The sequence below is a fragment of the Streptomyces incarnatus genome, from assembly GCF_001027185.1.
Classification (GTDB): domain Bacteria; phylum Actinomycetota; class Actinomycetes; order Streptomycetales; family Streptomycetaceae; genus Streptomyces; species Streptomyces puniciscabiei.
In genome coordinates this window covers 7,684,435-7,797,414 of record NZ_CP011497.1, presented here as the reverse complement: position 1 = coordinate 7,797,414, position 112,980 = coordinate 7,684,435, and the positions used below count along the sequence as shown (strand labels likewise).

103 protein-coding genes and 2 pseudogenes (2 of these 105 cut by a window edge) are annotated in these 112,980 nt (G+C 72.7%); 43 read left to right on the top strand and 62 right to left on the bottom strand.

The features are described 5' to 3' along the window. Positions 1-67: the 5' end (the start) of a M4 family metallopeptidase gene (locus ABB07_RS35520; RefSeq protein ID WP_208902555.1), read on the bottom strand. Its footprint begins 1,718 nt before the window's first position; only the first 67 of its 1,785 coding nucleotides appear in the window; its start codon is at positions 65-67; the stop codon falls past the left edge of the window. 339 nt (positions 68-406) lie between these two features. On the opposite strand from ABB07_RS35520, the gene ABB07_RS35515 reads away from it, so the two are divergent. The 8 genes and pseudogenes from ABB07_RS35515 (at position 407) to ABB07_RS35480 (ending at position 8,490) form a co-directional block, all read left to right on the top strand. After that, positions 407-1,084, top strand: a complete 678-nt coding sequence (locus ABB07_RS35515) for an AIM24 family protein (protein ID WP_208902554.1) — start codon at positions 407-409, stop codon at positions 1,082-1,084. A 156-nt stretch (positions 1,085-1,240) separates the two neighbouring features. Further along, complete coding sequence (locus ABB07_RS35510; RefSeq protein ID WP_208902553.1) at positions 1,241-2,293, top strand: tetratricopeptide repeat protein; 1,053 nt, start codon at positions 1,241-1,243, stop codon at positions 2,291-2,293. Beyond that, positions 2,290-3,309: a polyprenyl synthetase family protein gene (locus tag ABB07_RS35505; RefSeq protein ID WP_208902552.1), complete on the top strand. Its 1,020-nt coding sequence runs from the start codon at positions 2,290-2,292 to the stop codon at positions 3,307-3,309. Before ABB07_RS35510 ends, ABB07_RS35505 begins: the two co-directional genes overlap by 4 nt. Positions 3,310-3,491: 182 nt before the next feature. Then, a pseudogene (locus tag ABB07_RS35500) lies at positions 3,492-4,455 on the top strand (threonine/serine dehydratase family protein). 248 nt (positions 4,456-4,703) lie between these two features. After that, a complete protein-coding gene (locus ABB07_RS35495; RefSeq protein ID WP_208902551.1) occupies positions 4,704-6,290 on the top strand; it encodes a protein kinase domain-containing protein in 1,587 nt (528 codons plus the stop codon). A gap of 50 nt (positions 6,291-6,340) precedes the next feature. After that, a complete protein-coding gene (locus ABB07_RS35490) occupies positions 6,341-7,312 on the top strand; it encodes an LLM class F420-dependent oxidoreductase (protein WP_208902550.1) in 972 nt (323 codons plus the stop codon). A gap of 131 nt (positions 7,313-7,443) precedes the next feature. Next, a complete protein-coding gene (locus ABB07_RS35485) occupies positions 7,444-7,869 on the top strand; it encodes an SsgA family sporulation/cell division regulator (RefSeq protein ID WP_208902549.1) in 426 nt (141 codons plus the stop codon). 207 nt (positions 7,870-8,076) lie between these two features. Beyond that, positions 8,077-8,490, top strand: a complete 414-nt coding sequence (locus ABB07_RS35480) for a VOC family protein (protein ID WP_208903756.1) — start codon at positions 8,077-8,079, stop codon at positions 8,488-8,490. Here the strand turns inward: ABB07_RS35480 and ABB07_RS35475 are convergent. The 5 genes from ABB07_RS35475 to ABB07_RS35455 all read right to left on the bottom strand — a co-directional run bounded on the left by ABB07_RS35475 (position 8,462) and on the right by ABB07_RS35455 (position 13,131). Further along, complete coding sequence (locus tag ABB07_RS35475; protein WP_244189626.1) at positions 8,462-9,010, bottom strand: DUF6328 family protein; 549 nt, start codon at positions 9,008-9,010, stop codon at positions 8,462-8,464. The two genes, ABB07_RS35480 and ABB07_RS35475, sit on opposite strands and share 29 nt — an antisense overlap. Before the next feature lie 52 nt (positions 9,011-9,062). Further along, positions 9,063-10,046 (bottom strand): aldo/keto reductase, encoded by a 984-nt coding sequence (locus tag ABB07_RS35470; protein ID WP_208902548.1) that lies wholly within the window; start codon positions 10,044-10,046, stop codon positions 9,063-9,065. Positions 10,047-10,120: 74 nt separating this feature from the next. Further along, positions 10,121-10,723: a TetR/AcrR family transcriptional regulator gene (locus ABB07_RS35465; protein ID WP_208902547.1), complete on the bottom strand. Its 603-nt coding sequence runs from the start codon at positions 10,721-10,723 to the stop codon at positions 10,121-10,123. Then, the gene (locus ABB07_RS35460; RefSeq protein WP_208902546.1) at positions 10,720-12,210 is read right to left on the bottom strand and encodes an MFS transporter; all 1,491 of its coding nucleotides are present in this window, start codon (positions 12,208-12,210) and stop codon (positions 10,720-10,722) included. Before ABB07_RS35460 ends, ABB07_RS35465 begins: the two co-directional genes overlap by 4 nt. Positions 12,211-12,309: 99 nt before the next feature. Next, positions 12,310-13,131, bottom strand: coding sequence for a lipase family protein (locus ABB07_RS35455; RefSeq protein WP_208902545.1), 822 nt, complete (start codon positions 13,129-13,131; stop codon positions 12,310-12,312). A gap of 339 nt (positions 13,132-13,470) precedes the next feature. Between ABB07_RS35455 and melC1 the strand changes: the two genes are divergently transcribed. Continuing rightward, positions 13,471-13,884: an apotyrosinase chaperone MelC1 gene (gene melC1 / locus ABB07_RS35450; protein WP_208902544.1), complete on the top strand. Its 414-nt coding sequence runs from the start codon at positions 13,471-13,473 to the stop codon at positions 13,882-13,884. A gap of 35 nt (positions 13,885-13,919) precedes the next feature. Next, positions 13,920-14,741, top strand: coding sequence for a tyrosinase MelC2 (melC2, locus tag ABB07_RS35445; RefSeq protein WP_208902543.1), 822 nt, complete (start codon positions 13,920-13,922; stop codon positions 14,739-14,741). A gap of 15 nt (positions 14,742-14,756) precedes the next feature. Here melC2 and ABB07_RS35440 read toward each other — a convergent pair whose 3' ends face one another. Then, on the bottom strand, positions 14,757-15,455 hold the full coding sequence (locus ABB07_RS35440) for a ribonuclease H family protein (RefSeq protein WP_208902542.1): 699 nt from the start codon (positions 15,453-15,455) through the stop codon (positions 14,757-14,759). A 33-nt stretch (positions 15,456-15,488) separates the two neighbouring features. After that, positions 15,489-16,283: a VOC family protein gene (locus ABB07_RS35435; protein ID WP_208902541.1), complete on the bottom strand. Its 795-nt coding sequence runs from the start codon at positions 16,281-16,283 to the stop codon at positions 15,489-15,491. A gap of 160 nt (positions 16,284-16,443) precedes the next feature. On the opposite strand from ABB07_RS35435, the gene ABB07_RS35430 reads away from it, so the two are divergent. From ABB07_RS35430 to ABB07_RS35410, 5 genes are all read left to right on the top strand, one after another. Next, a complete protein-coding gene (locus ABB07_RS35430; protein WP_208903755.1) occupies positions 16,444-17,451 on the top strand; it encodes a zinc-binding alcohol dehydrogenase family protein in 1,008 nt (335 codons plus the stop codon). 253 nt (positions 17,452-17,704) lie between these two features. Next, positions 17,705-19,147 carry a family 2B encapsulin nanocompartment shell protein gene (locus ABB07_RS35425; RefSeq protein ID WP_208902540.1) on the top strand — a complete coding sequence of 481 codons (1,443 nt, stop codon included), beginning with the start codon at positions 17,705-17,707 and terminating at the stop codon, positions 19,145-19,147. Between the two features lie 16 nt (positions 19,148-19,163). Then, positions 19,164-20,213, top strand: a complete 1,050-nt coding sequence (locus tag ABB07_RS35420) for a family 2 encapsulin nanocompartment cargo protein terpene cyclase (RefSeq protein ID WP_208902539.1) — start codon at positions 19,164-19,166, stop codon at positions 20,211-20,213. Positions 20,214-20,261: 48 nt separating this feature from the next. Then, a complete protein-coding gene (locus ABB07_RS35415; protein WP_244189625.1) occupies positions 20,262-21,140 on the top strand; it encodes a geranyl diphosphate 2-C-methyltransferase in 879 nt (292 codons plus the stop codon). Positions 21,141-21,242: 102 nt separating this feature from the next. Next, entirely contained in the window at positions 21,243-22,118 is an 876-nt protein-coding gene (locus ABB07_RS35410) for an aminoglycoside phosphotransferase family protein (RefSeq protein WP_208903754.1), read from the top strand. Between the two features lie 21 nt (positions 22,119-22,139). Here the strand turns inward: ABB07_RS35410 and ABB07_RS35405 are convergent, their stop codons facing one another. Continuing rightward, entirely contained in the window at positions 22,140-22,622 is a 483-nt protein-coding gene (locus ABB07_RS35405; RefSeq protein WP_208902537.1) for a VOC family protein, read from the bottom strand. 317 nt (positions 22,623-22,939) lie between these two features. Here ABB07_RS35405 and ABB07_RS35400 point away from each other — a divergent pair, with 317 nt between their 5' ends. After that, positions 22,940-23,824, top strand: coding sequence for an RNA polymerase sigma factor SigF (locus tag ABB07_RS35400; RefSeq protein ID WP_208903753.1), 885 nt, complete (start codon positions 22,940-22,942; stop codon positions 23,822-23,824). Positions 23,825-23,866: 42 nt separating this feature from the next. Here ABB07_RS35400 and ABB07_RS35395 read toward each other — a convergent pair whose 3' ends face one another. Both ABB07_RS35395 and ABB07_RS41175 read right to left on the bottom strand, forming a co-directional pair. Next, on the bottom strand, positions 23,867-24,319 hold the full coding sequence (locus tag ABB07_RS35395; RefSeq protein ID WP_208902536.1) for an ATP-binding protein: 453 nt from the start codon (positions 24,317-24,319) through the stop codon (positions 23,867-23,869). Positions 24,320-24,758: 439 nt separating this feature from the next. Next, positions 24,759-25,988 (bottom strand): annotated as a pseudogene (locus ABB07_RS41175) (DUF6777 domain-containing protein); the annotation flags it as partial. 201 nt (positions 25,989-26,189) lie between these two features. On the opposite strand from ABB07_RS41175, the gene ABB07_RS35380 reads away from it, so the two are divergent. Continuing rightward, positions 26,190-27,458 (top strand): streptophobe family protein, encoded by a 1,269-nt coding sequence (locus ABB07_RS35380; RefSeq protein WP_208902533.1) that lies wholly within the window; start codon positions 26,190-26,192, stop codon positions 27,456-27,458. A gap of 6 nt (positions 27,459-27,464) precedes the next feature. On the opposite strand, the gene ABB07_RS35375 is transcribed toward ABB07_RS35380, so the two are convergent. The 4 genes from ABB07_RS35375 to ABB07_RS35360 all read right to left on the bottom strand — a co-directional run bounded on the left by ABB07_RS35375 (position 27,465) and on the right by ABB07_RS35360 (position 31,876). Continuing rightward, entirely contained in the window at positions 27,465-28,466 is a 1,002-nt protein-coding gene (locus ABB07_RS35375) for a serine/threonine-protein kinase (RefSeq protein WP_208902532.1), read from the bottom strand. Then, positions 28,466-29,017, bottom strand: coding sequence for a hypothetical protein (locus ABB07_RS35370; RefSeq protein WP_208902531.1), 552 nt, complete (start codon positions 29,015-29,017; stop codon positions 28,466-28,468). The genes ABB07_RS35375 and ABB07_RS35370 overlap by 1 nt, the downstream gene beginning before the upstream one ends. Before the next feature lie 38 nt (positions 29,018-29,055). Continuing rightward, entirely contained in the window at positions 29,056-31,395 is a 2,340-nt protein-coding gene (locus ABB07_RS35365) for an FHA domain-containing protein (RefSeq protein ID WP_208902530.1), read from the bottom strand. Between the two features lie 70 nt (positions 31,396-31,465). Next, on the bottom strand, positions 31,466-31,876 hold the full coding sequence (locus ABB07_RS35360; protein WP_055704659.1) for a hypothetical protein: 411 nt from the start codon (positions 31,874-31,876) through the stop codon (positions 31,466-31,468). A gap of 326 nt (positions 31,877-32,202) precedes the next feature. On the opposite strand from ABB07_RS35360, the gene ABB07_RS35355 reads away from it, so the two are divergent. Beyond that, positions 32,203-32,586 (top strand): nuclear transport factor 2 family protein, encoded by a 384-nt coding sequence (locus ABB07_RS35355; RefSeq protein ID WP_208902529.1) that lies wholly within the window; start codon positions 32,203-32,205, stop codon positions 32,584-32,586. 98 nt (positions 32,587-32,684) lie between these two features. After that, a complete protein-coding gene (locus ABB07_RS35350) occupies positions 32,685-32,969 on the top strand; it encodes a DUF1905 domain-containing protein (protein WP_208902528.1) in 285 nt (94 codons plus the stop codon). A 175-nt stretch (positions 32,970-33,144) separates the two neighbouring features. Here the strand turns inward: ABB07_RS35350 and mgrA are convergent, their stop codons facing one another. Further along, on the bottom strand, positions 33,145-34,137 hold the full coding sequence (gene mgrA, locus ABB07_RS35345) for an L-glyceraldehyde 3-phosphate reductase (RefSeq protein ID WP_208902527.1): 993 nt from the start codon (positions 34,135-34,137) through the stop codon (positions 33,145-33,147). 144 nt (positions 34,138-34,281) lie between these two features. Between mgrA and ABB07_RS35340 the strand changes: the two genes are divergently transcribed. Together ABB07_RS35340 and ABB07_RS35335 are read left to right on the top strand one after the other, a co-directional pair. Then, a complete protein-coding gene (locus ABB07_RS35340) occupies positions 34,282-35,184 on the top strand; it encodes a LysR family transcriptional regulator (protein WP_208902526.1) in 903 nt (300 codons plus the stop codon). Positions 35,185-35,296: 112 nt separating this feature from the next. Next, the gene (locus ABB07_RS35335; RefSeq protein WP_208902525.1) at positions 35,297-35,812 is read left to right on the top strand and encodes a mycothiol transferase; all 516 of its coding nucleotides are present in this window, start codon (positions 35,297-35,299) and stop codon (positions 35,810-35,812) included. On the opposite strand, the gene ABB07_RS35330 is transcribed toward ABB07_RS35335, so the two are convergent. The 10 genes from ABB07_RS35330 to ABB07_RS35285 form a co-directional block, all read right to left on the bottom strand. Further along, the gene (locus tag ABB07_RS35330) at positions 35,794-36,873 is read right to left on the bottom strand and encodes an adenosine deaminase (RefSeq protein WP_208902524.1); all 1,080 of its coding nucleotides are present in this window, start codon (positions 36,871-36,873) and stop codon (positions 35,794-35,796) included. The two genes, ABB07_RS35335 and ABB07_RS35330, sit on opposite strands and share 19 nt — an antisense overlap. 45 nt (positions 36,874-36,918) lie before the next feature. Beyond that, positions 36,919-37,311, bottom strand: coding sequence for a VOC family protein (locus tag ABB07_RS35325; RefSeq protein ID WP_208902523.1), 393 nt, complete (start codon positions 37,309-37,311; stop codon positions 36,919-36,921). Positions 37,312-37,454: 143 nt separating this feature from the next. Further along, positions 37,455-38,381 (bottom strand): M48 family metalloprotease, encoded by a 927-nt coding sequence (locus ABB07_RS35320; protein WP_208902522.1) that lies wholly within the window; start codon positions 38,379-38,381, stop codon positions 37,455-37,457. Next, positions 38,378-38,758, bottom strand: a complete 381-nt coding sequence (locus tag ABB07_RS35315; RefSeq protein WP_208902521.1) for a BlaI/MecI/CopY family transcriptional regulator — start codon at positions 38,756-38,758, stop codon at positions 38,378-38,380. Before ABB07_RS35315 ends, ABB07_RS35320 begins: the two co-directional genes overlap by 4 nt. Positions 38,759-39,446: 688 nt before the next feature. Continuing rightward, complete coding sequence (locus tag ABB07_RS35310; protein WP_208902520.1) at positions 39,447-40,352, bottom strand: aldo/keto reductase; 906 nt, start codon at positions 40,350-40,352, stop codon at positions 39,447-39,449. 41 nt (positions 40,353-40,393) lie between these two features. After that, positions 40,394-41,716 (bottom strand): aldehyde dehydrogenase family protein, encoded by a 1,323-nt coding sequence (locus ABB07_RS35305; protein ID WP_208902519.1) that lies wholly within the window; start codon positions 41,714-41,716, stop codon positions 40,394-40,396. A gap of 114 nt (positions 41,717-41,830) precedes the next feature. Beyond that, positions 41,831-43,033: an RNA polymerase sigma factor gene (locus ABB07_RS35300; RefSeq protein ID WP_208902518.1), complete on the bottom strand. Its 1,203-nt coding sequence runs from the start codon at positions 43,031-43,033 to the stop codon at positions 41,831-41,833. A 123-nt stretch (positions 43,034-43,156) separates the two neighbouring features. Continuing rightward, complete coding sequence (locus ABB07_RS35295) at positions 43,157-43,585, bottom strand: ATP-binding protein (RefSeq protein WP_208902517.1); 429 nt, start codon at positions 43,583-43,585, stop codon at positions 43,157-43,159. A 124-nt stretch (positions 43,586-43,709) separates the two neighbouring features. Further along, positions 43,710-44,510: a zf-HC2 domain-containing protein gene (locus ABB07_RS35290; RefSeq protein WP_208902516.1), complete on the bottom strand. Its 801-nt coding sequence runs from the start codon at positions 44,508-44,510 to the stop codon at positions 43,710-43,712. Positions 44,511-44,535: 25 nt separating this feature from the next. Next, positions 44,536-45,138: a sigma-70 family RNA polymerase sigma factor gene (locus tag ABB07_RS35285; protein ID WP_244189624.1), complete on the bottom strand. Its 603-nt coding sequence runs from the start codon at positions 45,136-45,138 to the stop codon at positions 44,536-44,538. A gap of 165 nt (positions 45,139-45,303) precedes the next feature. Here ABB07_RS35285 and ABB07_RS41170 point away from each other — a divergent pair, with 165 nt between their 5' ends. Together ABB07_RS41170 and ABB07_RS35275 are read left to right on the top strand one after the other, a co-directional pair. Further along, entirely contained in the window at positions 45,304-45,804 is a 501-nt protein-coding gene (locus tag ABB07_RS41170) for a cupredoxin domain-containing protein (RefSeq protein WP_244189623.1), read from the top strand. After that, a complete protein-coding gene (locus tag ABB07_RS35275; protein ID WP_244189622.1) occupies positions 45,801-46,805 on the top strand; it encodes a metallophosphoesterase family protein in 1,005 nt (334 codons plus the stop codon). Before ABB07_RS41170 ends, ABB07_RS35275 begins: the two co-directional genes overlap by 4 nt. A 2-nt stretch (positions 46,806-46,807) precedes the next feature. On the opposite strand, the gene ABB07_RS35270 is transcribed toward ABB07_RS35275, so the two are convergent. Next, complete coding sequence (locus tag ABB07_RS35270) at positions 46,808-47,158, bottom strand: YciI family protein (RefSeq protein WP_208902514.1); 351 nt, start codon at positions 47,156-47,158, stop codon at positions 46,808-46,810. A gap of 112 nt (positions 47,159-47,270) precedes the next feature. Here ABB07_RS35270 and ABB07_RS35265 point away from each other — a divergent pair, with 112 nt between their 5' ends. Beyond that, positions 47,271-48,308 (top strand): acyl-CoA dehydrogenase family protein, encoded by a 1,038-nt coding sequence (locus tag ABB07_RS35265; RefSeq protein ID WP_208902513.1) that lies wholly within the window; start codon positions 47,271-47,273, stop codon positions 48,306-48,308. A gap of 15 nt (positions 48,309-48,323) precedes the next feature. Here the strand turns inward: ABB07_RS35265 and ABB07_RS35260 are convergent, their stop codons facing one another. From ABB07_RS35260 to ABB07_RS42110, 7 genes are all read right to left on the bottom strand, one after another. Then, positions 48,324-48,860, bottom strand: a complete 537-nt coding sequence (locus ABB07_RS35260) for an HXXEE domain-containing protein (protein WP_208902512.1) — start codon at positions 48,858-48,860, stop codon at positions 48,324-48,326. A 28-nt stretch (positions 48,861-48,888) separates the two neighbouring features. Beyond that, positions 48,889-50,031, bottom strand: a complete 1,143-nt coding sequence (locus ABB07_RS35255) for an LLM class flavin-dependent oxidoreductase (RefSeq protein WP_208902511.1) — start codon at positions 50,029-50,031, stop codon at positions 48,889-48,891. 25 nt (positions 50,032-50,056) lie between these two features. After that, the gene (locus ABB07_RS35250) at positions 50,057-51,241 is read right to left on the bottom strand and encodes an SfnB family sulfur acquisition oxidoreductase (protein WP_208902510.1); all 1,185 of its coding nucleotides are present in this window, start codon (positions 51,239-51,241) and stop codon (positions 50,057-50,059) included. A 5-nt stretch (positions 51,242-51,246) separates the two neighbouring features. After that, positions 51,247-51,801 carry an NADPH-dependent FMN reductase gene (ssuE, locus tag ABB07_RS35245; RefSeq protein WP_208902509.1) on the bottom strand — a complete coding sequence of 185 codons (555 nt, stop codon included), beginning with the start codon at positions 51,799-51,801 and terminating at the stop codon, positions 51,247-51,249. A 65-nt stretch (positions 51,802-51,866) separates the two neighbouring features. Continuing rightward, entirely contained in the window at positions 51,867-53,087 is a 1,221-nt protein-coding gene (locus tag ABB07_RS35240) for an acyl-CoA dehydrogenase family protein (protein ID WP_208902508.1), read from the bottom strand. Between the two features lie 48 nt (positions 53,088-53,135). Further along, complete coding sequence (sfnG, locus tag ABB07_RS35235) at positions 53,136-54,257, bottom strand: dimethylsulfone monooxygenase SfnG (protein WP_208902507.1); 1,122 nt, start codon at positions 54,255-54,257, stop codon at positions 53,136-53,138. Positions 54,258-54,392: 135 nt separating this feature from the next. After that, a complete protein-coding gene (locus ABB07_RS42110) occupies positions 54,393-54,470 on the bottom strand; it encodes a putative leader peptide (protein ID WP_350786652.1) in 78 nt (25 codons plus the stop codon). 143 nt (positions 54,471-54,613) lie between these two features. Here ABB07_RS42110 and ABB07_RS35230 point away from each other — a divergent pair, with 143 nt between their 5' ends. Both ABB07_RS35230 and ABB07_RS35225 read left to right on the top strand, forming a co-directional pair. Continuing rightward, entirely contained in the window at positions 54,614-55,561 is a 948-nt protein-coding gene (locus ABB07_RS35230) for a LysR family transcriptional regulator (protein ID WP_208902506.1), read from the top strand. Positions 55,562-55,640: 79 nt separating this feature from the next. Then, on the top strand, positions 55,641-56,075 hold the full coding sequence (locus ABB07_RS35225; protein WP_208902505.1) for an SPW repeat protein: 435 nt from the start codon (positions 55,641-55,643) through the stop codon (positions 56,073-56,075). Positions 56,076-56,159: 84 nt separating this feature from the next. On the opposite strand, the gene ABB07_RS35220 is transcribed toward ABB07_RS35225, so the two are convergent. Further along, complete coding sequence (locus ABB07_RS35220) at positions 56,160-56,927, bottom strand: ArsR/SmtB family transcription factor (protein WP_208903750.1); 768 nt, start codon at positions 56,925-56,927, stop codon at positions 56,160-56,162. A 206-nt stretch (positions 56,928-57,133) separates the two neighbouring features. Continuing rightward, complete coding sequence (locus ABB07_RS35215; RefSeq protein WP_208902504.1) at positions 57,134-58,585, bottom strand: APC family permease; 1,452 nt, start codon at positions 58,583-58,585, stop codon at positions 57,134-57,136. Between the two features lie 117 nt (positions 58,586-58,702). On the opposite strand from ABB07_RS35215, the gene ABB07_RS35210 reads away from it, so the two are divergent. Both ABB07_RS35210 and ABB07_RS35205 read left to right on the top strand, forming a co-directional pair. Beyond that, positions 58,703-59,887 carry an ROK family transcriptional regulator gene (locus tag ABB07_RS35210; RefSeq protein WP_208902503.1) on the top strand — a complete coding sequence of 395 codons (1,185 nt, stop codon included), beginning with the start codon at positions 58,703-58,705 and terminating at the stop codon, positions 59,885-59,887. Positions 59,888-59,994: 107 nt separating this feature from the next. Then, on the top strand, positions 59,995-62,769 hold the full coding sequence (locus ABB07_RS35205) for a glycoside hydrolase family 2 protein (RefSeq protein WP_208902502.1): 2,775 nt from the start codon (positions 59,995-59,997) through the stop codon (positions 62,767-62,769). Here the strand turns inward: ABB07_RS35205 and ABB07_RS35200 are convergent. After that, positions 62,756-64,210 carry a M6 family metallopeptidase gene (locus ABB07_RS35200; protein WP_208902501.1) on the bottom strand — a complete coding sequence of 485 codons (1,455 nt, stop codon included), beginning with the start codon at positions 64,208-64,210 and terminating at the stop codon, positions 62,756-62,758. The genes ABB07_RS35205 and ABB07_RS35200 overlap by 14 nt on opposite strands. A 211-nt stretch (positions 64,211-64,421) precedes the next feature. On the opposite strand from ABB07_RS35200, the gene ABB07_RS35195 reads away from it, so the two are divergent. After that, positions 64,422-64,685: a GlsB/YeaQ/YmgE family stress response membrane protein gene (locus ABB07_RS35195; RefSeq protein ID WP_208903749.1), complete on the top strand. Its 264-nt coding sequence runs from the start codon at positions 64,422-64,424 to the stop codon at positions 64,683-64,685. 7 nt (positions 64,686-64,692) lie between these two features. Here ABB07_RS35195 and ABB07_RS35190 read toward each other — a convergent pair whose 3' ends face one another. From ABB07_RS35190 to ABB07_RS35170, 5 genes are all read right to left on the bottom strand, one after another. Further along, positions 64,693-65,469 carry a GNAT family N-acetyltransferase gene (locus tag ABB07_RS35190; protein ID WP_208902500.1) on the bottom strand — a complete coding sequence of 259 codons (777 nt, stop codon included), beginning with the start codon at positions 65,467-65,469 and terminating at the stop codon, positions 64,693-64,695. Positions 65,470-65,510: 41 nt separating this feature from the next. Further along, the gene (locus ABB07_RS35185) at positions 65,511-65,867 is read right to left on the bottom strand and encodes a MerR family transcriptional regulator (RefSeq protein ID WP_208902499.1); all 357 of its coding nucleotides are present in this window, start codon (positions 65,865-65,867) and stop codon (positions 65,511-65,513) included. Positions 65,868-65,916: 49 nt separating this feature from the next. Further along, the gene (locus ABB07_RS35180) at positions 65,917-66,771 is read right to left on the bottom strand and encodes a GNAT family N-acetyltransferase (protein WP_208902498.1); all 855 of its coding nucleotides are present in this window, start codon (positions 66,769-66,771) and stop codon (positions 65,917-65,919) included. Further along, positions 66,768-67,289, bottom strand: coding sequence for a hypothetical protein (locus ABB07_RS35175; protein WP_244189621.1), 522 nt, complete (start codon positions 67,287-67,289; stop codon positions 66,768-66,770). The genes ABB07_RS35180 and ABB07_RS35175 overlap by 4 nt, the downstream gene beginning before the upstream one ends. An 85-nt stretch (positions 67,290-67,374) precedes the next feature. Continuing rightward, positions 67,375-68,022 (bottom strand): chaplin family protein, encoded by a 648-nt coding sequence (locus ABB07_RS35170; protein WP_208902497.1) that lies wholly within the window; start codon positions 68,020-68,022, stop codon positions 67,375-67,377. Positions 68,023-68,305: 283 nt separating this feature from the next. Here ABB07_RS35170 and ABB07_RS35165 point away from each other — a divergent pair, with 283 nt between their 5' ends. After that, complete coding sequence (locus ABB07_RS35165; RefSeq protein WP_208902496.1) at positions 68,306-69,901, top strand: alpha/beta hydrolase; 1,596 nt, start codon at positions 68,306-68,308, stop codon at positions 69,899-69,901. 363 nt (positions 69,902-70,264) lie between these two features. Beyond that, positions 70,265-70,564, top strand: coding sequence for a hypothetical protein (locus ABB07_RS41165; RefSeq protein ID WP_244189620.1), 300 nt, complete (start codon positions 70,265-70,267; stop codon positions 70,562-70,564). On the opposite strand, the gene asnB is transcribed toward ABB07_RS41165, so the two are convergent. After that, positions 70,554-72,395, bottom strand: a complete 1,842-nt coding sequence (gene asnB / locus ABB07_RS35155; RefSeq protein ID WP_208902495.1) for an asparagine synthase (glutamine-hydrolyzing) — start codon at positions 72,393-72,395, stop codon at positions 70,554-70,556. The two genes, ABB07_RS41165 and asnB, sit on opposite strands and share 11 nt — an antisense overlap. A gap of 278 nt (positions 72,396-72,673) precedes the next feature. Next, entirely contained in the window at positions 72,674-73,453 is a 780-nt protein-coding gene (locus ABB07_RS35150) for an alpha/beta fold hydrolase (protein WP_208902494.1), read from the bottom strand. A gap of 179 nt (positions 73,454-73,632) precedes the next feature. Here ABB07_RS35150 and ABB07_RS35145 point away from each other — a divergent pair, with 179 nt between their 5' ends. Beyond that, positions 73,633-74,727 carry a baeRF3 domain-containing protein gene (locus ABB07_RS35145; RefSeq protein ID WP_208902493.1) on the top strand — a complete coding sequence of 365 codons (1,095 nt, stop codon included), beginning with the start codon at positions 73,633-73,635 and terminating at the stop codon, positions 74,725-74,727. An 82-nt stretch (positions 74,728-74,809) separates the two neighbouring features. Further along, a complete protein-coding gene (locus ABB07_RS35140; RefSeq protein WP_208902492.1) occupies positions 74,810-75,826 on the top strand; it encodes a Gfo/Idh/MocA family protein in 1,017 nt (338 codons plus the stop codon). On the opposite strand, the gene ABB07_RS42105 is transcribed toward ABB07_RS35140, so the two are convergent. Further along, positions 75,724-76,287 (bottom strand): alkaline phosphatase family protein, encoded by a 564-nt coding sequence (locus ABB07_RS42105; protein WP_208902491.1) that lies wholly within the window; start codon positions 76,285-76,287, stop codon positions 75,724-75,726. The two genes, ABB07_RS35140 and ABB07_RS42105, sit on opposite strands and share 103 nt — an antisense overlap. 130 nt (positions 76,288-76,417) lie before the next feature. Beyond that, complete coding sequence (locus ABB07_RS35130) at positions 76,418-76,834, bottom strand: SsgA family sporulation/cell division regulator (RefSeq protein WP_208902490.1); 417 nt, start codon at positions 76,832-76,834, stop codon at positions 76,418-76,420. 349 nt (positions 76,835-77,183) lie between these two features. On the opposite strand from ABB07_RS35130, the gene ABB07_RS35125 reads away from it, so the two are divergent. Next, positions 77,184-78,614 carry a PP2C family protein-serine/threonine phosphatase gene (locus ABB07_RS35125; protein ID WP_208902489.1) on the top strand — a complete coding sequence of 477 codons (1,431 nt, stop codon included), beginning with the start codon at positions 77,184-77,186 and terminating at the stop codon, positions 78,612-78,614. 93 nt (positions 78,615-78,707) lie between these two features. Here the strand turns inward: ABB07_RS35125 and ABB07_RS35120 are convergent, their stop codons facing one another. Then, positions 78,708-80,201, bottom strand: a complete 1,494-nt coding sequence (locus ABB07_RS35120; RefSeq protein WP_208902488.1) for a DNA-binding protein NsdB — start codon at positions 80,199-80,201, stop codon at positions 78,708-78,710. Positions 80,202-80,533: 332 nt separating this feature from the next. On the opposite strand from ABB07_RS35120, the gene ABB07_RS35115 reads away from it, so the two are divergent. Beyond that, positions 80,534-81,679 (top strand): aminoglycoside phosphotransferase family protein, encoded by a 1,146-nt coding sequence (locus ABB07_RS35115; RefSeq protein ID WP_208902487.1) that lies wholly within the window; start codon positions 80,534-80,536, stop codon positions 81,677-81,679. A 492-nt stretch (positions 81,680-82,171) separates the two neighbouring features. Continuing rightward, complete coding sequence (locus ABB07_RS35110; RefSeq protein ID WP_208902486.1) at positions 82,172-84,142, top strand: N-acetylmuramoyl-L-alanine amidase; 1,971 nt, start codon at positions 82,172-82,174, stop codon at positions 84,140-84,142. Between the two features lie 12 nt (positions 84,143-84,154). Here the strand turns inward: ABB07_RS35110 and ABB07_RS35105 are convergent, their stop codons facing one another. The 8 genes from ABB07_RS35105 to ABB07_RS35070 form a co-directional block, all read right to left on the bottom strand. Continuing rightward, on the bottom strand, positions 84,155-84,652 hold the full coding sequence (locus tag ABB07_RS35105; protein WP_030339601.1) for a glycosyltransferase family protein: 498 nt from the start codon (positions 84,650-84,652) through the stop codon (positions 84,155-84,157). Positions 84,653-84,798: 146 nt separating this feature from the next. Further along, the gene (locus ABB07_RS35100; protein WP_208902485.1) at positions 84,799-86,217 is read right to left on the bottom strand and encodes a 3-hydroxybutyrate oligomer hydrolase family protein; all 1,419 of its coding nucleotides are present in this window, start codon (positions 86,215-86,217) and stop codon (positions 84,799-84,801) included. 281 nt (positions 86,218-86,498) lie between these two features. Beyond that, complete coding sequence (locus ABB07_RS35095) at positions 86,499-87,401, bottom strand: universal stress protein (RefSeq protein WP_208902484.1); 903 nt, start codon at positions 87,399-87,401, stop codon at positions 86,499-86,501. A gap of 183 nt (positions 87,402-87,584) precedes the next feature. Continuing rightward, complete coding sequence (locus ABB07_RS35090) at positions 87,585-87,827, bottom strand: DUF397 domain-containing protein (RefSeq protein WP_055704613.1); 243 nt, start codon at positions 87,825-87,827, stop codon at positions 87,585-87,587. Positions 87,828-87,909: 82 nt separating this feature from the next. Beyond that, a complete protein-coding gene (locus ABB07_RS35085; RefSeq protein WP_208902483.1) occupies positions 87,910-89,076 on the bottom strand; it encodes a thiolase domain-containing protein in 1,167 nt (388 codons plus the stop codon). Next, positions 89,073-90,122, bottom strand: coding sequence for a thiolase domain-containing protein (locus ABB07_RS35080; RefSeq protein ID WP_208902482.1), 1,050 nt, complete (start codon positions 90,120-90,122; stop codon positions 89,073-89,075). Before ABB07_RS35080 ends, ABB07_RS35085 begins: the two co-directional genes overlap by 4 nt. Continuing rightward, positions 90,119-91,060 (bottom strand): Zn-ribbon domain-containing OB-fold protein, encoded by a 942-nt coding sequence (locus tag ABB07_RS35075; protein WP_208902481.1) that lies wholly within the window; start codon positions 91,058-91,060, stop codon positions 90,119-90,121. Before ABB07_RS35075 ends, ABB07_RS35080 begins: the two co-directional genes overlap by 4 nt. A 152-nt stretch (positions 91,061-91,212) precedes the next feature. Continuing rightward, a complete protein-coding gene (locus tag ABB07_RS35070) occupies positions 91,213-92,013 on the bottom strand; it encodes a crotonase/enoyl-CoA hydratase family protein (protein ID WP_208902480.1) in 801 nt (266 codons plus the stop codon). 187 nt (positions 92,014-92,200) lie between these two features. Between ABB07_RS35070 and ABB07_RS35065 the strand changes: the two genes are divergently transcribed. Continuing rightward, entirely contained in the window at positions 92,201-93,817 is a 1,617-nt protein-coding gene (locus tag ABB07_RS35065; protein WP_208902479.1) for an acyl-CoA synthetase, read from the top strand. Positions 93,818-94,048: 231 nt separating this feature from the next. Then, entirely contained in the window at positions 94,049-95,992 is a 1,944-nt protein-coding gene (locus tag ABB07_RS35060) for an alkaline phosphatase family protein (RefSeq protein ID WP_244189619.1), read from the top strand. Positions 95,993-96,323: 331 nt separating this feature from the next. Here ABB07_RS35060 and ABB07_RS35055 read toward each other — a convergent pair whose 3' ends face one another. Continuing rightward, positions 96,324-96,773, bottom strand: a complete 450-nt coding sequence (locus ABB07_RS35055) for a hypothetical protein (RefSeq protein WP_208902478.1) — start codon at positions 96,771-96,773, stop codon at positions 96,324-96,326. A gap of 153 nt (positions 96,774-96,926) precedes the next feature. Here ABB07_RS35055 and paaK point away from each other — a divergent pair, with 153 nt between their 5' ends. Next, positions 96,927-98,249, top strand: coding sequence for a phenylacetate--CoA ligase PaaK (gene paaK / locus ABB07_RS35050; RefSeq protein ID WP_208902477.1), 1,323 nt, complete (start codon positions 96,927-96,929; stop codon positions 98,247-98,249). Positions 98,250-98,404: 155 nt separating this feature from the next. On the opposite strand, the gene ABB07_RS35045 is transcribed toward paaK, so the two are convergent. Further along, on the bottom strand, positions 98,405-99,649 hold the full coding sequence (locus tag ABB07_RS35045; protein WP_244189618.1) for an MFS transporter: 1,245 nt from the start codon (positions 99,647-99,649) through the stop codon (positions 98,405-98,407). A gap of 78 nt (positions 99,650-99,727) precedes the next feature. Here ABB07_RS35045 and ABB07_RS35040 point away from each other — a divergent pair, with 78 nt between their 5' ends. Beyond that, positions 99,728-100,291, top strand: coding sequence for a CGNR zinc finger domain-containing protein (locus ABB07_RS35040; RefSeq protein WP_208902476.1), 564 nt, complete (start codon positions 99,728-99,730; stop codon positions 100,289-100,291). A 21-nt stretch (positions 100,292-100,312) separates the two neighbouring features. On the opposite strand, the gene ABB07_RS35035 is transcribed toward ABB07_RS35040, so the two are convergent. Next, positions 100,313-101,809: an acyl-CoA synthetase gene (locus ABB07_RS35035; RefSeq protein ID WP_208902475.1), complete on the bottom strand. Its 1,497-nt coding sequence runs from the start codon at positions 101,807-101,809 to the stop codon at positions 100,313-100,315. A gap of 230 nt (positions 101,810-102,039) precedes the next feature. Between ABB07_RS35035 and ABB07_RS35030 the strand changes: the two genes are divergently transcribed. From ABB07_RS35030 to ABB07_RS35020, 3 genes are all read left to right on the top strand, one after another. After that, positions 102,040-103,455 (top strand): cytochrome P450, encoded by a 1,416-nt coding sequence (locus tag ABB07_RS35030; protein WP_208902474.1) that lies wholly within the window; start codon positions 102,040-102,042, stop codon positions 103,453-103,455. Between the two features lie 73 nt (positions 103,456-103,528). Beyond that, complete coding sequence (locus tag ABB07_RS35025) at positions 103,529-104,446, top strand: (-)-alpha-amorphene synthase (protein ID WP_279617432.1); 918 nt, start codon at positions 103,529-103,531, stop codon at positions 104,444-104,446. 175 nt (positions 104,447-104,621) lie between these two features. Beyond that, the gene (locus tag ABB07_RS35020; protein ID WP_208902472.1) at positions 104,622-107,531 is read left to right on the top strand and encodes an ATP-binding protein; all 2,910 of its coding nucleotides are present in this window, start codon (positions 104,622-104,624) and stop codon (positions 107,529-107,531) included. A gap of 42 nt (positions 107,532-107,573) precedes the next feature. On the opposite strand, the gene ABB07_RS35015 is transcribed toward ABB07_RS35020, so the two are convergent. The 4 genes from ABB07_RS35015 to ABB07_RS35000 form a co-directional block, all read right to left on the bottom strand. Further along, positions 107,574-109,127: an acyl-CoA synthetase gene (locus tag ABB07_RS35015; protein WP_208902471.1), complete on the bottom strand. Its 1,554-nt coding sequence runs from the start codon at positions 109,125-109,127 to the stop codon at positions 107,574-107,576. Then, on the bottom strand, positions 109,124-110,233 hold the full coding sequence (locus tag ABB07_RS35010; RefSeq protein ID WP_208902470.1) for an NAD(P)H-dependent flavin oxidoreductase: 1,110 nt from the start codon (positions 110,231-110,233) through the stop codon (positions 109,124-109,126). The genes ABB07_RS35015 and ABB07_RS35010 overlap by 4 nt, the downstream gene beginning before the upstream one ends. 77 nt (positions 110,234-110,310) lie before the next feature. After that, complete coding sequence (locus ABB07_RS35005; protein WP_208902469.1) at positions 110,311-111,876, bottom strand: phytoene desaturase family protein; 1,566 nt, start codon at positions 111,874-111,876, stop codon at positions 110,311-110,313. Between the two features lie 167 nt (positions 111,877-112,043). Next, a protein-coding gene (locus ABB07_RS35000; protein WP_208902468.1) for a serine/threonine-protein kinase crosses the window boundary here: on the bottom strand, positions 112,044-112,980 show its final stretch. It continues 1,289 nt past the right edge of the window; only the last 937 of its 2,226 coding nucleotides appear in the window; its start codon lies beyond the right edge, outside the window; its stop codon occupies positions 112,044-112,046.

The following is a 112,980-nucleotide window of genomic DNA, read 5'->3' as shown; positions in this document are numbered from 1 at the left end:
CCAGGCCCGTGGCAGCGGTGGTCACCGCGATGGCGACTGCGACGCTGCGTATGTGCGGTCTGCGCAAGGGTCAGGGTTCCTTCGTACTGAGGCAGCCGGGATCCCCAACTGCCTTGACGCATGACGCGGTTCACGTCACGGGGGCTGGTCGGGCCCCAAGGCGTAACCCTTAGGGATCAGTCATGTCCACGTAAAGGCGGAATGATCGGTTTCGCGACCTTCTATGGCAATCCTTTACGAATGGGCTCCACAGAGTGGCCACTGACTGACCAACTGTGTTCCGGCTGTGGAGACGTCGACTCAACCCCCCGGGTTCCGGGGCCGGAATGTGACTGAAGTCTCATCAGACCTCGTGCACTTTGCGCGATCTTGGCGGAATGACATCCTCCGGGACACCATGCCCCGCATGAAGGGTGATCTCTTTTCCAGTGCGCATGTGGTGCAGCCGGCCGTGGAGCCGGGCATGTCCGTCGAGAACGCCAAGTGCGTCAAGTACGCGGTGAACGGCGAGATGTACGCCCGCCAGGGCGCGATGGTCGCCCATCGCGGGAACCTGAGGTTCGAGCGCAAGGGGCAGGGCGTCGGCGGCATGCTGAAGCGCGCGGTCACCGGTGAGGGGCTGCCCCTGATGGCCGTGCGCGGGCAGGGCGAGGCCTGGTTCGCGCACGAGGCGCAGAACTGCTTCATCGTCGAGATCGAGCCCGGCGACCAGTTCACCGTCAACGGCCGCAACGTGCTGTGCTTCGACGCCTCGCTGTCGTACGACATCAAGACGGTGAAGGGGTCCGGCATCGCCGGCGGCGGCCTGTTCAACAGCGTGTTCAGCGGGCAGGGCCGGCTCGGTCTGGTCTGCGAGGGCAACCCGCTGGTGATACCGGTCTCCGCGCAGTCCCCGGTGTACGTCGACACGGACGCGGTGGTCGGCTGGACCGCGCACCTGGAGACCTCGCTGCACCGCTCCCAGTCCATCGGCTCGATGCTGCGCGGCGGTTCCGGCGAGGCCGTACAGCTGATGCTCCGGGGCGAGGGCTTCGTCGTGGTGCGCCCGAGCGAGCTGACCCCGCAGAAGAACCAGCAGCACTGAACGTTCACAGGGTGATCCGCGTCGCACGAGCAACCCCCCTCGCCGTACCCGCGTCTTGATCGGCAACAGACCGACCCGCCCCGGTCCCTTCGGCCGGGGCGTCATTCCGAGATGCTATACACGCTGTGTATACATGCCGTGTATAGAGAGGTACGCATGTACGGCAAGGCTTTCGCCCCGGAGTACCAGGGCGCCCTGACCACCCTGTCCGTGAACTCCTCGCTGGTCGATGTGCTGGCGGAGGGCACCGAGAAGCTGCGCGAGGCCGAGCGGTCGGGGCGCGGCGCCGAGGCGGCCCGCTGCGGGCTCGCCGTCGCCGAGGCGCACCGGCGGCTCGGCCACACGGCGGAGGCGGACCGGGCCTGGAAGGCGAGTTACCGCGCCGCCCGCGCGGCCGGCGACACCGCCGCGATGGCGTGGGCGCTGTGGAGCGGCGGCACCCTCGCCCGGCAGCGCGGAGCCTTCCCGCTGGCCTGGCGGCTGCTGGGACTCGCGGCCGAACTCGGCGAGCGCGGCGGCGACGTCGTCGTCCGCGGCTACTCGCTGGCCGGCCTGGCGGAGACCGGCCGGATCCAGGGCGACTACGCGGCGGTCGGCCGGCTGCACGAGCAACTGCTGGCCGAGGCGCGCAGGCGCGGCGAGGCCCGGCACACGGTGTGGGCGCTGGAGGGCATCGCGCAGATGCACCGCAACACCGGCGACCACGACACGGCGTACGCGCTGTTCGAGGAGGCGGCGCGGATAGCCGAGCAGGCGGAGGACCGGCGCGGGCACGCCTGGGCGCTGCGCGGACTCGCCGACATCCTCTCGGTGCGCGACAAGGACACCGAGCGGGCACTGGAACTGCTGTCCCGGGCCGAGGCCGGCTGCCGGGAGATGAACCTCTCCAGCGCGCTCGCCTACAACCACAAGATGCGCGGCAACGTCCTGTACCGGGCGGAACGTTACGCCGAGGCGCGGGAGATGTACGAGCTGGCGCTGGAGGAGTTCCGCGCGATGAGCGAACCGCGCGGCACGGCGCTGGCCCGGCTGGGCCTGGCCAAGTCGCGGGCGCGGCTGGGCCGGGACCGGGCCGAGACCGCAGCCGAACTCGCCGACCTGGCACGGACGTTGGAGCGCAGCGGACTCAAGCACGCCCGGGAGATGGTGGCCCGGGCCCAGGAGGAGTTCGGCCTCGACGCGTCCACCGCCGCGGAGGCCGCCCGGTGACCACCGTACAGGCGCCGCCCTCGGCGCAGGATGTCCTCGCCCGCTGCGGTGGGTTGGTCCGCCCGGCACTGCGCGAGGCGGTGGGCCGGCTGCATCCGTGGGTGGCCGAGATGGCCGGGTACTCCTTCGGCTGGTGCGAGGTCGGCGGGGCGCCCGCCGCCGCGCCCGGCGGCAAGGGCGTACGGCAGGCGCTGGCGGTGCTCGGCGCCGAAGCGGCGGGCGCCGACGGGCGGGCCGGTGTCCCGGCGGCGGTCGCGGTGGAGCTGGTGCACGCCTTCTCGCTGCTGCACGACGACATCATGGACGGCGACGCGACCCGGCGCCGCCGCCCCGCCGTGTGGAAGGCCTACGGCACGGGACCGGCGGTGCTCGCCGGGGACGCCCTGTTCGCGCTGGCGGTGGAGACCCTCGCGACCGCGCCGCAGGGCACCGGCGCCGTGCGGCTGCTGTCGGCGGCCCTCGCCGACCTGGTCCGCGGGCAGGCCGACGACCTGCTGTTCGCCACCCGGCCCTGGACGGGTCCGGGGCGGGTCACGCCCGAGGAGTACCGGTCGATGGCGGAGGGCAAGACCGGCGCGCTGCTGGGCTGTGCCGCCGCGCTGGGCGCCGTGCTCGGCGGGGCGGACGAGGCCACGGCAGGCGCACTGGACCGGGCCGGACGGCATCTCGGCGTCGCCTTCCAGCTGGTCGACGACGTGCTGGGCATCTGGGGCGACCCGGCCGTCACCGGCAAGCCCGTGGGCGGCGATCTGCGGCAGCGCAAGAAGACGTACCCGGTGCTGGCCGCGCTCGCCGCCCCGGCGGCCCGCGCCCTGCCCGGACTGCTCGACGCGCCCGGCCGCGCCGCGGAGGCCGCCGCGCTGATCGAGGCGGCGGGCGGCCGTACCGCGGCGCTGACCGAGGCGCGTGCGCACACGGCCGCCGCCCGGGCGCTGCTCGCACAGGCACCGCTGGCCGCCGAGGCGGCCGGGGACCTCTTCCGGCTGCTGGACCACCTGGTGGGCCGCGAGGTGTAGGCCCGGTCGTCCGACTCCGTCCCCCGGGCCGGGCCCGGCGGCCACACCCGGCCGGCCGCGTCACCAACCCGTCCGGTCGGCACAACCGGGCCGGCTGCGAAACCGTGTTGACCTCGGGTGTCCGCGCGGGTCAGGGTGCGAACGGCGCGGCCCCCACCCCCGCGCCGGAAGGGTGAAGCACCTTGATCGGCATCGAGGAGATCGAAGCCGCGGCGGAGCGGATCGCCGGACATGTCGTACGGACGCCCACCGTGCCGAGTCCGGGTCTGACCGAGCTGCTCGGCGTTCCGGTCACCGCCAAGCTCGAACTGCTGCAGCGCACCGGCTCGTTCAAGGCACAGCGGGGCGACGGCGAAGCTGCTGTCGCTGAGCGAGGGCGAGCGGGCGGCGGGCGTCGTCGCGGTCAGCGGCGGCAACCACGGGATCGCCCTCGCGGTGATGGCCGCGGCCCTCCATGTGAAGGCGACCGTGGTCATGCCCCGTACCGCTCCCGCGCGTTCCATCGCGCTCGCCGAGCGGGCGGGGGCGCAGGTCCGGCTGACCGACGGCATGGACAGCGCCTTCTCGCTGGTGACCCGGCTCCGGGACGAGGGGCTGACCCTGGTCCACCCGTTCGACGACCCGGTGGTGATCGCCGGACAGGGCACGGTCGGGCTGGAGCTGGCCGAGGACGCGGTGGACGGCCTGACGGACGTCGTGGTCAGCATCGGTGGCGGCGGGCTGATCGCCGGGGTCGCGGCGGCCCTCGCCGCCCGGCGCCCCGGCGTGCGCCTGTGGGGCGTGGAGACCGAGGGCGCCGAGGCCATGTCCGGCGCGCTGAAGTCGGGCGGACCGGTGCCGGTGCCCCTGTCGTCCCTGGTCACCACGCTCAGCGCGCCCTCCGTCTCCCGGCTGACGTACGACCATGTGTCCGCGCTGGTCGAGGAGGTGCTGGTGGTACCGGACCGGGACGCGGTGCGGGGCTCGCTGGACCTCGCCGAGCACGCCAAGGTGTGGGCCGAGCCGGCCGCGGGCTGTCTGCTGCCGGCGGCCCGCCAGGTCGCGGCCCGGGTCGGCGACGGCGCCCGGATCGGGCTCGTGGTCTGCGGCGGCAACACGACACCACGGGAGCTGACCGGCTGGGCCGAGCGGTTCGGGCTGTTGTGACTCCGTGGCTGTGGTGACTCGACGGCTGTCATGAGTCTCCGGCTGGTGTGAACCAGGGCCGCGCCCCGTATTTACCCTCGGTTACCCGCAGGTCGAACGACCCCGGGGCGCGGCCATCTCAAACTCGCAAGCCCTTTCGAAGAATTGAATGAAAGGCAGGACCGGCGCCGGACTCGCGGATTCTTTGAACGCACCCCCGCACGCCCCGCGTACCACTGTGAGACACGCAACAGGGGTTTCAGCGAGGGATGACCATGACCAAGGCGCACGTCTCCGCACACGAGTTGGTCGCCGGACGGTACCGGCTCCTGGAGGTCTTCGCCCGCGAGACCAACCGCCTGTGGTGGTACGCCGAGGACGTGGCCGCCGACCAGCCCCGGCTGGTGGCCCAGACCACCCTGCCGGAGCCCGCCGGTGACGACACCGCGCGCCGGGTCACGGCCCGCGTCGTGCGGACCGCCGAGACGATGCGGCTGGTGTGTCCCGGCCAGGTCGCCACGGTCGTCGACGCCGTGGTGGAGGCCGGCACCCTGTGGACGGTCACCGAGTGGATCGACGGCACACCCCTCGTCGAACTCCTCGACCGCGAAGGCGCGTTCAACGTCGCGCGGGCGGCCCGGATCGGCCTGGAACTGCTCGACGTGCTGCAGGCCGCGCACGCCGAGGGCATCACCCACGGCGAGCTGAGCCCCGGCCAGGTCTTCGTCCGGGACAGCGGCCCGGTCGTCGTCACCGGGTTCGGGCTGGCCGGGGCGACCCTGGTGCCACGGCTCTCGGCACCGTCGTACGCCTCGCCCGAACAGGCCCGCGACGAGCGCATCGGACCGGCCGCCGACCTGTGGGCGCTGGGCGCGCTGCTGTACACGATGGTGGAGGGGCGGCCGCCGTTCCGCGACCGCGGCCGGCCCGACGCCACCCTGAAGGCCGTGGACCGGCTGCCGCTGCGCACACCGCTGCGCACGGGCCCGCTCACCCAGGCCGTGCAGGGGCTGCTGCGGAAGAACTCGCGCGAGCGGCTGACCCGGCAGGTGGTCAGGGAGGCCCTGATCCGGACCCTCGACGAGGACGCCGACGCCGACCGCGAGCCGGCCCCCGTGCCCCGGCTGCGCGGCGCGTACGCCGGTGTCCGCCTGGCCGGGCGGCAGCCGAGCAGATGGCTCCTGGCGGCCGGTACCGCGCTGGCCGTGGTCACCGTCGCCGCCGCCGTGCTGGCCGCGACCCACCAGCTGCCGGGCACCGGCAGCGCACAGGCACCGGCCCGCCCCACCGCCTCGGCCGCCCCGTCCGGCAAGCACACGGCGGCCACGGCGCCCTCCTCCGGTGCCTCGGCGCCCTCCTCCCCGGCCCCGGCTCCGAGCGCCTCAGCCGCCCTGCCGGCCGGTTACCACCGCTACACCGCCCCGGAGGGCTTCTCCGTCGCCCTGCCGGACGGCTGGCAGCGGCTGACCACCTCCCGCGTCGGCGGCGCCTACCGCGTCACCTTCGGCCCGGACGGCACCGCTCCCACCCTCGCCGTCACGCACAGCGAGCACGTGGGCCCGGATCCCGTGTTCGTCTGGCGGGACGACGTCGAACCCGATCTGCAGCGGCTGCCCGGCTACCAGCGCGTCGGCACGGTCCGGGCCACCACGTACCAGGGCTTCAGGGCCGCCGACCTGGAGTGGCTGGCGGGGACGGGAGACGCGCGGGTCCACACCTTCGGGCGCGGCTTCCTGACCGGCGGCGGCGACGCCTTCTCCCTGCGCTTCACGACCCCGGCCGCGGCCTGGGACGACGCCGCGAACCGGCTGGCGCTGAGGACGTTCCTGCAGACGTTCCGGGCACCCGGGGGGTGACGGGTGCCGGTGGCTCGTTTTCCGGCCGCCACGCCGGGGACTCGCCGGTCATGGTGCGAATCGGATACACGATGATGACCGAGCAGGCAGGTCCCCGGGAGCTGGTGGACCACGTGGTGCGGGCCGAGGAGGCCGGGTTCGACTTCTCGGTGATCTCCGACCACTACTTTCCGTGGCTGCGCTCGCAGGGCCACTCCTCGTACGCGTGGAGCGTGCTGGGCGCCGCCGCCCAGGCCACCTCGCGGATTCCGCTGATGACCTATGTGACCTGCCCCATCCTGCGCTACCACCCGGCGATCGTGGCGCAGCAGGCGGCCACGGTGCAGCTGCTGTCCGAGGGCAGGTTCCGGCTCGGGCTGGGTGCCGGGGAGAACCTGAACGAGCATGTGGTGGGCGGCGGCTGGCCTCCGGTGGATGTGCGCCACGAGATGCTCGAGGAGGCCGTGGGGATCATCCGCGCGCTGTTCGAGGGCGGCCATGTCACCCACCACGGGCCGCACTACGACGTGGACTCGGCCCGGCTGTGGGACCTGCCGGACCAGCCCCCGCCGATCGGGATCGCCGTCTCCGGCGACCAGTCCTGCGCGCTCGCGGGGCACCTGGCCGACCTGGTCATCGCGACCGAGCCGAAGCCGGGGCTGCTGGAGGCCTTCGACCGGCATGGCGGCAGCGGCAAACCCCGGGTGGGCCAGCTGCCGGTGTGCTACGACCCTGACCGGGACACGGCGGTCAAGCGCGCCCACTCCCAGTTCCGCTGGTTCGGGCTCGGCTGGAAGGTGAACGCCGAACTGCCGCACCCCGACTCCTTCGAGGCCGCGACGCAGTTCGTGGACGAGGACGACGTCGCCGCCGCCATCCCGTGCGGCGACGACCCCGACGCCTTCGTGGCGGCCGTACGGCCGTACGCCGAGGCCGGGTTCGGGGAGATCGCGCTGGTGCAGATCGGCGGCGACGCGCAGGCGGAGTACCTGGACTGGTCGGCGAAGACCCTGCTGCCCGCGCTGCGGGAGGCCTTCGGCTGACTCCGGCAGGCCATCGGCGGCTGCCTGGTCGCGCCGCGCGGAGCCGGCGGGAATCCGTCGCGGGGTTGAGCATCCCGGGCGTCACGGGGGTACTAGAGGGTCCTGAGCCGATCGTCGCCGGAGGCCCTCGCGTGACCGCGTTCGTGCACAAGACCCTGCTGGTACAGCTGTGCTCGGAAGGCACCGGCCGGTGCCCCGTGCTCGCCCATCTCCGTTACGACGCCGACGACCCGTTCGCCGTCACCGCCGTCTTCGGCCACGACGGCCGGGTGCTGGCCTGCTGGCGGCTGGACCGGGAGATGCTCTCCGAGGGCCTGGCACGGCCCGTCGGCGTCGGGGACGTACGGCTGCGGCCGGCCGCGACCGGTGCCTGGCACGAGCTGCGCATGGAGTTCCTCGGGGACGTCCGCCCGGACGGCGGCCGGCAGCAGGCGGTGGTGTTCGCCTGGGCGCCGGCGGTCGCCGCGTTCCTGCGGGAGACCCACCGGATCGTGCCGCCGGGACAGGAACGCGCCCCCGTCGACGAGCTGTTGGCCGAGATCCTCTCCGCGGGCTGAAGATCGTGCCCGGTTGCCCCGGCCCGTGGCGATCAGTGAGGTCGCCCGGGTGACTGCCAGGTCGGCCATGGGCCACGCACGAGTGAGGTTCCCGGCCTCGGCGTGAGCGCGAGGCGGGCGCGAGGCCCGCCGTTGTCTCCGATTGCTCCAGCCCCCGACGCCCAGGCCGGCGCCGCTTCCCACGGACCTCGACACCCGGAGACACCCCTGCAGAGCACTGTTCGGCACATCCCGACGACCGCCGTCCGGCTCGACCACACCGCCGTCCTCGCCGCGGACCGGCAGCTGTCGGCACAGTTCCTCGCCGCCGTCCTGGGACTGGAGGCCGGCGCCCCGTTCGGGCCGTTCCTGCCGGTCGACCTCGCGGGCGGCGTGACGCTCGACCACTACGAGAAGCGTGACGAGCCGGTCCAGCCGCAGCACTACGCGTTCCTCGTGCCCGACGAGCAGTTCGACGGCATGATCGCCCGACTGGAGGCGCTCGGCGTCACCTACTACGCCGACCCGCACCACGGCGAGCCCGGCCGGATCAACCGCCTCTTCGGGGGCCGTGGCGCGTACTTCGCCCACCCGGCCGGGCACAACATGGACATCATGACCCGGCCGTACGTCCGCCCTTGACGGAGCCGGCCGGCGGGCCCGCGTCCCGGTCGTCGGGCCGGGCCGTGTGCCGGTGCCGGGCCCACAGGGGCAGGCCGTACCACCACAGCAGGTACCAGGCGACGACGGCCGCCACCAGCCAGGGGACGTAGGTGCTGTGCGTGGCCACCCTCAGGATCAGCAGCAGCGAGGACGTCATGGTGGCCAGCAGCAGGGCGAGGCCGACCAAGGTCATCCGCGAGGCCAGCCGCACCGCCTGCGGCTTGACCCGGCGGCCGGAGACCAGGCGGTGCAAGGACACCGGGCCGACGAGGGCGCCGGTGGTACAGGCGCCCAGGACGACGGTCACGATGTAGATGACCTGGTTGGAGTGGGACAGCGTGGCGTACTTCTGCTGGAAGACGACGGTCAGCAGGAAGCCGAACAGGATCTGCACGCCCGTCTGGGCGACGCGGACCTCCTGGATGAGTTCGACCCACATCCGGTCGGCCCGCTCCTCCTCCGTCTCGTTGCGCCCCCTGCGCCGTCCTGCCTCCTCCATGCGGTGCGGGTAACCGCCCGCCCCTTCGTTCAAACGGTGGGTGCCGCGGTGACTACCAGCGGTGCTCGACCTGTTCCTCGATGCGCCGCTCGTACAGCTCGCGGATCGCGGTGAACGTCTCCGGCGGCAGCGGCGGCAGCTTGGCCGCGGCCGCGTTCGCACGGGCCTGCCCGGGGTTGCGGGCGCCGGGGATCACCGTGGTCACGCCGTCCTGCTCGATGATCCAGCGCAGCGCGAGCTGGGCCGGGGTGTATCCCTCGGGGGCGAGCGCGGCGAACTCGGCGGCGGCCTCGACACCGGTGTCGTAGTCGACGCCGGAGAAGGTCTCGCCCTGGTCGAAGGCCTCGCCGTGCCGGTTGAAGGTGCGGTGGTCGTCGGCCGCGAACACCGTGTCCTTGGTGTACTTGCCGGACAGCAGACCGGAGGCGAGGGGCACGCGCGCGATGATGCCGACGCCGGCCTCGCGGGCGGCGGGGAGCACCTCGTACAGGGGCTTCATGCGGAACGGGTTGAGGATGATCTGCACGCTCGCCACGTGCGGCCGGGCGATGGCGGTCAGCGCCTCGGCGCAGGTCTCCACGCTCACCCCGTACGCGGCGACGCGCTCCTCCTCGACCAGGGTGTCCAGGGCGTCGAACACCGCGTCGGAGGAATACACGGGCGTCGGCGGGCAGTGCAGCTGGACCAGGTCGATGCGGTCGACGCCGAGGTTGCGGCGGGAGCGGTCGTTCCAGGTACGGAAGTTGTCCAGGACGTAGTTCCCGGGGATCTGCCCGACCCGGCGGCCCATCTTGGTCGCCACCAGAACGTGCAGGTCGGGGCGGCCGCGCAGGAAGGAGCCGATGGTCTCCTCGCTGCGTCCGTCGCCGTACACGTCGGCCGTGTCGAAGAAGGTGACGCCCGCCTCGGCCGCGGCCTCGAGGACGGCGAGCGCCTCCTTGTCGTCCACGTCGCCCCAGTCGGCGCCCAGCTGCCAGGTGCCGAGTCCGATCACCGATGCCCACTGGCCCGACCTGCCGATCACGCGTTCGTCCATGGCGCCAGTGTGGCATCCGGCACCGGACCGCGCGGAACGAGCCGCTCCGGCGGGCGGGCCGTGTGTCTTCACCCTCATGGGTGAGGGGCGTCGTTCGGCGTCAACTGGGCCTGAATGAGCGGGCCGTAGCGGTCGGCGATGGTGTCGGCGTCGGCCTCGCGCAGGTGCGGGCCGCGTGCGATGCCGTACATCACGCCGAGGCCGACGAGCGCGGCGACGGCGAGTTCGGCGCGCAGCCCGGCGTCGGGGCCGGTGAGCCGGGCGGCGAGGCGTTCGGTCACCTGGGCGCGGAAGTTGGCGCGCAGGATGTCGCCGTGGTCTCCGTGCAAGGGGGCGAAGGCGATGCGCAGCAGCGGGTCGGCGCCGCGCTCGCGCTGGCTCGCGAGGACGTGCCGGGCCATGTGCCGGCCGAGTCCGGCGAGCGGCGCGTCCAGCAGGGCGTCCGCGTCGGTGTCGAAGGACATCACGCGGGCGAACAGGGCGTCCTTGTTGCCGAAGTACTTCACGATCAACGGCGGGCTCACGCCGGCGCGGTCGGCGACCGCCTTGAGCGTGATGTCGGCGTGCGCGTGCCGGGCGAGGAGGTAGCGGGCCGCTGTGAGGATGGCCGCCTTGGTGGCCTCGGCGTCACGGCGCGCGGACAGGCCCGGTGCGGGTGGAGTGCTCACGCCCCTCATGCTCCCTCCATGGCCTGGTCGCGGGCGCCGCGGGTGGGGTCCGTGGCGTGCCGGGTGCCGCCCGGGGTGCCGTCGCCGGGGATGGACAGGGCGGCGGCGCAGGCGGCGAGGGCGACGGCGCCGGCCATCGCGAACGCGAGCAGGTAGCCGTGCAGGGTGGGTGTCGCGACACCGCCGACCGGGCTGCTGTGGTGCACGAGGACGGCGGCGACGGCGGCGCTGGAGGTGGCCTGGCCGATGGTGCGCATGAGGACGTTGACGCCGTTGGCGGACGCGGTCTGCCCGGCGGGGACGGCCCGCAGGATGAGCGTGGGCAGCGCCGAGTAGGCGAGGGTGGTGCCGGTCGCGACCACGGTGGCACCGGCGATGATCATCCACAGGTCGCGGCTGTCGGCGATGCGGACCGCGTAGCCGCAGGCGATGACGGCGGCGCCCAGCGCGAGGGTGATCCGCGGGCCGCGCGCGGCCGAGATGCGGGCCGACACCGGCGAGAACAGCAGCATGGTCACGCCGCCGGGCAGCAGGCACAGACCGGTGGCGACGATCGACAGGCCGAGGCCGTAGCCGGTGGCCTTCGGCGCCTGCACCAGCTGGGCGGTGACCAGCGAGTTGGCGTAGAAGGCGAACCCGGTCAGCAGGGCGGCCACGTGCGACAGGCCGACGCGCGGCCGGCCGACCAGCCGCAGGTCGACCAGCGGCCGTTCGGCGCGCAGTTGCTGCCACCACCACAGCGCGAGCACGACGGCGGCGCCGAGGAACAGTCCGAGGACCCGGGCGCTCCCCCAGCCCCAGGAGCCGCCCTGCGAGACGCCCAGCAGCAGGCAGACGAGGCCGGCGGCGAGGCCCAGCGCGCCGGTCACGTCGAACCGTCCAGGTTCGCGCACCGGCGACTCCCTGACCGCCCACCAGGTCGCCGCCACGCCCGCCGCGCCCAGGGCGCTGGTCAGCCAGAACATGGTGTGCCAGTCGGCGTACTGGACGACCAGCGCGGCGAGCGGCAGGCCGAGGGCGGCGCCGATGCCGACGGTCGAGCTCATCAGCGCCACCGCCGAGCCCCGCCGCTCGGGCGGGAGTTCGTCGCGCAGGATGCTGATCGACAGCGGGACGACGGAGGCGGCGGCGCCCTGGAGAGCGCGGGCGGCGATGAGCAGGCCGATGTCGGAGGTCAGTGCGCACAGCACCGAGCCGAGGGTCATCAGGGCGAGCGCACAGGTGAGCACCCGGCGTTTGCCGTACATGTCGCCGGCCCGGCCGAGCACCGGGGTGAGGACGGCGCCGGACAGGAGGGTCGCGGTGACCGTCCAGGAGACGGTCGCGGCGGACGCGCCGGTGAGCCGGGGCAGGTCCGGCAGCAGGGGGACGACGACGGTCTGCATGACCGCCATGAGGATGCCGCCCGACGCCAGCACCGGGATGGTGAGCCGGCTGCGCAGCGGGAGCGCGGCGGCCGGGCCGGGCGGCTGGGCTATGGGGGCGGGCTGGTCCATCCGGCGCTCCTGAAGACGACACGACTGCTCGGTGAATGAGAATTCACCCTACCGAGTGAATCGCCATTCACCAACGTGTGTGGCAGGGGCCCGGAGCATTCAGCCGAGGTTCTTCTCCAGGGCCGCGAGATAGTTGTGCATGAAGTGGTCGCGCAGGCCGTCGGAGGCGGGCGCGAAGGCGTCGGTGGTCATTCCGGTCGCCCGGTCGGTGAGTGCCGACAGCACCGGCATGCTCTCGTGCAGCCGGCCGTGCGAGTCGATGTAGCGCAGGGCGCGGACATGGGTGTAGGCGGGCTCGGGCGGCAACTGGGGGACGATGTCGTTGTTGTTGACGAAGCGGTACATGCGGCCGCCGAATCCCTTGTGGAACGCCTCGGCGAGCAGCCGGTCGCAGGTGCGCGGCTGGCCGTAGGTGTACACGCCGTCCGCGGCCAGGTGCGGGTCCTCCAGGTACATCCGGGCGCCGGCCAGCATCGCGAGGGCGCCGCCCAGGCTGTGCCCGGTGAAGTACACGCTCTGGCCGTCGGTGCGCAGTTCGGCGAGGGTGGTGTGGACGGCCGGATAGGCCGACTCCAGGGCCTCGGCGAATCCGTGGTGGACGTATCCGTTGCCGCCGGGTCCGGGCCTCGGCGGGGTGGTGGTGTCGGTGAGCCAGTCCTTGATCTGCGCGGGTTCGGTGCCGCGGAACGCGGTGACGATCATCCGGTCACTGGCCAGGGTGTACGCCTGGGTGTCCTGCAGCGGGAAGGGCGGGGTGAATCGGGTCTCGTGGTGGCGCACCCGGTCGAAGCCCCACCGGGCCGCCTGGTCCTCGATGACGGCGCGGTCCTTGTAGGCCAGGTCGGCCGCGCGGGCGAGCCAGTAGGCGCGTTGCAGGCTGTAGCCGGACGAGGCCTGGTCGAACGATACGGGCACGGCCATGAACGGGACTCCTCGGTCACCCTGTGCAGTCGTACGAAACGGCAGGGTAGCAACGAGGCCAGGCCGCCCGATCGCGTCAGTTTGGCGTGGTGAGCCGGGCCACTCGAACGGAGGGCGGACGGCAAGGACCGCCGGAAACGCGGTCGGCGCGGCAAGGAATTCCCCGTTCCGGAGCGCATCGGGCCCCCGTCACGGCAAGATCACCTTGGTTCAACTCTGTACGACATGTAGGCAATTGTCCGGATCACGGCCAACCGGTTCCGAGGGATTTCCCCCCGTCCCGGAGCCCTCGATAGGCATGCGGCGTCACCACCGGAACCACCCTCCTGGAGGACCCGTATGCCCGACATCACCCGGCGCCGCGCGCTCACCGCGACCGCGGCCCTCGCCGCGACGGCCACCGTGACCACCCTCGCGGCACCCGGCGCCTCGGCCGCCGGCCGCGAGCACCCCGGCTCGGTCACCGGCCACGAGCACCCCATGCCGATGCCGGGGAGCTTCGACGAGGTCTACAAGGGCCGCCGGATACAGGGCCGGCCGACGACGACGGGCTCCGGCGGCCACCACCACGACCACGGCGGCGGTTACGAGGTGCTGGTCGACGGCGTGCGACTGCATGTGATGCGCAACGCCGACGGCACCTGGATCAGCGTCGTCAGCCACTACGCCCCGGTGTCCACCCCGCGCGCCGTCGCCCGGGCCGCGGTGGACGAGCTGCAGGGCGCCCCGCTGCTGCCCTTCCCCGCCAACTGACCGCCCCCGCAAGGACATTCGGAGCATCGCGCACCATGACCGTACGCAAGAACCAGGCCACCCTGACCGCCGACGAGAAGAAGCGGTTCGTGTCCGCCGTCCTCGAACTCAAGCGCAACGGGCGCTACGACGAGTTCGTCCGCACGCACAACGCGTTCATCATGTCGGACACCGACACCGGCGAGCGGACCGGCCACCGCTCACCGTCGTTCCTGCCCTGGCACCGCAGATTCCTGCTCGACTTCGAGCAGGCGCTGCAGTCGGTGGACCCCTCGGTCGCGCTGCCGTACTGGGACTGGAGCACCGACCGCACGGTGCGTGCCGCGCTGTGGGCGCCGGACTTCCTCGGCGGCACCGGGCGCAGCACGGACGGCCGCGTGATGGACGGCCCGTTCGCCGGGTCCACCGGCAGCTGGCCGATGACCATACGCGTCGACGGCCGTACCTTCCTGCGCCGGTCACTGGGCACGGCCGTGCGCGAACTGCCGACGCGCGCCGAGGTGGAGTCGGTGCTGTCGATACCGGCGTACGACATGGCGCCGTACAACAGCGCCTCGGACGGCTTCCGCAACAACCTGGAGGGGTGGCGCGGGGTCAACCTGCACAACCGGGTCCACGTCTGGGTCGGCGGGCAGATGGCCACCGGGGTGTCCCCCAACGACCCGGTGTTCTGGCTGCACCACGCCTACGTCGACAAGCTGTGGGCGGAGTGGCAGCGGCGGCATCCGGACGCGGGGTACGTGCCGGCCGGCGGCACGCCGGACGTCGTGGACCTCGACGAGACGATGAAGCCGTGGAACGACGTGCGTCCGGCGGACCTGCTGGACCACACGAGGTTCTACACCTTCGACAGCTGACCGGACCCGGTGTGATCAGGCCTCGGCGGTGCGGCACTCCGGGTGGCCCCAGCCCTGCGCGTTCTTGGCGATGGACTCGCCGGCCGCGTAGGAGCGGCCGCACAGGCAGCGGCCGGGGAACTTCGCCTTGATGGTGCGCGCCGAGGACGCTCCGCCGCCGGTGCGGCGGGGCGCCTTCCGGCGCGGGGCGGCCGCCTTCGGGGTGTCGGGCGAGGGCGGCGGCGCCGGGGAGCCGAGCGCGCTGCCGGCGGCCTCCTGCACCGCGGCGGCCTGGCTGGCGGCGCGGTCGGCGAAGTCGTTCAGCGGGTCGCCGTCGACCTGGTGGGCGGGGACGTAGCGGAACTCGACCGTGCGGCCGTCGAGGAGCGCGTCGATGCGGACGACGAGGTCCTGGTTGGCGACGGGCTTGCCGGCGGACGTCTTCCAGCCGTTGCGCTTCCAGCCGGGCAGCCAGGTGGTGACCGCCTTCATCGCGTACTGGGAGTCCATCCGGATCTCCAGCGGCACCTCGGGCGCGACGGCCGTGAGCAGCCGCTCCAGGGCGGTGAGTTCGGCGACGTTGTTGGTGGCCCGGCCGAGCGGCCCGGCCTCCCAGCGGGCGGGGGTCCGCTCGTCGCCGTCGGAGACCACCCACGCCCATCCGGCCGGTCCGGGGTTGCCCTTCGAAGCCCCGTCGCACGCGGCCACCACACGTTCACGCATACGCACGATCATGCCATGGCCGCGCCGGGCCCCGTCGCGGCCGGGTCAGGCCTCCTTGACCTTGGGCATCTCGCCCTCCGTGGTGGTGATGTCGATCACCGAGAAGTTCGCGCCCTGCGGGTCGCTCAGCGCCGCGAACCGGCCGAACGGGCTGCTCATCGGCCCGAAGCGGAGGACACCGCCCAGCTTGGTGGCCCGGGCCACGGCCGCGTCGCAGTCGTCGACGGTGAAGTAGACGTTGATGTACGAGGGCACCTCGGGCGGGAAGTCGTCGGTCATCCGCATCCGGCCGAGGACGGTGTCCTCGCCGACGTCGAACATCCGGAAGTCCACCGCGTCGTCCACGATGTCCTTCATCCGGTACGGGAACACCGCGGAGAGGAAGGCGTCGGCCTTCTCGGGCTCACGCGTGAAGACCTCGGCCCAGCAGTAGGCGCCCGGGGTCGCCGTCGCCTCGAAGCCCTCGTGGCTGCCGGCCTGCCAGACGCCGAAGACGGCCCCGCTGGGCTCGCGGGCCAGACACATCGTGCCGAAGTCGCCCACCTGCATCGGCTCCATCAGTACCTCGCCGCCGTTCTCCCGGATCTTCTCCGCGGTGGCGGCGGCGTCGGGCGAGGCGAAGTACAGGCACCACTGCGAGGGGCCCTCCTGCCCGGGCATGGGCGGGACCACGGCCGCCACCGCCTTGCCGTCCGCGTAGGCCTGCGTGTAGTTGCCGTACTCCGACGACGACTCGCCGAAGGTCCAGCCGAGGACGTCGCCGTAGAACCGTTTGGCTCCCTCGACGTCGCTGAACATCGCATCGGCCCAACAGGGCGTTCCCTCGGGTTGCACGGCCATGCTCGCGGCCCTCCTGGTCTTCGAGTCCGTACGGATGATCCCCACCCCAGGCGGTATGTCCCGAAGCTCACGCTAGCCATCCCGGGGGCGCCCCGCGCGCCGAACCGGGAAGCCGCCGGACACTGGAGGTGGAGGCGACGGCGCGATGACGGCGGAGACGATGCGTGCCTGGTCGGTGGTGCGGCCGGGACCGGTCGAGGGGCATCCCCTGCGGCTGGTGGAACGGCCCGTGCCGGTGCCAGGGGCGGACGAGCTGCTGGTGCGGGTGCGCGCCTGCGGGGTGTGCCGGACCGATCTCCATGTCGCCGAGGGCGATCTGCCGGTGCACCGGTCCGGGGTGACCCCCGGCCACGAGGTGGTCGGCGAGGTCGCGGGCGCCGGGGCCGCGGTGCGGGGCTTCACGGCCGGCGACCGGGTGGGCGTGGCCTGGCTGCGGCGCACCGACGGGGTGTGCGCGTACTGCCTGCGGGGCGCCGAGAACCTGTGCCCGCACTCGCGGTACACCGGCTGGGACGCCGACGGCGGATACGCCGAGTACACGACCGTGCCGGCCGCGTTCGCGTACCGGCTGCCCGGCGCCCTGGCCGATCTGGCGGCGGCGCCGCTGCTGTGCGCGGGGATCATCGGATTCCGTGCGCTGCGGCGGACCGGACTGCCCGAGGGCGGGCGGCTCGGCCTGTACGGGTTCGGGGGCAGCGCCCATCTGTGCGCCCAGGTGGCGCTCGCCGAGGGGGCCACCGTGCATGTGATCACCCGGGAGCCCGCCGCCCGCAGGCTGGCCCTGGACCTGGGCGCGGCCTCCGCGCGGGGCCTGCACGAGGCGCCGCCGGAGCCGCTGGACGCGGCGATCCTGTTCGCCCCGGCCGGCGAGCTGGTCCCGGTGGCCCTCCGCGCCCTCGACCGCGGCGGCGTGCTGGCCCTCGCCGGGATCCACCTGACCGACGTACCGCCGCTGCACTACGAGAGCGAGCTGTTCTACGAGAAGGAGCTGCGCAGCGTCACCGCGAACACCCGTGCCGACGGCCGGGAGTTCCTCGCCCTGGCCGCCCGGCACGGCGTCCGCGCGACCACGCACGCGTATCCGCTCTCCCGCGCTCCCCAGGCGCTTCGCGATCTCAAGGCCGGCCGGTTCGACGGGGCGGCCGTCCTGTACGCCGACCTGTCCTGAGCAGCGGGGAGGCGCACCACACCGGCGCGCGGGAACACCGCCGGGGGGCGTAGTGCACCGGCGCCCGGGCACACCCTTTGCCGCTCGCGCCCCGATCAGCGGGTTTACGCACCCGTGTGCCGGGTTCCGCCCCCTTCGCGCTGTATCGGGCACCTCACCAGGCCTGTTTGGCTTGGCCCGGGTGCTGGATCACCACGCTCACCACGCGGCGATCCGGCCACCCCTGTTCGCACACAGCTCCGCTGGAGGGAATGTGACCACACCGGACAGCGCCACCGGTCCCGCCGTCGACGAACCCGCCCCCGGCCCGTCCGCCGACGGGCAGCTCACCAGCCTGAGCACCCGGGCGGCACGCCAGCTCGCCACGACCACCAAGTCCGAGCCGCAGATGCAGGCCATCACCTCGCGATGGCTGCTGAAGACCCTGCCGTGGGTGGACGTCAAGGGCGGCGCCTACCGGGTCAACCGCCGCCTGACGCTGCGTACGGGCCGTGGCCGGGTGCACTTCGAGCAGAACGGCGCCGACGACATCCGGGTCATCCCGCAGACGCTGACCGAGCTGCCCATCCTGCGCGGCTACCCCGACATCGACGTGCTGCGGGAGATCTCCGGCCGTTTCCAGCCCCGGGAAGTGCGCGCCGGGCAGGTGCTGTTCGAGGCCGGCCAGCCGGTGACGGAGGCGTATCTGGTCGTCCACGGCCGGTTCACCCGCTACGCCGTCGGCAAGTACGGCGAGGAGGAGATCACCGGGGTCGTCACCGACGGCGACCAGATGGGCGACGAGGCGGTCGGGCAGTCCGACCCGCTGTGGCTGTCCTCGGTGCGGGCCGAGACCGCGGGCGTGGTGCTGGCGCTGCCCTGGGCCGTGGTGCAGGAGTTCACCGAGCGGGTGCCGTCCCTCGCCGCGCATCTCCAGGCCTATGTCGAGCGGCAGCGGCGGCCGATGAACCGCAAGGGCGAGGCCGAGGTGCCGGTGCAGGCCGGTCATGTCGGCGAACCCACGCTGCCCGGCGGCTTCGTGGACTACGAACTGGCCCCGCGCGAATACGAGTTGTCCCTCACCCAGACCGTGCTGCGGGTGCACACCCGGGTCGCCGACCTCTACAACCACCCGATGGACCAGACCCAGCAGCAGCTCCGTCTCACGGTCGAGGAGATCCGCGAGCGCCAGGAGTGGGAGCTGGTCAACAACCGGGAGTTCGGGCTGCTGCACAACGTCGACTACGGCCAGCGGATCAGCACCTTCACCGGCCCGCCCACCCCGGACGACATGGACGAACTGCTCTCCATGCGGCGCAAGACGAAGGTGTTCCTCGCCCATCCCAAGGCGATCGCGGCGTTCTTCCGACAATGCAACCGGCGTGGACTGGTCCCCGGCACCGTCAGCGTCGACGGCCACGAGGTACCGGCGTGGCGCGGTGTGCCGATCTTTCCCTGTGGCAAGATCCCGATCAGCGACGACCACACCAGCAGCATCATCGCCCTGCGCACCGGCGAGGCCGACCAGGGGGTCATCGGCCTCTATCAGACCGGCATCCCGGAGGAGCATCAACCGGGTCTGAACGTCCGGTTCATGGGCATCGACTCTGCCGCGATCGTCAACTACCTGGTGACCGCCTACTACTCGCTGGCCATTCTCGTGCCCGACGCGGCCGGGATCCTGGAGAACGTCCAGATCGGCCGGCTCCCCGAATGACCGCCTGGAGCACCCCATGACCACACCCACGACCGCCTACCGGCTGCCCGGCCCCCCGAACCTCGCGCAGAGCCTCAAGAACCGGCGCACCGGAGCCATCCCCGGGCTGCTGTACCGGCCCGCGGTGCCCGCCGACCCGGAGAAGGCGGCCGAGGTCGACCGCCGCCTGGAGACCTGGGCCCGGGAACTGGACCTGTTTCCCACGGCCTGGAAGGGAGACTTCTCCGGCTTCCAGTTCGGCCGGGCCGTCGTGCTCCAGCACCCGGGCGGCCTCGACCTGGACCGCCTCACCGCCGCCGGGAAGCTGCTGCTCGCCGAGAACATCGTCGACTCCTGCTACTGCGAGGAGGACGAGGGCAGAGGCGGATCGCGGCGCGGCCTGGGCGGCCCGCTGATCATCGCGCAGTCGGCGCTCGACCCCTACCACGGCATCCCGGAGCTGGAGGAGGAGTGGCGCCGGGGCATCCAGGCCGACGGTCCGCTGCGTTCGTACCACTTCGCCCTCGCGGACTACGCCACCTTCGCCACGCCCAGCCAGACCGACCGGTTCGTGCACGACGTCGCCCGGCTGCACCTGGGTTACCTCGGCGAGGCCGCCTGGATGGAGACCGGGTACGTGCCGCGGGTCTGGGAGTACCTGGTGATGCGGCAGTTCAACAACTTCCGGCCCTGTCTGTCGCTCGTCGACGCCGTGGACGGCTATGAACTGCCCGAACAGATCTACGCCCGCCCCGAGATCCAGCGGATCACCGCCCTCGCCTGCAACGCCACCACGATCGTCAACGACCTCTACTCCTTCACCAAGGAACTGGCGAGCGACCCCGACCATCTGAACCTGCCGCAGGTCGTCGCCGCCAACGAGCGGTGCGGGCTGAAGGCCGCCTACCTGAAGTCCGTCGAGATCCACAACCGGATCATGGAGGCCTTCGAGGAGGAGTCGGCCGTACTGTCCGCCACCTCGCCCCTCGTGGAGCGCTACGCCCGGGGGCTCGCCGCCTGGGTGTCCGGCAACCACGAGTGGCACGCCACCAACACCCACCGCTACCACCTGCCCGACTACTGGTGACCGCCCCTCTTTCCGAAACACCGTCACATGCACCACGAGGAGCCATCGTTGACCACTGCCCCCGTTGACCGGACCACGCACGTTCCGGTCCCGGCCCAGTCCACCTACCAGAGCCGGGTCGCGGACTACTGGAACGCCGAGGAGAACCCGGTCAACCTCGAACTCGGCAAGATCGACGACTTGTACCACCATCACTACGGCATCGGGGCGGCCGACCGCTCGGTGCTCGACGAGCCCGATCCGGCCCTGCGCCGGGACCGCCTCACCGCCGAACTGCACCGACTGGAGCACGCCCAGGCCGAGTTGCTCGCCTCCCACCTCGGCCCCCTGACCCCCGCCGACCGCGTCTTCGACGCCGGCTGCGGCCGGGGCGGCGGCAGTGTCGTGGCGCACCTGCGGTACGGCTGCCACGCCGACGGCGTCACCATCTCGGCCAAACAGGCCGGGTTCGCGAACGAGCAGGCCCGGGCGCGGGGCATCGACGACAAGGTGCGCTACCACCACCGCAACATGCTCGACACCGGCCTCGAGACCGGCGCGTACGCGGCGTCCTGGAACAACGAGTCCACGATGTACGTCGAGCTGGACCTGCTGTTCGCCGAGCACGCCCGGCTGCTGCGCCGCGGCGGACGCTATGTGGTGATCACCGGCTGCTACAACGACACCTACGGGCAGGCCTCGCGCGAGGTGTCGCTGATCAACGCCCACTACATCTGCGACATCCACCCGCGCTCGGAGTACTTCCGGGCGATGGCCCGCAACCGCCTGGTGCCGGTGCACGTCGAGGACCTGACCGAGGCGACGATCCCCTACTGGGAACTGCGCAGGGAGGCGGACCATCTGGTCACGGGCATCGAGGACACGTTCCTGGACGCCTACCGCAACGGCAGCTTCCAGTACCTGCTGATCGCGGCCGACCGGGTCTGAGGCCCACAAGGGCGCCACGGGGGAAATCCCATGGACGGCGAGGGCGCCGAGGCGCTGGGATGGGCCGCGATGAGCGCCCACGACAGCCAGAGTCCGCCGAGGATGCACGCGGACGAACTCGACCTCGACGCCCCGCCGGTCCAGCGTCTGATCGCCCGCCGGTTCCCGGAGTGGGCCGCGCTGCCGGTACGCCGGCTGCCGTCCTCCGGGACCGAGAACGCCATGTTCCGGCTGGGCGCCGACCTGCTGGTACGGCTGCCCCGGCGGCCCGGCGCCGTACCGGACCTGAGGCGGGAACAGCGCTGGCTGCCCCGGCTCGGGCCGCTGCTCCCGGTCGCCGTGCCCGAACCGGTGGGCACCGGCGAGCCGGACGAGGGCTACCCGTGGCCCTGGTCGGTCCACCGCCGGCTCCCGGGGCGCAATCCGGTGACCGGTGCCGTGCGGGAGCCGGAGCGGCTCGCCGAGGACCTCGCCGGATTCGTGCGGGCGCTGCGCGGGATCGACCCGCAGGACGGACCGCCCGATTACCGGGGCGGCCCGCTGCAGGACCGGGACGAGCCCACCCGCGCGGCCGTCGCCGAGCTGGGCGCACGGGTCGACCGCGGCGCGGTCACGGCGCTGTGGGAGGAGTCCCTGCGCGCGCCGGAGCACCCGGGGCCGCCGGTGTGGGCGCACGGCGACCTCTCCCCCGGGAACGTACTGGTCGACGAAGGCCGGCTGAGCGCCGTCATCGACTTCGGCTGCGCGGGAGTGGGTGACCCGGCCGTGGATCTCATCGTGGCCTGGAACCTGCTGCCCGCGTCCGTCCGGGACGCCTTCCGCAAGGCCGTCGGCGCCGACGAGGCCCAGTGGGCGCGGGGGCGGGGCTGGGCGCTGTCGATCTCGCTGATCCAGCTGCCGTACTACTGGGACACCAACCCGGCCCTGGCGGAGAACTCCCGGCATGTGATCGCCGAGATCCTCGCCGAGGCCGGGTGACGGCCGGCGGACCCAGGTCCGCTACTCCCCCGCGTACGCCTTCTCCAGCGCGGCGACGTCCAGCTTGCCCATGGCCATCATGGCCTTCATGGTGCGGGCCGCCTTCTCCTGGTCCGGGTCGCCGAGCAGGTCCGGCATCCGGTCGTAGACGACCTGCCAGGAGACGCCGTACCTGTCCTTGAGCCAGCCGCAGGGGCCTTCCTCGCCGCCGTCCTCGGTGAGCCTGGTCCAGTAGTAGTCGATCTCCTCCTGGTCGGCGCACATGATCTGGAAGGAGATCGCCTCGTTGAACGTGAACTGGGGGCCGCCGTTGAGCGCGACGAACTTCTGGCCGTTGGCCGTGAACTCGACGACCAGCACGGAGCCGGCCGGGCCGGGACCGGCCTCGGTGTACCGGCCGACGCGGCCGATGGCGGAGTTCTTGAAGACCGACACGTAGTACTGCGCGGCCTCCTCGGCCTGGCCGTCGAACCAGAGACAGGTGATGAATCCGTCGGTGGTCATGAGCACCTCCTGGGCGGGGAACGCGGTCGTGAGTGTGGACCGATCCTCCCGGCGAAACTCATCGGCGGGACCGCCGAATGACCCGGACGGGTGAACGGCGCTCCGGCCGGGTGTCCGCAGGAGGCTTCGGGCCCGCCCACCGTTTCCCGGATCCGGCGCAGACGCATGCATGCGTGGCGTGACCGGGGGTACCCGCCCGGTGAGCGCATCCGCCGGAACGTATGAAACACCAGGTTTCGGGTACGAACCGGCACACGGTACGAAAAGGACGAACAGCCGCCGAGGCAGACACCACCGTGACTTTCGTGGGAGAGGCAATGAACACCGCCGGGATCCGGTCGGAAGCAGAGGTCGCCGAGAGGACCGAGCAGGACAGGACGGGCGAGACATCGGTATCACTGCCTGGCATCGCGGACCCGGCGTCCGTCGCGCCGCGTGACGCACGGGAGCTGTCCCGTCAGTTCTTCCGCCGGCTGGCCGAGCTGGACGAGGGCACGCACGAGTACCAGTACGCGCGCAACACCCTGATCGAGATGAACATGTCGCTGGTGCGGTTCGCGGCCGGACGGTTCCGGGGCCGCGGCGACGACATGGAGGACATCGTCCAGACCGGCATGATCGGCCTGATCAAGGCCATCGACCGGTTCGAGCTGGCCCGCGAGGTGGAGTTCACCTCCTTCGCGCTGCCATACATCGTCGGTGAGATCAAGCGGTTCTTCCGGGACACGACATGGGCGGTGCACGTGCCGCGCCGGCTCCAGGAGCTGCGGGTGGAGCTGGCCAAGGCACGCGAGGAGCTGTCCAGCCGGCTGGACCGGGATCCGACGGTGGCCGAGCTGGCCACCCTGATGAACCTCTCCGAGGACGAGGTGGTCGAGGCCCAGCTCGCCTCCAACGGGTACAACTCCTCTTCCCTGGACGCCGCGCTCACCGGCAGCGGGACGGAGGACGGCGAGGCGGTGCTCGCCGACTTCATCGGCGTGGAGGAGGAGGGGCTGCGGCTCGTGGAGGACTTCCACGCGCTCGCCCCGCTGATGGCGGAACTCAGCGACCGGGACCGGCAGATCATCCATATGCGGTTCGTCGAGGAGGCCACCCAGGCGCAGATCGGGGAACGCCTCGGCTGCTCCCAGATGCATGTGTCCCGGCTGATCAAGCGGATCATCGCCCGGCTGCGCCAGGGGATGCTCGTCGACGCCTGAGACCCCGGGAGCGCTCGGCGCCGAGCGTTCAGCGTCGAGCGTTCAGCGGCTCAGTTCGAAGCGGGCGCGCACCCGCTTGCCCACGGGCACATGCTCCGCCGTGACCTCCGAGGCCAGGGCGTACACGATCTCCATGCCGTGCCGTCCGACGCGCTCGGGGTTCTTGGGGAAGCGGCGGGGCAGGGCGGAGCTGCTGTCGTAGACGCACACCGTGACGGCGTTGTCCGTGCCTTCCAGTTCCAGGATGTACGGGCCGTTGCTGTGCTGGTCGGCGTTGGTGACGAGTTCACTGACGACGAGGAGCAGCTCGCCGTCGGCGCGGCGGTCGGCGGTGGCGCACCACTCGGTGCGCAGCTGCTCCAGGAAGCGGGCGGCGAAGGCGCGCGCCTCGGCGATGCAACCGGGTTCGCCGGTGTAGTGCGCCGCGCGCCGCAGCGGCTCCACGGGTACGTCGAAACCAGTCGGTATCACTGTCCCGCCCAGGTGCTTGGTCATGCTGTCTCTCTCGGAAAGCCCGGCCGGGCCGGTCGCCTGTTGCACCTGTCCTCGTACCCCGTGCCGGGCTCCGCAGTCCCCCGGGGCGTTCGCCGACCGCGCACAGTGGCGATGCTCACGCCGCCCCGGCCGCGACCGCTCACTCCGAGGGCGAGCCCTGCGACTGCTCCTGAGTGGGGGTGACGGCCGACTCGCCGGGCGTTCCCGGGGTCGCCTGGCCCGGAGCGGAACTCTCCGAGGGCGGCGCGGCGGAACTGGCCGTCCGCTGTTCGGACGACGACCTCGCGCTCGAGGTCTGGGCCGACGGAGAGCCCGCGGACGGCGACACCGGCCCGGCGGAGGACCGCTCGGTCGACGGCGCCTTCGAGCCGGGCGATTTCGACTCCTGTGACGTCGACTGCGACGGTGACTTCGACTCCGGCGACTTCGATTCGGAGGGCGACTTCGACTCCGGCGACTTCGGCCCCGAAGGCGAGGACGGCGACGACGACTTCGACCCCGACGGTGACGACGGCGAGGAAGAGCGCGAGGAGGAAGAGGAAGAGGAAGAGGACGACGGGGACGAGGACGTGGACGAGGGTGACGCACTCGACGACGGCGAGGAGGACGGGGAGGACTTCGACGGCGACGGTGACGAGCTCGACGAGGACGACGAGGGCGACGCGGACGATGTCGACGGGCTCGGCCGGCCGGACGTGGGCGGGCACGTCGTGCCCGGCGGGCACGGACGCTGCGGCGGGTTCCAGGGGTGCGGGAACTTCGGCGGGCTCGCGTGCTGGTCGTGCCGGCAGTTCTGGTCGCCGCGGTGGCGGTGGATCCAGTTGGCGTGGTGGGTGTCGTAGAGCACGAAGACGTTGACGGCCTTCGGCGCGGGCGTCACCACGACCACGTTGGAGGGCCGGTACGCCGACCACGGAGTGCCCACCAGCTTCGGCGTGCTCTTCTGGGCGACGGGCGGGGTCAGCGGGTTGCCGCAGGCGCAGCGCACCCGGGGCACGCCGTGACCGTCCACCAGCACGGCGGTGCCGGCCTGGAGCACCGACTGGTAGGTGGTGGGGGCGCCGTTGCGGTAGCCGTGGTTGGTGACCCTGGTGTCGACGCGCAGTTGAACCGGGGTCAGCGAGCGCAGATAGGCGGGTACGCCGGAGGGCTGGACGCCGGCCACGGAGGCGAACGCCTTCTCCTTGCCCGGGTCGGCCTGCAGGAACTTGATCTGTTTCTCGACGTCGCAGGCGGGCGTGCGGTTGGTGCCGCCGTACAGACCGGGCGCTCCGCCCTCGACTCCCTGCACCGCGTTGGCCGTTCCGGAGGGCGCGGCGGAGGCGGAGGGCGGGGGCGGGGCGGAGCTCTGCTTCGCGGTGGAGTCCGTGAACGGGTCCTGGCCGCTGCTGTTCGCGGACTGCAGGAAGACCTCGCCGCCCTTGGCGGAGGATCCGCCACCCGGACGGGTGAAGACCACCGCGAGGACCACGGCGGCGACGACGGCCGCGGTGAGGGCCGCCACCCGGGGCACGGACCTCCACCACGGCCCGTGCGGTCCCCTGGCTCCGCCACCGCCACCCGGCGGCGGCCCGGACGGCGGTGGTCCGGACGGGGGCCGGGAGGAGCCCGACAGCGGGCCGGAGGGCGGCCCGGTCGGGCGGCCGGAGGACGGAGGTTCGGCGCTCACGAGCACTTCTTCCCGTCGCGATCGTCGCGGTACGCGGTGGGACGCGCGGTGCGATACGCGGCTTTTCTCAGTCAAGTCCCGTTTGGTGCATATGGCTGCACATTGATCCCATTGTGTGTCGCAGGGCAGTGACGCTCGCAAGCCGACGCGAACGGCCCACCCGGCGGGCGGGGTGTGCGGCCGCTGCATAGCGTGGCAACCGTGAGCGTTCCGACCGTCTCCCCGCGGCCCGCCGCCCGTCATGGCTGGGCACAGGCCGTGGCCGCGGTGCTGACCGGGCTCGCCGTCATGGTGCTGGTGGCGGCGCTGGGGCTGTGGGCGGCCGGAGCGGGTGACCTGCCGGACGGCGCGTTCCCGCGGGTGGTGGCCGCGACCCTGGTCACGGCGGTCGGCGGCAGCGTGGAACTCTCCGGCAACGCGGGCGCGCTCGCGCAGACCCAGGCCGGGATCACCGTGATCCCGCTGTCGGTGACCCTGGTCGGCGCGCTGGCGATCGGCGGGGGATTCCTGCGCCCGCTGCGGCACCGGGCGGTCGCCTCGGCCCGTGAACTGGCCGGCTGGGCCGCCCGGATCGCGGTGCTGTGGCTGCTCGCGCTGCTCGGCCTGGCCCTCGGCGCCCGGCAGACCTTCGCCGTCGACGTGGGCAGCGGCACCCTCAGCGACCTGACCGGCCTGTTCGACGCCGCACCCCGGGTCGGGTTCACCACGGACGTGCCGCTGACGGTGCTGTTCGGCCTGCTGTGGCTGGCCGGGGTGCTGGCGCTGGCGCTGCTGGTCGCGCGCGGGGCGCCGCTGCCGGGGCGGCTGCTGCGGCTGCAGGAGTCGGTGCGCCCGGCGGCGCACGCGATGGTGGTGCTGCTCCTCGCGTACGTCGTCGTCGGCCTGGTCATCGCGCTGATCACGGCGGCCGCCCGCGGGCACGCTCCGGCGACCTTCGCGCTGATCCTGCTCGGCCTGCCCAATCTGGCCTGGATGGCCCTCACCATCGGCCTCGGAGCGACCTGGAACGGCCGCGTGGACGGCCCGTTCGGCCTGCCCGTCCCGCATGTCCTGGACGCGATCCTGCGCACCCCGGACGTCTCGGCGCTGAACCTCGGCTCGCTCACCGACCACGACGGCCGGTGGTGGTGGCTGGTGGCCGTCGACGCGATCCTGCTGCTGGGCGTGGCCTTCCGGATGGCCGCGAGCTCACCGGCCCGGATCCGCCTGTGGCAGCACGCCGTACACCTGGCCGTGGCGCTGGCGCTGGCGGTGCTGATGATCTGCCTGGTCTGCCGTGTCTCGGCGCACTACGGACTCTCCCTGCTCGGCATCGGCAACCTGGGCGGCGGGCTGTCCGGCGAGCTGTTCCTCAGGCCCGAGCTGTGGCAGGCGGTGGGCCTGGGCGCGCTGTGGGGACTGGCCGCCGGGTTCCTCGGCGGCCTGCTGGCCCGGGGGGTGCACCGGCGGGGCGAGGTGAGCGGGCCCTGACCGGACTCACGCCGTCGCCCCGGCCCGGTACACCGGGTCCGCCCAGTGCGGGGGGCTCGGGGGCCCGCCCACCGCGTGGTCCGTCTCCGTGTCGGGCTCCGGCGCCGGACGGGCGTCGGCCGGGCCGGCGCCGGCTTCCAGGGTGGCGCGCAGGGCGGCGACGAAGGCGAGGCAGGTGTCGTGGCGGGCGTCGGGGCTCTTGGCCAGGGCCTTGGCGAAGACCGGGTCCACCGCGGGGTCGAGGCCGGGGCAGGACTCGCTCGGTGCGGGTGGATCGTCGTACTGGTGGGCCCACAGCAGGGCCATGTCGTCGTCGCGGAGGAACGGCGGGCGCCCGGCGAGGGTCTCGTAGACGACGCAGGCCAGGCCGTAGACGTCGCAGCGGCCGTCGACCGGGCGGCCGGAGATCTGCTCCGGGGCCACGTAGTCGAGGGTGCCGACGAACTGGCCGACGCTGGTGAAGCCGGTCAGCGACAGCGACTTCTTGGTGAGCCCGAAGTCGGTCAGGTACACGTGCTCGGGGTGGTCGGTGTCGATGCCCTCGGCGACCAGGATGTTGCCGGGCTTGACGTCCCGGTGCACCAGGCCGTGCTCGTGGGCGGCGTCGAGGGCGGAGGCCACCTGCGCGGCGATCCGCACGGCGTCGGGCAACGGCAGGGGTCCGCGCAGGTCGAGGAGGCGGCGCAGATCGCTGCCGGAGACGTACCGCATGGCGATGAAGAGCACCCCGTCGGTCTCGCCGGCCTCGAAGACCGGCACGATGTGCGGGTGGTCGATCGCCGCGGCCACCTGGGACTCATGGGTGAAACGCTTGCGGAAGGTGTCGTTGCGGGCGAGTTCGGGGGCGAGCAGCTTGAGGGCGACGGTGCGGTCCAGGCGCAGGTCGCGGGCGCGGTAGACGACGGCCATGCCGCCGCGCCCGATCTCGCTCTCGATGAGGTAGCCCGCGATCCGCCGGCCGATCAGCTCCGAGGGCCGGCCGGAGAACAGGCTGCTCTCGCGCGCCATCAGCGCTCGCCCTCGGGCGCGACCAGCCGGGTCGGGGCGTGCCCGGAGTCGTCCTCGCCGGTGACCTCCCGGTCGGTGGCGTAGGTGGTCAGCCGCCGTCCGTCGCCGTACACCCAGCGGCCCTCCTCCGGGTCGTACAGCCACATGGACTCCCCGTCGACCACGATCCCGATCCGCAGGCCCCGGGTACGGTCCTGGAAGTCCTCCCCGTCCAGGGTGCCGGCGGCCAGCTCCTCCACCGCGGACCGGTAGTCGGCCAGGGCCTGTTCGGCGCGGGCCAGCGCGGGGCGCGGGTCGGCGGTGCCCGCCGGGCCGTCGGCGGCGGGCGGGTCCTCGGGTACGGCGACCAGCCGGCGGCCGTCGACCCAGGCGCCCCAGCCGTTGGCGCAGCGGATGTACCCCCAGTCGCCGCGCCGCTCCACGAGCTCGACCGGCAGCAGCGGGTCGAGGGGCAGGGTGGGCCGGGCCGGGTCGGGGGCCTCCCAGGCGGGCATGCCGCGCGGCGGCACGACGTGCGTGGGCTGGAATCCGGGGCTGGGCGCTTTGCTCATCGGGACGCCTGCTTCCGCGTGTGGGCCATCGCGTTCGCCTACTTCCGCATCACGGCGGGCTCGTGCCGGCGCAGCAGCACGGCGACCACGAGCCCGTAGAGGACGGAGAGCACCACCAGCATGGCCAGATCGAGCAGCCAGACGCCCGTCGAGTGCCGGAACAGGGGGTCGGCGGTCAGGTTGCCCGGGACGATCCGGGACAGCCCGACCGTGCCGGCCATGGCGCCGAGCGCCCAGCGGGAGGGCACGAGCCAGGACAGCTGCTCCAGGCCGGGCACCCCGCTGAGTCTGAGCAGGGCTCCGCAGAACACGACCTGGACGATGGCGAGCAGCACCAGCAGCGGCATCGTCACCTCCTCCTTGCGCACCAGCGCGGAGACCAGCAGGCCGAGCATCATCGCGGTGAACGCGAGCAGGGCGGCCGCCAGGGTGATCTCGGCGAGCGGTGGCAGCAGGACGCCCCGGCCGCCGGGGGTGTTCAGGTCGACGCCGAGGAGGGCGACGAGGGTGAGGACGACGGCCTGGACCACGCTGATCGTGCCGAGCACCACGATCTTGGACATCAGATAGGCCGAACGGGGCAGGCCGACGGCGCGTTCGCGCTGGTAGACGACGCGTTCCTTGACGAGTTCGCGCACCGCGTTGGCGGCGCCGGTCAGCACGGCGCCGACGCACAGGATGAGCAGCGCGTTCATCGCGGTGTCCCGGGCGAGCCGGCCGCCGGCCAGGGCGCGGGCCATGGCGCCCATGACGAACGGCAGGGCGATCATCACGAGCAGGAAGGTGCGGTCGGAGCCGAGGACGGCCGCGTACCGGCGGATCAGGGTGCCGAGCTGGGCGCCCCAGCCGCGGGGGCGGGGCGGCGGCACCGGGGAGACGGGGGCCGGGCCCGGGTGGTGGGGCTGGGCGCCGGCCTCGGCGACGTAGTGCCGGTGGAACGGCGACTCGCGGTACTCCCTGGCCCAGTCGCGTCCGGGATCACGGTCGAAGGCCTCGAAGGCCTCCGGCCACTGCTCGAAGCCGAAGAAGGCGAGGGCGTCGTCGGGCTGCCCGTAGTAGGCCACCTTGCCGCCGGGGGCGAGCACCAGGAGGCGGTCGCAGACACCGAGGCTGAGGACACTGTGGGTGACCACGACGACGGTGCGCCCGTCGTCGGCGAGGCCGCGCAGCGTGGTCATCACCGACCGGTCCATGCCGGGATCGAGACCGGAGGTCGGCTCGTCCAGGAAGAGCAGCGAGGGTTTGGTGAGCAGCTCCAGGGCCACGCTGACCCGCTTGCGCTGGCCGCCGGAGAGGCTGTGCACGGGCTGGCCGGCGCGCTGTTCGAGGCCGAGTTCCCGGATGACCTCGTCCACCCGGGCCCGCCGCTCGGCCGCGGCGGTGTCCTCGGGGAAGCGCAGTTCGGCGGCGTAGGTGAGGGCCGCCCGGACGGTGAGCTGGGGGTGCAGGATGTCGTCCTGCGGGACGAGGCCGATGCGCTGGCGCAGTTCGGCGTAGTCGCGGTAGAGGTCGCGGCCGTCGTACAGGACGGTGCCGCGGTTGGCGGGCCGCTGCCCGGTCAGGGCGTTCAGCAGCGTGGATTTGCCGGCGCCGCTCGGTCCGACCACCGCGAGCAGGCACTTCTCGCCGACCGGGAAGGACACGTGGTCCAGGAGCACCTTGCGCCCGCCGTCCACGACGACGGTGAGGTCCTGGACGTCGAGGGAGATCTCGCCGGTGTCGACGTACTCCTGGAGTTCGTCGCCGACCAGGCAGAACGCGGAGTGGCCGACGCCGACGATGTCGCCGGGGCCCAGGGCCGCACGGGTGACGGGCCGGCCGTTGAGATAGGTGCCGTTGTGGCTGCCGAGGTCGACGATCTCGTAGGTGCCGTCGGAGTGGGCGCGCAGTTCGGCGTGCCGGCGGGAGACGATCAGGTCGTCCACCACCAGGTCGTTGTCGGCGGCCCGGCCGATGCGCACCGAGCGCTCGGGCAGCGGGCGGACACTGCTGGGCCGGCGGAAGGTGCCGGTCAGCAGGGGCAGCGACACGGACGAGGGGCGGTCGGGGGCGGGCCGTGGGGCGCCGGCGAGGACCGCGCGGGGGCCGTCGGTGGGGTTGCCGAAGCGGATCTCGCTGCCGGGGCGCACGTCCCACTCGGCGATCCGGCGGCCGTCGGCGTAGGTGCCGTTGGTGCTGTGCCGGTCCGTCAGGGTCCAGCGGTCGTGGTCGCAGCGCAGGACGGCGTGGTGCCACGAGACCCGGGCATCGTCGAGGACGATGTCGCTCAACGGGTCGCGTCCGACGTGGTAGTCATGGCCCGGGCTCATGAGCGTGGAGCCCGTGTCGGTCTCCAGGACGAGTTCGGGCGCCGTCGGGGCGATCGGCCGCTCCGCCATGGCCAGAATTCTACCGATTCGTCCACATGCGCGCCCGGAGGCGGGGGCGGCACGGGCCGACGGACACGTGTCAGGCGACGGGCATGACGAGCGCCGGCAGGGTGCGCTGCATGCGCAGCGCGTCGACGGACTCGGCGAGCAGTTCGTACTCGGTGGTGTCGTCGCTGGCGGCGATCCGCACCAGCCGTCCGCCGGCCAGTTCGTCGGCCACCCGCTCCTGCCGGACGTCGTCGGCGCACCAGGCGCGCAGCAGGGCGGGTACGTCGGCCACCGCGTCCCCGACCGGCACCAGCGAGCCCGCCGGGAAGGCGGGGTCCGCCGGGCTCGGGTCCAGGCGCTCGGCGATCCAGGACGCGCGGTCGCGCAGCCACCACAGGGCCAGCGCCAGCGTCGGCGCGCGATAGGTGCCGAGCGGTACCCCGATGCGCCGGCCGTCGCACATGCCGTACGCCGTGACATGGCACAGGAATTCGTCGTGCACGTCTCACTCCCCCGTCGCCTCGCTGGTCGCGCCCGGCCCGGCCTCGCTCTCCGTGCGGCTCCTGTGCGGTGAAGTGCCCCTGATGTTCGAGTATCGCCACTCCCGAAACACTGTCACCATGACTTTCCGGCCAGCCTCTTGGCATATTCACCGTCCGGTCTGGCGTGAAATGCACCGGCGCCTTCGCACCCCCGGGCATTACCGGGCAGGTAATCGACCCGCCCCCGGCGCTCCGGCATGGTGGTCACACCGGATCGGCGAAGCCCCGGATCCGGCTCTGACCAGCGATTCCCAGCAGCGACGACCCCGATGGAGGCTGCCCCGCCATGTCCGTGAACACGAACCGTTACGAGAGCGCCGCCGCCCGTTACTTCGAGGCCTGGAACGCCACCGAGCCGGAGGCCCTGAAGAAGGCGGTCGCCGCCGCGTGGACCGCCGACGGCGGCTACACCGACCCGCTCGCCGACGTCCGCGGCCACGAGGGCGTCGCGGCCGTGATCGCGGCGGTCCACGAGCAGTTCCCCGGGTTCGTCTTCCGCCCGCTCGGCGCGGTGGACGGACACCACGACACCGCCCGCTTCGGCTGGGAGCTGGTCAACGAGGCCGACGGCTCCGCGCCCGTGGCCGGCTTCGACGTCGTCACCCTGGACGCCGAGGGCCGCATCCGGCAGGTCCTGGGCTTTCTGGACCGGGTACCGGCGACTGCGTGACAGCGCCCGGCCGCGATGAGTTCCGCCGCGCGCGGGGGTCTGTCCTGGCGGACGACGACCGACGGAGCGCCGCGCGCGGCGCAGGACGGAGGCACACCATGGAGGCGAGCGGTCCGGTGGACGCGGAGTTCACCGCGGTCCTGGAGAAGAGCGGGCAGGACGGCGGCTGGACCTATGTGGTCTGGCCGCGTGCGGCCGAGTTCTTCGGCACCCGCGGGCTGGTCAAGGTCCGCGGCACGGTCGACGGCCACCCGTTCCGGAGTTCCTTCATGGCTCTGGGCGACGGCCGGCACAAGCTCCCCGTGAAGGCGGGCATCCGGCAGGCGATCGGCAAGCAGGAGGGCGACACCGTGACCGTACGCCTCGAAGAGCGGCTCGGTTGACGCGTCGCCTGCGGGAACGGCTCGGCCGCGCGCCGCTGCCGCCGACGGCCGGGGATGTGCCGGGCGGGCTCGCATCAGGCGCGGGGCGGGTGCCGGCCGACGCCCGCAGCCGATCACCCGGCGTCACCGACCACCGGCCGGCATCGACCACCGGCCGGCATCGACCCCGGCGCGCTCAGCCCTTCACGATCGCGTCGATCCGTGCCAGTTCCTCGGTGTCGAAGTCGAGGTTGCGGATGGTGCCGACGCTGTCCTCGAGCTGCTGCGGGCTGCTCGCGCCGACCAGGGCGGAGGTGACCCGGCCGCCGCGCAGCACCCAGGCCAGGGCCAGCTGGGCCAGGGTCTGGCCGCGGGACCCCGCGATCTCGTCGAGGGAGCGCAGGCGGGCGACGAGGTCCTCGGTGACCGCGTCCGAGTTCAGGAAGGGGCTGTCGCTCGCGGCCCGCGAGTCCTCGGGGATGCCGTCGAGGTAGCGGCCGGTGAGCAGGCCCTGCTCCAGCGGGGAGTAGGCGATGGAGCCGACCTGGAGCTCGTCGAGCGTGTCGAGCAGACCCCCGTCCTCGGGGCGGCGGTCGAGCATCGAGTAGCGCGGCTGGTGGATCAGCAGAGGAGTGCCGAGGTCGGCGAGGATGCGGGCGGCCTCGCGGGTCTGCTCGGCGGAGTAGTTGGAGACGCCGACGTACAGCGCCTTGCCCTGCTGGACCGCCGAGTGCAGCGCGCCCATCGTCTCCTCCAGCGGAGTGTCCGGGTCGGGGCGGTGCGAGTAGAAGATGTCGACGTGGTCCAGGCCCATGCGCTTCAGGCTCTGGTCGAGCGAGGACAGCAGGTACTTGCGCGAGCCCCATTCGCCGTACGGGCCGGGCCACATGAGGTATCCGGCCTTGGTGGAGATGACCAGCTCGTCGCGGTACGGCCCGAAGTCGGCCTTCAGGGCCTCGCCGAGCGCGGACTCGGCGGCGCCGGGCGGCGGGCCGTAGTTGTTGGCGAGGTCGAAGTGGGTGACGCCGAGGTCGAAGGCCCGGCGCAGAATGGCCCGCTGGGTCTCGGCGGGCCGGTCCGGGCCGAAGTTGTGCCACAGGCCGAGGGACAGGGCGGGGAGCTTCAGTCCGCTGCGTCCGGTGCGCCGGTAGGGCATGTCGGCGTAACGGTCGGGGTGTGCGGTGTACAACGCGACTCCAGAGGGGTTGGCACACGGTGTTCCCGGCGCCCGGGAGCCGTGGGGCTCCTGGTCACCGGTGCCACTCTTCCCCCCGCGCCGGGCAGCGGTCCAACAGAAGAATCCGATGGAATTCTGCGGCTAGGCTTCTCAATCATGGAACTGCGCCATCTCCAGCACTTCGTCGCCGTCGCCGAGGACCAGCATTTCACCCGGGCCGCCGAACGCCTGATGGTGTCCCAGTCGGGTCTTTCGGCGTCCATCAGGGCGCTGGAGCGGGAGCTGCGGGCGCCGCTGTTCGTGCGGACCACCCGGCGGGTGACGCTCACCGAGGCGGGTCGGGCGCTGCTGGTGGAGGCCGAGCGGATCCTGGGCCAGGTCCGTGCGGCGCACGAGGCGGTGGCGGCGGTGCAGGGGGTGCTGCGCGGCACGCTGGCACTGGGCACCGAGCAGTGCATCGCCGGGGTCCATGTGGCACGGCTCCTGGCCGCGTTCCGGGGCCGGCATCCGGACGTGGAGATCCGGTTGCGGCAGGCCGGTTCGGGCGCGCTGGCCGAGGAGGTCGGGGCCGGCCGGCTCGACCTCGCCTTCGCCTACCGCACCCAGGCCGACAGCGACCAGCTGCGTTCGGTGTCGCTGACGAGCGAGCCGATGACCGTGCTGTGCCATCCCGGCCACCGGCTGGCCTCGGCGGGCGCGGTACTGACCCCGGAGGACCTGGCCGGCGAGGTCTTCGTGGACTTCCACCCGGACTGGGGCCCGCGCCGCACCACGGACGCCGCCTTCGCCGCGGCCGGTGTCCGGCGCACGGTCGCGCTGGAGGTCAACGACGTGCACAGCCTGCTGGACCTGGTGGACGAGAACCTGGGGATCGCGGTCGTACCCCGGCACTTCCGGCACAAGCGGCCCTCGCTCACGGCGCTGCCGCTGAAGGGCACGGGCGAGACGGAGTACGAGACCGCGGCTCTGCTGCCGCCCGACCGTGCCACCAGCCCCGCCGCCCGGGCGCTCGTCACGCTCCTGGAAACGGAGGGCGGGCAGGGGTCCCGGCCCTCCTGAGTCCGGCCGCCCGTCCGGCACCGGACGGCGGCGCGCCGCCCGACGGCGCCCGGTGTCCGCGGAGGCGGAATTGCGGACGCGTGGGCGCCCGCTGTTTGGGATGGTGGACGGTATGCATGCGAAGGACATCCTCATCGACGGCTACGGCCGCATCCAGGAAGAAGTCCATGCCGCCCTCGACGGCCTCGGACCGGACGCGCTGCACCACCGCCCGGCACCCGACACCAACTCCATCGCCTGGCTCGTCTGGCATCTCACGCGGGTGCAGGACGACCACATCGCCGACGCCTTCGACCTCGACCAGGTGTGGCTGTCCCAGGGCTGGGAGAAGCGCTTCGGCCTCGACCTGCCCCGCCATGACACCGGGTACGGGCACAGCCCCGCCAAGGTCGCGAAGGTGCGGGTCGACTCGGCCGACCTGCTGACCGGGTACTACGACGCCGTCCACGAGCAGACCCTCGGCGCGCTGCGGGGACTGGCCGCCAAGGATCTGGAACGGATCGTGGACGAGCGCTGGGAGCCGCCGGTCAGCCTGGGCGTGCGGCTGGTGAGCGTCCTGTCCGACGACCTTCAGCACATCGGACAGGCCGCCTACCTCAGGGGACTGGTTCAGAGCGCGGCCGCGTAGCCGGGCAGGACGACGTCCTCGATGAGGGCCTTGCGCTCGTCGAACGGGATGAAGGCGCTCTTGACGGCGTTCACCGTGACCGTGCGCAGGTCCTCGACCGTCCAGCCGGCCTCCTCGACCAGCAGGGACATCTCCCGGGTCATCGTCGTCCCCGACACCAGCCGGTTGTCGGTGTTGAGGGTGACCCGGAAGCCCAGGTCCTTCAGGGCCGTGATCGGGTGCTCGGCGATCGAGGTGGCGCAGCCGGTCTGCAGGTTGGAGGTGGGGCACATCTCCAGGGCGATGCGGCGGTCGCGCACCCAGGAGGCGAGCCGGCCGAGCTTGCCGGCCGCGAGGTCGGAGATGTCCTCGGTCAGGCGCACGCCGTGGCCGATGCGCTGGGCGCCGCACACCTGCAGCGCCTGGTGGATGCTGGGCAGGCCGTGGGCCTCGCCGGCGTGGATGGTGAAGGGGACGCTCTCGCGGCGCAGGTGCTCGAAGGCGGCCAGGTGGTCGGCGGGCGGGAAGCCGTCCTCGGCACCCGCGATGTCGAAGCCGACGACCCCGGCGTCGCGGTAGCTGACGGCCAGCTCGGCGGCCTCGCGGACCCGGTCGAACATCCGCATGCCGCACAGCAGGGTGCCGACCCGGACCGGCGTCCCGGCGGCGGCCGCCTTGGCCATGCCGGCGGCGAGGCCCTCCTGGACGGTCTCCACGACCTCGCGCATCGTCAGCCCGCCGCGGGTGTTCAGCTCGGGGGCGTAGCGCACCTCGGCATAGACCACACCGTCGGCGGCGAGGTCCAGCACGTACTCCTCGGCGGTGCGCAGCAGTCCCTCGCGGGTCTGCATGACGGCCAGAGTGTGCTCGAAGGTGGCTATGTAGCGCACCAGGTCGCCGGAGTTGGCGGCCTCGAAGTACCAGGCGGCCAGCTCGTCGGGGTCGGTGGTGGGCAGGGTGTGGCCGACCTCCGCCGCGAGTTCCACGACGGTGGCGGGGCGCAGGCCGCCGTCGAGGTGGTCGTGCAGCACGGCCTTGGGGAGGCGGCGGATCACATCGGTGTCTATGCGCGTAGCGGTCATGGCGGGTCTTTCCTTGAGCGGGCGGTTCGAAGCGGCGGGGAAGAGTCAGTCGGCGGGCTGCAGGAGGTCCCAGCGGTTGCCGTACAGGTCCCGGAAGACGGCGACGATGCCGTACGGCTCGTGCCGCGGCTCCTCCAGGAAGGTCACGCCGGCCGCGGTCATCCGGGCGTGGTCGCGCAGGAAGTCGTCGGTGTGCAGGAAGAACCCGACGCGACCGCCGGTCTGGTCGCCGACGCGGGCGCGCTGGGCCTCGTCCCCCGCGCGGGCCAGCAGCAGTGCGGTCCCGGTGTCCGGCCCGCCCGGCTCCACGACGACCCAGCGGGAGCCGTCGGGGCGCGGGGTGTCCTCGGCGAGCCGGAAGCCGAGCGCCTCGGTGTAGAAGCGGACGGCCTCGTCGTAGTCGTCAACGACGAGGGTGACCAGGGCGACGCGTCGCATCGGGACCTTCCGTGTGGGTGGTTAGCGGGTGAGGTTATACGTAAAACTCCGCGCGCGCCAGTCCTTGTTCTACGCGCGTTGCCACGCGGTGTTCCAAGGAGCCGGGGCCATGCGAGCTGCGTGTCAGGGGCCGTACCAGCTCGTCAGGGTTTCGCGTCGCCCTGGGCGATCTCCACCCGGTGGTGGAAGTCGGCCAGGCCGGCGACCGAGGCGGCGCAGGAGACGGCCGTACAAGCGATGAGCAGGGCGGCGATCGCGCGGCCGGCCCGCGGCACACAGGGCGCGGCCAGCAGGGCCTGGACGCGCTGTGGGACCGGGCCGGTGGTCGCGGCGGGCGCGAAGTCGGGGCGCTCGCTGCGGGCCGTCTGCCCGGCGAGGGCCGCGCGGGCGATGGCCCGGGCGGTCAGGCGCCGGTCGCCGACGCTGGCGGCGGCGGCCTCGTCGGCGGCGCGCTCGGCGGCGAGGCGGATGGTCTCGCGGACCGGGCGCAGCGCCGGATGGCAGTGCGCGGCGAGTTCGGCGGCGGCGAGGAAGTAGTGGTGGCGGCCGTCGTTGTGCGCCCGCTCGTGCGCGAACAGCGCCTCTCGCTCGGGGCCGTCCAGGCTGCGCAGCATCGCGGTGGTGACGACGATGCGGTGCGGGCGGCCGGGCAGCGCGTAGGCGTCCGGGCGGGGCGAGTCCACCACGCACAGGTCGCCGGCCGGGGGGCGGCGCCCCGCCTCCGTGCGGGCCGCGCGGAAGGCGCGGCTCTGGTGCAGCACCGAGCGGACGAGGGTCCAGCCGCAGACGGCGAGCGCGCCGACCGAGGTCGCGGCGGCCGGCAGTACCACGAGGTCCGAGGCCGTGCGCAGCGGGTGGATCAGCTCGCCGACGGCGGCGAAGAGCGGGACCTTGAGCAGCCCGATGAGCACGAACGAGCCGAGCGCGGCCAGCGAGCAGCCGGCGAGGACGACCGCGCAGCCGGTGACGGCCCACAGCGCGGCGACCGGGGCCAGCCGGTCCAGGGCCCGGCGGGCCAGCGCCGGCAGGGCGAACGGCAGCAGCAGGGGCAGCAGCAGGAGTGCGGTCATCGTTCGTCGGATTCGAGCAGGTCGCGCAGGATCCGCTCGTCGTCGGGGCTGAGCTGGGCGACGAAGCGGGCGAGGACCGTTTCCCGGTCGCTGTCCCGGTCCAGTTCGCTGTGCATCCGGCGGGCGGTCAGGCCGTGCGCGTCCTGGACGTCCTGGACCGGGAGGTAGGCGTAGCCGCGGCCGTGGCGGTGGCGCTCGACGACGCCCTTGTCGTAGAGGCGGCTGAGGATCGTGGTCACCGTCGTACGCGCCAGGTCGGCGCCGAGGCTCAGCTGGACCTGGCCGGGCGTCTGCGGGGCGCCGGCGGCCCACAGCGCGGCCATGACGCTCGCCTCGAGCTCACCGGCCGGCCGGCGCTCGTCCTTCGCCTCGGTCATGGAACGTCCCTCACCCCGTCTTCGTGTGCGGCCCGGACGACCGTCTACACGATGGTAGTCAATCAAGCCGACGTACGGCTGTGACCCGGCACCCATTATGGGAGGGCCGTATGGGAGGGCCGCTCGTACGGGGGCCGCTGTGAAGGGGGCAGGGCCCGGGGCGAGGGTGGGGCCGCCGCTCCGGGACGGGGCCTGGGGTGGGCCTGGGGCCGCCGCTCCGAGACGGGGTCTGGGGGCTGGGGCCGCCGTACAGGAATCCGATGACCGGGGCGAGGCTCTGGCCGCCGTTCCGAAGGCCCCGGGCTGGGCCACGGCTCGGGCCGCCGTTCTCGAGACGCGGGACCCGGTCCCCGCAGCGAGGGCCGGGGGCGCCGCTCCGGGACCGGCGCCCTTGTGGCCAGGGCGCCATCGTCCCGGAGACCGGGGAACCGTACGACAGCTGGGGGCTGCCGTTCCGGGACCGGCGCCCTTGTGGCCAGGGCGCTGTCGTCCCGGAGACCGGGGAGCCGGTACGACGGCTGGGGGCTGCCGTTCCGGGACCGGCGGGACGCACTGCGAGTGGGGCCGTCGTCCCGGAACCGAGGACCCGGCGGGACGGCCGGGGCCGCCGTTCCCGGGACCGGCGATTCGGGCAGCGTCCGGTGCCGCCGTCCCGGAGGAGGGCCCGCGGGGGGGGCGGCCGGGGCGATCAGCTCGCAGGGGTGTGGAGGGCGTCCAGCCGGGCCAGTTCGTCCGCCGTCAGCCGCAGGGCGCCCGCCGCGATGTTCTCGGCGAGGTGGTCCGGGTTGCCGGTGCCGGGGATGGCGAGGACGTGGGGGCCCTGGTGCAGGGTCCAGGCGATGCGGATCTGCGCGGGGCTCACGCCGTGGGCGCGGGCGATGTCGCGCACGGTGTCGTCATGGGCGTCGGCCGCCGCCCGCGGTCCTGCCTCGCCCGCGACGGCGTAGAAGGGGACGAACGCGATGCCGTGTTCGCCGCACAGGCGCAGCATCTCGTCGTCGACGGGGTCGGGCCGGTCCAGGGCGTACCGGTTCTGCACGCACACCACCGGGGCGATCTCCAGCGCCTCGGCGAGATGGCGCGGTCCGACGCCGGAGATGCCCAGGTGCCGGATCAGGCCGGCCTCGCGCAGTTCGGCGAGCGCGCCGAAGTGCTCGGCGATCGAATCCTGCTGCTGGCGGCGGAAGTTGACCACGTCCAGGTGGTCGCGGCCGAGCTGGCGCAGGTTCTCCTCCACATGGCCGCGCAGCTGGTCGGGGCGCGCCGCGTCGCCCCACTCGCCGTAGTAGTCCCGGAAGGGGCCGACCTTGGTGGTGATGACCAGGTCGTCGGCGTACGGGGCGAGGGCGGTGTTGATGAGTTCGTTGGCGGAGCGGGTGGCGGAGAAGTAGAACGCGGCGGTGTCGATGTGGTTCACGCCGAGTTCCACGGCCCGCCGCAGCACGGCCAGGGAACGCGCGCGGTCGCTCGGCGTACCGAGGTGGAACGCGGCGCTGCCCGTCAGCCGCATGGCTCCGAAGCCGATGCGGTGGACGGGCAGGTCGCCGAGTTTGAACGTGCCGGACGCGGCTGCAGTGATCAAGTCAGCGGTCATTCGGCGGAGTTTCGCACATCCTCCGTGTCACGCAAGCGAATTCAGCGCAGGGGCTTGGCCAGGACCGCCTTGCGGTGGCTGAACGTCTCGATGGACCAGCGGCCGTGGTAGCTGCCCATGCCGCTCTCCCCGACGCCGCCGAACGGCAGGTCGGAGACGGTGAGATGGGCGAGGGGCAGGCCGTGCCCGAGGCCGCCGGAGGAGGTCTCGGCGGCGATGCGGTCGCGGGTCCGCTCGGACTCGCTGAAGACGTACAGCGCCAGCGGTTTGTCGCGGTCGTTGATGAAGTCGATCGCCTCGTCGAGGCCGGACACGGTGACGATGGGGAGGATCAGGCCGAAGATCTCCTCCTGCATCACGGGCGACTTCGGGTCGACGTCCGCGAGCACGGTCGGCGCGATGTACTTGGCATCGCGGTCGCTGTGGCCGCCGACCGCGACCCGGCCGGAGCCGAGGAGGCCGGACAGCCGGTCGAAGTGCCGCTCGTTGATGATCCGGCCGTACTCCGGGGACTGCGCCGGATCGGCGCCGAACAGCGTCTCCACCGCGCGCACCAGGGCCGTCTCCAGGGCGGCGGCGGTCTCCGGGTCGGCCAGGACGTAGTCCGGGGCGACGCAGGTCTGGCCGGCGTTGAGGAACTTGCCGCGGGCGAGCCGGTCCGCGACCACGTCCAGGTCGGTGTCGCGGTCGACGAACACCGGGGACTTGCCGCCCAGTTCGAGGGTGACCGGGGTGAGGTGCTCGGCGGCGGCGCGCATCACGATCCGGCCGACCGTGCCGTTGCCGGTGTAGAAGATGTGGTCGAAGCGCTCGGCCAGCAGCGCCGTGGTCTCCGGGACGCCGCCCTCGACCACGGCGACCGCGTCGGTGTCCAGATAGGCCGGGATCAGCTCGGCGAGGGCGGCCGAGGTGGCCGGGGCCAGCTCGCTCGGCTTGGCGACCACCGCGTTGCCGGAGGCCAGGGCGCCCACCATCGGGGCGAGCAGCAGCTGCGCCGGGTAGTTCCAGGGGGCGATGACGAGCACGACGCCCAGCGGGTCGTACTGCGTCCAGGCCGTCGCGTCGGCGCCGAGGTGGGCCGGGACCGGCGCGGGCTCCGGGCGCAGCCACTCCTGAAGGTGGTCCAGGGTGTGGTCGATCTCGCGGATCGTGAAGTCGATCTCGGTGCGGTAGGCCTCGGTGCTGCTCTTGCCGAGGTCGGCGTGGAGGGCGGCGGCGAGGTCGGCGCCGCGCTCCGTGAGCATCGTGCGCAGCCGGTGCAGCTGGCCGGTGCGCCACTCGACGGGCTTGGTACGGCCGGTGGCGAAGGTGGCGCGCAGCCGGGCGACGAGGTCGGCGGGCTGCTCGATGGCGGGATGGGTCACGGATGCCTCGCTGGGGGTGCACGGGCGGATTCGGCCCGAGCCTAGGGCTCGGTGGATGTATTTGCCAACCTTTAAGGTCCTCAAGTTCATTCCGGGGGTCAGCGGTGACGCCGGTCACGTCGTCGTGGGCCCGGTCCCGCGTCGGCGGCGCTCCAGGTAGGCCCGCTCGGCCTCGCTCCCGGCCAGCTCGGCGGCCCGGCCGTACTCGGTGGCCGCCTCGGCGGCGCGGCCCAGGCGGCGCAGCAGGTCGGCGCGGACGGCGTGCAGCACGTGATAGCGGTCGAGACCGAGGGCGTCGACCAGGTCCAGCGCGACGGCCGGCCCCTCCGTCTCCGCCACGGCGACCGCCCGGTTCAGCGCGACGACCGGGGACGGCGCCACGGCCATCAGCTGGTCGTACAGGCGCAGGATCTGCGCCCAGTCGGTGGCCCCGGCGGTGGGCGCGTCGCTGTGCACGGCGTGGATCGCGGCCTGGATCTGGTACGGCCCGGGCCGGCCGCGCCGCAGGCAGCGCCGGACCAGGTCCTGGCCTTCGGCGATCAGCTCGCGGTCCCACAGCGTGCGGTCCTGCTCGGGCAGCGGCACGAGGACGCCGTCCGCGCCGTGCCGGGCCGGCCGCCGGGACTCGGTCAGCAGCATCAGCGCGAGCAGGCCGGTGACCTCGGGTTCCTCCGGCATCAGCGCCGCGAGCAGCCGGCCGAGGCGCAGGGCCTCCGCGCACAGGGCGGGGTCACCGGTGTAGCCCTCGTTGAAGATCAGGTAGACGACCGCGAGGACGCCGCCGAGCCGTTCGGGCAGGTCGGCGTCGCGGGGAACCCGGTACGGGATGCCCGCGTCGCGGATCTTGGCCTTGGCCCGCACCACGCGCTGGGCGAGGGTCGGTTCCGGCACCAGGAAGGCGCGGGCGATCTGGGCGGTGCCGAGTCCGCCGAGGAGGCGGAGGGTGAGGGCGACCCGGGCCTGGAGGGCGAGCGCGGGGTGGCAGCAGGTGAAGATCAGCCGGAGCCGGTCGTCGCGCACGGGGCCCTCGTCGGGCGGTGCGTCGGGCGCGTGCAGCCGGGCGGCCTCCAGGTGGCGGGCGTCCCGGGAGGACTCGCGGCGGAACCGGTCGATCGCCTTGTTGCGGGCGGTGGTGATGATCCAGCCGGCCGGGCTCGGCGGCACCCCGGTCTGCGGCCAGGTGCGTACGGCGGTGGTGAAGGCGTCCTGCACCGCCTCCTCGGCGAGGTCGATGTCACCGAGGCAGCGGACGAGGACGGAGACCGCGCGTCCGTACTCGGCGCGGAAGACGGCCTCGACGTCGACGGTGTCCGGCATGGGCGCCCGTACCCTTCTGTCCGATCACGCCGCGCCCCGGACGGCACCGGCCGCGGGTGGGGTGCGGCCCGGCGGGCGGCAGCGGTCCTGCCGTGGCCGGCCGTCGGAAGCGTACGGGCTCGATCACGCCGAGCACCGCAGACAGGCGCGGACTTCCCGGCCGCCGCACGTCTGGTGGACCTCGGTCGACTGCGCGAGGGAGTCGACGATGCCGGTGCCGCGCCCGTGCTCGTCCGGCGCCATGTCGTGGCGGACGCGCTCGACCGCCGTTCCGGAGTCGCTGACCACGATGTGCAGGGTGCCGCCGTCGAGGGCGAGCAGCAGCGTCATGCGTTCGCGGCCGTACTGGGCGGCGTTGGCGGCGAGTTCGTCGACGATGAGGACGGCGGAGTCCCGGTCGCTCTCGGGCACGCGCCAGCACTCCAGCAGCTCCGCCGCGAGATGACGGGCGGCGGGGACATGCGCTTCCTGCGCGGGCAGGGTGAGTGTCGCCTGGCGCCGGCAGGACGGTGCGGCGAGGGGGCCGGCACGGGCGGAATCGGTCACGTACATGGTCTTCCGGCTCTTCTGCGTGGGAACCTGCGGATGAGGACTCACTAAGTTCTACGGGCGACGAGCGGATATGGTTCGAGCGATTCGCCCCTTTTGCGCAACTTCTTTGGCGTGAGCTCACTCCTCACGCCCGGATCGTGACCAGCTTCTGGCCGTTTCCCGCGACGATCTCGAAGTGCTCGATGGCCGCCGGGGACAGGGGGACCGCGCCCGGGACGGTGGTGCCGGCCGGGTACTCGCCCGCCCGCCAGGTGGCGGCGTCCGCCCTGGTTCCACCGGGGCCGACCGCCTGCAGCCGGCAGGTGATGCCGGCGGGGGCGCCCCGGGCGGAGATCTGCAGCACACTCCCCCACGCCGAGGGTGAGACCCGCACGATGGCGGTGACGCCGGTGCCGGGGTCGCTTCCGGCGAAGACGCGCGCCGGAGCGGGCGTGACCGGTGCGGGCTGTCTCGCCTGCCCGGCCACGGATCCGCTGATCGCCAGCCAGGTGCCGCCGGCCGCCGCGCCGGCGACCAGCGTCAGCGAGGCGACCGCACCGGCCAGTTGCCGCCGCCACGTCCTGCGGCGCCTGGCGGCGGCCTGGTCGAGCAGCCGGTCGAGCAGCCCCGGCTCCGGAGCCCGGGGCACCTCGGCCGTGCCGGCCGGCGCCTGGGGTTCGCCCCCGGCGCTCTCCGCCGCCCGGCGCACCAGCCGGTCCGCCGGGTCCTCCGCACCGACGGGCTCGGGCCGGCCCTCGGCCTCCGCCGCGGTGACCGTCGCGAGCAGCGCCGGAAGCCCGGCCAGCTCGGCGTGTTCCGCCCGGCACGCGTCGCATTCCGCGAGGTGCGCACGCACCTGTGCGGTCTCCGCCGGGGACAGCGCGCCCAGGACGTACCCGCCCAGCGACAGCCGGAGGGCGTCGTGGTCGTCAGGGTCCGCGTTCATGGCCGGCACCTCCTCCACGCCGTGGTCATGGCCCGATGCCCCGTTCCCGCAGTGCCAGCTTCAGGGCGTGCAGGGCGTAGTACGACCGCGACTTGACGGTGCCCGGCGGGATGCCCAGCACCCGCGCGGCCTCCGCCACGGTCCGGCCCCGGTAGTACGTCTCCAGCAGTACGGCGCGGTGGTCCGCGGACAGCGTCCGGATGGCGTCGGCCACGGCCCAGCTCTGCAGTGCCTGCTCGATCCGGTCCTCGCCCGGCGTCTGATCCGCCGCCCGCTCCAGGGCGTCGCCGCCCACCTCCGCCGGCCTCGCCTGCCGGGCCCGGTGCGCGTCGATGACCAGGCGCCGGGCGACCGTGCACAGCCAGGCGCGCGCCGGACCGCGTTCCGGGTCGAACGCGGCGGGGTGCTGCCATGCCCGCAGCAACGTCTCCTGCACGACATCCTCGGCCCACTGCCGGTCTCCTGACGTCAGTCGCAGCACGTAGTGGAAGAGAGGGCCCGCGTGCTCGGCGTACAGGGCCCGGAGCAGTTCCTCGTCCGTGGTCGAAATGGTCCCGTTACCCGAGACACGGCGCCCGGAGCGATTCGGATCGGCCGCCTCGCCACGCTTTCGGGCACTCCATGGCATAAGCAGATCATCACGCATATGCACTGGTTTGTCGTGCCATACCCAGGCTGTGCCGGGAAATCCCCAAAAACATGTGTATCCACCGAACCCCACGACACCGCCGCCCGTGAAACCAGGCATGAGCTGTCGTAGGCGGCATCACCTGATCAGTGGGGAATGAACATCATGTACCTGAACTTCCGCTCCCCGGGGCGCCGATCGCGCGGTGCGGCCGGGCTGGCCGTCGCCACCGCCGGCGCACTGGGACTCCTGAGCGCGTGCGGCCAGCCGCCCCGCTCCTCGGACACCGGCCCCCTCACGCCGGGCCCGGGTCAGCATCGGCTCGCCGGGATGCCCGGCTCCTCGGCGTCCCCCGGCATGACCATGTCCACTTCCCCGCCGGGCAGGAGCACAGCGGCGACGCCGGTGGCCGCGGACACGGTGGCGATCAAGAACTTCGCCTTCTCCCCGGCCACGCTGAGGGTCAAGGCGGGCACGACGGTGACCTGGACCAATCAGGACACCGACGCCCACACCGTCACCAGCACCGGCCCGGGCGGCCCGCTGCACTCGCCCGCCCTCGCCACGCACGGCACCTACACCCACACGTTCACCAAGCCGGGCAGCTACGCCTACGTCTGCACCATCCATCCGTTCATGACCGGCACGGTGGAGGTGACCTCATGACCGAGCACGACATGACCGCGTACGACGATCAGCCGGGCCGGGAACCGGCGGGCGGCGCGGAGCGGCCCGCTGCGGAGCACGGCATGACCCGGCGCCAACTCATGCGTCACGCGGGGTGGTTCGGTGGCGCCGTCGTGCTCACGGTGGCCGGCGGCGAGGTGTTCAGCCATGTGGCCGGCCCCCAGGACGCCACCGCCCGGGCCGCCGCGGCACCGGGCAATGCTCTGCGGTTCGTGCAGGTCTCCGACAGTCACATCGGCTTCCAGGGCCCGGCCAACACCGACGTGGCCGGCTCGTTCGCCGAGGCGATCCGCCAGGTCAACGGGCTCGGGTTCAGGCCCGACTTCGTCATGCACAGCGGCGACCTGACCCACCTGTCAACGGCGGGGCAGTTCGACCAGGTCAGGCAGATGATGACCGGGCTGCGGACGGACCGTGTCTTCACCGTGCCGGGCGAGCACGACTCCATCGGCGACGCGGGCCGTACCTACCGGCAGGTGTTCGGCCGGGGCACGCTCGGCGACGGCTGGTACAGCTTCGACACCCACGGTGTGCACTTCGTCGCCCTGGTCAACACGCTGAGCCTGGAGAAGCTCGGTCATCTCGGCACCGAGCAGATCGATTTCGTCCGCAGGGACCTCGCGGGCCTGCCGTCGGACACCCCTGTGGTGGTCTTCAGCCACATCCCGCTCTTCGCCATGTACCCGAAGTGGGGCTGGAGCACGGACGACGCGCTGAAGGTGATCGCGCTCCTGCGCCGCTTCTCCTCGGTCACCTGCCTCAACGGACACGTCCACCAGCTGTTCACCAAGACGGAGGGCAACATCACCTTCCACTCGGCCACCACGACCGCCTACCCGCTGCCCGAGCCGGGGCGGGCACCCGCCCCGACTCCGCAGGTCGTGCCCGCCCGGCAGCTGAAGCACGCGCTCGGCATCCGCACCGTGGACTACCGGCGGGGAGACCAGCGGCTGGCGGTCAGGGACGAGAGGCTGGCATGAGGCTAGTGCTGGTCCACGAAGGGCCGTACCTCGATCGGCAGTGTCGTGGCCAGGGCGGCCTTGCGGCCCCACTCCAGGGCCTCGTCGAGGTCGGCGGCCCTGATCAGGCACAGCCCGCCCAGGTACTCCTTGCCCTCGGCGTACGGGCCGTCGGTGATGAGCACCTCGCCGTCCTCGGGGCGCAGCACGGTGGCGGTCTCCGGGCCGTGCAGACCGCCGGCGAACACCCAGGCCCCGGCGGCGCGCAGCTCGTCGTTGAAGGCCTGGACGTCGCGCATGATCGCGGCGAGCGCGTCGGGGGCGGGCGGGGTCGCGCCGGTCGGCTGGACCACGCTGAGCAGGTAGTGCTTCATGATGTCCTCCTCGATGACTTCAGGGTCTCTCGGATGCGAGACACCTCCTACACGAACGGCCGGTCCCCGGATCGACACGGCGCCGGAAGAAATCTTCGGAAGAATCTCCGGTATGACAGCCACCACCGCGCACCCGCTCCTCGACCGCGCCGAGCGGCTCGCCACGGACCTGCTGATCCCCGAGGCCGAGCGGGTGGACCAGGAGGGCGTGCCGACGAGCCACATCGAGGCGGTGAAGCGGGCGGGGCTGCTCGGGGCGGGCGCCCCGGTCGCGTACGGCGGCTCGGGCGCGCCACCGGACGTGGTCCGCCGGATCGCGGAGATCCTGGCCGGAGCGTGCTGTTCGACGTGGTTCGTGCAGACCCAGCACCACACGCCCGTGCAGATCCTGGCGCAGAGCGAACTCCCGGTCCGGGAACGGCTGTTGGGTCCGCTGTCGCGGGGCGAGCTGATGTCCGGGGTGGCGTACGCGCATCTGCGGTCGTATCCGCGCGTCCCGGTGCGCGTCCGCCGGGAGGGCGGCGGCTGGCGCTTCGACGGGACCGTGCCCTGGTACACCGGGTGGGGCCTGAACGACGTGATGCTGCTCGCCGGGGTGACCGACGCGGGCGAGGCGCTGCTCGCGTTCGCCGAGGCGCGCGACCAGCCGGGGCTGCGCGCCTCGCAGCCGATGCGCCTCGCGGCGCTCACCGCCGCGCGCACGGTGTCACTGGAGCTGACCGGACTGCGGCTGCCCGAGGAGTCGGTGGCGCTGCGGACGCCGTACGAGCGACTGGCGCCCCGGGACCGGGCCAGGACGCTGAACGCGGGCCCCGCGGTCTTCGGCCTCAGCGAGGCCGCCCTGTCCCTGCTGGACGCGCGGACGGCGGCCCCGCTCACGGCCCGGCTCGCCGACGTCCGCCGCCGGGCCTACGCCCTGGCCGATCATCCCGAGCCGCTGGAGCGGGTCGCGGAACGGCTGGCGGTGCGCGCGGAGGCGTACGAGGTGCTGCGTACGGCCACCACGGCGGCCGTGGTGGCCGGGGGCGGCCGCTCCATGGCCCTGACGAGCCGTGCCCAGCGCCTCGCCCGCGAGGCGCTGTTCCTGCTGGTGCAGGGGCAGACGGCCGAGACCCGGGCGGCGCATCTGCGGGCGCTGGCAGGTGCCTGAGCCGGGGCCTCGCCGTCAGCGGCGCCGCAGCACGCCCTGGGCGAGTGCGTGGGTGCCGGCCGCCGCCACGGCGGCGAAGGCGAGGCCCTGGGCCACGTCCCGTGGCCGGGCCGGGCGCAGGACGCCGGAGCGGCGCAGCCGGCCACGGGCCCACACGGTGAACGGGAGGACGACCAGGGGCGTGGTCGCGGAGCCCGGTGTGTAGCCGCGCATGACCGCCGCCTGGGCCAGATGGACCAGTCCGTGCAGGCCGAAGGCGTTGAGCGCGGTCTGGTAGACGGCGGACCGGCCCCCGGTGCGGTGGCCGTCGGCGCACGCGGCGGCCAGCACCACCGCCATCGCGCCGACGGCGGTGCCGAACTCCCGCGCGTCCACGGCCTCCAGCCGCCGCCACACGGACTCCGGCACCCGGGGGAACCGCTTGCGCAGCTCCGGCACCTGGGTGCGCACCCAGCGCGGCACCATGACCACTTCCTCGGTGTCGTGCACGGCCCACGCGGCCAGCAGTCCCCAGGTGACGGCCCCGGCGACGTCGTTCGGTCCTCGTGTCATGAACCCGCAGTCTGCCAGGGCGGGTTGGTCAGCTCGCGAACGGCACCTGGGCCGAGGGAGCGGCCGCGTGGCCGTCGGGATGCGTCCACAGCCCCCGCGCGGCGAGCCGCGGCAGCACCCCCTCGCCGAACCAGTACGCCTCCTCCAGGTGCGGGTAGCCGGAGAGCACGAACTCCTCGATCCCCAGGGCGTGGTACTCCTCGATCCGCTCGGCGACCTCGTCGTGGCTGCCGACCAGCGCGGTGCCCGCGCCGCCGCGCACCAGACCGATCCCCGCCCACAGGTTGGGGTGGATCTCCAGGCTCTCCCGGCTGCCGCCGTGCAGGGCGAGCATGCGCTGCTGGCCCTCCGACTCGCTGCGCGCGAGCCCCGCCTGCACGGCCTGGACCGTCTCCGGGTCGAAGCCGTCGAGCAGCCGGTCGGCCTCCGCCCAGGCCTGCGCCGAGCTGTCGCGGGTGATCACGTGCAGCCGGATGCCGAAGCGGAGGGTCCGGCCGTACTCGGCGGCCAGCCTGCGGATCCAGGCGATCTTCCCGGCGACCTGGGCGGGCGGCTCGCCCCAGGTCAGGTACACGTCGGCGTACCGGGCCGCGACCTCGCCCGCGGCCGGCGAGGAGCCACCGAAGTACACCTCCGGCACCGGATCGGGCACCCGGCTCAGCCTGGCGTCCTCGACGCGCAGGTGCTCCCCGTGCAGGTCGACGCTCTTGCCGTCCCACAGGTCCCGCACGATGTGCAGGAATTCGCCGGTACGGCGGTACCGGGCGTCCTTGTCGAGGAAGTCGCCGTAGGCCCGCTGCTCGTGGCTCTCGCCGCCGGTGACCACGTTCAGCAGCAGCCGTCCGCCGGTCTGCCGCTGGAAGGTGGACGCCATCTGCGCGGCGAGCGTCGGCGAGACGAAGCCGGGCCGGAAGGCGACGAGGAACTTCAGCCGTTCGGAGTTCTGGCTGACCATGGCCGTGGTCAGCCACGCGTCCTCGCACCAGGCGCCGGTCGGGGTGAGCGCGCCGGTGAAGCCGAGGTCCTCGGCGGCCCGGGCGATCTGGCTCAGGTAGGCGACCGTCGGGGGCCGGTCCCGGCCGGAGGCGGTGGCCGGGGTGCCGTGGCCGCCGCCGACGACATGGCGGCTGTCGCCGTTGGTGGGCAGGAACCAGTGGAAGGTGAGGGACACGTGGGTCTCCGTTCGCGAGTGTCCGTCAGAGCAGACCGTGCCGGGGCGGCCGGGTTCCGCCGAGCACGTACCGGCCGATGTGCTGGACCTTCCAGCGGGCCGGGTCGTGCAGGGTGTGGGTGCGGGCGTCCCGCCAATACCGGTGCAGGTTGAGGGAGTTGAGGGCCGAGCGGGTGCCGGCCACCTCGAACAGGGCGCTCGCCACGTCCACCGCGGCCTCGGCCGCCCGCACCTTGGCGGCGGCCACCGCGATGGACGCCTCGGCCGCCGAGTCGTCGGTGAGGTGGTCGCGGGCCGCGTCGACCGTGCGGGCGGCCTCCTTCAGCAGTGCCTCGGCCGACCGCACCTGGAGGGCGAGTTCGCCGAAGCGCTGGATCAGGAGCGGATCCTCGGCGGCGGTCTCGGCCCCGCTCTCGAACCAGGGCCGGCTCTTGGTGCGGACGAACTCCGCCGCCTGGGCGAGCGCTCCCGAGGCGATGCCGGTGTCGATGGCGGCGTGCAGCAACTGGGCGACCGCCCCGTGCAGTTGGGGCCCCTGGAAGGTGAGGTGGTGCGGCAGGACACGGTCGGCGGGCACGGGTACGGCGTCCAGGCGGACGGTCCCGCTGGCCGTCGTCCGCTGGCCCATGCCGTCCCAGTCGTCGGCCACGCTCACCCCGGGGGCGTCCCGGGGGACGTACGCGACGTGCAGGTTGTCGTCCTCGGCGCGGGCCAGCACCGGGATCCAGTCGGCGAACAGCGCTCCGGTGCTGTAGTGCTTGACGCCGCTCAGCAGGTACGACCCGTCGGGGCGCGGCTCCAGGCGGGTGCGGATGTCCTGGACGTGCCGGGTGCCGGCCTCGGACTGCGCGTTGCCGAAGCGGCGCCCGGCCAGCAGCTCTGCGAAGAAGAACTTCCGCTGCTGTTCGGTGCCCTGACGGCGGATCACATTGACGTAGACGAAGTGGCTCTGCGGGATCTGGGCGAGGCTGCCGTCGGCCGAGCCGAGCAGCCGGAAGATCTCCGCCAGGGTCGCGGCCCGTACGTCGGCGCCGCCGTGCTCGGCGGGCACGGTCACGGCGAGCAGCCCGGAGGCGGACAGCCGGTCCACCTCGGCCCGGGGCAGCCGCCGCTGTGCGTCCCGCTCGGCGGCCCCGGCGCGGAACTCGGCGGCCAGGGCCTCGGCGACGGCGAGCGCCTCGGCGTCGTCGGCGATCACGTGTGCGGTCATGACGGTCAGCCCGCCGCCGCCAGCACCGGGGTGCGGCCGAGGGCGGCGGAGAACTGGTCCACCACCTGCCCCAGCGCCTCGGCGGTGGCCGGGGCGACGGTCACCGAGCCGTCCTCGCGCACGGTGATGTCCTTGTCGAGGGTGAACCAGCCCTGGACGACATGGGCGGCGCCCATGGAGGTGAGCACCGGGCGCAGCGCGTAGTCGATGGCGAGGACATGGGCGGTGGAGCCGCCGGTGGCCAGCGGGAGCACGGTCTTGCCGGTGAGCGCGTACTGCGGGAGCAGGTCGAGCAGCGCCTTGAGGACCCCGGAGTACGACGCCTTGTAGATGGGTGTGCCGATCAGGACGCCGTCGGCGCCGGCGAACAGCTCGGTGGCCCGGGCGATGGCCGGGTGCCGGAAGTCGGCGCCGAGCAGGGCCTCGGCCGGGATGGTGCGGACGTCCAGCGGGATCACCTCGTGGCCCTGGGCGGTCAGCCGCTGGTCCAGGTGGCGCAGCAGGCGGCCGGTGCGCGAGGAGGCGGAGGGGCTGCCGGAGACGGACAGGACGGTGGCCATGGGTGCCTCGTTTCTGGGGTGCGCCGGGCGCCCGTGCGGGGACGGGCGCCCGGGGAGGAAATCGGTCAGGAGTACCAGGTGGGTTCGGGCAGTTCGCCCTCGAGGACCCAGCGGCCGACCTCGCGGCGCTTGTAGGCGACGGGGTCGTGCAGGGTGTGGGTGCGCACGTTGCGCCAGAAGCGGTCCAGGCCCTCCGCGGTGGCGGTGGAGCGGGCGCCGGTCACCTCGAAGATGCGGCTGGTGATCTCCAGCGCGGCCTCGGTGGCGCGGGCCTTCACCGCGGCCACCCGTACCTCGAACTCCCCGCGCGCCTGGGCGGTGACCGCGTCGGGATCGTCGTGCAGCCTCTGCCCCTCGGCGGCGACCGCGTCGGCGAGCGCCTCCACGGCCCAGAGCTTGGCGGTGAGGTCGCCGTAGGTGTCGATGACGTAGGGCTCGTCGACCGCGCGCTCATGGCCGCCGTGCAGCCAGGAGCGGGACCTGGTACGGGTGTAGGTGGCCGCGGTCTGCAGCGCGCCGGCGGCGATGCCGAGGTAGAAGTTCGCGAAGACGAGCTGGATGGTGGGGACGTTGAGGGTGTTGTAGACCCGGGGCCGGAACTCCTTGCCGACATATCCAGCCGCTGTCGCCCACGGGGTGCGGACGCCGGCGAGGGTGACGCTGCCGCTCTCGGTGAGCCGCTGGCCGACGTTGTCCCAGTCGTCGTGGAAGGTCAGGCCCGGGGAGTCGGAGGGCACGATGGCGAAGACGTGCTTGTCGGTGCCCTCGAAGACGCCTTCCAGGACGGTGACGTCGGAGACCCTGCTGCCGGTGGAGAAGGACTTGCGGCCGGTGAAGACCAGGTCGTCGCCGTCCTCGGTGACGGTCACGTCCTTGTCGCGCGGGTTGACGGCGCCACCGAAGAACCAGCGGCCGCGGGAGGCCTCGGCCTCCACCTGCTCCCACTGCTCGCGGGTGCCGACCAGACGGGCGGCCCAGAACCACAGGTAGTGGTAGCCGAGGAGCTGTCCGATCGAGCCGTCGGCCTTGGCGATCTCCCGGACGACCCGGTAGGCCGTCGGCCAGTCCTGGCCCCCGCCGCCGTGCTCGACGGGACCGAGCAGGGTGACGAGTCCGGAGTCCTTCAGCAGCCGGACCTCGGCGTGCGGGGTGGCGCCGGCCCGGTCGCGGGCGGCGGCGTCGGTGGCGAGGACGGCGGCCACCTCGGTGGCGCGGGTGATCCAGTCCTGGGCGGTGGCGGGGGTGGGGCGGGTGGACCAGTCGGTGGGTACGGGCGTGCTGCTCATGCTGGGTCGACCTCTTTCTCGCGGTGCGGCGCGAAGGGCGGGGGCAGGTCAGGCGTGGGCCGGGACGGACTCGGGCTCGCTGTCGGGGAGTTGGGCCTCCAGTTCCCGTACGAGGGGCAGCACGCGCTTGCCGAAGTACTCGACCTCCTCGTGGTAGTGCAGGAAGCCGAGCAGGAGGAGGTCGACGCCGAGCTTCTTGTAGGCGACGACGCGTTCGGCGATCTGCTCCGGGGTGCCGATGAGCCCGGTGCGGAAGCCGTCGTTGTACTGGACCAGGTCCTCGAAGGCGGAGTCCTGCCACATGCCCTTCTTGTCGGCGGTGGACTGCCCCGCCTGCTTCACGGCCGCGCCGAACCCCTCCACCGCCTCGGTGTCGGCCTTGGCGACGATCTCGCGCAGCGTCTCGCGGGCCTCGGCCTCGGTGTCCCGGGCGATGAGGAAGCCGTTGAGGCCGAACTTCGGTGCCGTGCGGCCCGCTTCGGCGGCGGCCGCGCGGACGTCGGCGATCTGCTCGACGACGCCGTCGAAGTCCTTGCCGTTGGAGAAGTACCAGTCGGAGACCCGGCCGGCCATCCGCCGGGCGGCGGTGGAGTTGCCGCCCTGGAAGATCTCCGGGTGCGGGCGCTCGGGGGTGTTGAGCGGCTTGGGCTTGAGGGAGAAGTCCCGCAACCGGTAGAAGTCACCGGCGAGTTCGGCGTGGTCCTCGGTCCAGATGCTGCGCAGGGCGGTGATGAACTCCTCGGAGCGGCGGTAGCGTTCGTCGTGCTCCAGCCAGGGCTCGCCCAGCGCGGTGAACTCGCCCTTGAACCAGCCCGACACGACGTTGACGGCGAAGCGGCCGCCCGACAGGTGGTCGGCGGTGGCGCCGAGCTTGGCGAGGACACCGGGGTGCCACAGCCCGGGGTGGACGGCGGCGATGACCTTGAGGCGCTGGGTGGCGAGCAGCAGGGCGAGGCTGAAGCTGGTCGACTCGTGCTGGTACTCGGCGCCGTAGCTGGCCATGTAGCGGACCTGGCTGAGGGCGTACTCGAAGCCGTTGTTCTCGGCGAGGACGGCGAGTTCGCGGTTGTAGTCGTATCCCCAGTCGGTGCGTTGTTCGATCGTGCTGGTGACGAGTCCCCCGCTGACGTTGGGGACCCAGTAGGCGAATTTCACGGGCGCTGCGGGCATGCGGAACTCCTGGTGCGGAATTGCTCGGTGGCGTTTTCCGGGCATGCCGAATTCCGGGCGCGGGAATGGGCCGGGAATTCGGGCGGTGCCGGAGAGGGAGCGGAGAGCGGCGAATCGACGGGAAGAGTCGGGGGATCAGGCCGCGGCGCAACAGGAGGCGCTGGAGACGCGCGCGAGGTCGACATGGCGTCGCCGCGTGAGGTCCAGTCGCATCGTCATGCCGTCGATCGTGGCAGCCGCCGGTGAGGGCCGTCAAGGAAAACCCGACCGGTCTCGTATCGCGGACCATTGAATTTCACGAAGGTGTGACAGGAAAACCCTTGAACCCGGCCCGTGTGCGCACGCATTCTGCGGCGGTGCGGACCGAACAGCTGGAATACATAGCGGCCGTGACCCGGCTCGGCTCACTGCGCCGGGCGGCCGACGAACTGCGCCTGTCCCAGCCCGCGTTGAGCGAGACCGTGCGCAATCTGGAACGGGAACTCGGTGTCGACCTGCTGGAGCGGAAACGGTCGGGGGCCACGATGAGCGCGGCCGGCCGGGAACTGCTGCCGCACATCGTGAGCGTGCTGGAGGCGGTGGACCGGCTGCGGGCGGCGGCCGGCGAGCAGCACCGCATCAGCCGCATGGTGCGCGTCGGCACGGTCAACGCGGCGACCGTGCCGCTGCTGATTCCGGTGCTGCGGCGGTTCCGGTCGGCACACCCGGTCACCCAGGTGGAGGTGGTGGGCGCACAGCAGACGGAGATCCAGCGCGGGCTCGCCGAGGGCGGGTTCGACCTGGGGCTGGTCAATCACCTGGACGGCGACGACGTGCCGGCCGGCATGGAGTCCACGGAACTGCTGCGCGGCCGCCCGGTGGTGTGCCTGCGCCCGGACAGTCCGCTCGCCCGGCTCCGGGTGGTCGGCGTGGAGGACCTGCTCGGAGTGCCCCTGATCGCGATGCGGACCGGGTATGTGATGCACCGGTACGTGCACCGGCTGCTGTCCGGCCGTACGCCGGCGTTCTCCTACTCCACCGACGGCGCGGAGATGGGCAAGCTGATGGTCGCCGAGGGGCTCGGGGCGACGGTGCTGCCGGACTTCAGTGTCGTCGGGGATCCGCTGGAGCGGTCCGGCACGATCACCTGCCGGCCGATCGCCGACGGCACCACCCGGGTGCTGCTGATGCTGCAGCGCCGGCGCGCGGAGTCGGTGCCGCGGGCGGCCCGCGACCTGCACGCGGCGTTCGTGCGCCGGGCGCGGGAACTGGCGGAGGCGGCAGAGGCGGACACATGCAGAGGCCTACACATAAAGAAAAAATAAGAGCAAACTGGGCGTATGCGGTGGTAACCGCACAGCGCACCAGACGCAGTCTGGCCTGCACAGTCAAAGGAGACGAGTCATGGCCAACCTGCACAGGGGTGATCTATCGACCCACCCCGATGTCTCCGAAATGCGGGAACGCTACGCCCGCATGCTCGGTGGTCGTGATGTGGCACTCGTGGACGGCCCGGTCTTCCTGCTCGGGCTCTACTGCGCCGCATCGCCGTGGATAGTGCACTACACGACGAGCCAGCCCGCGCTGATGACCCACAACCTGATCATGGGCATCGCGATAGGTCTGCTGGCACTGGGATTCACCCGGGCCCCCGAGCGGATGTACGGCCTCAGCTGGGCCATGTGCGCCATGGGCATCTGGATGATCATCGCCCCCTGGATCGTGGGCAGCGGCCCGGACAAGGGAGTGATCATCAACAACGTCATCATCGGCGCACTGGCGCTCGTACTCGGCCTGGTCTGTGCCGGTACGGCGGCGCGGAGCACCCCCAGGCCGTAAGGGAGACGCGAGGAAAGGACACGAAAGAGAACCGGTGGGAGGGAGGCCGGTCCGCAGGGCGGGCCGGCCTCCCTCCGCGTCCGCTCAGCGGCCCGGCACCAGCCAGGGCTGCTGCGGCAGGGTACGGCCGGTCTCCAGCAGCGACTTCAGGTTCGACAGCACGGCCGGCCAGCCGGCGGCGGCGCCCGAGCGCTCGCCCTCGTCGCGCAGGTCCTCGTGGACGACGGTCAGCCGGACGATGTCCTCGTACGGCTGGATCTCGAAGGTGACGCGGGAGTGCCGGTCCTCCCGGCCCTCGTCGTCGGGCGCCGCCCAGGTGGTCACCAGCCGGGTGGGCGGCTCGCTCTCCACCACCCTGCCGACCACGTCCTCGACGCCCGAGCCGTCGGTGCGCACGTGCGCCCAGCGGGAGCCGGGCCGCCAGTCGGACTCGTTGCGGTGGCCCCAGTAGGCGGCCGTGAGGCCGGGGTCGGTCAGCGCCTCCCAGACCTTCTCGGGGGTGCTCGCGATGTAGGTGACGTACACGAAACTCGGCTTGTCGGTCATGGCTTCCTCGGCTCGTCGCTTCAGGTCGCCGAGCGCGGCGAGGCGCGGGCGCTCGAACTTGTCGATCCACCGCTCCTGGATCTCGTGGAGCGGTACGGGGTTGAGGTAGTGCAGCTTCTCCCGCCCCCGCCGCACCGTGCCGATCAGATTGGCGGCCTGAAGGACCGCCAGATGCTGGGTGACCGACTGACGCGTCATGGCGATGCGCTCGCACAGCTCACCCAGGGTCTGGCCGTTGTTCTCGTGGAGCCGGTCCAGCAGGCGTCTGCGCGTGTCGTCGGCCAGCGCCTTGAAGACCTTGTCCATCCCGGTGTCGTCTTCTGATCGCACACGCAACGTTATGCAGGCAATCACTTGCATGTCAAGCACGAGCGGGCCCGACCGGCCCGGCGTGGGACTCCCACGGCCCGGGATGCCGGTGAGGACCGCGCGCACGGCACGCAGCCGAACGCGCCCGCGCCGCGCGCACCCCGAAGAAGCTGTCCGACCGTCGCTCGTCACGGGCTTGTCGATCAGCTCACGGGGGCCACGTCCGGGTCCGTGCCGGCCAGGTACTCCTCGCTGATCTCCTTCTCCCCGAACGGCCAGACCTTCTCCAGCCGGGCCCAGACGGCGAAGGCCACGCAGCCGAGGGCCAGCCAGGCCAGGGACCACTCGATGGGGTGGCGGCCCGGGGAGTTCCGGTCCGCGTAGCCGTAGATCACGCACCAGCCGGCGAACGCGAGGAGGCTCGGCAGCGGGTACAGCCACATCCGGTACGGGCGGCGCAGATCCGGCTGACGTCGCCGCAGCACGGTGAGCGCCACGATCTGGGCGAGCGCCTGGACGATCACCATGACCGTGGTGAGCAACTGGATCAGGGTCGCGAGGTCGGTGTGCCGGCCGATCAGGAAGCCGACGGCGGTGATCACACCCATGGTCGCGAGGCCCAGCGCCGGGAAGCGGTGTTTGGGGTGGAGCTTCTCGTACGGCCGGAAGAAGACGCGGTCGCGGGCGGCGTCGTAGGGCACCCGGGAGCCGCCGAGCAGGCCGGTGAAGACCGAGGCGAAGGCCGTGATCAGGATCAGCACGGTGACCGTGTCGGCGGCACCCTTTCCCCAGGTCTTCTCCAGCACCGCCGAGGCGACGGAGGTGGCGGCGATGTCGTGCGGGTCGGTCATCCGGCGCCAGTCGACGACACCGAGGGTGCCGATCTGCAGGAGCAGGTAGATCGCCATGATGCCGAGGATGGACAGGAGGATCGAGCGCGGGAGGGTACGGCCGGGGTCCTTGATCTCGGCGCCCATGTACGCGGTGGTGTTGTAGCCGAGGTAGTCGTAGATGCCGATGGTCAGTCCGGCGGCGAAGCCGAGCCAGAAGTGGTCGCTCGTCAGGTCGAAGGCGCCCGCCGGGTAGGTGAAGGCCAGGTGCGGGCTGAAGTCCGAGGCCGCGGCGGCGATCACCAGCAGCACCGAGGCGATCATCACCGTCCACATCACGGCGGTGATCCGGGCGATGTGCTCGATGCCACGCCAGAGCAGGAGCACCACCAGGGCGATGACGCCGAGGCCGATCAGATCGCCCGCTCCCTGCCCCAGATGTGGGGCCAGATAGCCCAGGTACTGGACGAAGCCGACCACGCCCGTGGACATGATCAGCGGGATGAAGAGCATCGCCGTCCACACGAAGAGGAACGGCATCAGCCGGCCCGTGCGGTACTGGAAGGCCTGGCGCAGATACACGTAACTGCCGCCCGAGCCGGGCATCGAGGCGCCCAGCTCGGCCCAGACCAGCCCGTCGCACAGTGCGAGCACGGCGCCCGCGACGAAGCCGATGACCGCCTGCGGACCACCGAACGCGGTGACCATCAGCGGGATCGTGACGAACGGCCCGATGCCGCACATCTGGCTCATGTTGATGGCCGTGGCCTGGAACAGGCCGACACGGCGGACGAAACCACCCGTGGGCGGCGGGCTACCGGACATGGGGACTCCTGACGCGACGGGCGTCCTCGACGGCACCCGATGGCTGACTGGCCGATAAAGTTAAGGAGCCTTACTAGAGGCGTCAAGTATGCGCCGTGAATAGCCGAGAATGGCCTGATGACCGTCAGTGACGCCGCAGAAGAGCAGGAACAGCCCTGGAGCCGGCGCCGGCTGCGCAGCACGAACGAGCGGCTGCTGCTGGACCGGCTGCGCGCCCTCGGCGCGGCGTCGCGCGCCCAACTGGCCCGGGAGACCGGCCTGTCGAAGCCGACGGTCTCCAGCGCACTGGCCTCCCTGGAGGGGGCCGGACTGGTGCACGAGGTCGGCACCCACGCCCCGGACCGCGGCCGCACCGCCGTGCTCTACGCCCCCGACCCGGCCGCCGGGTACGCGCTCGGCGTGGACATCGGCCGCGGCTGGCTGCGGGTGGCGGTGGCCGACCTGGACGGCACGGTCGTCGCCCGGGCCGACGTACGCAACCGGGCCCGCGCCTCCGCCGCGCTGGCCGACCTGGTCGTGGGCACCGCCCGGCAGGTGATCGGCAATTCGGGGGTGGACCCGGCCGAGGTGGTGCACGGGGTGGTCGGCACGCCCGGTGTCTACGACGAGAAGCAGCGGCGGGTGCGGTACGCGATGCATCTGCCGGGCTGGGGGCGCGCGGGGCTCGTCGACCGGATGCGCGAGGAACTGGGCGTACCGCTGGAGGTGCACAACGACGCCAATCTGGCGGCGCTCGGCGAGTACTCGTACGGCGTCGGCACCGGCAGCCGGCTCTTCGCCTACATCCTGATCGGCACCGGACTGGGCATGGGCGTCGTCAGCGAGGGCCGGCTGTTCACGGGGGCGCACGGGCTGGCCGGTGAGATCGGCTTCCTGCCCTGGCCGGGCCGGCAGAAGCCGGAGCGGCTGGAGGACGCGGTGTCGGGGGTGGCCGTGGTGGAGGCCGCCCGGGAGTTCGGGATGAGCGGGCAGCTGACGGCGAAGGCGGTCTTCGACGCGGCCCGGCAGGGCAATCCGGCCGCCCTGCGGGCGGTGGAGCTGGAGGCCGGGCGGATCGCGCACACCGTGGCGGCCGCCGCCGCGGTGCTGGACCCGGACCTGGTGGTGCTCGGCGGCGGTGTCGGCCACAGCGTCGACCTGCTGCTGCGCCCGGTGCAGGAGCGGGTGCGCGCCCTCACCCCGCTGCGGCCGCGGATCGCGCCGAGCCGGCTCGGCGAGGACGCGGTGCTGCTCGGCGCGGTGGCCACGGCCCTGGGCACCGCGCGGGACCTGGTGTTCGAGCGCAGGACGGCCGGAACCTGACGGGCCGACGGCGCCGCCGCACACCGTCGTTGACATCACCCGGGACGCGCCCTAGCTTGAGCCAGGTTAGTAAAGTTTCCTAACTTTACGAGCCCTGGAGCCCCGCCATGTTCCCTCGCCCCGCCCTCGGACGCCGGTACGCCGTCACCGCGCTGGTCCTCTGCCTGCTCGGCTCCCTGAGCGGCGGCGCGTGGGCCGGCGCCCGGCAGCCCGCACCACCGCACGGACCCGCCCGGATCACCCGCGTCCCCAGCGCCGCCGGCACCGCCACACCGCTCGCCGGTTACGCCATCCAGTCCTCGGCGAAGGTGAGCGGCTCCCCCGCCGCCCTCTCCTCCCCCGGTTACCCGGCGAAGGGCTGGTATCCGGCGGGGCCCCGCTCGACGGTCCTGGCCGCGCTGCTCGCGGACGGCGTGTACGCCGACCCGTTCTTCTCCACCGACCAGCAGAAGATCCCGAAGGCCGACTTCGAGGTCCCCTGGTGGTACCGCTCCGACTTCACCGTGGCGGACACCGCGCGCCGCACCCTCCTCGACTTCAGCGGGGTGATCTCGGCGGCCGACGTCTATGTGAACGGCCATCAGGTGGCGCGGGCCGCGGACGTCACCGGTGCCTACACCCACCACGAGCTGGACGTCACCCCGCTGGTCGGGCCCGGCAGCAACACGGTCGCCTTCCGCGTCCGGCCCAACGATCCGAACGCCGACCTCACCATGGGCTGGATCGACTGGCTCCAGCCGCCGCCCGACCGGAACATGGGCGTCGTCCGGGACGTCCTGGTGCGCAGGGGCGGCCCGGTGGCGCTGCGCGACACGCACGTGGTCACCGGGCTCGCCGTGCCGTCGCTCGCCTCGGCCGACGTGACCGTGACAGCACAGGCGCGCAACGACACCGATACGGCGGTCACCGCCGAGGTCACCGGGCGCATCGGCGCGACCGTCTTCACCCGGCGGGTCCCGCTCGCCGCCCACGAGACGAAGACCGTCGCCTTCTCCCCCGCCGACACCCCGGGCCTGCATCTCACCTCGCCGAAGGTGTGGTGGCCTGCCGGGATGGGCGGGCAGCCGCTGTACGACCTCGACCTCACCGCGTCCGTCGCCGGTACGACGTCCGACACCGCGCACGAGAGCTTCGGCATCCGCGACGTCCGGGCGCCGCTGAACGCGGACGGCGCGCGCCAGTACCGGATCAACGGCCGCAGGCTGCTCATCAAGGGCGGCGGCTGGTCGCCCGACGAGTTCCTGCGCTGGGATGGCACCTACACCGAGGACCGGCTGAAGTACGCCCTCGACCTCGGCCTGAACACGATCCGTCTGGAAGGGCACCTGGAGCCCGGCGAGTTCTTCGACCTGGCCGACCGCTACGGCATCCTCGTCCTGCCGGGGTGGGAGTGCTGCGACAAGTGGGAAGGCCAGGTCAACGGGAGCGAGACCGGCGACAGGTGGACCGAGGCCGACTATCCGGTGGCGCGGGCCTCCATGGCCGCCGAGGCCGCCCGGCTGCGCGACCACCCGAGCGTGATCTCCTTCCTGATCGGCAGCGACTTCGCACCCGACGCGAGGATCGAGAAGACCTACCTGGACGCCCTGAAGGCCGCCGACTGGCCCGACCCGGTGGTCTCCGCGGCTTCCGACAACTCCTCACCTCAGCTGGGGCGTTCGGGCCTGAAGATGACCGGTCCGTACGACTGGGTGCCGCCCGGCTACTGGTACGCCAAGCGCGAGGGCGGGGCCACCGGCTTCAACTCCGAGACCAGCGCGGGCCCCGCCATCCCCACGCTCGACACCCTGCGCCGGATGCTGACCCCGGCCGAACTGGACACCCTCTGGAAGGACCCGGACGCCCGGCAGTACCACCGCTCACCGTCCCCGGTCTTCGGCACGCTCAAGATCTACGACGCGGCCCTCACCGGCCGTTACGGCGCCCCGAAGAGCCTCACCGACTATGTGCGCAAGGCTCAGCTGGCCCAGTACGAGAACGTCCGCGCCCAGTTCGAGGCGTACCAGCGCAATGCGACGGACGCCTCGAAGCCCTCGACCGGAGTGATCCACTGGATGTTCGACAGCGGCTGGACGTCCCTCCACTGGCAGCTGACGGACCGTTACCTGGATCAGGGCGGCGCCTACTTCGGCGCGAAGAAGGCGAACGAACAGCTGCACATCCAGTACGCGTACGACGACCGCTCGGTCGTCGTCGTCAACCACCGGCACGCCTCCGCGACCGGACTCACCGCCCGGGCCACGCTGTTCGACCCCGACGGCACGCAGCGGTACGACAGGACGGTCAGCGGCCTGGCGGTGGGGGGCGACGGGGCGCACGGCACCGCCCTCACGCTGCCGTCCTCGGTGAGCGGGCTGCCGCCGACGTATCTGCTGCGCCTGGTCCTGACGGACGCGGACGGCAAGGAGGTCAGCCGCAACGTGTACTGGCTCTCCACCCGGCCCGACACCCTCGACTGGTCCGGCACCACCTGGTACTACACGCCGACGACGAGCTACGCCGACCTCACCGGGCTCGCCGCGATGGCGCGGGTGCCGGTGTCGGTGACGGCGGCGACCGAGTCGTCCGACGGCACCTCGACCACAACGGTCACCCTGCGCAACTCCGGCAGCGGGAAGACCTCGGCGCTGCTGACGGACGTCCACCTCGTGGACGCGCGGGGCAGGCCGGTGCTTCCGGTGCGCTGGTCGGAGAACGAGGTGAGCCTGTGGCCGGGCGAGTCGGTGACGCTGACCGCCATCTGCCGCACGGCCGATCTGCACGGCTCGGCGCCGGGGGTGCGGGTCTCCGGCTGGAACACCCCGGAGCGTACGGTGCCGGCGGCCCGACGGAACGGGGGCGGACCGGTACGGCCCGCCCCCGGGCGATTCAGCCGACGTTGAGCGCGGTGTCGTCCAGGACGAACGACGTCTGGTACTGGGAGCCCTCGGTGCCGGTGAACTTCAGCGTGACGGTCTGCCCGGCGTAGCCGCTGAGGTCGAAGCTGTGCTGGGTGTAGCCGGAGGCGGCGTTGAGGTTCGAGTACGTCGCCAGGGTGCCGAGGACCGTGCCCGAGCTGCTCAGCACCTGCACCTTGAGGGTGTCGTAGGCGGTGCTGGTCGAGGTCTCGGCCGTGTCGACGTGCAGATAGAAGCTGAGCGTCGCCGACGAGCAGCCGGACGGGATGGTCACCGACTGGGACAGGGTGTCGGTGGTGGCGGTGCCGTAGCCGTCGAGCCAGGCGTAGTACGAGCCCGAACGGGCGGACTCGCCGGTTGAGTTGGTGATGACTCCGCTGGATCCGCTCCACGTCGTGTCGCCGGACTCGAAGCCGTTGTTGCCCAGGAGCTGGGCGGCGGTGCAGGTGCCGGTGCCGCCACCGCCTCCCCCGCCGCTGCTGGTGCCCGAACCGGCCAGCCATGCGGTGGCGTTGAGGGCGAGGGCGGCGTTGGTGGCGCTGGAGTCGTTCCAGCCGTCGTACAGGGTGTTGCCGGACTGGCCGGTGCCGTCGTCGATCGGCGAGCTGTCGCCCCAGAAGGCGACGCGGCCGCTGCCGAAGGCGCTGGTCAGGAAGAAGGCTCCGGTGTTGCCGGAGTAACCGGTGCGGTACAGCAGGCCCTTGACGGCGGAGTTGTCGGCGGGTTTGAGGGTGGCGGTGGTGCCGTTGGCGATCAGGCTCTTGGTGACGGTGCCGAAGGAGCCGTGCAGCACCGGGTCGGTGCTGTCGCTGATCGCGGCCGGGTGGTCGGAGCCGATGTTCAGCGAGTCGATGGAGAAGCCGAACGGGTCGGTGGAGTCGACGCTGTTGTTCGTCATCAGGTCGTTCAGGATCTTGACCGCGTCGTAGCCGTCGTTGTTGCGGTCGGCTCCGGTGTGGTCGGAGATCATGAACAGGCCGCCGCCGTTCTTCACGAAGTTCATGATCGCCGTCTTCTCGGCGCTGGTGAACAGCGTGTTGGGCTCCGGCAGGACCAGCGTGTCGAAGTTCGACAGGTCGGTGGCGGACGAGCCGCCGTAGCTGAGGCTGGAGCCCGACGGCAGCGTCTTCAGGCTGTAGCCGCCGGTCTTCTGCAGCGCCACGCCCCAGGAGGACAGGGCGCCGGTCCAGTCGGTCTCGGCGGACGGGGAGGAGTCCTGGCCGAGCGGGTCGGGCTGGCTGGTGGAGATGATCCAGTCGGCGTTGCCGGCCGTCTCGGCGTGGGCGTTGTCGAACAGGATGCGGTGGGTGGTCGCCGCGTGGGCGGCGGTGCCGCTGCCGACCTGGACGGCGGCTCCGGTGAGGAGCAGCCCGAAACCGGCCAGAGCGGTGGTGAGTCTGCGGCGGGATCTCCTGGATCCGAGCATCCGGCGAACCTCCATGAGGGGTGGGGAGAGGCGGTGCGGGCGCCAAGTCTGCGCGCGTAGAGCCCGCTTGAGGGTTCTACACGCGTCGAGTGGTTGAAAGGTACATGGCATGAAGCCCGGATGAACAGAAAGTCCCGGCAATAACCGGAGCGGACTGCCTCCGCTTACAGCGGGCAGATGACTGAGGGGAGTGATGACCAAAGGGGTGCACATGGAGATCTCGGGCATCATCAGTGCCATCGTCATCGGGCTCGTCATCGGGGTGCTGGGGCGCCTGGTCGTCCCCGGACGCCAGCACATCGGCATCCTGTGGACCATCGTGGTCGGCATCGTGGCCGCGCTGCTGGGCTCGGCGATCGCCGCCGGGTTCGGGGTCGCGGACACCAAGGGACCCGACTGGATCGAGTGGTTCATCCAGATCGCCCTGGCCGCGGTCGGGATCGCCGCGCTGGACCGGTCCCGGCTACGTCGCTGACCCGGCGTCAGCTGCCGTACAGGTACGGCGTCGTGGTGCTCAGCGCGTGGAAGCCGAGGCGCTCGAGGATCGGACGGCTCATGGCGGAGGCGTCGACCTGGAGGTAGCGGTAGCCGTGCGCGGCGGCGACGCGGGCGCGGTGGGCGACCAGGGCGCGGTAGACGCCCCGGCCCCGCCAGGCCTCGACGGTGCCGCCGCCCCACAGCCCGGCGAACCGGGTCCCGGGGACCAGTTCCATCCGGGCGGCGCTCACGGGTTCGTCCCCGGCCAGCGCGACCACGGCGACGACCGTGCCCGGGTCGGCGGCCAGGCGGGCGAGCAGGCGGTGCCGCAGCCTGCCGCCGTCCGTGCCGAAAGCCTTCTCGTGGACGTCCACGACGAGGTCGATACCGGCCGGGTCGGTGACCCGCACGAGACGGACGCCCTCGGGAGGTTCGGCGTCCACGGCGAGCCGGCCGGTCTCGCCGATCATCAGTGTCTCCTCGGGCTCGGCCCGGAATCCGGCCGCGGCGAGCCGGGCACCGAGGTCGTCCGGCCGGTCGTGGCCGTAGAGCTTCCACTCGAAGTCGCGGCCGAGTCCGGTGAAGTACGCGACCTGCTCGTGGATCGCCCGGTCCGCGCCCGCCGCGTCCAGTGCGGACCACAGGACGCCGTTCCACCCCTGCGCGTCCGTGACCTGACGCACCACCGCGCCGGCCCGTTCGATCCGGGCAGCGGGACCGTCGGGAGCCGCGTTCTCGCGCACGTCACGGTCGTAGAGGGCGAGCACCGCCGAGTGATCCATGCCCCGACTCGACCATGCCGGACTGGCCCGGGGCAACGGAATTACCTCTCCCGGACCTCCGGGCGTACGGCGGCCAGGCAGGCGTCGAGCCGGTCGCGGTCGCGGGCCAGGCGGTCGATGCGGGCCTGGATGCGGTCGATGCGCCCCTGGAGCAGGGCGGCCGTCCCGGGGGTCACGCACTCGGCGAGCGGGTGCAGCTCGCCCGGCCCCGAGAGGTACGGCAGGATCGCCCGGATCATCCCGGTGGTCAGGCCGGCGTCCAGCAGCCCGCGGATCTGCTGGACGCCGACGACCGCGGGCTCGGGGTAGCCGCGGTAGCCGTTGTCGCCGCGTCCGGGGTGGAGCAGGCCCTGTTCCTCGTAGTAGCGCGGCAGGTCCCCGACAGGGCTTGCGGACACCGAGCGGGTGTGGCGCCCCGGCAGGCGCGGCGAAGACGCTCCCGGGGCCTCAGCCCAGTTCGAGCGTGGTCACGCCGAACACCCGGTGCCGGGCGTGCTCACGGACCGGCCCGGTGTACATGCGGGCGGTCTCGAACGAGGCCTGGAATCCCGCCTCCTCGGCCAGCGCGACACCGGCCGCGTTCGGCTCGGGCACGTCGATGGCGACCGCGCGCCCCGCAGCCTCGGCCATGAGGGCGGCGAACAGCGCGCGGGCGTCGTCCGCGGTGTCCGCGAAGAGGGGGCCGACGCGCAGGGTGTCGTGGCCGGGGCGGAGTACGCCGTAGCCGGTGAGGCGGGCGCCGTCGTGCCGGACGAAGGCCCGGTGTCCGGGGCCGGTGAGCCACGCGGCGAGGAAACTCGGCCGGTCGGCCGGGTGGCAGGCGCTGTCGTAGGCGGTGATCGCGGCGAGGTCGGCGGGTCCGGCCGGACGGACGCCCTCAGGCGTCCCGGACTCGGGCGCCGTACCGGTGAACCGGACGGTGCGGTAGGCGAGTTCGAACCCGGACTGCCGGTAGTTGTCCTGCTGGGCGACGACGCCGTCCAGGCCGACGGTGCGGTCGCCGGCGTGGGCGAGGGCGGTCTTCCAGGTGGTCAGGCCGTGGCCCCGGCCGCGCAGGTCGGGGCGGACGAGGTAGCAGCCCAGGAAGGCGTACCGCGGGCCGTGGTTCACCACGGAGATGGCCGACACCGGCTCCCCGTCGATCCGGCCGAGGAAGAAGCCGTCGGGATCCTGCGCGAAGAACGCGGGCCCGTCGGACCGTCCGGGGTTCCAGCCCTCCGCCGCCGCCCATCCGGCGATCACCGGCCAGTCGGCGAGGGTGGCCTGGGTGACGACGAGGTCGTGGGGGGCCGCAGAGGTCATCGATGCGCTCCATTTCCGTCGGGACCGGACTGCCGTGCCGCATCCTTCCGGATCAACGGGGGCCGCGCCACGCGGAGATCGGCCGTTGCGGCCGCCGCGCACCGGCCATCGAGGGCACGCAGCAACGCCGGCGCCGACACCAGCACGAACACCCCGAAGAGGGTGATGGGCAGCAGCCCCACCGGGTGCAGCAGCCGCGCCGGATCCGCTTTCACCCGGGGCCAGTCGACATACCAGTTGGCGAGGACGTCGAGCGTCATCACGGCAGCCGCGAGCCGGATGCCCGAGGGCCGCGCCCGCAGCGTCAGGAGGACGGCCAGGGGGTCGAGGGCGACCAGGGCGGTGAAGAACACCTGCAACGGCACCGGGCCGAAGGCGGCGTAGGCGTGGAGTCCGCCCCGCACCAGATCGGCGGCATGGGAGCAGGCCCCCTCCAGGAATCCGCCGGCGTACAGCACGAGGACCAGGCGTGCCCGGCGCGGCAGCGCCCGCCACCGTCCGCGTGTACCGTCCGTCACCCGGTCAACCTACTGCACGGCGCCACCGCCGGGTCGCACCGGGCCCCACCGGCCGGTGTCCGGTGGGGCCTTGCGCGGGGGCGGGTCAGTCGGTACCCGTCGAGCGGAAGCGGCGGTAGAGGGCCGTACCGGTGAGGAGGAGTACGGCGCTGCCGGCGACGGCGGGCACGGCGATGTCCATACCGGTGTGCGCCAGCGTGGACGTCGTCGGCTCGGCGACGGGGCGTGCCACGTGCGGGTGGTGCCGGGGGGCCGGGGCCTTCGGGGCCGGGGTGCGGGGCCGCGCGCCGGTGCCGTTGACCGAGTGGTTGTCCCGGGCCGGGTTGCCCACCCCGGCCACGTTGACGCTGTTGCCGCTGACGTTCACCGGCACCTCGACGGGGAGCTGGACGCCGTTGCCGGAGAGCACACCGGGCGAGTCCTTCGCGCTGCCGTGGGCGACGGCCCCGGCGGAGGCCGGTGAACCGGCCCGGGCGGAGCCGCGGTTGACGCAGGCGTTGCCGGCCGCCGGGTTGAGCAGCCCCACCACGTTCACGGTGTTGCCACACACGTTCACCGGCACGTGCACCGGGAGCTGGATGCCGTTTCCCGAGATCAGCCCGGGCGAGCCGGCCGCGGAGCCGTCGGCGGCGGCACCGCCGGCCGCGAAGGCCGCGGACACCGGCAGCGTCACGGCCATCGCTCCGGAGGCGGCGACGACGGCCATCACACCGTTACGGGTAGCCCGTCTCATAGGTTCCCTGCCTTCCACACTTCGTCGCGGGCACTCACCCGCATCCCGTAAAACGGCGGCGAACCATCCGAGTTATGGCTTATCGGTCTTTCACCCCGTCGAGCGACAGTGTTATCGAACTGCATGTAAAGACGCTCAATGATCGATAACGGGCATGGAGGGCCGGGCAGGGTACGGCACCGGGCCCCGCACCGCTCGCCGGGAGGCGGGCCGTGCGGAGCCCGCTTATGGTGATCCGAGGGCGCCGTCCCCGGTCCGCGACAGGCGTCCCGGGAGGCGATCGATGCTGGCCAAGCTGTCCACACGGCCCGCCGTGCGGCGCTGCGCGGGTACCGGAGTCCTCGCCCTGGCGCTGCTCGGCGCCGGGCTGCCCGCGGCCGACCGGCCGCAGCCCGACCTCTCGCGCTTCTACCGGCAGAAGGTGACGTGGGCGGCGTGCAAGGGTCCGGACATGCCGTCGGACCTGCAGTGCGGGAAGGTCACCGTCCCGCTCGACTACGCCCGGCCGCGCTCGGGCACGCTCGACGTGGCGCTCGCCCGTTACCAGGCCACCGGGAAGAAGCTGGGCTCCGTGCTGCTGAACTTCGGCGGCCCCGGCGGCGGCGGCATCAGTGGACTCGCCGCCGACGGCAAGGAGTTCATGGACCTGACCAACGGCTACGACGTCGTCACCTTCGATCCGCGCGGCGTCGGCCGCTCCTCCCCCGTCAGCTGCGGCGAGGGCAGCGCCGAGGCCTCGTCCGCGATGGACGACGAGACCGCTCTCGACCATCCGCAGGCGCTGCTCGCACAGTTGCGCACGGCCGCCGGCGAGTGCGCCCGGCACTCCGGTCCGGTGCTGCCCCACATAGGCACCGTGAACGCCGCCCGCGATCTGGACGTCATCCGCCAGGCCCTCGGCGACAAGCGGCTCAACTACCTCGGTTTCTCCTACGGCACGCGGCTCGGCGCGGTGTACGCGGCGCAGTTCCCGCACCGGGTCGGCCGGCTCGCCCTCGACGGCGTGGACACCCTGACCGAGCCGCTGTCCGAGCAGGGGGTGGCCGGCGCCGAGGGGCAGCAGACCGCGCTGGACGATTTCCTGGACTGGTGTGCGACGGACGTCGCCTGCCCGTTCGGCCAGGACCGGCGTGCGGCCGGCGACCAGGTGGTCGGGCTGGTGCACTCGCTCGACGCGAACCCGCTCCCGACGGAGTTCGGCGGCTCGTTCTCCGGACAGGACCTGGTCGGCGCCCTCGGCCAGGCCCTCTACAGCAAGCAGCTGTGGCCCTCCCTGGAGCGCGCCCTGGCCTCCCTGGTCCAGGACGGCGACACCCGGGGCGTGCAGAACTTCGGCACCGGTGGCGCCGGACTGCCCCCCGCCGGCCACCGCGACGGCGGCCTGGTCGATCCGCAGAACGTGCCGGCGGACAACCTCGAGGCCGCGCTGATGGCGATCAACTGCGCCGACGACCCCGACCGGCCCGGCGCGGCGCAGATCGCCAGGGACCTGAAGAACCTGCGGGCCGCGTACGACCGGGCCTCGCCGGTCTTCGGCCGCTACCGGCTCACCGAGCTGCTCATGTGCTACGGCCGCCCCAAGGGCACCGACTTCATCCGCGACCGGGTGAAGGACGTCGACTCGGCGAGGATGCTGCTCGTGGGCACGCGCGGCGATCCGGCGACGCCCTACCGGTGGACGGTGGAGACGGCCGCACGGCTCGGCCCGTCGGCGGTGGTGCTCGACAACAAGGGCGACGGCCACACCGGTTACACCTCCTCCACGTGCGTGCACCGGAAGATCGACGACTTCCTGCTCTACGGCTCCCTGCCGCCGAGCGGCAGCTCCTGCCCGGCGGACGGCAACAGCTGGAGCGCCACCACGAACCCCACCGGCTGAGAGCGGCGGGGACGCGCGCGGGTGACAGCCGGGCACCGGGCACAACCTCCCGGCCCTCCCGGCCGTCACACCGGGCAGAGCGCGCTCCGGCCGGCCGCGTCCCGTACCCGACCACGACAGGGGGAACCCGCATGCGCGTGCGCACCGCCCTCGCCGTACCCGCCGCCGCGACCGCCGCCGCGGGCCTGCTGCTCACCGCACCGCGGAGCCAGGCCGTCACGGCGGACCACGCCCGGCCCGGCCGCTGCGCCGAGAACTCGCTGGTGGTCCGGGCGAAGGCGGCGTCCGGCGATCCGACCGTGCTGCGGGTCAGCGTCACCCAGGGCGGCGCCCGCGCGTGCGTCGTCGACCGGGGTGCCCACGGTGACCTTCGGGGACCTGGACGGGGCCGCGCTGCCGACGCCCGAGGGCGGCACCGGCGGCTACCGGCCGGCGGCCGGGCGGACCGCGTACGCCGACGTCCGCACGATCGGCGACCCGGCGGACCCGGAGGCCCGCCGGGTGGACACCGTGACCGTGGCCGCCTCGGCCGCCCACCGGGGCCGCTCCTCCACCGCCGCGCGGCTCGGCGCCGGGCGGCGGGTCCTGGTGTGGGAGCCGGTGACGACGTGGTGGCAGCCCACGCGGGCGGCCGCGGACCGGGCCATCGGCCTCAGCCGGTGACCACCTCGGGCGCGTAGACCTCCAGCCACCGCGCGAGGTCCAGGGCGCGCTCCAGACCGCGCCGGCCCGCCTGGGTGCTGACCGGCGCCTCGCGCTCGGCGGCCTGGCGGAGCCGGTCGCGGTCGACGAGGTCGAAGACCGGGTGCGAGGGCCGGGAGAGCAGCTCCTTGGCCTGCTCCTGGAGGGCGCGGGCGTACCGCGGGTCCTGTGTGGACGGGTACGGGCTCTTGACCCGCTCGTACACCGACCGCGGCAGGACGTCCGCGGCCGCCTCGCGCAGCAGGCTCTTCTCCCGGCCGTCGAAGGACTTCAGCGCCCACGGCGCGTTGTAGACGTACTCCACCAGCCGGTGGTCGCAGTACGGCACCCGGACCTCCAGGCCGACGGCCATGCTCATGCGGTCCTTGCGGTCGAGCAGGGCGCGGACGAAACGGGTCAGGTGCAGATGGCTCATACGCCGCATCCGGTACTCGAAGTCGCTCTCGCCGTCGAGCCGTTCGATGCCGGCGACGGCGGTGCGGTAGCCGTCGGCGACGTAACTCTCCAGGTCCAGGGACTTGGCGAGGTCGGCGCGCAGCACGTCGGCCTCCTCGCCGAAGCGGCGTCCCATGGTGGCCAGCCAGGGGAAGGTGTCGGCGCGGCGTGCCTCCTCGTCGAAGAACTGCAGATAGCCGCCGAAGACCTCGTCGGCGGACTCCCCGGACAGGGCCACCGTGGACTTCTCCCGGATGGCTCGGAACAGCAGCAGCAGCGAGGCGTCCATGTCGCCGAAGCCGGCCGGCAGATCGCGGGCGCGGATCACCTGCTCGCGCACCGCGGGGTCGGCGAGCGCCTGCGCGCCCAGCACGATGTCCTGGTGGTCGGTGCCGGCGAGCCCGGCCACGTCGTGCACGAACGGCGTGTCGGGGGTGCCGCGCAGTTCGTCGGCGACGAAGTTGTCGGTCTGGCCGACGAAGTCGACGGCGAAGCTGCGCACCTTCTCGCCCTGTACGGCGAGTTGCCGGGCTGCGATCGCGGTCATGGCGGAGGAGTCGAGGCCGCCGGAGAGCAGGGTGCAGCGCGGGACGTCGGCGACCAGCTGGCGGCGCACGATGTCGTCGAGGAGCGAGCGCACGGTCGCGACGGTGGTGTCGCGGTCGTCGGTGTGCGGACGGGTCTGGAGGCGCCAGTAGACGCGGGTGGCCGGGCCGGAGCGGTCGACGGTGACGACCGTGCCGGGTTCCACCTCGCGCATGCCGTCCCAGATCGCGTGTCCGGGCGTCTTGATGAGGACGAACAGTTCCCGCAGCCCGTCCGGCGTCACCCGGCGGCGGGCCAGCGGGTTGGCGAGGATCGCCTTCGGCTCGGAGCCGAACAGGACGCCGTCGGACGTGGGGTGGTAGTAGAACGGCTTGATGCCCATGCGGTCGCGGATCATCACGAGCTTGTCGTGGCGGCCGTCCCAGACCGCGAACGCGTACATGCCGTTGAGCCGTTCGGCGACCGCGTCACCCCATTCGAGATAGCCGTGCAGGACGACCTCGGTGTCGGAGTCGGTGCTGAACCGGTGGCCGCGGCCCTGGAGTTCGGCGCGCAGTTCGGTGAAGTTGTAGGCCTCCCCGGAGTACACCATGGCGACGGTTCCCTCCGGGGCCGCCACGGACATCGGCTGACGGCCGCCGGGGAGGTCGATGATCGCGAGCCGGCGATGGCCCAGTGCGGCCGGGCCCTCGGCCCACACACCGCGGTCGTCCGGGCCGCGGCAGGCCATCGTCTCGGTCATCGCATGCACTGTGGTGGCCTCGGCGGTCAGGTCGCGGTCGAAGGAGACCCATCCTGTGATGCCGCACATGCGCTGCCTCCTGCCTCCGGCTCGCTTCGCGAGCAAACCAGATGTATCGAGCACCTATATGACGAGCCTCCGTCAGGTGTCCGACGCGGTCAACGCGGGCATCACACGAATGACCCACATCCCCCATGGTTTCGGCCGGGTTTTGCCTTCGCGAAATCCCCGGATCGCGGGGACTCCGGGCCGGCGGCGCAGCGAACCGGCCACCGGCAAAAACTTGGCCAAGCGGCCCGCGCGCCACCGCTTCACGGCCAGGGAGTCCCGCCTTCACGACCAGGAAGTCACGCCTTCACGGCCAGGAACGAGTCGAGCGCCCCGGTCAGCTCGGCCGGCTTCTCCAGGGGCAGCTCATGGCCCGCGTCGAGGATGCGGACGACCGCGTTCGGGTAGGCCTTGGCCATCCGCAGCATCTGCCGCACCGGCAGCTGGACGTCGTGGTAGCCGTGCACCATCAGCGTGGGCGTGCGGATCTCCCCGGCCCGGTCGAGGACGTCGAAGGCGCGCATCGCGCCGTACAGCGTCATCACGACCTCGCGCGGGGTGGCGGCGGAGGCGCGGATGTGCGCGCGGATCTCCTCGCGCGGGTAGCCGGGCGCGAAGGCGCGCTGGATGTTGGTGGCCACGAACAGCCGGTACGGCACCAGGGTCGAGGCCGCCATGAGCAGGCCCCGGCCACGGCTGTACGTCATCCGGCCGATGGTGCCGACCAGCGCCATCCGCTCCACCCGCTCGGGGTGGGTCAGGGCGATGGTCTGCGAGATCATCCCGCCCATCGAGTGGCCGACCAGCACGAACCGTTCGACCTGAAGGTGGTCGAGGAGGGCCAGGACGTCCCGCGCCAGCTCCGCGATCGTGCGCACCCCGGCCCCGGTGCTCTCCCCGTGCCCGCGCAGGTCCAGGCGGATCACCCGGCGTCTCGGCGAGAAGTGGGCGATCTGGTGGTCCCAGCGGTGCCGGTTCGCGGTCCAGCCGTGCACGAAGACCAGGGGCACCTCCGGTGCGTCACGGGGGCCCTCGTCGTCGTAGGTCAGGACCGCTCCGTCGACTTCGAGCTGCGGCATGTGAGGCCTCCTGCGGTGCGCTGCGTTCCGGGTTACTGGCCGGTACGGTAGCCGTCCGCGGGGCGCCGCGTCACCGTTGTCCGCCAAGGGATCAACGGCCTCCGCCCCCGGGGTCCGCGGGGCCCGGGGTCCGGATTACCCCGAATGCCGTACCTGTGAATCCGACCTATCGTGCTGTCATGGAGCACGCACTGAGTCCCGCGACCCTCGCCGAACTGCGGCGACCGCGTCCGTATCCGGCGGTGTCGGTGCTGACCCCGACGCACCGCCGCGAACCCGAGACCGGCCAGGATCCCGTCCGGCTGCGCAATGTCGTCACCGAGGCCCGCAGGCGCCTGGAGTCCGACCCCGCCGTGACCCGTGAGCGGCGCAACGACGTCGTGGCGCAGCTCGACCGGGCCCTGGCGGAGGTGGATCTGACGCATGCCGAGGACGGCCTGGTGATCTTCGCCGCCCCGGGCGAGCACCAGGTGTGGTCCCTGGCCCGTACCGTCCCCGAGCGGGTGGTGCTCTCGGACACCTTCCTCACCCGCAACCTGGTCGCCGCACAGGCCGCCGAACGCCCCTTCTGGGTGCTGTCGGTCTCCGCCGACCGCGTCACCCTGTGGAGCGGCGGCGAGGACCGGGTGGTGCAGGACCGCTCGGGCGGCTTCCCGCTGGAACGCAGACAGGTGAACTTCGACCCCGAGCGCCAGATGCGCACCGGCGGCCTGCCGAGCACGTTCAGCGACGAGGGCACCCGGCAGTTCCTGCGCGAGGCGGACACCGCCATGGCCGCGCTCCTGCGTGACCAGCCCCGCCCGCTGTACATCACCGGCGAGCAGGCGGCGCTGTCCCTGCTGGAGGAGGTCGGCAGCGCGGCCAAGGAGGCCACCCTGGTCCCGCACGGCGGCCTCGCGCAGGCCGGGCGCGAGGAGGTGTGGCAGGCGCTGCGGCCGGTGCTGGAGGAGGAAGCCCGCAAGGACACCGCGTCCGTGGTCGACGAACTGACCTCGGCGCGCGGCCACAAGACCTACGCGGCCGGTCTGGACGAGCTGTGGCAGAGCGCCCGCGACGGCCGGGTCCGGCTGCTGGCCGTGGAGGAGAACTTCCGGGCGACCGTCAACGACCTGGGCGGGCATCTGGTACCGGCCGAAGCCGGCGACCTGGACGCCCGCGAGGACATCGTGGACGAGATCGTCGAGCAGTGCCTGGAGACCGGCGCCGAGGTCCGCTTCGTGCCCGACGGCACGCTGGGCGACGCCAACGGAATCGCGGGCGTACTCCGGTACTGAGCCGTCCCCGGGCGGCTCCCCCGGCAGCGCTCCCTGCCCGGCGTACGCTACGGCGTGATCGTCGGCGTAAGGGAGCGCACGCATGGGTGACCTGCTGGGAGTCGCGGTACTGGGTGCGGGGCACATGGGGGCCGACCACATACGACGCCTCGACCAAGTGGTCAGCGGAGCCAGGGTCGCGGCGGTGGCCGACCCTGATGTGGAGCGGGCCGAGAAGGCCGCGGCCGGCGTCGGCGGAGTGACGGTGCACGCCGACCCGGTGGCCGCACTCGACGCGCCCGGCGTGGCGGCCGTGCTCATCGCCTCCCCCGGCCCCGCCCACGAGGAGGCGCTGCTCGCCGCCTTCGCCCGGGGGCTGCCGGTGCTGTGCGAGAAGCCCATGGTGCCCGACTCCACGGGTGCGCTGCGGGTGGTGGAGGCCGAGGCACGGCTGGGCCGACGGCTGGCGCAGATCGGCTTCATGCGCCGCTACGACGCCGAGTACCGCCGGCTCAAGGCGCTGCTGGACGGCGGCGCACTGGGCCGCCCCCTGATGCTGCACTGCACCCACCGCAACGTCTCCTCCCCCGGCGACTTCACCAGCGCCATGCTGATCAACAGCTCCGTCTCGCACGAGATCGACGCGGCCCGCTGGCTGCTCGGGCAGGAGCTGACGGCGGTGACGGTGCTGCGTCCCACGCCCTCGTCCGGCGCCCCCGAGGGCCTGCTCGACCCGCAGTTCGTGCTGTTCGAGACGGCGGGCGGCGCGCTGGTCGACGTGGAGGTGTTCGTCAACTCCGGCTTCGGCTACCAGGTGCGCTGCGAGGCCGTGTGCGAGCGGGGCAGCGCGCGGATCGGCGACGAGCACACCATGGTGGTCACCAGCGCGGGCAGCGCCCGCGAGGAGGTCGCGCAGGACTACCTCGTCCGGTTCGCCGACGCCTACGACCGCGAGCTGCAGGCCTGGGCGGATGCCACCCGGCGTGGCGAGGTCACCGGCCCGAGCGCCTGGGACGGTTACGCCGCCTCTGTCGTCGCCGAGGCCGGGGTCCGGTCGCTGGAGACCTGCGACCGGGAAGCCGTGGAACTCGCCCCGCGCCCGGACCTGTACGCGCGTTGAACCAGTCCTCCGTCGCGGCGCCGACGGTGACGGTACGGGAAGCGGTTGGGGCCGACCATGGCGAAGTCGTACATGCCGCCCCCGAAGCCGGTGCCGATGTCAAGCAGGTCGCCGTTGCACCGGGCCAGGGTCTCGCCGTCCTTGCCGTCGGCGGACGGGGTGGCGCTGAGCTTCCACGGGTACCGGCGGGCCGTCCCGCCCGGCTGGTCGAAGACCGGGTGGCCGCCGCCGAGGGTGATGCCGCTGCGGTCGTCGAAGCCGCGTACGCCCTTCAGGCGGCCGAAGTAGTGGTCGAAGCCGCGGTTCTCCTGCATGAGGATCGCCACGCGCCGGACGTCCCGGATGGTGCCGCTCGCGGTGGTCGCCGCGGTGGCCGTGGTGCGCGTGCCGGCGCCGAGTGCCGCTCCCGCCGCCGCTGATGCGCCGAGCCCGACGAATCCTCTACGGCTGATCGGTGTCATTGGCACCGTCCGCGTCCCCTTCGGTGCCCCTGCGGCACGCCGCGCGCCAGGGTGCCCGCGGCGATCGCCGGGGTCCATACCGGAGCGGTGGGCGAAGGTGAACGGAAGTCGAAGTCGCCCGGGGCTCGCCTCACACCCCGCCGAACAGCGCGCCCAGCCCCCGCTCCACCACGTGGGCCAGGTCCTCCTGTCCCGCCCCCACCACCCCGTAGGTGCGCAGCAGGAAGCGGCGCAGGGCCGACGCGGGGAACTGCAGCAGGGCCAGGCCGTGCGGTGAGTGGAACTCCACGACCGTCCGGGTGCGGCCGTAGGGCCAGATCTGCACGTCCCCGTGGCCGGCCGGGGCGCGCAGCCCCTGGTCGAGCAGGGAGCGCGCGAAGATCCAGGTGACCTCCTCGCCGTCCAGGGCGGCCTCGGCCGGGAAGTCCACGTAGACGGCCAGGGGGTCGTCCGTGGTGTAGCGCAGCGTGGCCGACACGGGGATCTCCTGGTCCTCGGCGGTGATGAGCCGGGCCTGGGCGGGCTGTTCGACTGTGATGGCGTCCATGCCTTAATGGAGTCTTCGAAGGCGCCTCGCATGCCGCGAAATCCGGTCAGACTTCGACAGGTACAAGACGCTTCCCGCACGCCGGAACACAGATGCGACGAACATGCGTGTGAGTGCCGAGGGAAAGCGGGCCCGGGAGAGACAACTCGCGTAGTTCTCCTAAGACTTGGCTCGTCCGACGCGTACGTCATTCGTGCGCGGGGATCACTCCGGGAAGACTCTGGCATATGCCGGAAGCACCACCGTATCGTGTGTTGCCAAATCCCTTACGGGGCGTCGCGGGCTGTGCGAAAGTCGTAACCGGTCCCCCCGTCCTCCCCGGCCGTATCGTCCCCCAACGGAGTGCGTCATGCCGTCACCGGTCTCCGCGGACCGCCCAGCCGCCCAGCCACCCGGACGTGGCTCGGTCGAGGCGCTGATCACGCAGACGCGGCGGCTCAAGGGCGACGTGGACGCCGTACGGCGGGACACCCCGGGCGACGGAGCGGACCCCGAGGAACGCTGGCAGCGCGCCCTGTACGACCTCGCGCTGCACCAACTCGAGGATCTGGACGCCCACTTGGCGCAGCTGCGGGACGGACCGGCCGCCGGGCCCGCGGAACCCGCCGAGGCGCACCCGGTCCGGGCCACGCCCGCCGCGGCCCCGGGCGGCTCGCTGCTCAGCCGTGTCGGCAGCGCGGAGTGGAACCTGCTGACGGACGAGGCGACCTGGTCCGGGGAGCTGTACCAGATCCTCGGCCTGGACCCGGACGCCCCCGCCCTGACCCTGGACGAGCTGCCCTCGCTCGTCCTGGAGGAGGACCGGCCGAAACTGACCGCGATGGTGACGGACTGCCTGGTCGACGGCAAACCCATCGACGGCGAGTTCCGCGTCGTACGGCCCGGGGGCTCCGTGCGGGCGGTGCACATGATGGGCGAACCCGTGCTCGGCGCCGACGGCGGCACGGCCTCGATGTGGGCCGTGCTGCGCGACGTCAGCCAACTGCGCCGCTGCCGGCGGACGGAGCGCGAGACCCGTGACTCGCTGCGGCGTCAGCGCCGGCAGGAGCAGACCGAGCACCGGATCGCGGCCGAGCTGCAGGAAGCCGTGCTACCGCCATGGCGCGGCTCCCTGCGGCTCCCGCACCAGGGGCCGCCCGCCCTCGACCTCGCCGCCCGCCGCCTCCCCGCGGCCACCACCACACCGCTCGGCGGCGACTGGTACGACGTGCTGGAACTGTCCGACGGCGACACCCTGCTGAGCGTCGGCGGCCTCACCGGGCACGGGGTGGCCGTCGCCTCCGGGATGGCGATGCTGCTCGGCGCCGTACGCGGCATGGCGCTGGCCGGCAGCCCGCCCGGTGAACTGCTCGGCATGCTCAACCAGTTACTGGACGCCACGGTGCAGCCCGCCCTCGGCAGCGCCGTCTGCTGCCGCTACCGGCCGGAGAACCGCACCCTGGTCTGGGCGCAGGCAGGACACCCCGCCCCGCTGCTGTACCGCGACGGGGCGGGGCGGGTGCTGAACGCACCGGACGGCGTCCTCCTCGGCGCCACCTCGGGCGCCGTCTACGGACAGGCCGAGGACCCCCTCCAGCCGGGTGACCTGCTGCTCCTGCACACCGACGGGCTGGTGCCGGGGCACAGCCCGGGCGCGGCCGTGGACCGCCTGCTCGACCTCGCGCCACGGTTCGGCGCGGCGCGCACCGCGCAGGACTGCCTGCGGACGGTGGTCGAGGAGTTCGGCGGAGCCGGGCGCGAGGACGACGCCTGCGTGCTCGTCGCCAGGGTCACCGCATGAGCTGACGCAACCGACCTTGCCGACGTAACCGCTGTTGCCGACGTAACCGATGTCGTTGCCGGAATCCGGCGCACGGGCCCGGTGCCCGTGCGCTCACGCCTGTGCGCTGCCCGCGCCCTTGGACCTCGGCTTGGGCAGGGCGAGCCGGATCTCCTCCCGCAGTTCGTGGATCCTCGGATAGCCGGCGTACTCCGCGGTCAGCCGGTACATCTGCCGCAGCCGGTCCCAGGTGCGACGGGAGGAGTTCGACCCCATCGACATCAGGGCCAGCCGGGCGTAGCGGTCGGCCTGCTCGGGGTCGTCGGCGATGAAGCAGGCCGAGGCCATGGACAGATGGTCGAAGATCTTCGACCGCTCCCGCCCGTCGACGCGCAGGGCCAGGGCCTTCTCCGCGTAGTGCTGGGCGTGCACGGCCGCGCTCGGGTCGAACTCGGCCAGGGTGCGGTAGGCGAGGGCCTGCATGCCGTACAGGTCCTCGTCCTTGAAGGTCTGCATCCAGTCCAGCGGTTCGCCGTCGCCGCGGTCGGCGACGAACATGTCCTCCGCCCGCCCGAGCGTGCGGCGCATGGCCTGCCCCTTGCCCATCGAGGCCTGCGCCCAGGCCTCGATGGTGTGGAACATCGCCTTCGTGCGCGGCTGCAGGCGGTCGCCGGCGCCGTCCTGGGCGAGTTTCATCAGGTCCAGTGCGTCGTCGGGCCGGCCGAGGTGCACCATCTGCCGGGCCGCCCGGGACAGGGCCTCGCCGGCGCGGGGGCGGTCTCCGCCCTCGCGGGCGGCGTGGGCGGCGATGACGAAGTACTTCTGCGCCGTGGGCTCCAGGCCGACGTCGTGCGACATCCAGCCCGCGAGGACGGCGAGGTTGGCGGCGACGCCCCACAGGCGCCGCTGGAGATGGGGTGGATGGTGGTAGGCGAGCATGCCGCCCACCTCGTTGAGCTGGCCCACGACCGCCTTGCGCTGAAGCCCGCCGCCACGGGCCGCGTCCCAGGCACGGAACACCTCGACCGAGCGCTCCAGTTCCTCAACCTCCTGCGACCCGATGGGGGCGGCCTCATAGCGGTCGAACCCAGCGGGGTCGGCGTGCAGGGGGTCGTCGAGGACGGGGGCGTCGGCCTTCAGGGCCGGGTCGGTGTGCAGCCAGTCGTACATGGCGCTGCTGAGTGCGGATCCCGCGGCGAGCGCGGCACCCGCGCCCACCAAGCCGCGTCGGTTGAGCATGAGGTCCATTCCCGTGAATTCGGTGAGGACCGCGGCGGTCCGCTCGGGCGCCCACGGCACGCCGTCGGGATGTTCCTCGATCCCGTCGCCCTGCCGTTTCCCCGCACGCCCGTGCCGTACCAGACCGAGGTCCTCGATGGTCACGACACGGCCGAGACGCTCGGTGAACAGGGCCGCCAGCACCCGCGGTACGGGATCGCGCGGGATCTCTCCCATGTCGATCCACCGACGGACCCGGGAGGTGTCGGTCGACAGCTGGGGGTGGCCCATGGCCGCCGCCTGCTTGTTGACCAGCCTCGCGAGTTCGCCCTTGGACCAGCCGGCCAGGCCGAACAGGTCCGCCAGGCGGGTGTTGGGTTGTCCGCTCACGTCAAGCCCCCAGGTTCTCGGCTGAGTTGACAGTAGCCCCGTGGAGGTTGCCGGGCGACTATTCGCCAGGGTTCGCCAGGGTCCGCCAGATGGTGTGCCACTGGGCATCGGGTGTCGAGTAGGAACGCGCCACCCCGACCCGGTCGCCGCTCGGCTCGCCGAGCTGACGGTTGCATTCCCCAGGGTGCACCCGGGCGGCCGGGCCGGGCAGGCGCACGCTCGCAGTGCATGCGAACGGAGTACGGGCTCCCCCGTGCGCCGGCCTCGCGCATGTGCCCCGAGCACGCACCACAGGCAGGCACCGCAGGCACACGAAGGGATCTGTATCTCCCATGTACGCAGCATCGTCCTCCGTGTCCGCCCCGCCCCGGCCGCTGCGCTCCCGCCCCGCGGGCGGCGGGCCGTATCTGGACCCGGCGGCGCGGCCGGGCGGCCCCGTGCCGGTCGCGGGCCGGCTCCGGCGGGTGCCGGGCCAGGTCGGCACCGGGCCGCTCAGCGGCAGACTCGACCTGTCCGGTCCCCAGGGCGCGCAGCTGCGCACCGCGATCGCATCGGTGCACCGGATCTGTCCGGAGTTCACTCCGGTGCAGGTGCTGCGGCGCAGCGGACGGTCCGTCCTCCTGGTCGGCACGGCGGGGCGCGGCACGGCCGTGGCCAAGTGTCTGCTGGACCACTCGCCCGCCTGGGCCGAGCGGATCCGCCACGAAATAGCCGCATACCGCTCGTTCGTCCGGCACCGGCCACCGGTCCGCGTGCCCCGGCTGATCGCGGCGGACCCGGACAACTGCACCCTGGTCATCGAGCGGGCGCCGGGCCGGGTGGCGGCGCTGCAGCGTCATCCGGCGGAGGTGCCGCCCCGCCCGGACATCCGGGCAGCGCTGGGCGCGATCTGCCGGGTGAACGCCTGGCGGCCCCCGGCGGGCACCTTCGACATGCCGCTGGACTACGGCGCCCGGATCTCCCGGTACCACGAGCTGGGCCTGCTCACCGACCGGGACCTCGGCGACCTCCAGAAGCTGCTGCACGGCATCGCCCATGAGGTGGGCCGGCACGGCATGCTCCAGTTCAACCACGGCGACGCCCTGCTGTCGAACATCCTGCTGTCACCGGCCGGTCCAGTGCTGGTGGACTGGGAGCACGCGGGCTGGTACCTGCCGGGGTACGACCTGGCGACGCTGTGGCTGGTCCTCGGGGACGCGCCGGTGTCCCGGCGGCAGATCAGCCAGATCGCCCAGTCGGCGGGCCCGGCCTCCCGGGACGCCTTCCTGGTGAACCTGATGCTGGTGCTGACCCGGGAGATCCGGACGTACGAGACGGCCGTGCAGCGTTCGATGCACGAAGTGGCCCCGGCGGCACCGGGCCCGGCCCACCCGGGTGCCGCGCCGTCCGGCGAGGAACAGCGGCTGCTGCTCAGGCGGTTGCACGACGACTGCCAGATGGCCCGCAAGGCCGTACGGGCGGCGGTCGGCACTCGCTGACGTCGCTGACGGGGACGAAGGTCCGCGGCGCGCCAGAGCGGCGGCGCACCGCGGACCTTCGCGTGCCCGGACCTTCGCGTGCCCGGACCTTCGCGTGCGCGGACCTTCGGGCACCGCGGGCCTTCGCGTGGGCGGACCGGCGTGTGCTCGGACCGGCGTGTGCTCGCACTGTCCTGCGTTCGGGCCGTCGTCCGCTCGGGCCGTCCTCCGCTCGTCCCGTCGTGAGTCCGGCGTTCGTGGGCTCGGGCGTTCTCGGGTCGGGTGTTCGAGTGGCCCGGCCTTCATGAGTTCGCGCAGGCCGGGGCCACTGGTGTACGCCAGTGACGCCCCGCAGGCCCGCGCACCGCCGTGGCGAAACTCGCCGAAAACCCTTCGTGACATGGGAAATCGCCGTCCTCGCGGCATCATTGACGGATCGTCGGCCAGCGGGTACCACTGACCCAGCTCGGCGCCGCACGCCCCGCCACTGCCCGCCCGTCACAGGAGGCCGCATTGCGAGGTTCCGCCACTGATTCCGCGTCCGCACCCGGCCCAAGACATCTGCGGCGGGCCGCCGGCCCGCTCGCCTCGGCGGCCCTGCTGCTGCCGTTGCTCGGCGCGGCCCCCGCCCAGGGCGCCACGGACGCCTCCGCCGGCCGGCTGCAGCACGCGTTCGCCACCGCGGCGGCCGAGTACCACGTGCCGCAGAGCGTCCTGCTCGCCGTCTCCTACCTCCAGTCCCGCTGGGACTGGCACGCCGGCGCGCCGAGCGTGAGCGGCGGCTACGGCCCGATGCACCTGACGGACGCCCGCACCGCGATCGCCACCACGGAGCACTACGCCGAGGGCACCGAGGACGCCCGGGGCGACGCCGCCCGCGCGGCCGTGCACCCGGAGATCCAGGTGCCGGCCGACTCCGCGCTGCCGGCCCGGCTCAAAACCCTGCCGAAGGCCGCGCGGCTGACCGGACGGCCGGCCGAGGAACTGCGCACCGACCCGGCGGCGAACGTGGCCGGCGGCGCCGCCCTGCTCGCCGCCGCGCAGCAGGAGCTGGGCGAGCCGCTGAGCGCCGACCCGGCCGACTGGTACGGCGCGGTGGCCCGCTTCTCCGGCGCCGACGACACGGCCACCGCCAGGGCGTACGCCGACGACGTGTACGACGTGCTGCGCACCGGCGAGGAGCGCGTCACGGACGACGGCCAGCTGGTCGCGCTCGCCGCCCAGCCCCGGCTCACCGCCGACACCGCCCAGCTGCGGCGGGCCGGGCTGGGCACGCTGCCCACGGACGGCGTCGAGTGTCCGAACTCGGTGTCCTGCGAGGCGGTCTGGGCGCCGTACGCGCAGTTCGGGAGCAACGACTACGGCAACCACGACCTCGGCGACCGGCCGGTGTCGCAGAGCATCAAATACATCGTCATCCATGACACGGAGGGCGCCTGGGACGGAGTGCTGAACCTGATCCAGGACCCGGCCTATGTGTCGTGGAACTACACGATCCGCTCCACGGACGGTCTGATCGCCCAGCACGTGAAGGCCAAGGACGTGGCCTGGCACGCGGGCAACTGGTACGTCAACGCCAAGTCCGTCGGCATCGAGCATGAAGGTTTCCTCGCGAACCCGGACGCCTGGTACACCGAGGCGATGTACCGCTCCTCGGCCCGGCTGGTGAGGTACCTCGCCGCCAAGTACGGCATCCCGCTGGACCGGCAGCACATCCTGGGCCACGACAACGTGCCCGGCCCGACCACGTCCACGATTCCCGGCATGCACACCGACCCTGGCCCGTACTGGGACTGGCGGCACTACTTCCAGCTGCTGGGCCACCCCTTCAAGCGCACGGCCGGCAAGAGGGGCGGGCTGGTGACGATCCTGCCGGACTACGCCGCGAACCAGCCGGTGTACATGGGCTGCACCACCAGCGGCGAGCCGTGCACGGCGCACGGCTCCAGCGAGGTGCGGCTGTACTCGGACCACGACGTCAACGCGCCGCTGATCAAGGACATCGGGCTGAAGAAGGACCCGACCGAGGACGTGAACGACCTGTCCTCCCGCGTCTCCACCGGCCAGCAGTACGCGGTCGCGGACCGCTGGGGCGACTGGACCGCGATCTGGTACCTGGGCCAGAAGGCCTGGTTCCGGAACCCGCCCGGGGAGCCGGCGGCGGTTCCCGCCAAGGGGCTGGTGATCACCCCGAAGGAGGGCCTGACGAGCATTCCGGTGTACGGCAGGGCCTACCCGGAACAGGCGGCCTACCCGGCGGGCGTGCCCCCGCAGTCGGTCGTCCCGCTGCCGTACACGATCCCGGCCGGGCAGAGGTACGTGGTCGGTGACGAGGTGCCGGGCGAGTACTACTACTCGGTCACCTTCACCACCGACTCGCACCGGGTCGTGGTGGGCAAGGACCTGTACTACGAGATCCAGTACGGCCACCGGGTGGGATTCGTCCGCGCCGCGGACGTGACCCTCGAGGGCTCGGCGAGCTAGCCGCGCGCGGCCTCAGCCCTGCTGGAAAAGCTCCGCCGGGAGCGGCTTCAGCAGGGCGTACAGGTCGTCGGTGATGGGACGGTCCCAGGCGGCGATGGTGACGAGGACGCCGTCGCTGCGGTCGAACTGGACGCAGGAGATCCGGGACTCGGACAGCTTCAGCCGCCGCACGATGAGGAGGTTGTCGCCCTGGAGGACCGGGGTGTCCTCGACGCCGACGACCGTGACCTCCTCGTCGTTCTCCAGCGCGAGCAGCAGCTGGCCCACCTCGAAGGGGATCTCGCCCTCGGCGACCTCCCGGGCCGGGGAGCCCTCGGGGAGATTGCCGATGATCATGGCGGGGCCGCGGCCGCCGAAGAGGTCGTAGCGCAGGAAGACACCCTGGCAGGTGCCGTCGGGCGCGGGCAGCAGACCCGCGCCGAGGTTGCCCGGCCAGTCGCCCGGGTCCATGGCCAGCACGTCGAAGTCGGGTCCGGCGGGGGTGGCGCTGCGGCGGCGGAGGAACGACATGCGGCCATGGTACGTGGGCTCTGCGAGGCGCGCCGGGAAGGGGCCGTCAGTGGCTGCGCTGATCTTTCGCCAGCGGGGCTCATCGTGGCTGGTCGCGCGGTTCCCCGCGCCCCTTCGGGCGCGTCCGTCGGGACGGGGGGTGCCACTCAGCTCAAGGGGCAGCTGGTCAGCAGGGTGGCCGCCGTCGCACCGGGCGGGCGGGGGACCGTGTGGTCGGCGGGCGGGAGGGCGGCGCCGGTGAGCCAGCCCTCCAGGGCCGCGAAGGCCGCGTGGTGGCAGGGCACCATCGGGCGCAGCCGGTCGGGGAAGGCGTCGACCAGGGAGTCGGTGTGGGTGCCGTCCTCGATGCGGTAGTAGCGCAGCAGGGAGCCGCGTCCGGCCGCGTGGACCATGCGCGCGTAGACGTCGGAGTCCTGGCTGATCGGCAGCAGTGCGTCGAGGGTTCCCTGGAGGGTGATCAGCGGTTTGCCGATGCGCCCGGTGAGGGCGATCCGGTCGACCGCGCGGTGGACGGCCGCGGGCCGGGCCGCGTAGTCGTAGTCGGCGTCGCAGCCCGGGGTGCCGGAGGCGCAGAACGGCGTGCCGGCCTCGGTGGCGCCGTCGTAGCCCGGGTCGAGTTCCTCCCGGTAGACGCGCTGGGTGAGGTCCCAGTAGACCTGGTAGTGGTACGGCCACAGGAACTCCGAGCCGGGCGGGAAGCCGGCCCGGTGCAGGGCTGCCGCAGCGTCGGCGGCTCCGGGGCCGCCGGCGGCGTACGCCGGGTAGTGGCGCAGCGCCTGCGGCAGGAAGGTGAGCAGGTGGGGCCCGCCGGCGCGCCAGAGGGTGCCTTCCCAGTCGACTCCGCCGTCGTACAGCTCGGGGTGGTTCTCCAGCTGCCAGCGGACCAGGTAGCCGCCGTTGGACAGGCCGGTGGCGATGGTGCGGACGGGCGGCCGGTGGTAGCGCTGGGCGACCACGGCGCGGGCCGCGCGGGTGAGCTGGGTGAGGCGGGTGTTCCATTCGGCGATGGCGTCGCCGGGCCGCCGGCCGTCGCGGTAGAAGGCGGTGCCGGTGTTGCCCTTGTCGGTGGCGGCGTAGGCGTAGCCGCGGGCGAGCACCCAGTCGGAGATGGCCTTGTCGTTCGCGTACTGCTCGCGGTTGCCGGGCGTGCCGGCGACGACCAGGCCGCCGTTGAAGTGGTCGGGCAGCCGGATGACGAACTGGGAGTCGTGGTTCCAGCCGTGGTTCGTGTCGGTGGTGGAGCTGTCCGGGAAGTAGCCGTCGATCTGGATGCCCGGTACGCCGCTGGGCGTGGGCAGGTCCTTGGGGGTGAGTCCGGCGTAGTCGGCCGGGTCGGTGTGGCCGGAGGCCACGGTGCCGGCGGTGGTCAGCTCGTCCAGGCAGTCGGCCTGCTGACGGGCGGCACCGGGCACCCGGAGCCCGGTACGGCCGGCGCAGTGGCCGTCCGGTACGCCGGCGGGTGCCGCCGTGGCGGCCGGGGTGGCCAGGAGCAGGCAGGCCGCGGTGAGCGACAGGGCGGGGAGGGTGCCTCGGCGGGTGGGCCGTCTGTGCGGTGTGGTCGGCATACGGGTTCCTCCGGCTGTGGATGGACGCGCTGGAGGCTAGGCGCGGAGTGGGCGCGCCGGACATGTGTGGGGGCGCCATGAAGACGACCCGGGCAGCGTTGTCGGACACCATGACCGGCCCCGGCTGACCTGGTGTCAGGGGGAGCCGCTGCCCGCGATGGTGCAGGGAACCGTGGTAGGTCCGTAGGGGTGTGGGGTGACGAACGTGTCGTAGCGGCCCATGTACTGCGGAGTTCCCTTGGCCGGGCCCGGCCGCCGCTGGTGGTGGCCCTGCCCGGCGCTCACCCCTCCGGGGGCACCGGGGGCACCACGGCGATCGGGCTGGCCGCGTGCAGCAGGACGGCCTGGGTGACGGAGCCCATCATGCGGGCCGGTGCGAGCAGGCGCCGCCGGTGCCGGCCGACGACGACCAGCTCGGCATCCTTGGAGGCGGCCACGAGGTGGCCGGCCGCGTCGCCGGGCAGCGCCTCGGCATCGGCGCGGACCTCGGGGTGCCGCTCGCGGTGCGGGGCGAGGAAGCCCTCGGCGAGGGCGCGGGTCTCGTTCTCGACGGCGGACTGGTCGATCTGGGGCGGCACCAGCTGGCCGGGGGCCGACCAGGTCTGCACCGGCCACGGATAGGCGGCGATCACCTGGAGGCGTGCGCCGCGCAGGGCGGCCTCGGTGAAGGCGAAGGCGAGGGTCGCCTCGTCCGGGCTGTCGGCGTGCAGGCCGACCACCACCCGGGGGCCGGGCTCGGCCGGGCCCTCGCCGTGCACCTGCCGGCCGGGCCGGGGTACGACGACCACCGGGCACTCGGCGTCCCGGGCGGCGGCGAGCCCGTTGGAGCCGAGCAGCAGGCTGGCGAAGCCGCCACGGCCCCGGGAGCCGAGGACCAACAGCTGGGCGTCGGCGCCGAGTTCGGGCAGTACGGCGCCGGGTCCGCCCTCCAGGGCGACGTACTCGACGGCGGTTTCCGCGCTGCGGTCCGCGAGCCGGGCGTGCACGTCGTCCAGCACCGGGTCGCCCTCCACCTGGGGTGGCGCGGCGACCAGCACATCGGCCTGGCCCCAGGCGGCGTACTGCCGTACGTGCACCACCCGCAGCGGTGCGGCGCGGCGGCGTGCGGCGTCGACGGCCCACTCCAGCGCGCGCAGGCTGTCGTCGGAGCCGTCGACCGCGGCGATGACCGGCGCAGTGCTCATCGTCCTCACCTTCCGGAACACGACCTTCCCCGTGCTGGGGCCAGCCTGGCGCAGGCGTCGGTCCCAGCGGGGTCCTGGTGGTCGCGTGTCCGGGAATCCGCGCGGAACACCGCCGGTTCGGCTGCCGGTGTCCGCGCGGTGCCGGTCCGGTGCCGGTGGCGCCGGTCGCGCCGCCGGGCCGGATCAGGTGAGGTCGAACTCGCCTTCCCGGGCTCCGGAGACGAAGGCGCCCCATTCGGCGGGCGTGAAGATCAGGGATGGGCTCTCCGGACGGCCGCTGTTGCGCATGGCGATGAAGCCCTCGACAAAGGCGATCTGGACATCGCCCAGACCTCGGCTGCTGGACTGCCACTCGGCCTTGCTGAGGTCCAGCTCCGGCTTGTCCCAGCCCGCGAGCGGCTTGTGCTGGGTGGTGGTCTCGGCCACGTCCGTGCTCCTCCCGGTTCGTCGTCCGCGGGTCAGCCTAGCGACCGCTCACGACGCCCGACAGGCCACGTGGGGAGGACTTTCAGGACTCCGGTGGCCGCGCTCCCACGAGCCACATGGAGAAGAACTGCGAGCCGCCGCCGTAGGCGTGTCCGAGCACCCTGCGGGCACCGTCGACCTGGTGTTCTCCGGCCTGGCCGCGTACCTGGAGGGCGGCCTCGGCGAAGCGGATCATGCCGGAGGCGCCGATGGGGTTGGTGGAGAGCACGCCGCCCGACATGTTGACGGGCAGGTCACCGTCGAGCTCGGTCACCCCGGACTCGGTGAGCTTCCAGCCCTCGCCCTCCTCCGCGAAGCCCAGGTTCTCCAGCCACATCGGCTCGTACCAGGAGAACGGCACGTACATCTCGACGGCGTCGATGTCCCGGCGCGGGTCGGCGATGCCGGCCTGCCGGTAGACGTCGGCGGCGCAGTCCTTGCCGGCCTGCGGGGAGACGAAGTCCTTGCCCGCGAACAGGGTGGGCTCGCTGCGCATGGCGCCGCCGAGCACCCAGGCCGGCGGCCGGGGCGCGCGGGCGGCTCCGGCACGGTCGGTGAGGACCATGGCGCAGGCGCCGTCCGAGGAGGGGCAGGTCTCGGAGTAGCGGATGGGGTCCCACAGCATGGGCGAGGCCTGGACCTTCTCCAGGGTGATGTCGTGCTCGTGCAGGTGGGCGTAGGGGTTCTTCAGGGCGTTGCGCCGGTCCTTGTAGGCGACGAGGGAGCCGACGGTGTCGGGGGCGCCGCTGCGTCGCATGTAGGCGCGCACATGGGGGGCGAAGAAGCCGCCGGCGCCGGCGAGCAGGGGCTGCTGGAAGGGGATCGGCAGGGACAGGCCCCACATGGCGTTGGACTCGGACTGCTTCTCGAAGGCGAGGGTGAGGACGGTGCCGTGGACGCGGGCGGCGACCAGGTTCGCGGCCACCAGCGCGGTCGACCCGCCGACGGAGCCCGCCGTGTGCACCCGGAGCATGGGCTTGCCGACGGCGCCGAGGGCGTCGGCCAGGTACAGCTCGGGCATCATCACGCCCTCGAAGAAGTCGGGCGCCTTGCCGATGACGACGGCGTCGATGTCGGCCCAGGTCAGCTCGGCGTCCTTCAGGGCCCTTCGGGCCGCCTCGCGGACGAGTCCGGCGATCGAGACGTCCCGGCGGGCGGCGACGTGCTTGGTCTGGCCGACGCCGACGACGGCCACGGGCTCCTTGCTCATCGTGGATCCCCTTCGAGTACGGCGACCAGGTTCTGCTGCAGGCAGGGGCCGGAGGTGGCGTGGGCGAGGGCGCGGTCGGAGGCGCCGCGGTGGATGCGGGCGGCGGCCTCGCCGATGCGGATCAGTCCGGCGGCCATGACGGGGTTGGCGGCGAGCGCCCCGCCGGAGGGGTTGACGCACACGTCGTCGCCGAGGCGGAGCGCCTTGCGCAGGACCACCTCCTGGGAGCTGAACGGGGCGTGCAACTCGGCCGTGTCGACGGGCCGTTCGAAGGCTCCGGCCTTCTCGGCGGCGAGCCGGGTGGACGGTGAGTCGGTGAGGTCGCGGACACCGAGGCTGTGGGCCTCGATGCGGTGGTCGATGCCGCGGATCCAGGCGGGCCGCTCGCACAGCCGGCGGGCCCGCTCCCCCGCCGCGAGGATCACGGCCGCGGCGCCGTCGCCGACGGGCGGGCAGTCGCCGGTGCGCAGCGGCCGTACGACGTAGTCGCCCTGCGGCACCGGCCCCTTGAGCTGGGCGTGCGGGTTGGCCTCCGCGTCGGCCCGGCTGCGGGCGGCGACGGCGGCGAGCGCGGGTTCGTCGGTGTGGCCGGCGTCCATGAGTGCCTGTGCCTGGAGGGCGGCGAGGGCTACGGAGTCGGGCCACAGGGGGGCGACGTAGTAGGGGTCGAGCTGGCGGGTGAGGACGTCCCGCACCGAGCCGGGCGAGCACTTGCCGTAGGAGTAGACGAGCGCGGTGTCGGCGTCGCCGGTGAGCAGCTTGGTCCAGGCCTCGTACAGCGCCCAGGCTCCGTCCATCTCGACGTGGCTCTCGGAGATCGGCGGCCAGGCGCCGACGCCGTCGAGGGCGAGGGTGAAGGAGAAGGCGCGGCCGGCGAGGTAGTCGCTGGAGCCGGAGCAGGTGAAGCCGATGTCGGCGGTCCTGAGGCCGGTCCGGTCCAGCACCTCGTGCAGGACCGGCATGAGCATCTCGACCTCGGAGGACTCCTCGGTGGAGCGCCGGTGGTCGGTCTGGGCGAAGGCGACGACCGCGATCTCCCGGGTCACAGCAGCTCCTTGTAGGTGTCGTAGTCGGCGTCGGGCTCGCCGGTGGGCCGGTAGTGGTCGGGGTAGCGGGCGCCCTCGGTCCACACGGGCTCCACGCGCAGGCCCATGCGCACCTGGTCGTAGGGGATGCCGCCGATCCGGGCGTGCAGGGCGAGGTCGGCGCCGTCGAGGGCGATGTGCGCGTAGACGTAGGGCACCTCGATGTCGAGGTTCTTAGCCTTGATGTTGACGATGCAGAAGGTGGTGACGGTGCCGCGGGGACCTACTTCGACGTGTTCCGCCGTGGCCACGCCACAGGTGGGACACGCACCCCTCGGGGGGACGTACACCTTGCGGCAGGAGGGACAGCGTTCGCCGACGGTCCGCCGTTCGGAGAGGGCGTTGATGTAGTCGGACTGGGCGCGGCCGGGTGAGTAGGTGTAGTCCAGGCGGGCGGGGGCGGTGATCCCGGCGAGCGGGTCGGTGAACTCGCCGGTGTGGTCCCCCGGTTGCTCCGGCTCTCCGTCGTACGGCTCGAAGCAGGCGATGTCGGTGATGGCGCCCGTGCGGTCCCCGGCCCAGCGGGCGCGGACGCGCATTCCGGTGTGCACGGCGTCCGGGCCGGGGGCGTCGAGGGCGTGCAGCAGGGCGGTGCCGGCGCCGTCCAGCCGGACCAGGACCCAGGCGAAGGGCGTGTCGAGGGGCTGGCCGCGGCGCGGCTCGTGGTTCCAGGCCCAGGTGGTGACCGTGCCCGTGGGGGCGACCTCCACCAGGTCGCGCAGCTCCTCGGCGGTGACGGGGTCGTACTCGACGGGCGGGACGAGGATGCGTCCGTCGCTGGTCCTCACGCCGAGGACGACGCGTTCGCGCAGCCCGGTGAGGAAGGCGCTCTGGACGGGACCGAGGGAGCGGGTGAAGGGGAACTCGACGACGAGGGGTGCTCTGAGGACTTCCGGCATCGGGGCTTGCCTCCTTGAGAAGGTGGGCGGTGGAGGCGCCCCTTCAGGGGCGCGGGGCGGTGACACATGCGGCTCCGCCGCGCGGGCGCGACCGGCCCAAGACGGCCCGCAGCTTGCGAACGGCCTCTGCCGACCGCTCCCTCAGCGGAGCGTCACGCACGCTTGTAGACGGGCGCCCGCTTCTCCGCGAAGGCGCGGGCGCCTTCCTTGGCGTCGGCGGTGTCGAAGACCGGCCAGCCACGGGTGAGTTCGGCGGCGAGCCCCTCGGTCTCCGTCATCTCCGCGGTCTCGTACACCGACGCCTTGACGGCCTCGACGGCGAGCGGACCGCAGGCGTTGATCTGCTCGGCGGTCTCCAGGGCGGCCTCGAGCGCGGTGCCGTCGGGCACGACGCGGCCGATCAGTCCGATGTCCGCGGCCTCCCGGGCGCTGTACGGACGCCCGGTGAGCAGCATCTCCAGGGCGTGCGTGCGCGGGATCTGGCGTTGCAGCCGCACGGTGGAGCCGCCGATCGGGAACAGGCCGCGCCGGACCTCGAACAGGCCGAAGGTCGCGGACTCGCCCGCGATCCGGATGTCGGTGCCCTGGAGGATCTCGGTGCCGCCGGCGACGCAATACCCCTCGACGGCGGCGATCACCGGTTTGCGCGGGCGATGGTGGCGCAGCATCGCCTTCCAGTGCAGGTCGGGGTCGGCCTTGAGCCGGTCGCGGTACCGCTCCCCCGCCATGCCCTTCCCGGCCAGCGCCTTCAGGTCCATGCCGGCGCAGAAGGAGCCGCCTGCCCCGGTGAGCACGATCGAGCGGATCCCGTCGTCCGCGTCGGCCGTGAGCCAGCCGTCGTACAGGCCGACGAGCATCGGCAGCGAGAGCGCGTTCTTCGCGTCGGGCCGGTTGAGCGTGAGCACCAGCGTGGCGCCCTCGCGCCGCACGGTGAGGTGTTCCGTCCCGCCCATGGACTTGTCTCCCCTCGGTGAGAACGAGAACAGGTTGCAGTAGGCGGCGAAGCACTTCAAGGGAGCTTCCAGAGTTTTCTGACAGGGAGTCAGATTTATGGGCGCGGACCCTTCACAGTTGCGGCGCCCTTTGCTCTGATGACCCGCTAGTGGACGCATACGGGCACGATCGGGGTCAGGAGGAGCGGTGGAGTACAACCTTGCCGACCTGTTCGAGTCGGTCGTCGACGTGGTCCCGGACCGCGAGGCGCTCGTGTACGTCGACCATCCCGGCACCGGCGCGGAGCGCCGCCTGACCTACGCCGAACTGGACGCGGCCGCCAACCGCATCGCCCACCACCTGACCGACAGCGGGATCCGGCCCGGAGAACACCTCGGCCTGCACCTGTACAACGGCGTCGAGTACCTGCAGACGGTGCTGGCCTGCCTGAAGGCGCGGATCGTCCCGGTCAACGTCAACTACCGCTATGTCGAAGAGGAGTTGGTGTACCTCTACCGGGACGCCGATCTGGTCGCGCTGGTCTTCGACGCGGAGTTCGCGGACCGGGTGGCGGCGGCGCTGCCGCGGGCGCCGAAGCTGCGGCACCTGCTGCGGGTGGGCCCGGAGACGGCCGGGGTGCCCGGGGCGGTGCCGTTCGGCGACGCGGAGGCGTCCGGCGCGCCGGCCCGGGGCTTCCCGGCCCGCTCCGCCGACGACCTGTTCATCATCTACACCGGCGGCACGACCGGCATGCCCAAGGGGGTGATGTGGCGGCAGGAGGACCTGTTCTTCGCCGGCCTCGGCGGCGGGGCGCCGACCGGGGAGCCGGTGAAGGCACCTCAGGAGCTGGCCGAGCGGGTCGCCGCCGGCGGATCCGGGATCACCTTCTTCCCCACTCCCCCGCTGATGCACGGCACCTCCACGCTGACGGCGTTCATCGGCTTCAACTTCGGCCAACGCGTCGTCCTGCACCGCAAGTTCGTACCGGAGGAGGTGCTGCGGACCGTCGAGCGGGAGAAGGTCACCAGCATGTCGCTGGTCGGCGACGCCATGCTCCGGCCGCTGATCGACGCGCTGAGCGGACCGCTCAAGGGCACGGACTGCTCGGCCCTGTTCAGCGTCTCCTCGTCGGGCGCGATCATGTCGGAGACGGTGCGCCGGCAGTTCCGGGAACTCGTCCCGAACGCCATGCTGCTCAACAACTTCGGCTCCTCCGAGTCCGGCTTCAACGGAACGGCGACGGAGGACTCGGGCCCCGAGCGCGGCTTCCGGCTGCGGGTCAACTCCCGTACGCGCGTGGTGGATCCGGTCACGCACGAGCCGGTCGCCGCGGGCGAGATCGGCCGGGTCGCCCAGTGCGGGCACGCCCCGCTCGGCTACTACAACGACCCGCGGAAAACCGCCGAGACGTTCTTCGAGAAGGACGGGCAGCGCTGGGTCCTGCTCGGCGACATGGCGACGGTCGACGAGGACGGCGTGGTCACCGTGCTGGGCCGGGGCTCGCAGTGCATCAACACCGGGGGCGAGAAGGTCTATCCGGAGGAGGTCGAGCAGGCGCTCAAGGCGCATCCGGACGTGTACGACGCGCTGGTCGCCGGGGTCCCGGACGCCACCTGGGGCAACCACGTGGCGGCCGTGGTGCAGCTGCGCGAGGGAGCCGCGCACCCCTCGCTGGCCGACATCCAGAGCCACTGCCGTACCCGGCTGGCCGGCTACAAGGTTCCCCGCCAGCTGGTGATCACCGACTCCATCCAGCGGTCCCCGAGCGGCAAGGCCGACTACCGGTGGGCGCGGGAGGTGGCGGTGGCGGCCGACCAGCGGTGACACCGGGGGCGTCCCCGCGCCCACCACCCGGTAGCACCACTCCGTGCGCACAACCGACACCGCTCGACTACTTTGGGTGACTGTCGGTCGGTCGCGTTGTGCCGGTCCAGGCCTTCCGCACCGGCACCGGGCCACGCACGGAAGGATCTCCGGGTGTCTCACCACACGCCTAGTCACCCGCCGGGGAGCGCGGACGAGACGGACAGCGGCCCGGCGGCATCCGGGGATCCGGTGACATCCGGGGATCCGGCGACATCCGGGGCGACGGCTGAAGAGGCGGCGGAGCGGGCCGCGGCGCCCGGCGGGCGCGGGCGTGGCATCCGGGGCCTCGCCGCACGTGCCGGCCTGCTCGGCGGGCCGAGCCGCGCCACACGGGTCGGCTTCCCCGGTCGACGGAGCCGCGCCGCACGGACCGGCCTGCCGGGCGAGGGGAGCCGCACCGCGCATGCCGGCCTGCTCGGCCGGTGGAGCCGCACCGCACCGGTGGGCCCGCTCGGCGGGTGGGGCCGGGTCGCGCGGGGCCTGGGCACGCCGGCCGGTCCGCCCGGCAGGCGGGCGCGCGTCGTGCGGTGTGCGGCCGTCGGCTCGGCTGTGCTCGCCGTCGGACTCCTGCTCGCGGCACTGCTGCTGCCGAACCGGCCCGACCGGCTCACCCCGGCCGCGTTCGTACGTCTGCCGGCCGAGGGCATCCTGCTCGCCGCCGTGCTGCTCGTGCTGCCGCCCCGGGGGCGGCGGGCCGCGGCGGCCGTCATCGGCGTGCTGATCGGGCTGCTCACGCTCCTCAAGTGCCTGGACCTGGGCTTCTATTCGGTGCTGTACCGTCCCTTCGACCCGGTGCTGGACTGGGGTCTGCTGGGCAACGCGGCGGACTATCTGCGCGGGACCTCCGGCCGCACCGGCGAGCTGGTCGCCATCGCCGGTGCGCTGCTGCTCGCGGTCGCCGTCCTCCTGCTGACCGCGTGCTCCACGGTCCGGCTGAGCACCCTGGTGGCCCGGCACCGCGCCCGGTCCGTCGGTGCCGTCCTGGCGCTGTGCACCGCCTGGATCACCTGTGTCGTGTTCGGCCTGCGGCCGGGCGGCGTGCCCGTCGCCGCCACGCTCGACGCCGGCCTCCTCCGCGACCGCGCCCAGCAGGTCCGCGTCTCCCTCGCGGACGCCCGTCTCTTCCGCCGCCAGTCCGCCCACGACGCCTTCGCCCACACGCCCCCGGACCGGTTGCTGACCGCCCTGCGCGGCAAGGACGTGCTGTTCACGTTCGTCGAGAGCTACGGCCGGTCGGCGATCGAGGACCCGGCGATGGGCCCACGGATCGGCACGGTGCTCAAGGACAGCGACGACGCCCTGAAGGCGGCCGGATTCCGGGCCCGCAGCGGCTGGCTGCGCTCGCCGGTGACCGGCGGCGGCAGCTGGCTGGCCCACTCGACCTTCCTGTCCGGCCTGTGGATCAGCAACCAGCAGCGGTTCCGTTCCCTCACCTCCAGCGACCGCACCACCCTCACCGGCGCGTTCCGCAGCACCGGCGCCTGGCGCACGGTCGGCGTCGTGCCCGGGGTGCTGGTGGCCTGGCCGGAGGGCCGCTTCTTCGGCCTGGACCACGTCTACGACGGCCATCACCTCGACTACCACGGCCCGGACTTCGGCTGGTCCCAGGTGCCGGACCAGTTCACCCTGCAGACGTTCCAGCGGCGGGAGTTCGGCAGGCGGGGCAGGGGCCCGCTGATGGCGGAGATCATCCTCACCTCCAGCCACTATCCCTGGGCGCCCGTGCCCCGCATGGTCGACTGGGCGAAGCTCGGCGACGGCTCGGTCTTCCAGCGGATCAGGCGCGAGGGCCAGTCCCAGGAGGAGGTCTGGAGAAACCCGGAGAGCGTGCGTGACGCGTACCGGGCCTCCATCGAGTACTCGCTCGACAGCCTCGTCGGATTCCTGCGGCGCTACGGCAACGACAACACGGTCCTGGTCTTCCTGGGCGATCACCAGCCCGTGCCGACCGTCACCGGGAACAGCCCCAGCAAGGACGTGCCGGTCACCGTCGTCGCCCGTGACCCCAAGGTGCTGGACCGGATCTCCGGCTGGGGCTGGACGGAGGGCCTCAAACCCGCGGCGAACGCCCCCGTCTGGGCGATGGACGGCTTCCGCGACCGATTCCTGAGGGCGTTCGGGCCGCAGGGGTAGCCGCTGGTGGCTCAGTTGTCGAGGCCATTTGGTCCCACCACACAGGAGCGGACGTGTTGCGCTGCCCGTCGGCGGCCGGCAGGCGGGCGACGATGCCGCCCAGCGATTGGCCCACGACATCGGCGCCGTCGAGGCCGAGCCGTCAGCAGGGCGAGGAGGCCCTCGCTCATCGCCTCGGCCCGGTAGTCCCGCGGCCAGTCGTTGTTCCCGTGGCCGCGCACGTGCGGCGCGTACCCCCGGTGCCACGCAACGTCTCACCGCACGAGTGCGAGTGAAGGTCTCCCCGAGCGGGTGCGCGTCGACATCTCCCGCACGGGTGCGAGAAGCCCGATCACAGGGCGATGGGCCGGTACGCGAGGAGTTCGTCGACGATCCGCTCGGGCGGGGCATCCTGCTCGGTCACCTGGAAGGCCTGGGGATGGGCGACGTTCGCCTCCAGCAGCAGCCGGTAGTGGTCCGCGTCGGGATCACCGGTCGCGTATCCGGCGCGTAGCCTGCGGACGATCTCGATCAGCTCGTCCCGGGTGACGTCCGAAACCCGTGGCCACGCCGGCCGGGCCGCCTCCAGGGCGAACTCCGCCAGATCGCGTGCCGCCCACCACTCCAGGAAGGCAGCCGGGCCGTACGCGTGTCCGGTCGCCGCGTTGAAGGCGTCGACCGCCCGCCGCCCGGCCTCTTCGTCCTCGCGCAGCAACGCCTCGATCCGTTCGGTCTCCGCGCCCAGCTCGGCCGACCGCCCGGCGGACACGGGCGGCGGCAGCAGTTCCCGTCGTAGCTCCACGTGCCCGTTCTCCGCCGCGGCCGTGCTCCGGGTGCGCGGAAAAATCTCCGCAGGCCTCTTGCCTGGAGCCGCATGGCCTGAATTACTGACCCCGAACGGATCGACCGAATGATCGGTCGTCCGGAATGTGAGTGTGACGAGGGAGTCGAATCGATGGCGGATGCGACGGACCTGCTCGACGCGGGCGAACGGCTCGGGCCCGAGGAACTGCGGGAACTCCAGCTGGAGCGGCTGCGCGCCTCGCTGCGGCACGCCTACGACCACGTGCCGTTCTACCGGGAGTCCTTCGACAAGGCCGGCGTCCGCCCCGAGGACTGCCGGTCCCTCGGCGATCTGGCTCGCTTCCCCTTCACGACCAAGGCGGACCTCAGGGAGAACTACCCGTACGGCATGTTCGCCGTGCCGCGCGAGCGCATCCGCCGGCTGCACGCCTCCAGCGGCACCACCGGACGCCCCACGGTGGTCGGCTACACGGACAGCGACCTTTCCATGTGGTCCGACATGGTGGCGCGGTCGATCCGGGCGGCCGGCGGGCGGCCTGGTGACATCGTGCATGTGGCCTACGGCTATGGCCTGTTCACCGGTGGTCTGGGCGCCCACTATGGTGCCGAGCGCCTTGGCTGTACGGTCGTCCCGGCCTCCGGCGGCATGACGGCCCGCCAGGTGCAGCTGATCCAGGATCTCCAGCCGGCCGTCATCATGGTGACCCCGTCCTACATGCTCACGCTGCTGGACGAGTTCGAGCGGCAGGGCGTGGACCCGCGGGGCACCTCGCTGCGCGTGGGGATCTTCGGGGCCGAGCCGTGGACCGAGCAGATGCGGCGCGAGATCGAGGAGCGGTTCGCGATCGACGCCGTGGACATCTACGGGCTGTCCGAGGTGATCGGCCCGGGCGTGGCGCAGGAGTGCGTGGAGACCAAGGACGGGCTGACGATCTGGGAGGACCACTTCTACCCGGAGGTGGTCGACCCGATCACGGGCGAGGTCCTGCCGGAGGGCGAGCGGGGCGAGCTGGTGTTCACCTCGCTGACCAAGGAGGCCATGCCCGTCATCCGGTACCGCACCCGGGACCTCACCCGGCTGCTGCCCGGCACGGCCCGGGTGTTCCGGCGGATTGAGAAGATCACCGGGCGCAGTGACGACATGGTGATCCTGCGCGGGGTCAACCTCTTCCCGACCCAGATCGAGGAGATCGTGCTGCGCACGCCCGGCGTGGCGCCCCACTTCCAGCTCCGGCTGACCCGCGAGGGCCGGCTGGACCGGCTGACCGTACGGGCCGAGGCCCGCGCGGACGCCGGCGCGGAGGCGCGGGACGCCGCGGCCCGGTCCATCTGCGCGGCCGTCAAGGACGGGATCGGGGTCTCGGTCGACGTGGAGATCGTGGAGCCGGAGTCCCTGGAGCGCTCCGTCGGCAAGATCCGCCGGATCGTGGATCTGCGCCCCAAGACCACCGGTCAGGGCGGCGCAATGGGGTGACGGGCAGGCCGGTACGGCGGGCCCGGAGGGACTTGGCGCTGCGCCGGCTCCCCCCTGCTCGTCCCCACCCGCCCGTGCCGGCCCTGTGTCATGTGCGCCAGGCGCCGCCCGCCCCGCCCGACCGGCCGCATGTCACGGCACTCACCGGCGCTGCATCACGGCACGCGGCTCGGCGGCACGGCGCCCTCGACGGGAACGGCCCTCGTACGCCGCCGCCTGGCCAGATGCGTCAGATGCCGGGTCAGCGCGAGCACGGCGGACAGGGCCACCAGCCCCGTCACCCCCGGCCAGCCGAGCCGGCCGTACGCCCGTACCCCGAGCCAGGACCCCGCGCTGCCGCCGAGGAACGCGCACGTCATGTAGGCGGTGTTGACCCGGGCCCGCGCGTCGGGGCGGAGCGCGAAGTTGCGGGCCTGGTTGGCCACTTGGCCGCTCTGCACCGCGACGTCGAGCAGCAGCATGCCCCCGGCCAGCACGAGGAGCCCCGCCGTGCCGCCGAGGCCGGCCAGGGCCAGCACCCCGGCCGATCCGATCACCCCGAGCAGGCACCACAGGCTCACGGTGTCCGGTCCCCGGCGGTCGGCGGCCCGGCCGGCGAGCGGAGTGCAGAACATGCTCGCGGCACCGACGAGTCCGAGCACTCCCACGGTCTGGGCGCCCATGCCGTACGCCGGCCCGGTCACCAGCAGGGTGAGCGCGGTCCAGGCGGCGCTGAAGCCGGCGAAGACGGTGGCCTGGTAGAGGCAGGAACGGCGCAGGTCGGGTTCCTCGCGCAGCAGGCGCAGCGGGGCGGATAGGAGGTCCACGTACCGGTGTCCGGACGAGGGCGTGGTGTCCGGCACCACTCGGGCGAGCGTGACCGCGAGGGCGAGCACGAGCGCCGCGGCGACGAGGTAGGGGGCGCGCCGGCCCAGCCACTCGCCGAGGGTGCCGCCGAAGGTGCGGGCCAGCAGGATGCCGCCGATGAGTCCGCTGAGCAGGGTGCCGGTGACGGCGCCGCGTCGCTCGGGGGGCACGAGCCCGGCGGCCATCGGGATGATGATCTGCGGGACGACGGAGGTGACGCCGATGGCCGCGCTCGCCGTGACGAGGACGGGCAGCGTCGGTGCGGCACCGGCGAGGACCAGGCCCGCCGCGGTCAGGGCGAGCAGGGTGACGATCAGCCGGCGCGACGGCAGCCGGTCGCCGAGCGGGACGAGCAGGAAGATGCCGCCCGCGTACCCGAACTGGGCCGCGGTGACGACGAGGGCCGCGGAGCCCGCCGGGATGTGCAGGTCGGCGGCGATCAGCGAACTGATCGCCTGCGGGAAGTAGATGGTCGAGACGCTCACTCCGCAGGCGAGGGCCAGGACGAGGATCACCCGGCGGGGCGGGGTCGATAACGACGCGGGCTCGGACACGGGCACACCTCTCGGAGAACCGGTTAGAACGGTTCCCGCACGGTACCAGTCAAACCGGTTCTCCCGTAGGGTGAGGCTGTGCCGACGACGATTCGCTTCCGCCAGGGCGCGGGCCGCCCGTGCCTGGACTTCCTCCGGACCCTGCGTCACCGGGGCACGGCCGACGCCGTGGAGGAGCTGCCCGACCCCGAAGCCCTGACCGCCTGGGTACGGCAGTGCGGCCCCTGTCCCGTCGAGGCCCGGCGGACCACGGCCGGCCTGGTGCGTACGGCACAGGAACTGCGTGAGGCGATCCACCGGCTGATCGGCGCCGCCCGCGCCGGACGGACACCGGACGCGACAACACGCGCCCGGGTCAACGAGGCCGCGGCACACCCGGTGCCCGTCCCCGCCCTCACCTCCTCGGGCCGGCTGGCCTGGGACGCCGGGGACCCGGTGCGCGCCACGCTCGCCCTGGTCGCCCGGGACGCGCTGGACCTGGTCACCTCCCCGGCGCTGCACCGGGTGCGCGACTGCGCCGGAGCCTCGTGCGGAGCGCTCTTCCTGGACACATCACGCCCCGGCACCCGGCGCTGGTGCTCGATGGACACCTGCGGCAACCGCGCGAAGAAGGAGGCACTGCGCCGCAGGACCGCCGACTGACCCGGCTATCCGGCTATCCGGCTATCCGCTGAAGCGGTCCCGCAGTTCGCGCTTGAGGATCTTCCCGCTGGCGTTGCGCGGCAACTCGTCCACGAACAGCACCCGTTTGGGCGCCTTGAAGGGTGCGAGCTTCTCCTTCACATGCGCGATGAGCTGCTCCTCCGTCACCTCACCGCGCCGGACGACGACCGCCGTGACGGCCTCGATCCACCGCTCGTCGGGCAGGCCGATCACGGCGGCCTCGGCGACCGCCTCGTGCGTGTACAGGGCGTCCTCGACCTGCCGCGAAGCGACCAGCACGCCACCGGAGTTGATGACGTCCTTCACCCGGTCCACGATCGTGAAGTAACCGTCGGCGTCGCGCACCGCGAGGTCCCCGGAGTGGAACCAGCCGTCCCGGAAGGCCTCGGCGGTCTCCTCGGGCTTGTCCCAGTAGCCCTCGCACAACTGCGGTGAGCGGTAGACGATCTCGCCGGGCGTGCCGTCGGGCACCTCCTCGCCCTGCTCGTCCACGACCCGTGCGTCCACGAACAGCACGGTCCGCCCGCAGGAGTCCAGCCGGCCCTCGTGCTCGTCGGGGCCGAGGACCGTGGCCAGCGGGCCGATCTCGCTCTGCCCGAAGCAGTTGTAGAAGGCGAGCCGCGGCAGGCGCTCGCGCAGCCGTTCAAGCACCGGCACGGGCATGATCGACGCGCCGTAGTAGGCCTTGCGCAGTCCGTCGAGTTCGCGGGTGGCGAAGTCGGGCCGGCCCGCCAGCCCGATCCACACCGTGGGCGGCGCGAACAGGCTGTCCACGCGGCCCGCCTCGATCAGGTCGAGCAGCCGGTCCCCGTCGGGCGCGTCCAGGATGACGCTGGTCGCGCCGACGGCGAGGTACGGCAGCAGGAACACGTGCATCTGCGCCGAGTGGTACAGCGGCAGCGCGTGCGCGGGACGGTCACCGGCGCTCAGGTCCAGGGCGGTGATCGCGCTCAGGTACTCGTGCACGAGGGCCCGGTGGGTCATCATCGCGCCCTTGGGCAGGGCCGTCGTACCGGACGTGTACAGCAGCTGCACCAGGTCCTCGGTGCGGGGTTCGGGCCCGTCGTACGGCGGTGTGCCGGCCAGCCGGTCGAGCAGCGAGCCCGCGGTGTCCCTGAGCGGCAGCACCCGTACGCCGCCCGGGAGCCGGCCGGCGAGGTCCGGGTCGGCGAGGACGAGGGTGCTGCCGGACTGGCCGACCAGGTACGCCAGGTCGTCCCCGGTCAGGTTCTGGTTGACCGGCACATGGACCAGGCCCGCGCGGGCGCAGGCCAGGAAGCCGATCAGATAGGCGTCGGAGTTGTGGCCGTAGGCGCCGACCCGGTCGCCCGGCGTGAGGCCCTGCGTGAGCAGCACCGAGGCCGCACGGGAGACGGCGTCGTCGAGTTCCTCGTACGTCCAGCGGCGCTCGCCGTACTCCACCGCGAGGCGGGCCGGGGTGCGCCGGGCACTGCGCCGCAGCACCCCGTCGACCGTGCTGCCGTGTCCCTGCGTCATGGCTCATGATCCTGGGTCCGTCGCGCAGGCAGGTCAAGCACCGAGGGGTGATCAGGGGGCATCAACGGCCGTACACCGAATGCGACTTTTGCATCTGTGTGCTTCTGTGCGCCCCTTTGGAGAAAGGATTCGGGACACCCAGTACCGCTGAACCTGGGCAGGACAAGTCTCGGGCGCAAAGTCCGTAGCAGTTCACACATTTCCTGTGTGACATTGACCAGGAGGCATTCATGAGTCGTGCTGTGCCCGAACAGAAACCCACGTGGCGGACAGGTACTGCTCCCGGCATATTCCCACTCCTCGGCCACGGTATCGCCTTGTACCGCCGCCCGCTGGCTTTTCTGAATTCCTTGCCCGCGCACGGGGATCTGGTCGAGATACGACTGGGCCCCCAGCGCGCCTGGATGGTGTGCCACCCCGAGCTCACCCACGAGGTGCTCATGGACCCGCACACCTTCGACAAGGGGGGCCCGCTGTACGACCGGCTCGGAAAGCTGATGGGAGACGGTCTCGTCACCTGCCGCCGGCCGACGCACCGGGCCAAGCGCAGGCTGCTGCAGCCCGCCTTCCGCCCCTCCCACGCCGCCGCGTACACGGACCTCGTCACCGAGGAGGCCGAGTCGGTGTGCCACGGCTGGCGGACGGGCCGCACGGTTCCCGTCACCGAGGCGATGATGACCCTCACGACCCGCGTGATCAGCCGGGTCCTGCTCTCCGACTCGCTGGACGACACGACGACCGCCGAGGTGCGGGACTGCCTCACGGACGTCGTCCGCGGCCTGTTCGTCCGCACGGTCGTCCCGATCGACGCCCTCTTCCGCCTCCCCACGCCCGCCAACCGGCGCTACCGGCACGCGCTGACGCGTCTGCACGCGATCATCGACACGGCGATCGCGGAGCGCCGCCGCGGCCCCGACCGCGACGACGTGCTGGGGACTCTGCTGGCTGCCGCGCGCGGCGAGGGGGGAGCACCGCCGATCACCGATCAGGAGGTCCACGATCACCTGATCACGCTGTTGCTCACGGGCGTCGAGGCCCCGGCACTGTGCCTGGCCGACGCCTTCAGTCTGCTGGCGCGTCATCCGGAGGCGGAGCGCCGCCTGCACGCCGAGCTCGACGCCGTCCTCCCCGGCGGCCGGCGGCCCGGCCGCGACGATCTGCCGCACCTCGTCCGGACCCGGTGCGTCGTCGCGGAGACGCTGCGCCACTCGTCCCCCGGCTGGCTCTTCACCCGTGTCGCCACCAGGGAGACGGAACTCGCCGGGTGCCGGCTGCCCGCGGGAGCCACCGTTCTGTACAGCCCCTACCTCCTGCACCACGATCCCGCGTCGTTCCCCGACCCCGAACGGTTCGATCCCGACCGCTGGTTGCCGGGCCGGGCCGGCGCCGCACAGCGCCGCGCGCTGATGCCGTTCTCCGCGGGCAACCGCAAATGCCTCGGCGACGAGTTCGCCATGGTGGAGGCCACCCTGGCGCTCGCGACCATCGCCGGCCGACGGCGGCTGCGCCATGTGCCCGGGTACGTCGAACAGCCACCGCGCCCCGCGATCACGCTGGGCCCGCGTGCCCTGGTGATGGCTTGCGAAGCCCGTTCCCGCGCATCGGATTCCCGGACGGCAGGTGACCACGTTGTCGACAACGCATGAGGAACTCCCGGTCGGGGTTCCCGGGGGAATTCCGGTCTCCACCCTCAGGGACCTCATCGACCGTCACCTCCATATGCCCTTCCCGTTCCGGCGCAACCCCCATGAATCGGTGGCCGCGGCCGGTGTCGACGCATGGCTGAGGACGTGGGGGCTGACCGACGAACCGGGAGTGGCGGCGATGATCAGCCGCACTCGCCCGGCGGAGCTCGCGTCCTGCACGAGTCCCGCCGTGGATTCCGGTCTCCTGCAGATCGTGGCGAACCAGATCGCTTACCAATTCGTCTTCGACGACCGGGCAGAGGAAATCGGGCGGAACTCTCCGGGCGGGCTGCTGCCGATGCTGTGCGAGGGCATCGCGATTCTGCGGGACGGCCGACCGCCCCGCACCCTCCTCGGAGCGGCCCTGGCCGACCTGCACCGACAGGTCCGGGAACGTTGCACACCCGCGCAGGCCGCCCGTTGGGCCTGGCAGAGCCGTGAATACGTGCACGGTCTGCTGTACGAGGCCGTGGCCCAGAGCCAGCCCTACCTGTTGCGGACCCGCGACTGCACCGCCATTCGGTCGCTGACCGCGGGCGTCGAGCCGTTCTACCCGCTCTACGAGGCCGCCCAGCCGCGTGAACCGGCCCCCGCCGAACTCCATCACCCCGTCGTACGGCGGCTGAGCAGGCTGTCGGCCGACGCGGCGGTGTGGACGGCTGACCTGTTCTCCGCCGTGAAGGAACAGCAAGCCGGGGAAATGATCAATCTGGCTCTGGCCCACCAGCGCGAGCACCAGTGCTCTCTGCAGGCGGCCGTCCTTCTGGCCATCCAGGAGATCAACGCGACGATCGAGGAGTTCCAGAAGCTCCACGCAGAGATCGAACCGGACTTGAGCCCGGCGGGAGCCGGCTACGTGCAGGGCATGATCGGCTGGATCCAGGGGTGTTACCAATGGTCCCGCACCGTGCCACGCTACGCGGACGTGACGACGGTGCCCGCCGTGCCGTAGGCGCACCTGCCGCACGGCGGCGGGACCCTGTCCATTCAGGTCCCCTACCCAGCGAGCGGGCATTGTCCCACCCACCTGCCCATTGATTCACCTCTTGGAGTCCAATCCGGTCTGACCCACCGCCACGGAGCGTACGCTCGGCAACCCGGCCGAACGACAGAAGGCGGTACCGCACATGGCGATGGAGCCGCGGCAACCGATCACGGAGCAGCGAGCGTTGATCGAGCGTCGGCGGGAACTTCAGGCCCTCGACGTGGCGTTCCAGGAGCTGCGGCGCGCAGCGGAGGGCGTGCCGCGCGCGAGGCACCGGGGGGTGCTCGGCTTCACCGGGCCGGCCGGGCTCGGCAAGACGGCACTCATGACGGAAGCACGCGCCCGGGCCGCGGCCTACGGATTCACCGTGCTGTCGGGCCGGGGCGCGGAGACGGAACAGGGGTCGGCGTTCCGCGTGGTGCGCCAGTTCGTGCAGCCGTCGCTGGCGAGGATGGACGCGGCCGAACTCCGCACCTTCCTCGGCAGCTGGTACGACATCGTCGCCGCCGTACTCGGTCTCGAGGCGAGGGAGCTCGGTCCCGCGCCGGACAGGACCGGGGTGCGCGAAGGACTCGACTGGGTCATGACACGCCTGACGGTGCGGAAGGCACCCGTCGTGCTGCTCCTGGACGACCTGCACTGGGCCGACACCGAGTCCCTCAGCTGGCTCGACTCCTTCGCCTCACGCGTCGAGGACCTTCCCCTGCTCATCGTGGTCGCCTACCGGCCCGACGAGCTGCCGTTCGCAGCGGGCGAACTCCGCACGCTGGTGGGACACCACGGAGACCGCCCCCACGACCTGGCGCTGCTCACGGCCGACGGCGTGGCGCAGATCGTCAGGAACGAACTGGGGGACGCGGCCGAGGACCGCTTCTGCAAGGAATGCTGGTCCGCGACCGGCGGAAGCCCCTTCGAAACGGTCGAACTCGCCATCGGACTCGCCGAGCGGAAACTGAGCGGCACCGAGGACGACCTGCCCGCGATGCGGGAACTCGCCGCCGCGATCAAGGGACCGGGATTGATCGATCGTCTGGAACGGCTCGACACGGCGACCGTTCGCTTCGCGCACACCGCGGCCGTACTCGGTTCGCCCTTCTCACCGCAGCTCGCCGCGACCATCGCGGTGCTCGGAGAAGAAGCCTCGGCCGAGGCGACCCAGAAGCTGCGCGCGGCCCGGATCCTGGCCGATGGCCACGGCCCCGAGGGCGAGCTCGAGTTCGTTCACCCGCTGATCGCCACGACGATCTACCGGTCCATCCGCACGGCGTTCCGGGCCGGTCTGCACAACACCGCCGCGCAGGCCGTGCTTGCGGCCGGATACGGACCCACCGCCGCCGCCCGGCATCTGCTGGAGGTCCCCTGTGAGGGCAACGCCGAGGCGGTCGCCTGTCTGCGCGAGGCCGCTCATGAGTACCTTCGTGCCGGAGCGACCGAGGCCGCCCGGCGGCTGCTGACCCGCGCGCTGCAGGAGCCGCCGCTTCCCGAGGACCGTGCGGCGGTCCTGCACGAGCTCGCGTGCGCCACGTTCCTGATCGAGCCCACGGCCACGGTGAGGTATCTCCGCCAGGCGCTGGCGGAGCCCGACGTCGACCCCGATCTGCGCGCCGCCATCGTCTACCGGCTGACAACGGCTCTGGCCCACACCGATCAGCTCGCCGAGGCCGTGACCGTGGCCGCCGAGGAGGCGAAGCAGGCCACGAATCCGCGCGTCAGGCTGCGCATGCAGGCCGATCAGTTCGTCTGGAGCATGGTTCGCGCCGACGACCCCGACTCACCCGCCCGCTCCCGCACACTGGCACGTCTGGCCGAAAAGCTGCCCGGGCGCAGTCTGGAGGAGCGCTACATCCTCGGGCTGCGGGCCTGGGACGCCGTAAAGCGCGGCGAAGCCCGTCAGACCACCCTCACGTATGCCGAGAAGGCCCTGCGCGGCGGCATGAGCTGGACCGACGAGAACCGCGGTTTCGAGGTCCCCCTCTCGGTCGCCCTGGTGTACATGTACGGCGATCAGCCGCGACGGGCCGAGGAGTTGTTCAGCACGGGCATCGCCGAATGCGTGGCCAAAGGTTGGCACGGCTCACACCTGGCCTTCGGCCAGACCATCGCCGGGTACATCCGGTACCGCCGCGGCTGTCTCGCCGAGGCCGAGGACCTCGTACGGGAAGGCCTGCGCATCGCCGGCAAGGTGGAAGGGGTCGTGGCGGCCCAACTGTTCGGCGTCAGCATTCTCATCCAGACCCTGCTCGCCCGGGGACGCGTCACCGAGGCACGCGCACTGGCCGACGAGCACCACTTCGGTGAGACGACGCCGAACGCCGTCATCTACCCCGATCCCCGGGCGGTGTACGCGGAACTGCTCCTGGCGGAGGGACGGCACGCGGAAGCGGCGGAGCTGTTGTCCTCGGTCGGGGACTGGCTGGACGGGCGGGCCTGGCGGAACCCGGCCTGGTGCCCGTGGCAGTTCCACCTCGCCTCCGCGCTCGCCCCGACCGCCCCGGACGAGGCGGTCGGCCACGCCCAGGACGCCGTGAAACGCGCCCGGGACTTCGGCGCCGCCTCCACCATCGGCCAGGCCCTGCACACCCTCGCCGAGGTGACCGGCGGGCCTGCGGCACTCGACCTGTACGCCGAGGCCGTCGACCACCTGGAACAGTCCCCCGCCGCCTACGAGCTCGCCCGCGCCCAGATCGGCCACGGCGCCGCGCTGTCCCGCAACGGGCGGCTGCAGGAGGCCGCCGACCGGCTCTACCAGGGGCTGGAAGGCGCCGTCCACTGCGGGGCCGAGGCACTGGCGGCCCGGGCCCGGGAAGAGCTCTCGGCGGCCGGAATGCGTCCGCTGCCGCTGCGGTACGCGCAGGCGGACGCGCTGACCGCACGGGAGCGCCGGACCGCCGAACTGACCGTACGGGGCTCCTCCGTGGAAGAGATCGCGAAGGAACTGCGCCTCACTCCGCAAGGCGTGCGGCAGTTGCTGTCCAGCGTCTACCGCAAGATGGGCACTGACTCCGCCGGCCTCGCCAAGGCTCTGGAGGGCCTGCCTCGCCATCGCCACTGAGGCCGCGGGAAGCCACGGATCGCCGGTCCGTACAGGCCTGGTTCACACCACCCGCCCCCGCCCCTCCCAGTACGGCTCCCGCAACCGCCGCTTGTACAGCTTGCCGTTGGGGTCGCGGGGCATCTCGGTGATGAAGTCGACGCTCTTGGGCCGCTTGTAGCCGGCGAGCCGTTCGGCGCAGTGGGCGAGGAGGGCGGCGGCGAGGGCTGGGCCCGGTTCGTGCCCGGGGGCCGGTTCGACGACCGCCTTGACCTCCTCGCCCCAGTCGTCGTGCGGGATGCCGAAGGCGGCGGCGTCGGCGACGGCCGGGTGGGAGAGCAGCACGGACTCGATCTCGGCCGGGTAGATGTTGACCCCGCCGGAGATGATCATGTCGATCTTGCGGTCGCGGAGGAAGAGGTAGCCGTCCTCGTCCAGGTAGCCGAGGTCGCCGACGGTGAAGAAGTCGCCGATGCGGTTCTTGCGGGTCTTGTCCTCGTCCTTGTGGTACGAGAAGCCGCCGGTGCTCATCTTCATGTAGACGGTGCCGAGTCGCCCTGCGGGAAGCCGGTTGCCGTCGTCGTCGAAGACCGCCAGTTCGCTGATGGGCCAGGCCTTGCCGACGGTGCCGGGCTTCTTCAGCCAGTCCTCGGCGGTGGCGAAGGCGCCGCCGCCCTCGCTGGCCGCGTAGTACTCCTCCACGCAGTGGCCCCACCAGTCGATCATGGCCCGCTTCACGTGGTCCGGGCAGGGGGCGGCGCCGTGGATGGCGTGCCGCAGGGACGAGACGTCGTAGCGGGCCCTCACCTCGTCGGGGAGGGCGAGGAGCCGGTGGAACTGGGTGGGGACCATGTGGGTGTGCGTGCACCGGTGGGTGTCGATCAGGCGCAGCATCTCCTCCGGGGTCCACCTGTCCATCAGGACCAGGCGGTGGCCGATGTGCAGGGACGCGCCCGCGAACTGCAGGACCGCCGTGTGGTACAGCGGCGAGCAGACCAGGTGGACGTTGTCGTCGAAGGGCTTGATGCCGAAGATCCCGAGGAAGCCGCCCAGGTAGGCCTCCTCGGGGGCCTTGCCGGGCAGCGGGCGGCGGATGCCGCGCGGGCGTCCGGTCGTACCGGAGGTGTAGTTCATCACCCAGCCGAGTTCCCGGCCACCGGGTGCGGACTCCGGCTGTCCGTCCAGCAGGTGGGCGTACGGGCGGAAGCCCTCGACCGCGCCGACCGCGTACCGGTGGGTGTCCGGGAGCCCGGCCTCGTCGGCGGCCCGGCGCGCCGCGTCGCCGAACCGCTCGTGGGCGACGAGCACCTTGGCGCCGGAGTCGGCGACGATCCAGGCGATCTCGGGGCCGACCAGGTGGTGGTTGACCGGGACCAGGTAGAGGCCGGCCTGGGTGGCGGCCAGGTAGGCGGTGAGGAACTCGACGCCGTTGGGGAGGACGACGGCGAAGGCGTCGCCGCGCTCCAGGCCGGCCGCGCGCAGGCCGTGGACGAGCCGGTTGGCGGCGCCGTGCAGCCGGCCGGCGGTCCACTCCTCGCCGTCGGGGGCGATGAGCACCGTGCGTTCGGGGTCGCCGGTGGCCTGGGCCCAGAATCCGGCGGGGGGCGTGCTGGTCACGTGCCGCTCCTTCCGGCGATGCGGTTGATGCGGTCCACGGCCTTCTCGAAGCCGCGGGTGAGGTCGTCGAAGACGGCCTGGACGCTGCGTTCGCTGCTCATCCGGCCGACGATCTGCCCGACCGGGGTGCCGAGCAGCGGTTCGACCTCGTACTTCTGGATCCGGGACACCGCCTCGGCCACCAGCAGCCCCTGCAGCGGCATGGGCAGGGTGCCGGGACCGGCCGGGTCGTCCCAGGCGTCGGTCCACTCGGTACGCAGCTGGCGTGCGGGTTTGCCGGTGAGGGCACGGGAGCGGACGGTGTCGCCGGACCCGGCGGCGAGCAGCTTGCGGGTCAGGGCGGGCGAGTGCAGGTCGGCTTCTGTGGTGGTCAGCCATAGGGAGCCCAGCCAGACGCCCTGCGCGCCGAGGGTGAGTGCGGCAGCCACCTGTTGCCCGCTGCCGATGCCGCCCGCGGCCAGGACGGGCAGCGGGTCGACGGCGTCCACGATCTCGGGGGTGAGCACCATGGTGGCGATCTCGCCGGTGTGGCCGCCGGCCTCGTAGCCCTGCGCGACGACGATGTCGATGCCCGCCTGCTGATGCTTGCGGGCGTGCCGGGCGCTGCCGGCGAGCGCGGCGACCAGCACGCCCCGGTCGTGGGCGCGGGCGACGACGTCGGGGGGCGGCGAGCCGAGGGCGTTGGCGAGCAACTTGATCGGGTAGTCGAAGGCGACGTCGAGCTGGCCGCGGGCGACCTGCTCCATCCATCCGGTGATGCGCCAGCCGGACGCCTCGCCCTCGGCCAGTTCGGCGACGCCGTACTTGGCGAGGGTGTCCCGCACGAACTGCCGGTGCCCCTCGGGGATCATCGCCTCGACGTCCGCCTCGGTCACGCCCTCGACCTTCTTCGCGGGCATGACGACGTCCAGCCCGTAGGGCCGGCCGCCGGCGTGCTCGTCGAGCCAGTCGAGGTCGCGCTTGAGGTCGTCGGGGGCGGTGTAGCGGACCGCGCCGAGCACGCCGAAGCCGCCGGCCCGGCTGATGGCCGCGGCGACGGCGGGGAACGGCGTGAAGCCGAAGACGGCGTGCTCGACTCCCAGTTTCCTGCTCAGCTCCGTCTGCATGGGCGCAGGATGCCGCAGCGGGCCGGACGACGGAAGAGGCTTTCTGACGTTCCGTCAGATTCTTTTCGGGCGGCGCCTCACGAGGCGGCCTCCAGCACCGCCATCGCCGCGTTGTGCCCCGGCACCCCGCTCACCCCTCCCCCGCGCACCGCGCCCGCCCCGCACAGCAGGACGTTCGCGTGCCGGGTCTCCACTCCCCAACGGCCCGTCCCCTCCTGGGCGTAGGGCCAGGACAGGGCGCGGTGGAAGATGTTGCCGCCGGGCAGCCGCAGGTCGCGTTCGAGGTCGAGCGGGGTCTTGGCCTCGATGCAGGGGCGGCCGTCGGCGTCGGTGGCCAGGCAGTCGGCGAGGGGTTCGGCGAGGTGGGCGTCGAGCTGGGCGAGGGTGGACTTCAGCAGCTCCTCGCGTACGGCGTCGTTGTCCCGGTCGAAGAGCCGGGCGGGGGTGTGCAGGCCGAACAGGGTGAGGGTCTGGTAGCCGCACCCGGCGAGCTCGGGGCCGAGGATGGTGGGGTCGGTCAGGGAGTGGCAGTAGATCTCCGAGGGCGGCACGGCGGGCAGTTCACCGGCGGCGGCCTGGGCGTGGGCGGTGGCGAGCTGCCGGTAGCCCTCGGCGATGTGGAAGGTGCCGACGAAGGCCTCGCGCGGGTCGACGGCCGGGTCGCGCAGCCTGGGCAGCCGGGTGAGCAGCATGTTGACCTTGAGCTGGGCGCCCTCGGCGGGCTCGGGCGAGGGGTCGCCCGTCAGGCCGGCCAGCTCCTGCGGAGAGGCGGTCACCAGGACGTGCCGGGCGGCGGCGACGCCCTCGCCGTCGGCCGTGCGGTAGGTGACCTCGGCGGTGTGTCCGTCGGTGGCGATGCGGACCGCCTCGTGGCCGGTCACGATGACCGCGCCCGCCGAGCGGGCCGCGGCGGCCAGGGCGTCGGTGAGGGCGCCCATGCCGCCGACGGGCACGTCCCAGGCGCCGGTGCCGCCGCCGATGACGTGGTAGAGGAAGCAGCGGTTCTGGGCGAGGGAGGGGTCGTGGGCGTCGGCGAAGGTGCCGATCAGGGCGTCGGTCAGGACCACGCCCCGAACCAGGTCGTCCCCGAAGTTCTCCTCGACGGCGACCCCGATCGGCTCCTCGAACAGGGCTCGCCAGGCCGTCTCGTCGTCGACGCGGCGGCGCAGTTCGTCGCGGGTGGGCAGCGGCTCGGTGAGGGTCGGGAAGACGCGTTCGGCGACGCGCGTGGTCATGCCGTAGAAGCGCTGCCAGGCCTGGTACTCGCGCTCGCCGCCGGTCAGCCGGGCGAAGGCCTCCCGGGTGCGCTGCTCCCCGCCGCCGACGAGCAGTCCGGTGGGGCGTCCGCCGCGCTCCACGGGGGTGTACGAGGAGATGGTGCGGGTACGGACCCGGAAGTCGAGGGCGAGGTCGCGCACGATCTTCCGGGGCAGCAGGCTGACCAGGTAGGAGTAGCGCGACAGGCGGGCGTCGACACCGGCGAACGGGCGCGTGGAGATCGCGGCGCCGCCGGTGTGGTCCAGCCGCTCCAGCACCAGCACCGAGCGGCCGGCCCGGGCCAGATAGGCGGCGGCGACCAGGCCGTTGTGTCCACCGCCGACGATGACGGCGTCGTAGGTGCGGGTGTGCTCGTTGGCAGGCATGGTTCTTCGTAACACGGGATGATCCATTGCGGCCAGAGGTGTGCCCTGCCCGTGGCCCGGGTGGCCGCGGCCTGCCCCGCCCCACCCTTGATTCGGCACCCCCACCTTGATTCGGCGCCCCCACCCTCACGCGCCCTTGATCAGGCAGCCGCCGCACCCGGTCTCCGTCAGGCTCCGCCGGAGGCCTGCCGTCGGCGGACCACCGCGACCCTGCGGTACAGCTCGCCGGCCTCGGTGCCCCGGCCGAGGCGCTCCAGGCAGTGGGCCTCGTCGCCGCGCGCGGCGAGGGTGTCGGGGTGGTCGGCGCCGAGGAGTTGTTCGCGGGTGGCGGCGATCCGCCGGTACTCGGCGAGGGCCTCGGCCCAGCGACCGAGCCAGCCGAGGGCGACCGCGATCTCGCGCCGGCTGACGAGCGTGTCGGGGTGGGCGGGCCCGAGGACCTGCTCGCGGAGCAGGCAGACGTCCCGGGCCTCGGCGAGGGCCTCCGCCCAGTGGCCCAGCCGGCCGAGGTTGACCCCGAGGCCGTGCCGGGCGCGCAGGGTCTCGGGGTGGTGCGGGCCCTGGACGCGGGTGCGGTCCACGACCAGCTCGCGGTACACACACAGGGCGTCCGCGCTGCGGCCGAGGCGGCCGAGGCTGAGGGCGGTCTCGTAGCGGGCGGCGAGGGTGTCGGCGTGGTCGGCACCGAGGACGCGTGCTCTGGCCCCGGCGACCTCGCGGTAGGTGCGCAGCGCCTCCTCCCAGTGGCCCGACTGGCCCTGGGCGTAGGCCAGTTCGCAGCGCGAGACGAGGGTGTCGGGGTGGTCGGGGCCGAGCACCCGGGCCCGGGCCGCGGCCACCTCCCGGGCCGTGCGGCAGGCGTCGTCCAGGCGGCCGAGCCGGCCGAGGGTGCAGGCCAGGTTGTGGCGGCAGCGCAGGGTGTCGGGGTGGTCGGGGCCCATGACGCGCACCCGGGCGGCCAGCACCTCCGCGTACACCTGATGGGCCTCGAAGTGACGGCCCAGCCGGCCCAGCGCATAGGCGGTCTCCTGGCGGGCGGCGAGCGTGTCGGGGTGGTCGGGGCCGAGGACACGGGCCCGGGCCGCCGCGAGATCCGTGTAGGCG

Excerpts from the sequence above, each read along its gene's own strand:
- ABB07_RS35220 (WP_208903750.1), bottom strand. The coding sequence starts at position 56,927 with ATGGACAAGGTCTTCAAGGCGCTGGCCGACGACACGCGCAGACGCCTG.
- ABB07_RS42110 (WP_350786652.1), bottom strand. The coding sequence starts at position 54,470 with ATGCGACTGGACCTCACGCGGCGACGCCATGTCGACCTCGCGCGCGTC.
- ABB07_RS35225 (WP_208902505.1), top strand. The coding sequence starts at position 55,641 with ATGGCCAACCTGCACAGGGGTGATCTATCGACCCACCCCGATGTCTCC.
- ABB07_RS35365 (WP_208902530.1), bottom strand. The coding sequence starts at position 31,395 with ATGGCGGAGCGGCCGATCGCCCCGACGGCGCCCGAACTCGTCCTGGAG.
- ABB07_RS35130 (WP_208902490.1), bottom strand. The coding sequence starts at position 76,834 with ATGGACGCCATCACAGTCGAACAGCCCGCCCAGGCCCGGCTCATCACC.
- ABB07_RS35495 (WP_208902551.1), top strand. The coding sequence starts at position 4,704 with ATGACCATGACCAAGGCGCACGTCTCCGCACACGAGTTGGTCGCCGGA.
- asnB (WP_208902495.1), bottom strand. The coding sequence starts at position 72,395 with ATGTGCGGCATCACAGGATGGGTCTCCTTCGACCGCGACCTGACCGCC.
- ABB07_RS35260 (WP_208902512.1), bottom strand. The coding sequence starts at position 48,860 with ATGACACGAGGACCGAACGACGTCGCCGGGGCCGTCACCTGGGGACTG.
- ABB07_RS35300 (WP_208902518.1), bottom strand. The coding sequence starts at position 43,033 with ATGCCGGACACCGTCGACGTCGAGGCCGTCTTCCGCGCCGAGTACGGA.
- ABB07_RS35405 (WP_208902537.1), bottom strand. The coding sequence starts at position 22,622 with ATGACCACCGACGGATTCATCACCTGTCTCTGGTTCGACGGCCAGGCC.
- ABB07_RS35330 (WP_208902524.1), bottom strand. The coding sequence starts at position 36,873 with ATGACCGCTACGCGCATAGACACCGATGTGATCCGCCGCCTCCCCAAG.
- ABB07_RS35460 (WP_208902546.1), bottom strand. The coding sequence starts at position 12,210 with ATGGACCAGCCCGCCCCCATAGCCCAGCCGCCCGGCCCGGCCGCCGCG.
- ABB07_RS35075 (WP_208902481.1), bottom strand. The coding sequence starts at position 91,060 with ATGCCGGAAGTCCTCAGAGCACCCCTCGTCGTCGAGTTCCCCTTCACC.
- ABB07_RS35140 (WP_208902492.1), top strand. The coding sequence starts at position 74,810 with ATGGGTGACCTGCTGGGAGTCGCGGTACTGGGTGCGGGGCACATGGGG.
- ABB07_RS35205 (WP_208902502.1), top strand. The coding sequence starts at position 59,995 with ATGTTCCCTCGCCCCGCCCTCGGACGCCGGTACGCCGTCACCGCGCTG.
- ABB07_RS35420 (WP_208902539.1), top strand. The coding sequence starts at position 19,164 with ATGACCACACCCACGACCGCCTACCGGCTGCCCGGCCCCCCGAACCTC.
- ABB07_RS35410 (WP_208903754.1), top strand. The coding sequence starts at position 21,243 with ATGCACGCGGACGAACTCGACCTCGACGCCCCGCCGGTCCAGCGTCTG.
- ABB07_RS35095 (WP_208902484.1), bottom strand. The coding sequence starts at position 87,401 with ATGAGCACTGCGCCGGTCATCGCCGCGGTCGACGGCTCCGACGACAGC.
- ABB07_RS35085 (WP_208902483.1), bottom strand. The coding sequence starts at position 89,076 with ATGAGCAAGGAGCCCGTGGCCGTCGTCGGCGTCGGCCAGACCAAGCAC.
- ABB07_RS35370 (WP_208902531.1), bottom strand. The coding sequence starts at position 29,017 with ATGAGCAAAGCGCCCAGCCCCGGATTCCAGCCCACGCACGTCGTGCCG.
- ssuE (WP_208902509.1), bottom strand. The coding sequence starts at position 51,801 with ATGGCCACCGTCCTGTCCGTCTCCGGCAGCCCCTCCGCCTCCTCGCGC.
- ABB07_RS35215 (WP_208902504.1), bottom strand. The coding sequence starts at position 58,585 with ATGTCCGGTAGCCCGCCGCCCACGGGTGGTTTCGTCCGCCGTGTCGGC.
- ABB07_RS35190 (WP_208902500.1), bottom strand. The coding sequence starts at position 65,469 with ATGGATCACTCGGCGGTGCTCGCCCTCTACGACCGTGACGTGCGCGAG.
- sfnG (WP_208902507.1), bottom strand. The coding sequence starts at position 54,257 with ATGCCCGCAGCGCCCGTGAAATTCGCCTACTGGGTCCCCAACGTCAGC.
- ABB07_RS35165 (WP_208902496.1), top strand. The coding sequence starts at position 68,306 with ATGCTGGCCAAGCTGTCCACACGGCCCGCCGTGCGGCGCTGCGCGGGT.
- melC1 (WP_208902544.1), top strand. The coding sequence starts at position 13,471 with ATGCCCGACATCACCCGGCGCCGCGCGCTCACCGCGACCGCGGCCCTC.
- ABB07_RS35020 (WP_208902472.1), top strand. The coding sequence starts at position 104,622 with ATGGCGATGGAGCCGCGGCAACCGATCACGGAGCAGCGAGCGTTGATC.
- ABB07_RS35320 (WP_208902522.1), bottom strand. The coding sequence starts at position 38,381 with ATGACCGCACTCCTGCTGCTGCCCCTGCTGCTGCCGTTCGCCCTGCCG.
- melC2 (WP_208902543.1), top strand. The coding sequence starts at position 13,920 with ATGACCGTACGCAAGAACCAGGCCACCCTGACCGCCGACGAGAAGAAG.
- ABB07_RS35470 (WP_208902548.1), bottom strand. The coding sequence starts at position 10,046 with ATGGACGAACGCGTGATCGGCAGGTCGGGCCAGTGGGCATCGGTGATC.
- paaK (WP_208902477.1), top strand. The coding sequence starts at position 96,927 with ATGGCGGATGCGACGGACCTGCTCGACGCGGGCGAACGGCTCGGGCCC.
- ABB07_RS35475 (WP_244189626.1), bottom strand. The coding sequence starts at position 9,010 with ATGGAGGAGGCAGGACGGCGCAGGGGGCGCAACGAGACGGAGGAGGAG.
- ABB07_RS35275 (WP_244189622.1), top strand. The coding sequence starts at position 45,801 with ATGACCGAGCACGACATGACCGCGTACGACGATCAGCCGGGCCGGGAA.
- ABB07_RS35145 (WP_208902493.1), top strand. The coding sequence starts at position 73,633 with ATGGAGCACGCACTGAGTCCCGCGACCCTCGCCGAACTGCGGCGACCG.
- ABB07_RS35335 (WP_208902525.1), top strand. The coding sequence starts at position 35,297 with ATGCATGCGAAGGACATCCTCATCGACGGCTACGGCCGCATCCAGGAA.
- ABB07_RS35455 (WP_208902545.1), bottom strand. The coding sequence starts at position 13,131 with ATGGCCGTGCCCGTATCGTTCGACCAGGCCTCGTCCGGCTACAGCCTG.
- ABB07_RS35310 (WP_208902520.1), bottom strand. The coding sequence starts at position 40,352 with ATGACCGCTGACTTGATCACTGCAGCCGCGTCCGGCACGTTCAAACTC.
- ABB07_RS35265 (WP_208902513.1), top strand. The coding sequence starts at position 47,271 with ATGACAGCCACCACCGCGCACCCGCTCCTCGACCGCGCCGAGCGGCTC.
- ABB07_RS35285 (WP_244189624.1), bottom strand. The coding sequence starts at position 45,138 with ATGCCATGGAGTGCCCGAAAGCGTGGCGAGGCGGCCGATCCGAATCGC.
- ABB07_RS41170 (WP_244189623.1), top strand. The coding sequence starts at position 45,304 with ATGTACCTGAACTTCCGCTCCCCGGGGCGCCGATCGCGCGGTGCGGCC.
- ABB07_RS35355 (WP_208902529.1), top strand. The coding sequence starts at position 32,203 with ATGTCCGTGAACACGAACCGTTACGAGAGCGCCGCCGCCCGTTACTTC.
- ABB07_RS35375 (WP_208902532.1), bottom strand. The coding sequence starts at position 28,466 with ATGGCGCGCGAGAGCAGCCTGTTCTCCGGCCGGCCCTCGGAGCTGATC.
- ABB07_RS35010 (WP_208902470.1), bottom strand. The coding sequence starts at position 110,233 with ATGCAGACGGAGCTGAGCAGGAAACTGGGAGTCGAGCACGCCGTCTTC.
- ABB07_RS35125 (WP_208902489.1), top strand. The coding sequence starts at position 77,184 with ATGCCGTCACCGGTCTCCGCGGACCGCCCAGCCGCCCAGCCACCCGGA.
- ABB07_RS35295 (WP_208902517.1), bottom strand. The coding sequence starts at position 43,585 with ATGTACGTGACCGATTCCGCCCGTGCCGGCCCCCTCGCCGCACCGTCC.
- ABB07_RS35150 (WP_208902494.1), bottom strand. The coding sequence starts at position 73,453 with ATGCCGCAGCTCGAAGTCGACGGAGCGGTCCTGACCTACGACGACGAG.
- ABB07_RS35195 (WP_208903749.1), top strand. The coding sequence starts at position 64,422 with ATGGAGATCTCGGGCATCATCAGTGCCATCGTCATCGGGCTCGTCATC.
- ABB07_RS35200 (WP_208902501.1), bottom strand. The coding sequence starts at position 64,210 with ATGCTCGGATCCAGGAGATCCCGCCGCAGACTCACCACCGCTCTGGCC.
- ABB07_RS35510 (WP_208902553.1), top strand. The coding sequence starts at position 1,241 with ATGTACGGCAAGGCTTTCGCCCCGGAGTACCAGGGCGCCCTGACCACC.
- ABB07_RS35100 (WP_208902485.1), bottom strand. The coding sequence starts at position 86,217 with ATGCCGACCACACCGCACAGACGGCCCACCCGCCGAGGCACCCTCCCC.
- ABB07_RS35515 (WP_208902554.1), top strand. The coding sequence starts at position 407 with ATGAAGGGTGATCTCTTTTCCAGTGCGCATGTGGTGCAGCCGGCCGTG.
- ABB07_RS35340 (WP_208902526.1), top strand. The coding sequence starts at position 34,282 with ATGGAACTGCGCCATCTCCAGCACTTCGTCGCCGTCGCCGAGGACCAG.
- ABB07_RS35005 (WP_208902469.1), bottom strand. The coding sequence starts at position 111,876 with ATGCCTGCCAACGAGCACACCCGCACCTACGACGCCGTCATCGTCGGC.
- ABB07_RS35115 (WP_208902487.1), top strand. The coding sequence starts at position 80,534 with ATGTACGCAGCATCGTCCTCCGTGTCCGCCCCGCCCCGGCCGCTGCGC.
- ABB07_RS35170 (WP_208902497.1), bottom strand. The coding sequence starts at position 68,022 with ATGAGACGGGCTACCCGTAACGGTGTGATGGCCGTCGTCGCCGCCTCC.
- ABB07_RS35070 (WP_208902480.1), bottom strand. The coding sequence starts at position 92,013 with ATGGGCGGGACGGAACACCTCACCGTGCGGCGCGAGGGCGCCACGCTG.
- ABB07_RS35250 (WP_208902510.1), bottom strand. The coding sequence starts at position 51,241 with ATGACCGCACACGTGATCGCCGACGACGCCGAGGCGCTCGCCGTCGCC.
- ABB07_RS35325 (WP_208902523.1), bottom strand. The coding sequence starts at position 37,311 with ATGCGACGCGTCGCCCTGGTCACCCTCGTCGTTGACGACTACGACGAG.
- ABB07_RS35400 (WP_208903753.1), top strand. The coding sequence starts at position 22,940 with ATGAACACCGCCGGGATCCGGTCGGAAGCAGAGGTCGCCGAGAGGACC.
- ABB07_RS35025 (WP_279617432.1), top strand. The coding sequence starts at position 103,529 with ATGCCCTTCCCGTTCCGGCGCAACCCCCATGAATCGGTGGCCGCGGCC.
- ABB07_RS35435 (WP_208902541.1), bottom strand. The coding sequence starts at position 16,283 with ATGGCCGTGCAACCCGAGGGAACGCCCTGTTGGGCCGATGCGATGTTC.
- ABB07_RS35180 (WP_208902498.1), bottom strand. The coding sequence starts at position 66,771 with ATGACCTCTGCGGCCCCCCACGACCTCGTCGTCACCCAGGCCACCCTC.
- ABB07_RS35430 (WP_208903755.1), top strand. The coding sequence starts at position 16,444 with ATGCGTGCCTGGTCGGTGGTGCGGCCGGGACCGGTCGAGGGGCATCCC.
- ABB07_RS35315 (WP_208902521.1), bottom strand. The coding sequence starts at position 38,758 with ATGACCGAGGCGAAGGACGAGCGCCGGCCGGCCGGTGAGCTCGAGGCG.
- ABB07_RS35030 (WP_208902474.1), top strand. The coding sequence starts at position 102,040 with ATGAGTCGTGCTGTGCCCGAACAGAAACCCACGTGGCGGACAGGTACT.
- ABB07_RS35105 (WP_030339601.1), bottom strand. The coding sequence starts at position 84,652 with ATGTCGTTCCTCCGCCGCCGCAGCGCCACCCCCGCCGGACCCGACTTC.
- ABB07_RS35350 (WP_208902528.1), top strand. The coding sequence starts at position 32,685 with ATGGAGGCGAGCGGTCCGGTGGACGCGGAGTTCACCGCGGTCCTGGAG.
- ABB07_RS42105 (WP_208902491.1), bottom strand. The coding sequence starts at position 76,287 with ATGACACCGATCAGCCGTAGAGGATTCGTCGGGCTCGGCGCATCAGCG.
- ABB07_RS35290 (WP_208902516.1), bottom strand. The coding sequence starts at position 44,510 with ATGAACGCGGACCCTGACGACCACGACGCCCTCCGGCTGTCGCTGGGC.
- ABB07_RS35240 (WP_208902508.1), bottom strand. The coding sequence starts at position 53,087 with ATGAGCAGCACGCCCGTACCCACCGACTGGTCCACCCGCCCCACCCCC.
- ABB07_RS35490 (WP_208902550.1), top strand. The coding sequence starts at position 6,341 with ATGGTGCGAATCGGATACACGATGATGACCGAGCAGGCAGGTCCCCGG.
- ABB07_RS35440 (WP_208902542.1), bottom strand. The coding sequence starts at position 15,455 with ATGATCGTGCGTATGCGTGAACGTGTGGTGGCCGCGTGCGACGGGGCT.
- ABB07_RS35465 (WP_208902547.1), bottom strand. The coding sequence starts at position 10,723 with ATGAGGGGCGTGAGCACTCCACCCGCACCGGGCCTGTCCGCGCGCCGT.
- ABB07_RS35395 (WP_208902536.1), bottom strand. The coding sequence starts at position 24,319 with ATGACCAAGCACCTGGGCGGGACAGTGATACCGACTGGTTTCGACGTA.
- ABB07_RS35270 (WP_208902514.1), bottom strand. The coding sequence starts at position 47,158 with ATGAAGCACTACCTGCTCAGCGTGGTCCAGCCGACCGGCGCGACCCCG.
- ABB07_RS35035 (WP_208902475.1), bottom strand. The coding sequence starts at position 101,809 with ATGACGCAGGGACACGGCAGCACGGTCGACGGGGTGCTGCGGCGCAGT.
- ABB07_RS35210 (WP_208902503.1), top strand. The coding sequence starts at position 58,703 with ATGACCGTCAGTGACGCCGCAGAAGAGCAGGAACAGCCCTGGAGCCGG.